The organism is Stenotrophomonas sp. YJH_SMC_10 (genome assembly GCF_059371555.1).
The window spans coordinates 57,672-170,261 of record NZ_JCAFUS010000001.1 but is presented as its reverse complement, the minus strand read 5'-3'; the positions used below and the strand labels follow the sequence as shown (position 1 = coordinate 170,261).

Sequence of the window (112,590 nt, the reverse complement as noted above, 5' to 3'; positions counted from 1 at the left end):
GGCTGCAGCACGGTGCCCACGCCCAGCCCGACGCACACCGCCAATGCTGCGGTGATCACGAACCACAGGAAGGTACGGCCACTGAGCGCGGCCACCGACTTCTGCCCGTGCAGCGACGAGATCGCGTTGATGACCGCGAAGAACACCAGCGGCACGGCGATCATCTTGATCAGGGTGACGTACAGCTCGCCGAGCGGGCCGAACCACGTTTCCGCAGCGGGGCCGAGCGCCCAGCCAGCCAGCGCACCGAGCACGAAGCCACCGACCACGCGCTGCCAGAATGGAATCCGCAGCCAGGCAGAGACCAGCTTCATAGGCAATCCAGAGGGAAGGAAGGGATGCTGGCACGATAGCCCAACGCGGCCTGCGGAACGACCGCCCGACCGGCAAATCAGTGTGTCATCGGCGTGCCTTGCGAGGGCGGGCATAATGAATGTCCCGTTACAGTTTGTGAGATCCCAGCGTCCATGCGCCGTTCTGTCTCCCTGTTGGCCGCCTGCGCCACCACCCTGCTGCTCGGCGCCTGCGCCAGCACCTCCCCTGCCTCCGCCCCGGCCGGCCTGAAGATCGCCGTCGCCCCGGTCGCCCACCCGGCCGGCGAAACCCCGCAGTGGTGGTACCGCAGCGGCGCCGCCCAGGCCGCCGCCAACGGCGCGATGTCCGGCAAGGCCAGGAACGTCATCCTGTTCCTCGGCGACGGCATGAGCCTGACCACCGTGGCCGCCTCGCGCATCTACGAGGGCCAGCAGAAGGGCGGCTCGGGCGAAGAGAACCTGCTGTCGTGGGAGCGCTTCCCGGCCACGGCGTTCAGCAAGACCTACAACACCGATTCGCAGACCCCGGATTCGGCCGGCACCATGACCGCCATCACCACCGGCGTGAAGACCCACATGGGCGCGATCGGTGTCAGCGCCGGCAGCCGTACCGACTGCGCCGACAGCCTGTCCAAGGGCCTGCTGACCTGGCTGCAGCTGGCCGACAGCGCTGGCCTGGCTACCGGCGTGGTATCCACCGCGCGGCTGACCCATGCGACCCCGGCCGCCACCTACGCGCACTCGCCGGAGCGCAACTGGGAAAACGACACCGACCTGACCGAGGCGGCCAAGGCCGCGGGCTGCAAGGACATCGCCCAGCAGCTGCTGTCGACCTCGCGCTACGGCCGGGGCCCGCTGGTTGCCCTGGGGGGCGGCCGCGGTGAGTTCACCACCGTCGAAGAGCGCGATCCGGAGTACGACGACAAGGTCGGCCAGCGCCTGGATGGTCGCAGCCTGGTGCAGGAATGGCAGCAGGCGCACCCGCAGGGCGCCTACGTGTGGAACAGCAAGCAGCTGGCCGCCGCCGCCAATGCACCGGCCATCCTCGGCCTGTTCGAGCCGGACCACATGCGCTACGAATACGAGCGCCCGCAGGATCCGGGCGGCGAGCCGAGCCTGGCCGAACTGACGGCGGCAGCGATCAGGAATCTGTCGAAGCACCCGGAAGGCTACGTGCTGATGATCGAAGGCGCGCGCATCGACCACGCCAACCACAGCGGCAACGCCTACCGTGCACTGACCGAGACCGTGGCGCTGTCCGACGCGGTGCGCGTGGCCAACGAGCTGACCTCGGCCGACGACACCCTGATCATCGTTACCGCCGACCACTCGCACACGCTGAACTTCGTCGGCTACCCGGCGCGCGGCAACCCGATCCTGGGCAAGGTGAAGGACAAGGGTGGCGAAGATGGCGCCGGCAAGCTGGACTACGCACTGGATGGCACCGGCCAGCCGTACACCACGCTGAGCTATGCCAACGGCCCGGGCCATACCGGCAGCAGCAACCAGCAGCCGGCCGGCCCGAAGCGCTACCCGCACAACCCGAGCAGCTTCGAACCGGCCAACGGCCGCCCGAACCTGCGCGAGGTCGACACCGAGCATCCGGACTACATGCAGGAGGCGCTGGTGCCGATGAAGTCCGAGTCGCACGGCGGCGAGGACGTCGGCATCTGGGCGCGCGGCCCGGGCAGCAAGGCGATCCACGGCACGCTGGAACAGAACGCGATCTACCACATGATCGTGCAGGCCACCCCGGCCCTGCGCGAGCGCCTGTGCCAGGCCGGCACCTGCGATGACAAGGGCGTGCCGGTACAGCTGCCGGCGCCGACGGCATTCGAACGCAAGGCCGAGGCCAAGTGATCGTGCGGCAGGCCCGCCCTGCCCCTGCCAGCGGCCGCTTCGCGCGGTCGCTGGCCCTGCTTGGCGTGCTGGCCAGTGCCAGCGCGCTGGCACAGGCACCGGCATGCCAGCTGCTGACTGACGAACACGGGTTGTGGCCGCTGCCCGGCTGCGAGGTGGTCGATCATCGGCCGAAGATCAGCGCCGGCACGTTGAAAGACCTGAACTACGACGACCACGGCCTGGCCGTGGTGTACGCCGACCAGGGCTTCCACTACGTCGACCGCAAGGGCCGCAGCCTGCCGGTGCTGACCTGGGACAACGGCCCGGAAACACCGCAGGAAGGACTGCTGCGCGGCCGCATCGGCAAGCGCATCGGCTACTTCGACCTGACGTTCCGCCAGGTGGTACCCGGCACGTTCGATTTCGGTTGGCCGTTCCAGGAGGGCGTGGCCGAGGTCTGCAACGGCTGCCGTCGTGGTACGCCGGATGCCGATGGCCACACGCCGATGGAAGGCGGAGAGTGGTTCCGCATCGACCGCGCGGGCCGCCGGGTGAAGTAGTTTTTTCGGCAGGGCTGCGCCCTGCACCTGCCGAAGCCGAAGCCGAAGCCGAAGCCAAATCAAGATCAAAAGCGGCTCTGGTTTTCTGTGAGTTGGGCGGAGCGGTGTGGGTGGTCAGGACACGCCGTAAACCCGTCCATGGGGGCTCGATGGCGCCATCCATGGCGCCAACGGTCCTGCCCACCCACACCGCCCCACCCCCGACAGATTTCCGGTGACGGTTGGACCATCCACGCTTTGCGTGGATCGAATCTGTCAGATATCGAATTGAATCCGGGGTCAGATCCGTTTTCCGCAGGAAAACGGATCTGACCCCATGAGCAACCCGACAGTTCGCAGGAAACTGTCGAGGGCGGGGTGGGTCCGGTTGCGGGAGTGTCCGCGGCATGGATGCCGCGGCCAAGCCCCCATGGACGGGTTTACGGCGTCTCCCGCAACCGGACCCACCCCGCCAACCTTCAGGAAACCAGCTTCTGCCGTTGCTGTTGCTGTTGCTCTGGCCCGTAGCGGGTGCAGGGCGCAGCCCTGCCAAGTAAACCCCACCCTATACTTGCCGCCGTGACTGCCTTCCCCGCCCCTGTTGCGCTGGATGCGCCGCTGCTGGTGGGCTACAGCGGCGGTGTCGACTCGACCGTGCTGCTGCACTGGCTGTGGCGCTGCGCACAGCTTTCCGGCACGGCACTGCGTGCGGTGCACGTGCACCATGGCCTGCAACCGGCCGCCGATGACTGGGTGCTGCATTGCCAGCAGCAATGCGCAGCACTGGGCATCGAACTGGCCGTGCATCGCGTGCAGATCGACAACCGCGCAGGCCTCGGCCTTGAGGGCGCAGCGCGGCAGGCCCGGCGTGCGGCGTTCGCGGCCGAGTTGCGCGACGGCGAAACGCTGGCCCTGGCGCAGCACCAGGACGACCAGGCCGAGACCTTCCTGCTGCGTGCGCTGCGGGGGTCCGGCGTCGATGGCCTGGCCGCGATGTCGGCACACAGCCACCTTGGCCAGCATCCGCTATGGCGGCCGCTGCTGGCGGTCCCGCGCAGTGCACTGCTCGACTACGCGCGCCAGCACGCGCTGCCGTGGATCGAAGACCCCAGCAATGGCGACGACCACGCCGATCGCAACTTCCTGCGCCTGCAAGTGCTGCCGCTGCTGCGCCAGCGCTGGCCGCATGCCGCTGCGGCGCTGGCGGGCAGCGCGGCGCACTGCGGGCAGACCCGCCAGCTGCTCGATGAGGAGGACGCCGAGCTGATCGCGCACCTGGAAGTGGCACCGCGCGTGCTGTCGCTGCCATTGCTGCGCCAGGTCTCGCCCGGGCGCGCCGCGCGGGTGCTGCGTGCCTGGGTGGTCGGCCACGGCGCCGCCCCACTGCCGGCGAAGGTGCTGCAGCAGGGACTGGACGAACTGCTGCCGGCCGGCAACGATCGCCAGGCCCGGCTGCGCTGGCGCGATCATGCCATCCGGCAATGGCGCGACCATGCCTATCTGCTGCCCGCGCAGCTGCCGGCGCTGCCCCGCCAGTGGCAGGCCGACTGGGATGGGCATGCCCCCCTGGCGTTGCCTGATGGCGGCCAACTGCGCCTGCAGGGCGCCGCCGGCTTCGAACGGCCACTGCAGGTCCGGGCACGCGTGGGCGGTGAGCGCATCCTGCTGCCCGGTCGCCCGCATTCGCATGCGCTGAAGGACTGCCTGCAACGCGAACACCTTGCCCCCTGGCGGCGCGCCCAGCTGCCGCTGCTCTTCGATGGACCACAGCTGCTGGCCGCCGCCGATGTGGTCATCGGCGCGCCGCTGCAGGCCTGGTTGCAGGCCCATGGCGCGCAGCTGCTGTGGCGTCCCGGCGGCTGGTGAATTGACCCCCGCGCGCGGCCCGTCCACACTTGCCGCATGGCCAAGAAGTCCCCCGAAAACGCCTCCCCGGTCGCCCAGTTCGAGCAATCGCTCGAATCGCTGGAACAGCTGGTGGAGCAGATGGAAACCGGCGAGCTGAGCCTGGAAGCCTCGCTCAGTGCTTACGAACGTGGCGTCGGTCTGTATCGCCAGTGCCAGCAGGCGCTGGAGCAGGCCGAACTGCGCGTGCGCCTGCTCAGCGATCCGGCCCAACCGGAAGCATCCGAGCCTTTCGATCCGCCCAGCCATGACGGCTGAGGTTCTGTTCGCGCGCTGGCGCGACCGTATCGAAAGCCAGCTCGACGCCGCCCTGCCCTCGCCTGCCGAAGCACCGCAGCGCCTGCACCAGGCCATGCGCTATTCGGTGCTGGGCGGCGGCAAGCGCATGCGCCCGCTGCTGGTGTACGCCAGTGGCCACCTGTTCGGCGCGCAACCGGAACACCTGGACGCGGCGGCGATGGCCGTCGAGCTCATCCACGCCTATTCGCTGGTGCATGACGACCTGCCGGCGATGGACGATGACGCGCTGCGCCGCGGCAAGCCGACCACCCACATCGCCTTCGACGAAGCCACCGCGATCCTCGCCGGTGACGCCCTGCAGACCCGTGCCTTTGGCCTGCTGGCCGATGCGCCGCTGCCGGCCACGCTGCGCGTGGCCTGCCTGCAGACCCTGGCCCACGCGTCCGGTGCCTCCGGCATGTGCGGCGGCCAGGCGCTGGACATCGATGCTACCGGCCAGCAACAGACCCTGGCGGCACTGACCCGCATGCATGCACTGAAGACCGGCGCACTGATCCGCGCGGCGGTGCGCATGGGTGCGCTGTGCGGCCAGGCCCCCGAGCCCCGACTGGCCCAGCTCGACAGTTTCGCCGATGCACTCGGCCTGGCCTTCCAGGTCCGCGATGACATCCTCGATGTCGAAGCCAGTTCCGAACAGCTGGGCAAGACCGCCGGCAAGGACCAGGCGCAGGACAAGAGCACCTTCCCCGCGCTGCTTGGCATGGACGGTGCGAAGGCCCAGCTGCACGAGCTCGCAGCGCGCATGCAGGCGATCCTGGCCGGATACGGGGAAGAGGCCGATGCACTGCGTGCGCTGGCGACGCTGGCGGTCGAACGCGATCATTGATCGCTGCTCGCTCGCCGGCCCCCGTCGCTCCCCGCACATGAAAACGCCCGGCAATGCCGGGCGTTTTCAGTTCCGCATGCAGCCGGTCTTACTTGATCAGGCGCAGGGTGAACGGGTAGCGATAGGCTTCGCCGTTGTTGGCCTTGACTGCGGCAATGATGCAGAACACCAGGTTGACGAGGCCCACGATCGGCGCCAGGATGCCGCCGATGATCACCACCATCAGGATGATGCTGATGACCATCGCGATGGTCACGGTGATCTGGAAGTTCAGCGCTTCCTTGGCCTGGTCGGTCACGAAAGCCTTGCTGGCGTCATCCTTGTTGATCAGCCAGATGATCAGGGCGCCGATGAACCAGGTGAAGATGCCCAGCAGGTGCGCAGCCAGCGCCATGGTGCGCTGGTCGGCCGGGGCATCCGTGGTTGCCGGCGGCGGCGGGACGTTATCGAATTCGCTCACGACAAAACTCCTTTTCATTGGGTGGTCTTGACCCACCAGCACCAAGCTGGTTGCGTCAGGCGGGCATAGCTTACGCCATCAACGCCATCAGTCATTACCCGCGATGGTCATCCGCCCCAGCAGGATCGAGCCGGTCCGGATGTGCGAGCGCGGGTCGACGTCGCTGCCGACCGCCTCGATGCTGCTGAACATCTCGCGCAGGTTGCCGGCGATGGTGACGCCGTCCACCGGGTACTGGATCTCGCCGTTCTCGACGCGGAAACCGCCGGCGCCCCGCGAGTAGTCGCCGGTCACCCCATTGACGCCCTGCCCCATCAGTTCGGTCACCAGCAGGCCATCGCCCATCTGCCGGGCGATCTCTTCCAGCGAGCCGGCATTGGCCGCCAGCTGCAGGTTGTGCACGCCGCCGGCATTGGCGGTGGTCTGAAGGCCCAGCTTGCGTGCCGAATAGCTGCCCAGCACGTAGCGCTGCAGGACGCCGTCGCGCACCAGTGCCGAGGCACGGGTCGCCACGCCATCGCCGTCGAAAGCGGCCGAACGCAGGCCACGCCGCAGGTGCGGCAGTTCGTCGATCTGCATCCATTCCGGGAACAGGCGCTGCCCCACGCTGTCCAGCAGGAAACTGGCCTGGCGGTACAGCGCGCCGCCGGACACCGCCGACAGCAGGTGGCCGACCAGGCTGCGCGCCACTTCCGGGGCGAACAGCACCGGCATGCTGCCGGTGGCCAACGAACGCGGCTGCAGGCGGGCGATGGTGCGCTCGGCGGCACGACGCCCGACCCGGCCCACTTCCTCCAGGTCCTCGCGGGCCAGTGCGCTGGTGTACCAGCCATCACGCTGCATGCCGTCGCCCTGCCCGGCGATCAGTGCACAACCGATCGAATGGTGGGTGCCGCGCTCGCGGCCGATGAAGCCATGCGAATTGGCGTAGACCGACAGGCTCTGCATGCTCGACACCGAAGCGCCATCGGAATTGCGGATCTGCGCGTCGGCCTCGCGCCCCGCGTTCTCGCAGGCCAGCGCCAGGTCCACCGCCTCATCGGCCTGCAGCGCCCACGGGTGCCAGCCGTCCAGGTCGGGGAAGTCGGTGGCCATCAGCGCGGCCTCGGCCAGGCCGGCGGCCGGGTCGTCCTCGGTGTGCCGGGCGATCGCGCAGGCCTGCTCGACCGTGGCGGCCAGGCTGGCCTCGTTCAGGTCACCGGTGCTGGCGCTGCCCTTGCGCTGGCCGAAATAGACGGTCACCGCGATGCCACGGTCGCGGGTGGACTGCACGGTCTCCACTTCGCCAAGGCGGACATTGACCTCCAGGCCACGATCCTCGCTGCAGCTGACCTCGGCCTGGCTGGCGCCCAGCGCGCGGGCACGGTCGAGCAGCTGCTGGGAGAGGTCGGCCAGCCGTTCCAGCCGGGCCGGGCTGTCGTCGCCGACGGCCACTTCAGGGGCGATCACGTTCAATGCTTTATCCTGTACGGGTTGGGCCCGGCATCACGCCGGGCGACTTTTTTTGAGATCAGGTAGGGACGATGCGCGGACGCGACGAAGAAACCGGTGAATTCCACGACAAGAGCCGCAGCCAGAACCGGCGCGAAGCGCTCGACGTCCTGGCCCTGGGCGAGAAGCTGGTGTCGTTGACTCCGGCCCAGCTGGCGCGCCTGCCGATCCCGGAAGACCTGCTGCCGCATATCGCCGAGTGCAAGCGCATCACCGCCCACATCGCCCACAAGCGCCAGCTGGCGTTCCTGGCCAAGCACATGCGCCGCGAGGACGAGGCAACGCTGGACGCGATCCGCGATGCGCTGGACGCCAACAGCGAGACCGGCCGCCGCGAAGTGGCGATGATGCACCGCGTGGAGGACTGGCGCGACCGCCTGTTGGCCGACGGCGACAAGGCGCTGGCCGCCCTGCTTGACGACTACCCGCAGGCCGACCGCCAGCAGCTGCGCACCCTGGTACGCAACGCGCAGACCGAAAAGGCGAAGAACAAGCCGCCGCGCGCCTACCGCGAGATCTTCCAGGTGCTGCGCGCGCTGATGCTGCCGGCGGCGCTGGGCCTGAAGACGACGGGCGACGAACACGCCGGCGATCCGGTCGACGAGGCCGACGAGGACTGAGTCCGCGCCGGCCCGGGCGGTGGCCGCGGCCATCGCCACGCTCAGGCCTGCGTACCGCCGACGGTGATGCCCTCGATCAACAGCGAGGGCTGGCCGACACCCACGGGCACACTCTGCCCGTCCTTGCCGCAGATGCCCACGCCCTCGTCCAGGGCCAGATCGTTGCCGACCATGCGCACCTTCTGCATGGTTTCGGGGCCGTTGCCGATCAGGGTCGCGCCCTTCACCGGGGTGGTGATGCGGCCATCCTCGATCAGGTAGGCCTCGGTGGCCGAGAACACGTACTTGCCGCTGGTGATGTCGACCTGGCCACCGCCGAAGTTGACCGCGTACAGGCCCTTCTTCACCGAACGGATCATCTCCTGCGGGTCGTGCTCGCCGGCGCGCATGTAGGTGTTGGTCATGCGTGGCATGGTCAGGTGCGCGAACGATTCGCGGCGCCCGTTGCCGGTCGGGGCCATGCCCATCAGCCGCGCGTTGAGGCTGTCCTGCATGTAGCCGACCAGGATGCCGTCCTCGATCAGCGGGGTGCACTGGCTCGGGTGGCCTTCGTCGTCGATGTTCAACGAACCGCGGCGGCCGTCCAGGGTGCCATCGTCGACGATGGTCACCCCGGGCGCGGCGACGCGCTCGCCGATGCGGCCGGCGTAGACACTGGTGCCCTTGCGGTTGAAATCGCCTTCCAGGCCGTGGCCGACCGCCTCGTGCAGCAGCACGCCCGGCCAACCCGGGCCCAGCACCACCGGCATCATGCCGGCCGGCGCCGGCACCGCGTCCAGGTTCACCAGCGCCTGGCGCAGTGCTTCCTGGGCCAGGGCTTCGGGGCGACCGCTGGCAAACAGATCTTCATAGCCATAACGGCCACCGCCACCGGCGTAGCCGGACTCGCGACGGCCGTTGTGCTCGACAATGACCTGCACGTTCAGGCGTACCAGCGGACGCACATCGGCGGCCAGCACGCCGTCGCTGCGGGCGATCAGCACCGTATCGACGCCGCCGGACAGGCTCACCATCACCTGCTTCACGCGCGGGTCGGCGGCACGCAGGTAGCCATCCAGGCGCTTGAGCACCTCCACCTTGGCCTCGTTGCCGATGCCGTCGATCGGGTCCAGCGCCGGATACAGCGCGCGCGCATTGCCGCGCAGCAGCGAACGTCCGGTCTGCGCACCGCCCTCGCGCGAGATCGCGCGCGCCGACTGCGCCGCCGCCAGCAGCGCATCGGCATGGATGTCATCGGAATAGGCGAAGCCGGTCTTCTCCCCGGAAATCGCCCGCACGCCCACGCCCTGTTCGATGGAATGGGCGCCGTCCTTGACGATGCCATCTTCCACGCTCCAGCTCTCGCGGCGGGCGTGCTGGAAGTAAAGGTCACCGAAGTCGACACCGGGGCCGAGCAACTGCCCGAAGGTGCGCTCCAGGCCGGCGGTATCCAGGCCGCCGGGGCGCAGCAGGCGGTCTTGGGCAAGCGTCAGGGCGATGTCAGTCATGGTCTCGATCTGGGGGTGCGGGGGCGCTCAGGCAAGCCCCGTGGACAGGAAGCCGCGCTCAGCGCGAGCGCGGCAGGTCGGTGACGGTCGGCGGGATGGCTGGCGCCGGGCTGGGCGTGGGCGGCGGCGGGGTCTTGTCGCGGCTGCGCTCGATCACTTCCACCTTCGGTTCCTTCCACGGGCCGGTCACCTTGTAGGTACGGGCACCGATCTCGCCCAGCGGCTTGGACAACACCGCATTGGTGGCTGCACCCAGCGCGGCCCCCACCGGGCCACCGGCCACCGCACCGACCACGGTGAGCAGGTTGCCCGCGCGCGGGTTGACGTCGATGGTCTGGTCGAACTGCTGGTTGCGCAGGTCGGCCTGGCCACGGATGGTGATGTTGGCCGCCGGGCCTTCGATCAGCACCTTGTCGGTGCGCGCCATGCCCTGCCCGAACTGCATGCTGCCGTCGATCTGGTTGAATGCGAAGCCCTTCGAGAAGAAGTCGCGGAAATCGAACATCAGGCGCCGCGGCAGCTGCGCGACGCTGAGCAGGCCCAGCACGCGCCCGGCGCCCGGCTCCAGCTCCAGCAGCTGGCCATTGCGCGCATGCAGGTCGAGGCTGCCCTGCAGGTTGCCCAGCTGGAAGTCCGACGGCCCCCCGCTCCAGGCCGCCTGCAGCTGCGCCTGGCCGGAACCGCCGCGCAGCTGGCCGCCGTAATCGAGGTTCTGCATCAGCCCGCCCAGGTCCTCGCTGCGCACCTGCGCGGTCAGTTCGGTTCGGGCGCCGCCCGTGCGGCCGAGCCAGCGGCCGGTGATGTCGATTTCCTGGTCCGGCGCGCGGAAACGCAACGCGTCCACGTTCAGGCCGTTGGCCAGCGGCCGCGTGCGCAGCACCGCCTGGCCCAGCACCACCTTGCCGAACTTCAGGTCGGCGATGTCCAGCGCGAACGGCGGCAGCTTGGCCGGGTCCATGTCATTGGCGCCGGCCTGTACCCGCGCCGGCGCGGCCGCCGCACCCGGTGCCGCCGGCAGTGACTGCCAGTGCACGCGGTCAAGCTGGCCGCTGATGGTGCCACCGTCGGCGTTGGGCACGGTCAGGCGGCCGGCCAGCGACGGCCCGTCCAGGCGCACGTCCAGTGCCTGCGGCCCCGGGTGCAGCTGCAGCCGGGTCTGCTCGAACACTCCGCCGATCAGCTTGAGCTGGCCGACCTGCACGTCGACCGCGCGCAGCGGCATCGCGTCGTCGTCACTGCCACCGCGCGCCAGGCTGATCCACTCCAGCGCATCCAGGGTCGGGCTGCGGCCATTGACCGTCAGTCCGCTCGCCGGCGGCTCGCGGTCGACATGGTCGCTGCCCAGCGTGACCTGCACACCGGTCTGGTTGTTGTGGCTGCGCGCGGCCAGGGCCAGGCGCTGGCCGAAGGCCACGTCGATGCGGCCGGCGCCCATCGGCAGCTGCGCGGCCACCGTGGTCGCCAGCGGCTCGGAGGCCGGCTTGTCCAGCGGCGCCGGCAGGTCGAGCCGGGTGCCGACCAGGTCCGAGCTCAGTCGCAGCTCGCTCGGCGGCGCAGGGGCGCCTGGCGCCACCTTGGGCAGGTTGACGCCGATGGTCCAGGCCGAATTGCCGGTGATGTAAGGCTTGAGCCAGGCCATCTCGGGGGCACGGTCAATCAGCACGCCGGCATCGAGGCGGGCGCTCAGCTGTGACTCGAAGGCGCGCGTGCTGTCATGCACGTAACCGCCGGCACGCAGGCTCAGCCGTCCCTCCTGGCCGAGGTGGCGCACCGCCAGTTCTTCGGCGCCGAAACCGCCGTTGCTGTAGCGCGCCTGCCCGTGCATGTTGTCAAAGGTCAGCTGGAAGCGCTTGTCGACCAGCTTCACCCCGGCCAGATCGACCGTGCCCTGCAGGTGGCCCTCGCCTTCATCCTGATGCAGCGGCTGCAGCAGGTCGAAGGTCACATGGGCCGGACCGCTGGCGACCAGATTGTCCAGCGTATCGCCGTAGTCCTTGTGCAACGGGCTCTGGCGCAGCATCGCCAGCAGCTTGCCGGCCTCGCTCGGCGCATCGGCACGCACGTACAACGGCTGGTGCCCGAAGTCCGGAATGCCCGCTTCGAATCTCTGCACCGCCACGCCGGCAAGATCACCCCGTCCACGCATGTCGAAGCCAGGGCCGATGAAGGCGATGTCGGCGTCGACCTGGCTCATCAGCGGCCAGTCGTGCTGGAAGCGGATGTCGCCATTGGTGATGTGGCCGGTGGCCTCGAAGCGGCCATCATTGTTGTCGAACGGCCAATCGTCCAGGTCACCGGTGACCAGGCCGACGCCATTGCGCACCTGGCCCCCGGCCAGCGCCATGTCCAGCCAGTCGGTGGCGCCCTTGCTCATCTTGGAGTGGATCCAGAAGCGCTTGGCCGCCGTCATCGGCACGTCGTCCAGCTTCGCGGCCAGCTGCAGCCACGGCCGCGTGCCGTCGCCCTGGAACCAGACCCCGCCGCGCACGTCGGCCGCGTAGTCGGTACCTTCCACACGCATCGCCGGCGTTCCGATCCGCCAACCGCCGCCCTCGTCGCGCCAGCCCACGATCTGGCCGGCCAGGTGCAGGTCATGGCGCACGCCGAAGCCGGTCGGCCAATCGAACTGCAGCTGCCGTTGCGGTTGCAGCTGCAGGCTGAAGCCGTCGGCGTCGCCTTCAAAGCGCCCGCCCAGGCCGCGCAGGCCGGGCGAGTTGCCCACGCTGGCGAAACCCAGGGACTGCAGTTCACCCTGCGCCCACAGGGGGCCATCGCGTTCCCCCGACAACTGCAACGCGCGCACGTCCAGCTGCGGCCTGGACAGGAACAGCCAGCGGCGCAGGCCCGGTTCAAGGCGATCACTCAGGGCCAGCGCACGCAGTGCGATGCCGGCCTGCACGTCGCCGGAACGGACCCGCAGCTGTTTGCCGACCTGCAGCTGCAGGCCATCGAGGCGCTGCTCGCCGTCTTCATTCTTCAGCCGCAGCCGCGGTACCTGCAGCGCCCAGCCCTCGGCCTGGCGCTGCCAGCGCAGGCGGGCCTGCAGTCGCTGCAGCTGCAGCTGCGGCGCCGCCATGCCGGGCATCGGGGCGCCATCGATGCGCACGTCGCGCAGGTCCGAATCCGTGGTCAGCGCCACCGGCGCGAAATCGCGCAGGGTCAACCACAGGTTCAACTCGCCCTTGCCTTCGCGCAGGCGCACGCCGCCAGCCGCCAGCAAGGGCGCCCAGGCGTGGAAATCGACCGGGTCGGCGCCCAGCCAGGCCTCGCCGTTGCCGCGCGCGCGGTCCACGTCCAGCACCGCGGTCAGCGGCAGCGCTTCGGGCTGCGCCCAGGCGCGCACGCCCACGCGCAGCCGATCCCCATTGACCCGCAGGCGCAGATCGATGCGCGGCAGCGTGCTGTCGATGCCCAGCGCCGGCGCGTGCACGCTCAGGCGGCCGCCGATCACCTGCAGCTCGCCCAGCCGGCGCAGTGCATCGAGGGGATCACCGCCGTTGTCGGACTGCGGCAGCCCGCGTACCGACCAGCGGCCGTGTTCATCCTGCTGCAGGTCCAGCGCCAGGCCGCGCAGGCGCAGCTCGGTCAACGAATGCCCGGGCAGCAGCCCGCTGTACATCGACACCAGGACTTCGGCCTCGCCGATCGGCAGGCCCTGCCCGGCGCCGATGCGCAGGCCCTTCAGCTGCAGCAGCGGTCCACGCCGGGTCCAGGCGGTCTGCAGCTGGTCGAAACGCACCGGCTGGCCGGCACGCTCGCTCAGCCAGGCGGCAATCTTCTCCGGATGGCGCTCGGCCAGCGGCAGCAGCTGGCTGAGCGTGCCCACCAGCAGTGCAAGCCCGACCAGGCCCACCGCACAGGCGGCAATGAAATGACGGCGGATCCTTCGCAGTCGCAGGCGCGGCGGCGCGCTCATCGGCCACCGCCGGCCTGCGGCCGGCGACGATCAGAGCAGAACGACATCGAATTGCTCCTGCAGGTACTGCTCGTCCGCCTGGAAGCGGATGCTCTTGCCGAGGAATTCCTCCAGTTCGGCCACCGCCGCGGACTCCTCGTCGGTAATGCGCGCGACCACCTTGGTCGACGCGATCACCAGCAGGCGCGCGGCATCGAACTGTCGCACCGCGCGGGTGATCTCGCGGAAGATCTCGTAGGTCACCGTCTCGGTGGTCTTGATGCTGCCGCGGCCACTGCACTGCGGGCACGTTTCCGACAGCTGGCGCTCCAGGCTTTCCACCGTGCGCTTGCGGGTCATCTCCACCAGGCCCAGCGGCGAGAAATCATAGACCGTGGTCTTGGCGTGGTCGCGCGCCAGCGCCTTTTCAAGCGTGCGCAGCACCTGCCGGCGATGCTCGGCATCATCCATGTCGATGAAGTCGATGATGATGATGCCGCCCAGGTTGCGCAGCCGCAGCTGCCGCGCCACCGCCTGCGCAGCCTCCAGGTTGGTGCGGAACACCGTTTCTTCCAGGTTGCGCTGGCCGAGGAACGAACCGGTATTGACGTCGATGGTGGTCATCGCCTCGGTCTGGTCGATCACCAGGTAGCCACCGGATTTCAACGGCACCTGCTTGTCCAGCGCGCGGCCGATCTCGTCCTCCACCCCGAACATGTCGAAGATCGGGCGATCGCCGGAATACAGCTCCAGCTTCTCGGCCAGCACCGGCATGTACTTGGCGACGAAGGCCTGCAGCTGGCCGAAGGTCTCCTTCGAGTCCACCTTCACCTTGTCCACATCCTTGCGGATCAGGTCGCGCACCGAACGCAGCGGCAGGCTCAGGTCTTCATAGATGATGCTGCACGAGGGCGCTTCGCGGCCACGGCGCTCGACCACGTTCCACACGCGCGACAGGTAGGCGATGTCTTCGGCGATGGCCTCGGCCGGCTGGCCTTCGGCGTTGGTGCGCACGATGTAGCCGTAGCCGCCGTGCTGCGCCGACAGCTCGGTCACCAGCGCCTTCAGGCGGGCGCGCTCGGCTTCGTCTTCGATGCGCGCCGACACGCCCACCACCTTGGACTGCGGCAGCAGCACCATGTAGCGCGAAGGAATGCTGATCTGCGTGGTCAGGCGGGCGCCCTTGGTGCCGATCGGGTCCTTCACCACCTGCACCACGATGTCCTGGCCATCGCGCAGCAGCTCGACGATGGGCACGCTGGCCGGCGGCGGCAGCGTGGTGTTCTCGGTGTCGGCACTGGCCACCGGCGCCGGCCGCACCACGTCGTTGGCGTGCAGGAACGCGGCGCGCTCCAGCCCGACCTCGACGAAGGCGGCCTGCATGCCGGGCATGACCCGCTGCACCTTGCCCTTGTAGATGTTGCCGACCACGCCACGGCGCCAGCCGCGCTCGATGTGCAGTTCCTGCAGCATGCCGTTTTCGATCACCGCGACCCGGGTCTCGCGCGGGGTCACATTGACCAGGATTTCCTCAGACATCGGCAGCCTCCCTGGCGGCATCGGCAATGGGGGCTGGCACGCCACAACGCGCCAGCAGACGATCGGTGTGCAGCAGCGGCAGCCCCATCACGCCGGAGTAGCTGCCGGAAAGATGTTCGATCCAGCGCTCGGCCCCACCCTGGATGGCGTAGGCGCCGGCCTTGTCCAGTGGCTCGCCGCTGGCGACATAGGCGGCAATGCTGGCGGCGTCGATCGGGGCGAAGGTCACCTCGGAAATGACCAGCTCACTGTCCAGGCCGCCCGCGCCGACCACCACCACCGCGGTCATCACCTGGTGGGTGCGCCCGGCCAGTCGCGCCAGCATCGCCCGCGCGTCGGCGGCATCGACCGGCTTGCCGAAGACCTCGCCGTCCAGCACGACCTCGGTATCCGAACCGAGCACCCGCGCCTGCGGGTCATCGGCCAGCACCTGGGCCAGCCCGGCGCGCGCCTTGTCGGCGGCAACCCGGCACACATACTGTTCGGCGCTTTCAGTGGCCGCGCGCTGCTCGACGACCTCCAGGTCAAGGGCCTGGAAGGGGCGTCCGAGTCGGGCCAGCAGCTGGTTGCGTCGGGGGGAGCGGGAAGCAAGATAGAGCATCGGCACAGCATAACCTGAGGCCACCGCCTGAATCGTCGGCAACCCGTTACGGAACCGCTGCAACCCCGATCAGGCTCACAGCGCGTTCATCGCTACGACACCACCCTCACCGCCACAACAAGGAGATCCCATGCGCCTGACCGCCACCCCGCTGCTGCTCGCCCTGTCCCTCGCCCTTGGAACCTCGATGACCGCCCATGCCGCTCCGCCGTCGCCGCCGATCGCCGCCCCGGCCGAAGGCACCCTGCTGAACATCTCGGCCAACGCCGAAGCCACCCGTGTACCGGACGTGGCCACGCTGTCCGCCGGCGTGGTCACCCAGGCCGCCGACGGCAACAGCGCCATGCGCCAGAACGCCCAGCAGATGGACAAGGTGCTGGCCGCGATCAAGGCCGCCGGCATTGCCGAGCGCGACGTGCAGACCAGCGGCGTCAGCCTCAATCCGCAGTACCGCTACGCCGACAACGAAGCGCCGAAGATCACCGGCTACCAGGCCAGCAACACGGTCAGCCTCAAGGTGCGCGACATCGCCAAGCTCGGCAAGGTGCTGGACGCGCTGGCCGCGCAGGGCGCCAACCAGATCAACGGGCCCAGCTTCGAGATCGACCAGCCCGAGCCGGTCTATGACGAAGCCCGCCTGGCCGCCCTGAAGAAGGCCCAGGCCCGCGCCCAGACCTACGCCAGGTCGCTGGGCCTGCAGGTGCGCCGCATCGTCAGCATCTCCGAGAACAGCAACGGCGGTTTCCGCCCGATGCCGATGATGCGCACCATGGCGGCCGGTGCGGCGATGGACAAGGCCACTCCGGTCGCGCCGGGTGAATCCACCGTCTCGGTCAACCTGGACGTGGTGTTCGAACTGGGCCGCTGACCGCGTCTGCCCTGGCCGACAGAGGCGGGTCCCGCTGGGGCCCGCCTTTTTCATGCGTTCCGACGGCGCTGGCTGAAGGCCAGCCCAACACCCCTGCCCCTGCCTCTATGCAGTGGCGGCCCGGCCGCGCTACTGATGCAGTGCCAGCCGCGTGCGGCAACCCCGCCACGGACCCTGGTGCGTTGAGGACTTCGTCACTGGCATGGAGGTGGATCATGGTTCGTACGTACCCCGTTGCATCCCTGCATTTCGACCCCGCCCGGGTGGCCGCCTGGAGCGCGGCGATCGCCCTGCACCTGCTGGCCTTCCTGTTGCTGCTCATCCCTGCGACCTACCAGGCCGTGCAGGTGCCGCGTGAAAAGACGCCGGTCCGGCTGATCGAGAAGATCCCGCCCCCGCCGACGCCGCCGGTGCCGGTCCCGCCCAAGGAGATCGTCCAGGTGGTGCCGAAACCGCGAACGCAGCCGGTGGTACCGCCACTGCCCGCGCCCACCGCGACCGTGGAGGAGACCCAGGGCATCGCGCTGCCGGCCGCCGAACCGGCTCCGCCGCAGCTGGCGCCCAGCATCGACGCGTCCACCCCGTTGGCCGGCGCCCAGCTGCAGTACCGCAGCGCCCCTCCGCCGGCCTACCCGATCCAGTCCCTGCGCAACCACGAACAGGGCACGGTGCTGTTGCGGGTGGAAGTGGACAGCCATGGCCAACCGGTCGCGGTCAGCGTCGAGCGCAGCAGTGGCTCGCGCAACCTGGACCAGGCCGCCCGCCAGCAGGTACTCCGGCACTGGCGCTTCGAGCCCGCCCAGCGTGACGGCATGGCCGTTCCGGCCATCGGCCTGGTACCGGTGCAGTTCTCGCTGCCCGACTGAGCCCCACCACCGGCCCGGCCTCGCGCCGGGCCGCCCTCCTCCGGGGCCTGCGCCCGGAATGCGGACGGGGCGGGACCAAGCGTTACTGATTAAGCAAAATTTCACGACTTCGTCACCTGCAGGAAACCTAGATTGGCGCGTCCCGGCATCGATCCGGCGACAGCCCTCAACGCTACGGTTTTCCAGTTAGGAGAGAAGCTGTGAAACACCCGATCCAACGGCCCGCCAGCCGCCGCCGCAGCACCCTGGCATCGTCCATCACCCACATCCTCACCGGCGGCGCCCTGCTGCTGGCCGGCGCCGTCGCTTCCTCCTCCGCCTTCGCGCAGGAAAAGGCCACCAACCTCGACCGCATCACGGTCACCGGCTCCAACATTCCGCGCACCAACACCGAGACACCGTCGCCGGTGCAGGTGGTGACCCGCCAGGAAATCGACCGCACCGGCAAGACCTCGCTGGCCGAGTACCTGCAGACCATCACCGCCGATGGCGCCGGCTCGATTCCCAAGACCTTCGGCAACGGTTTCGCCGGCGGTGGCGCCGGCATCTCGCTGCGTGGCCTGGGTGCCGGCTCGACGCTGGTGCTGTTGAACGGCCGCCGCATGGCCACCTATGGCCTGGCCGATGACGGCCAGAAGGTCTTCACCGACCTCAGCACCATTCCGCTCGATGCCGTCGAGCGCGTGGAAGTGCTGAAGGACGGCGCCTCGGCCATCTATGGCTCCGACGCGATCGCCGGCGTGGTCAACATCATCCTGCGCAGCGACTTCCAGGGTGCCATCCTGCGTGGCTCCTACGGCCTGTCCGGTGACAGCGATGGCGACGCGAAGAAGGCGACCCTGACCGCCGGTACCGGCGATCTGGCCACCGACGGCTGGAACGCATTCTTCAGCCTGGACGTCGGCAAGACCGACGCGATCAAGATCAGCGACCGCAAGAACCGCAAGTGGATCGGCACCGGCGACACGCGCCCGTGGGGCTATGACAAGACCGCCCAGTTCCTGGGCGGTGCATATACCCGTGGCGGCACCTCCGGCGGTTCCGGCCCGAACGGTTCCTACCTCGACGCCACCGGCCACCTGGTGCCGCTGCCGGGCTGTACCGGCCTGACCACCATCGGTGGACAGACCCCGGCCAGCATCGCCGCCGATGGCTGCCTGTGGGATCCGGCGCAGCAGTACCGCGACCTGATTCCGGAAGAGAAGTACGTCAACGTGTTCGGCCGCGCCAGCTTCGCCTTCGGTGAAGGCGGCGAGATCTACACCGAGATCGGCTACTCGAAGAAGGAAACCATCTTCAGCAACACCCCGTCCGGCGTGTCGGGCGGCTGGGGCTACCCGGGCGGCCCGGTCAACGCCAACAGCGGCGACGGCGCGACCGTGCTCGGCCCGAACCACCCGGACAACCCGACCCCCGGCACCGCGCGCCGCGTGCGCTACTCCGCCTGGGATGTCGGCCCGCGCGTCACCGACAACACCAATGAGTTCAACCGCTTCCTGGTCGGCGTCAAGGGCAACTGGGGTGACTGGACCTACGACACCGCCTACCTGCACTCGGGCACCGACCTGACCAACAAGCGCACCGGCTTCCTGCGCTACAGCGCCGTTCGCTGTGCGCTGGGCAATGCCAACTGCGCCGGTGGCGTGTGGCGCATCGGTGACGATGCGGGCAAGAACTCGCAGGCCCTGTACGACTACATCTCGCCCACGATCAGTGCCCGCGCCAAGTCCAGCCTGGACATGTTCGACTTCACCGTCTCGCGCAGCCTGGCGGACCTGAAGGGTGGCCCGCTGGGCCTGGCGATCGGTACCGAATGGCGCAAGACCAGCAACAGCCTGACCCCGCAGACCTACACCGACCAGGGCGACATCATCGGCCTGGGCTACTCGGCCTATGACGGTACCCAGAACGTGTATGCCGGCTACGTCGAACTGTCGGCACCGGTGCTGGAACAGCTGGAACTGTCCGGTGCTGTGCGCTATGACAAGTACGAAAGCGGTGAAGGCAAGGCCACGCCGAAGCTGGGCGTGAAGTGGACCCCGGCCGACTGGATCGCCCTGCGCGCCAGCTACGCCGAAGGTTTCCGCGCGCCGAACCCGGCCGAGAACGGTGACGGTGGCCTGGCCGCCTTCTCCACCGCGGTCGACCCGGTGCGTTGCCAGATCAGCGGTGGTGCTGCCAGCGAGTGTGGCGCCAATTCGGTGGCGATCATCACCAAGCCGAACAAGCTGCTGAAGCCCGAAGAGTCCAAGAGCTACTCGGTCGGCATCGTGCTGCAGCCGACCTCGACCACGTCGATGACCGTCGATGCCTGGCAGATCAAGCGCACCAACGAGATCGTGCAGGGCAGCACCTCGGCGGCGATTCTCGCCGGCAACGTGCTGCGCGACAGCAACAATCTCAATGGCGTGGCCAACAGCGGCACGATCCTGGCAGTCAACACCGGCTACGTGAATGCCAGCTCGTCGCGTGTCCGCGGTATCGATACCGACATCCGCCAGACCTTCGAGATCGGCCCGGGCCAGCTCGAGCTGGACCTGCAGTGGAGCCACATCCTGAAGTTCGAGCGCACCGAAGGCGGCGACACGGTTGATTACGTGGGTACCCACGGCAACTGCGACGTCACCAACTGCATCGGTACGCCGAAGGACAAGGTCAACTTCGGCACCACCTGGAAGCAGGGCCCGTGGAGCGTCAGCGGCATCGTCAACTACATCAGCAAGATGGACAACACCGACAGCCGCGGTGGCAGCTACCTGGCCTTCTACGCTGACGGCACGCCGGTGACGAAGATCTCCTCGTTCACCACGATGGACCTGTCCGGTCGCTGGAGCATCAACGACTCGTTCGAACTCAACGCCTCGGTGGCCAACGTGTTCGACCGCATCGCCCCGCTCGACCCGACCACCTACGGCGCAGTGAACTACAACCCGATGCACTTCTCCGGTGCGCTGGGCCGTTACTACACCGTCGGCTTCAAGTACACGTTCAAGTAAGTCCGGTTGCAGTGCCACCCTCGAAGGCCCGGGCCATTGCCCGGGCCTTCGTCGTTCCGGCACGGACGGGCGCCAGCGGGTCAGGCCTTTCTTGCAGGCCTGTTCACAGGTACACGGCTACCGTGTCCCTGCGGCATCGCCGCCGCAGGGGATCTCCATGGCCGCAACATCGCAACGGCTGGGCCTGCCCGCGCTGACCGCACTGGTGGTCGGCTCGATGGTCGGCGCCGGCATCTTTTCGCTGCCGCAGAACGTCGCGCGCAGTGCCGGTCCGGCCGCCGCGCTGATCGGCTGGGCCGTCAGTGGCGCCGGCATGCTGATGCTGGCCTTCGTGTTCCAGGCCCTGGCCAACCGTCGGCCGGATCTTGATACCGGCATCTACGCCTACGCGCGCGAGGGCTTCGGCAACTACATCGGCTTCTCCGCGGCGTGGGGCTACTGGGTGGCCTCGGTACTCGGCAATGCCAGCTTCTTCGTGCTGATCTTTAGTGGCCTGGGCCACTTCATGCCGGTGTTCGGTGAAGGCAACACCCCGGCCGCCGTGGCGGCATCGTCCGTGCTGCTGTGGACCGTGCACCTGCTGGTGTTGCGCGGCCTGCGCACGGCCGCCATCGTCAACGGCCTGGTGACGGTGGCCAAGCTGCTGCCCATCGCACTGTTCCTGGTCCTGGCCGCAGGCGCATTCCGCATGGACGTGTTCCGGGCCGATTTCCTCGGCACGCCCGCCCTCGGCGATCTCGGCCAGCAACTGCGCGGCATGATGCTGGTCACCGTGTGGGTGTTCATCGGCATCGAAGGCGCCAGCATCTACTCGCGGCGCGCGGCACGGCGCGCCGATGTCGGCCGTGCCACCGTGATCGGTTTCCTCGGGGTCTGGCTGCTGCTGGTGCTGGTCAGCCTGCTGTCGATGGGCGTGCTGTCGCAGGCGGAACTAGCCGGGCTGCCCAACCCATCGATGGCCTACGTGCTGCGCGCCATTGTCGGCGAATGGGGCGCGACGGTGATCATCATCGGTTCGATCATCTCCGTGCTCGGCGCATTGCTGGCCTGGGTGCTGCTGTGCGCCGAAGTGCTGTATGCCGCCGCCGGTGATGGCACCATGCCGGCCTTCCTCGGCCGCGAGAACGCGCGTGGCGTGCCGGCCAATGCACTGTGGCTGAGCAATGGCCTGATCCAGTTGTTCCTGCTGCTGGTGCTGGTCAGTTCGGGCAGCTACACCGGGCTGGTGCTGCTCGCTGCGTCGATGAGCCTGGTGCCCTACTTCCTGTCCACGGCATTCGGCGTACAGCTGGCCTGGCGCGGGCAGGCCTACGCCGATGAGCCCGGTGTGCGCTGGCGTGATTTCGCGGTCGCATTGCTGGCCAGCGCCTACGCGCTGTGGCTGGTGTATGCCGGCGGCCTCGACAACCTGCTGTTGTCGGTGCTGCTGTACGTGCCCGGCGTGGTGCTGTTCGCACTGGCCCGGCGCCAGCGCGGCGAGCCGGTATTCACGCGTTGGGAATGGGTGCTGTTCGGCGCGATCCTGGCGGTGGCGATCGCCACGCTGGTCGCGTTCTGCAGGGGCCAGCTGGCACTGTAGAACCGAGCCCACGCTCGGCTTCACACAGGCATCCGAGCATGGCTTGGCTCTACAACTGGCGTTCCGCCAGCATGCCGATATCCTGCATCCAGCGCTCGGCCAGCTGCGTCCACGCCGCGACGGGTGCATCCTTCATGCGCAGCCCGAACGCGTGGCCGCCGCGTGCGAACAGGTGCATCTCCACCGGCACGCCCGCGTCCACCAGGGCACGGTAATAGGCCAGCGATTCGCGCACGTCATCGGTGCGATCGTCGGTGGCTTGCGCGATGAACGTCGGCGGCACGTTGTCATCCACGGTGATGTCGCTGACCAGCGACAATCCGCTCCCGTGCCCCGCCCACAGGTGCCCGGAATACATCACCATCGCGAAATCGGGACGGCTCGGCTGCTCATCCGCAGCATCCACCGGCGCGTAGCTGCGCAGCGCGTGCGTGCTCAGTCCAGCCACCACGTGACCACCGGCGGAAAAGCCGATCACCCCGATCCGCTTCGGATTGATTGACCAGCGCTCGGCCTGTGCGCGCAGCAGGCCCATTGCACGCTGTGCATCCTGCAGGGCCATCGGCACCTTCGGAATGTCGCGGCAGTTGCACTCCGGGTCCCAGTTCGGCCCGGATGCGGGCACCCGGTACTTCAGCAGTGCACAGGTGATGCCCTGTGCGGCCAGCCAGTCGCAGATCTCGCTGCCTTCCAGGTCCATCGCCAGCACCCGATAGCCTCCGCCAGGCACCACCATCACCGCGGTGCCGGTGGCCGGCCCCTTCGGTGGAAACACGGTGAGGGTCGGCGCAGCGACGTTCTGCAGCATCATCCAGTGTTCGCCACTGGTTTCAGAGGTCACTTCGCTGATCTGCTCGGGCCCCTTCAACTTCGGCGGCGCGCTCACCGTGCCCTGCGGCCACAACGGAAGCTCGGTGGTGCCCTGTGGCGGATGCCAGGTGGAAGGGGCGGCCTTCGTTGTGGCGAACGGCGCCATCGCCAGCAGCAGGAAGCTCGAGGACAGGAGCGCACGCATGATCGGCATCCATGGTTGCAGCAGAAGAGTGTAGCGCCCGGGCCCATGCTCGGCTTCGAGAAGGCAGTCGCGCGTGGACTCGGCGCTGCAACACGACAAAAAAAAACCTGCATCTCGCGATGCAGGTTTCTCAAGGTGGCGCCCGAAGTTGGACTCGAACCAACGACCCCCTGATTAACAGTCAAGTGCTCTAACCGGCTGAGCTATTCGGGCAGACGACTAGTATAACGCCTCTTCACGCGCGATGGTAGGGGTGATTGGCAATCATTGCGGCGGCGCGATAAAGCTGCTCGGCCACCACCAGGCGCACCAGCATGTGCGGCAGCGTCAGCGGCCCGATCGACCACTTCTCGTCGGCCAGCGCGGACACCTCCGGCGAATGCCCTTCCGGGCCACCGATCAGGAACGCCAGGTCCCTGCCCTGCCCGCGCCAGTGTTCCAGGCGCTGCGCCAGCTGTTCGGAGCTCAGTTGCCGCCCTGGCACATCCAGCGCCACCACATAGGCGTTCTTCGGCAGCGCGGCGATCACACGCTTGCCTTCCTCTTCGGTGGCGCGCCGCGGATCACGCCCCTTGCCGCGCAGGCCGGGCTCGATCTCCACCAGCTCGAACGGCAGCCAGTGCGACAACCGCTTCTGGTATTCGGCGAAGCCCTGCGCGACCCAGCTGGGCGCGCGTTCACCGGTGGCGATCAGGCGGGCTTTCATCAACGGTCCTCCAAAACGTCGACGGCGCCATCGGCGCCGTCGAAGGGATGCATCAACGTGCGGCTCAGGCCACTTCGTCGTCGCTGGATGGCGGCTGGTCGCCGACGGTCCACAGGCGCTCGAGGGCGTAGAACTCACGCACGCGCGGCAGCATCACGTGGACGATCACATCGCCCAGATCGACCAGCACCCATTCGGCTTCGCGCTCGCCTTCGACACCCAGCGGCATCACGTCGAGGTTCTTGGCGAAGCGCACGACTTCATCGGCGATCGACTTGACGTGGCGGGTCGAAGTACCCGAGACGACGATCATGTAATCGGCAACGCTGGACCGGCCGCGCACATCGATCTCGACCAGGTCCTTGGCCTTCAGGTCTTCGGTGGCTTGGCGGACGCTGGCCAGCAGTTCCGGCACGGACGGCGGCGGGCTGGGCAGATCGACCTTGATGGTCTGGGGCTGGGTCTGGTTGCTCAAAGTGGATCGACTCGGTAAACGTGGGGGCGATTATACGGGGATGGCGCGGCCGCGCCATTCACGCTGTGGCCGGGCGGTACAGGCCGTGTGCAGCGACATAGTCGGCCACGGCCGGCGGCAGCAGCGCGCGCCAGGGGCCACCGGCGGCGATCTGCGCACGCACGGTGCTGGCCGATTCTTCGCGCAGCGGGTGGTGCAGGCGCAGGATGCGCCCGGCCGGGCTGGCGAACAGGGCCTGCTCGTTGTCGGCCCAGCGCCCTTGCAGGGCACGCCCCAGCGCGCCGTCGACCGCCCCCTGCAGGGGGCTGCCCGGCCGTTCGGCCACGACGAAGTGGGCCAGCCCGAACAGGGCCTCCCACTCGTGCCAGGCCGACAGGCCCAGCAGGCTGTCGGCGCCGACCAGCCAGGCCAGCGGCCGGCTCGGGCCCAGCTCGGCACGCAGTTCGCGCAGGGTGTCGACGGTATAGGACGGGCGACCGGGAAAGCGGCTGGCACGGTCCAGCTCGCGATGGTCCAGCAGAAGGCCGGGTTCATCGCCGATGGCCAGAGAGAGCATGGCAAAGCGCTGTTCAGCGGTTGCGCCCGGCACCGCGCGATGCGGCGGATCGGCCGCCGGCAGCATGCGCACGGCCACCTGCAGTTCGTCGCGGGCGGCCCGCGCGATCGCCAGGTGCCCCAGGTGCACCGGATCGAAGGTGCCCCCGTAATAGATCCGCAGGCTCATCGCTCAGGCCCGTGCCAGCAGGCGCACGGCACGCGGCTCGGCCACCGCCACCAGCAGGCGCTCCAGCGCCAGCCAGGCATCGCCGTCGGCCCGCCCCTTGGCGATGCGATCGACCAGCCCGGCTTCGGCCACGAAGCGCTCCCAGCGCTTGCCTTCCGGGTGACGTTGCAGCGCGCGCTTGTAGGGCGCCTGCCGCGATTCCCAGATGCCACGCGATTTCATCTCGGCGGCCAGGTTGCCGCCACGCGCCTGCACGCGCGCGAGGCCGGCACCCGCCAGCAGTTCGCGGATCACGATCGGCATCAATGCAGCCACCGCCTCGCCTTCACCGCGCAGGCCGGCCAGCATGCGCAGCACGGCCGGTGGCTGGCCGGAGAACGTCGCCTCCACCAGCCGGAACACGTCGTAGCGGGCGGCGTCAGCCACCAGCGACTCCATCCGTTCCACATCCAGCGGCTGGCCGTCGGCCAGCAGCGCCAGCTTGTCGATTTCCTGGGCCGCGGCCAGCAGGTTGCCTTCCACCCGCTCGGCCAGGCGCTGCACGGCGGCGGGATCGGCACGCAGGCCCTTGCCGCGCAGGCGGCGTTCGATCCAGTCCGGCAGTTCGTGCGGCTTGATCGCCCAGGCCACCGACAGCACGCCGATGCGGCTGACCGCCTCGGCCCACTTGCCCTGATGGGCCTTGCTCCATTCATTGGCAGTGATCATCAGCACCACGTCCGGCGCCGGGTTGGCGCAGAACTGGCTGATCACCTCGGCACCGTCCTTGCCCGGCTTGCCGCTGGGCAGGCGCACCTCGACCAGGCGGCGGGCACTGAACAGGCTGGGCGCGTTGAAGCTGGCGTCGAGCTGGTTCCAGTCGAAGTCACGGCCGTCGGCGTCGAACACCTCGCGTTCGCCGATGCCCGAGGCGCGCGCGCGCGCGCGGATGGCATCGGCCGCCTCCAGCACGCGCAGGGTCTCCGGGCCTGCGATCAGGTACACCGGCGCCAAGGGGGTGTCAGCGCCCTGGCTGGCCAGCTGCTCCGGACGCAGTTCCATCGTCGCTGCCGCTCAGTGCTTGGCGTCGGCGGCCGGCACGGCCGGCACCGCACCCTCGATCGGCTTCGGCGCGGACAGGCTGCCCCCCTTGTCGAGCTCGGCGCGGACCACGCTGTCGATGCGGCGGATGATCGAGGCGGACATTTCCCGGCGCAGCTCCGTGGCCAGGATTTCGCGTTCGGTGGTGGTACCGGTAGCGTCGGTCGGCGGCGACACGTAATCGCGCGACAGCTCAATCACCTGCTGCGGCACCAGCTCGCTGCCATCCTCGCGGCGGAAGATGAAGATCACCGCGTAGCGCAGGCTGTATTCCTGTGCGCGGCCCTGCGAGTCGATGGCGATCGGCAGGTCACCCCAGCGCTCGGACAGCACCTGCAGCTGGGCACTGGGCTCCTTGCTGTCTTCGTCGGCGAGCCTGGCGCCGGAGGCCAGCAGGCTGCGGTTGAGCAGCTTGACCAGTTCGCTGTACGGAGCGGTGGATACCACCTTCACCGGGGCGGTGTCGGTCGGCAACATCAGCTTGTTGCGCAGATGGAAGCCGCAGCCGGCAAGGCCGAGGACAAGAACGAGGGCAAGCAGGATTCGGGTCATGGAGACAGTCTGGCGGAGCCGGGCGATCACGGCAACACACAGCCTGCCCGAAGCCGCGTGAATGCAGGGCCATCAACCGCCTGGCCCTGCACCGGAAAGGCACCGTCCGCCACGCGGGCGGACGGTGCGGGGTACATCAGGCGGCGACGATGTTCACGATCTTGCCCGGCACGATGATGATCTTGCGCACCGTCAGGCCTTCCATGAACTTGGCCGCGTTGGGCTCGGCCAGGGCCAGTGCCTCCACCTGCTCGCGCGCGGCGTCGGCCGCGACCTCGATGGTGCCACGCAGCTTGCCGTTGACCTGCACCGCCAGGGTCAGCGCATCGCGCACCAGCGCGCTGCTGTCGGCCTGCGGGAACGGCTGGTCTTCCAGCAGCGTCTCGCCGTGGCCCAGTACCTGCCACAGGGCGTGGCTGGCATGCGGGGTGATCGGGTTCAGCAGCAGCACGATGGCCTGCAGCGCTTCCTGGCGCACCGCGCGGCCCTGCTCGCTGCCGTCCTCGAACTTGGCCAGTGCGTTCATCAGCTCCATCACCGCAGCGATCGCGGTGTTGAAGCTGTGGCGGCGGCCGTAGTCGTCACCGACCTTGCCGATGGTTTCGTGGGTCTTGCGGCGCAGCGCCTTCTGGTTGGCGTCCAGCGCAGCAACGTCCAGCGCCGGGGCGGCGCCGTCGGCGGCATGCTTCTGCACCTGGGCCCAGAGGCGGCGCAGGAAACGCGCCATGCCGTCCACGCCGGCCTCGTTCCACTCCAGCGACTGCTCCGGCGGCGCGGCGAACATCGAGAACAGGCGCACGGTGTCGGCGCCGTACTTGCCGACCATCGCCTGCGGGTCCACGCCGTTGTTCTTCGACTTGGACATCTTCTCGGTACCGCCCACCACCACCGGCTGGCCATCGGCGATCAGGGTGGCACCGGTGATGCGGCCGCGCTCGTCGCGCTGCACTTCCACATCGGCCGGGTTGATCCAGTCCTTCGAACCGTCCGGGTTCGGGCGGTAATAGGTTTCGGCGATCACCATGCCCTGGCACAGCAGGTTGCGTGCCGGTTCGTTGCTGTCCACCATCCGCGCGTCGCGCAGCAGCTTGTGGTAGAAGCGGAAATACATCAGGTGCAGGATCGCGTGCTCGATGCCGCCGATGTACTGGTCGACCGGCAGCCAGTAGTTGCCGCGCTTGTCGACCGCATCACGGGCACCCGGCGAGGTGTAGCGGGCGTAGTACCAGCTCGACTCCATGAAGGTATCGAAGGTATCGGTCTCGCGCTCGGCGGCGCCGCCGCAGTCCGGGCAGGTGGTCTTGCGCCATTCCGGGTCGGTCTTGATCGGCGAACCGGTGCCGGAGAACGCCACGTCCTCCGGCAGCACCACCGGCAGCTGTTCTTCCGGCACCGGCACTGCGCCGCACTTGGCGCAGTAGATCACCGGAATCGGGCAGCCCCAGTAGCGCTGGCGGCTCACGCCCCAGTCGCGCAGGCGGTAGTTGACGCGGCGCTGGCCCTGGGCCTTGCGCTCGAAACGTTCGGCCAGCGCTTCGAAGGCGCCCTGGAAGTCCAGGCCGTCGAATTCGGCCGAGTTGACCAGTTCGAAGGCACGGCTCTTGTCGCTGTACCAGTCCTGCCAGCGGCTGCCGTCCCAGTTGCGCTCTTCCTCAGTGCGCGGGTCCTTCAGCGCGATGACCTGCTTGATCGGCAGGCCATACTTGTTGGCCACTTCATTGTCGCGCTGGTCATGGCCCGGCACCGCCATCACCGCGCCGGTGCCGTAGCCCATCAGCACGAAATTGGCGACCCACACCGGGACCGGCTCGCCGGTGACCGGGTGCAGCGCGCGCAGGCCGGTGTCCATGCCGCGCTTTTCCTGGGTCTCCAGCTCGGCCTCGGACACACCGCCCTGCTTCAGGTCGGCCAGCAGCGCGGCCAGTTCCGGATTGTTCTTCGCCGCGTGCAGCGCCAGCGGGTGTTCGGCGGCGATCGACACGAAGGTCACGCCCATCACCGTGTCCGGGCGGGTGGTGAACACGCGCAGCGGGTCCAGCGCGCTGCCGTCGACATCGCGCACGTCGAACTGAATTTCCAGGCCTTCGGAACGGCCGATCCAGTTGCGCTGCATGGTCTTGACCGATTCCGGCCAGCCGTCCAGCTCGTCCAGGCCATCCAGCAGCTCCTGGGCGTAGTCGGTGATGCGCAGGAACCACTGCGGGATCTCGCGCTTCTCGACCAGGGCGCCCGAGCGCCAGCCGCGGCCGTCGATGACCTGCTCGTTGGCCAGCACGGTCTGGTCGACCGGGTCCCAGTTCACCACGGCATTGCGACGATAGGCCAGGCCCTTGCGCATCAGGCGGGTGAACATGCGCTGCTCATGGACGTAATAGTCCGGACGGCAGGTGGCGAACTCGCGCGACCAGTCGATGGCATAGCCCAGCGACTTCAGCTGGCTGCGCATGTGGTCGATGTTCTTGTAGGTCCACGCCGCCGGCGCGGTCTTGTTCTTGATCGCGGCATTTTCCGCCGGCAGGCCGAACGCGTCCCAGCCCATCGGCTGCAGCACGTTGTGGCCGGTCATGCGCTTGTAGCGGCTGATCACGTCGCCAATCGTGTAATTGCGCACGTGGCCCATGTGCAGCGCACCGGACGGGTACGGAAGCATCGACAGGCAGTAGTACTTCGGCTTGTCCGAAGTCTCGTCGACCTCGAAGGCACGGGTGGCGTCCCAGTACTCCTGGGCGGCGGATTCAACCTGCTGCGGGTCGTAGGCGTTGGTTTCAGCGCTGGTCATGGAACACGCGGATGCGGCGGCAAAGCGGTACAGCGTACCGCAGTGCGGCAAACGTCTCCAATCCTGCCCGCCGGACAGCAGCGCCACCGCGCTGCCGAGGCCGTCTCAGCGCAGGCGCGACAGCGGCAGGGCCGCGGCCAGCCAGACCGCCCAGCAGGCAAACGCCAGCCGTTGGGCCAGCGGCGCCGGCAGTACGACCTGCAGGGCAAACGCCGCCAGCGCGGCCAGCACGCCGCAGCCCAGCGCCAGAACGCCCAGAGCGCGGCCATGCGCCTGGCGCAGATCGGACACGGCCAGCAGCACGCTGCCGGCGACGAAGCCCAGTACCCAGATCATCCAGGCACTGGCATGCAGCTGGCTGGCCGGCCCATGCAGGTCGTCCACGTCCAGCGGCAGCGCGCCCATCGCGGCAAACGCCAGGCCGGCCAGCAGCAGCATCTGGCTGCCGACCCGCGGCGCCCAGCCGGCCCCGGTCGGCAGGGTGCGCCGCAGGCGTTCAGCCACCCCCGCCGCCAGCAGCCCGGGCAGCACGAAGCCGACGAGATTGAAGGCCAACGCATGCGGCACCCCGCGCGCGCCCAGCAGCGCCACCGGGTGGCGTCCCTGGGCATAGCCGTCCAGGCCAGCACCAAAGCCGGCCACGGCAAGGACGAACGCGACTGCAGCAAGCAGCCCCAACCAACGATCAAGCCGGACCACAGACATCGCGCGCAAACACCCGGAACAGGAATGGACCACCGCATTGTCGCGGCAGCGGCACGAAGCGCCAAGCGGTCGTGCGTTTCAGCATCGGCAGTTGGGTGAGCCACGCGCGGTACTGCGTGCCGCGCCCCTGGGCCGTCACCGCGGGCCTGTGGGCCCGCCGCGCGGGTGCTCGGGATGTGATGGCAGGGTTGAGACCGACATCGATCGTCACCATAGAATCGGTCTCCAGAGACCAAGCGATGCCTCCCCCATGACCGAGACGACCTACGTATTCGACGCCACCACTGCGACCTTCGAGGCCGAAGTCCTGCAGAAGTCGCTGCAGACGCCAGTGCTGGTCGACTTCTGGGCCACCTGGTGCGGGCCGTGCAAGACCCTGGGCCCGATGCTGGAAAAGCTGGCCGCCGAGTACAACGGCGCCTTCGAGCTGGCCAAGGTCGACGTCGACAAGGAACAGCAGATCGCGGCGGCCTTCCAGATCCGGTCGGTGCCCACCGTGTTCCTGGTCAAGGGCGGCCAGCTGGTGGATGGATTCCCCGGCGCGATTCCGGAAGGCCAGCTGCGTGAGTTCCTGGCCCAGCATGGCGTCGTGCCGGCCGATCTCGGCGATGCCGCCCCCGAAGACGACACGCCGCTGGACCCGCAGGCGCAGGTCGACGTGCTGCGCGCGCAGATCGCCGCCGAACCGGACAAGGATGAGCTGAAGCTCGACCTCGCCCTGGCCCTGCTGCAGATCGGCGGCGTGGACGAGGCTGGCACCCTGATCGACGGCCTGCCGGCCAATCTGGCCACCGACGACCGTGCCGTGCGCGCGCGCGCCCGTCTGGCCTTCGCCGCCGCGCTGAAGGACGCCCCGCCGGCCGAGGTGCTCGACGCGCGCATCGCCGCTGATGGCAAGGATCTCCGGGCCCGCCACCTGCGCGGCGTGCAGCTGCTGCTGGGCGGCCATGACGAGGCCGCGCTGGCCCAGTTCCTGGAAATGCTGCGGATCGACCGCGGATTCGAGGACGGCCTGCCGCGCAAGGCCCTGATCGACGCCTTCAATGTGATCGCCGACGAGGACCTGGTTGGCCAGTACCGCCGCCGCATGGCGTCGCTGCTGTTCTGAACAGGAGCCCGCTCCGTTCAGAATCCCTGCACTGAACGCGGGCAATAATGCGCGCGCTGGCGGCCATGCGGCCGCCACGATCCGTTCGGGGGGATGAGGTCGGGGCCATGGGGTCTTGCAGCTGCACCCCCGCATTGCCGGGATTGCAAACTGTGACCGTCGTCCGCTCTCTGTCGTTCGCCAAGCGTTTCACGGGCGCCCTGCTGTGCGCCCTCTTCGCGCTGCCCGCCCTGGCCGGCGCCCAGGACTGGAACTACCGGGTCCGCCCCGGCGATACCCTGTGGGACCTGGGCGGGCTGTACCTGAAGCCTTCGGTACGCTGGCAGCAGCTGCAGCAGCACAACCGCATCGACAATCCCTACCAGTTGCCGCCGGGCCAGCTGCTGCGCTTCCCGATCAGCTGGCTGCGCACGGAGCCGGCGCCGGCACGGGTGCTGTCCGTGCGCGGCAAGGTCGAACTGTCCGGCGCCGATGGCAGCGCGACCCGCGCGCTCCGGGCCGGCGAGCAGCTGCACATCGGCGACACGGTGGAAACCGAAGGCGATTCCAGCATCACCCTGGAGTTCGCCGACGCCTCGCGCCTGCAGCTGCGCGAATACTCGCGGCTGCGGCTGGACCAGTTGAGCCGCTACGGCCACACCGGCATGGTCGATACCCGCCTGCGCCTGCAACAGGGGCGGGCCAGCAACCGGGTGACGCCGGCGCGCGGCCCCGCCTCGCGATACATCATCGATGCGCCCACCGCGACCAGCAGCGTGCGCGGCACGGTGTTCCGGGTCAGCGCCGGCGATGCCGGCCACGTCGGCGCCACCGAGGTGCTGCAGGGCAAGGTGCAGGTCGGCAACCTCCGTGGCCAGCGCCTGGTCCAGCCAGGCCAGGCCACCCGCAGCAGCAGTGTCGACGCGGCCCCCACCGCCGCCGTCGCCCTGCTGCCGGCACCGCAGCTGCGCACCGGCGAGCTGCGCCTGGCGCCACTGCCGACCCTGCTGGCCTGGGAGCCGGTCAGTGGCGCCACCCACTACCGGGTGGAAGTGGTGCAGGCGGCAATGCCGGAGATCCTGCTGTTCGCTGCCACCACCGCCGACACCCGGCTGGCGATCGGCGACCTGCCACCGGGCCAGCTGCGCATCCTGCTGCGCGCGGTCGATGCGCAGGGCGTCGAAGGCCTGGACGCCAGCGCCGATTTCGAGCTCAGCGACCAGCCACCGCCGCCGCTGACCGTGTCGCCGCTGCATGGGCAGACGATCAACAGCGACCGCCCGCGTTTCCGCTGGAGCCAGGCCCCCGGGGCGCGCAGCAGCGTGCTGCAGATCGCCGCCGACGCCAGCTTCATGCAGCCCCTGCAGGAACAGACCAGCACCGGCACCGACCTGCGCCTGGCACAGCCGCTGCCACCGGGCCAGTACTACTGGCGGGTGGCCTCGCGCGATGCCAACGGCCACCAGGGTCGCTACGGCCAGGCGCTGCCACTGCACCTGAGCGATGAGCCGGTGGACCCCGCACTGCAACCGCCCGAAGCCGCGCATGGCGAACTGACCCTGCGCTGGCAACCGGGCAGCACAGGCCAGCGCTATCGGGTGCAGGTGGCGCGCGGCGCGGACTTCAAGGCGCCGCTGGTCGACGAAACGGTGTCCGAGCCACAGGTCAGCTTCAGGCGCCCGTGGAGCGGCACCCTGCACGTGCGCGTGCAGTACATCGACGATGACGGTCACGCGGGCGCGTTTTCCCCTGCCCAGCAGATCCCGCTGCCCTGCCGCCTCTGCTACGGTGCCGGCGGCGGTGCCCTGCTGCTCTGGTTGTTGTTGTGAGGCGTTCGCCGCTGCCGTGGTCGAAGCGGATCCTGCTGGCCCTGCTGGCCGGCGTGCTGACCCTCGTGGCCAGCCAGGGACAGTGGCTGTGGCGGCAGGACGAAGCCGCCTATGACACGCTGGTCGGCACCTGGGATTACCGCCCCGACCCCAGCGTGCTGATCGTGGCCATCGACGAAGGCAGCCTGCAGCGCATCGGCCAATGGCCCTGGCCGCGCTCGGTGCACGCGCGCCTGCTGGACCGGCTGACCGATGCCGGTGCCGAACGCGTCGCGCTGGACCTGATGCTGTCCGAACCGGACCGGCGCGACAGCCGCCAGGACGATGCGCTGGCGGCCGCGATCCGACGCAACGGCCGGGTGGTGCTGCCGGTGCTGGCCGCACCTGCGGCCGGCGACCGCATGGCCGAGGAGATGCTGCCGATTCCCCAGATCGCCGCCAGTGCCGCCGCCATCGGCCATACCGATGTCGAGGTGGATGGCGACGGCGTCGCCCGCGGCGTCTATCTGCGCGCCGGCATCGGACGGCCGCACTGGCCGGCGCTGGGCCTGGCACTGGCCGATCTGCCTGCAGGCGCGGTACGTGGCCTGCCCGATCCCGACCCGGACGTGGGCTCGCCCTACCAGTGGCGCCGCGACGATTACGTGCGCGTGCGCTACGCCGGCCCGCCCGAGCGGCTGCCACAGGTGTCCTATGCGGACGTGCTCGATGGGCACGTGGACGCCGCGATGCTGCATGGCCGCCGCATCGTGGTCGGCATGACGGCCAGCGGCATCGCGCCTCGCCTGCTGACCCCGACCACCCGCGAGTTCTGGATGAGCGGCAGCGAATACCAGGCCAACATCGCCTCGATGCTGCTGCAGCACAAGCAGATCGACGTGCTGCCGCACGCCTGGCAGCACGCCATCAGCGGCGTGCTGGTGGCGCTGTGTGTGATGCTGCTCGGCCTGCGCCTGCCGTGGCTGGTCGCGCTGTGTTCGCTGCCGATGCCGCCCCTGCTGAGCTGGCTGCTGCTGCGCACCAGTGACCTGTGGTGGGCACCGGCCAGCGCGATGCTGGGCGTGGCGCTGGCACTGCTGGTCTGGGCGGTGTGGCGGATCTCGGCCTGGCACCGCCAGGCCAACCGCGATGCCCTCACCGGGCTGGGCAACCGCCTGCGCTTCGAGCAGTCGCTGCAGCAGGAATGCGATGCGGCGCGGCGCACTGGCAAGCCTCTGAGCCTGGCCCTGATCGACGTCGATCACTTCAAGCGTCACAACGACCGCCACGGCCACCAGGTGGGCGACCGCGTGCTGCGCGATGTCGCCCGCCTGATCGGCGCGCATGCGCGCCGCCCGCGCGACATGGCGGCGCGCTACGGGGGCGACGAGTTCGCGCTGGTGTTGCCGGATACCCCGGCCGAAGGCGCGCGCCAGGTGGTCGAGGACCTGATTGCCTGCGTGCGTGCCCTGCCGGCGCCAGGCGATGACGGCAACGACGCCGTGACGCTCACCATCGGCGTGTTCACCCGTATCCCCGACGGCGAACTGCAACCACACCATTTCGTCGAAGGCGCCGACACCGCCCTGTACCAGGCCAAGGCCAACGGCCGCGACGGATACACGATCGACGGCGGGGCATGACATCCCGGCCCCGGGTGCAACATACGCCTGCGAATGGTTAGACTGGGCGCCCCCGCCCTGTGCTCCCGGATCTGCATGAACGCCCGCCTGTTCCGCGTCGGCATCAACCTCTGGCCACCGTTCCTGTTCACCGGCATCCACGTCACCCGGATCACGCCCGACTACCGGCAGATCGACGTGGAACTCCGGCTGCGGCCCTGGAACCGCAATTACGTGGGGACGCATTTCGGCGGCAGCCTGTTTGCGATGACCGATCCGTTCTGGATGCTGGGCCTGCTGCACATCCTCGGCCGTGACTACTACGTGTGGGACCGGGCCGGTGCGATCGATTTCCTCAAGCCGGGCCGGGGCACGGTGCGCACCTCGTTCCGCATCGACGACGCACTGCTGGCGGAACTGCGTGCCGAAGCCGCTGGCGGCGAGAAGGTGCTGCGCTGGTTCAGCAATGACGTGGTGGATGAATCCGGTGAAGTGGTCGCCCAGGTACGCAAGCAGGTCTACCTGCGGTTGAAGCCACACGTACGCTGATCCAGAGCGCCGGCGCTATCCTCTGCCTCCCTGCCATGGAGGCTCCGATGCGCCCGTATGCGCTTGCCACACTGCTGATCCCCCTGCCCTTCACCGCCCACGCACTTGACCTGCCACCGGTGCAGTATCCGACGCTGCCGGCCCAGGCGGCCCATGCCGCTGGGTTCGTCCCCCAGGGCTGGACACTTGAATCGAGTGTCGAAGGCGATCTCGACCAGGATGGCCGCGCGGACCTGGTACTGGTGCTGCGCCAGCAGGAGCCGCGCAACATCATCGAGCACGATGGCTTCGGCCCCTCGCCGTACGACAGCAACCCGCGCATCCTCGCCGTGGCGTGGTCGCGCCCGTCCGGCTACGTGCTGGCGGTGCAGGACCACCGGCTGATACCGCGTCCCGACAATCCGGTGATGAGCGACCCGCTCGAAGACGGCGGCGTCAGCATCCAGCGCGGCACCCTGAAGGTCGCACTGTTTTCATTCGCCAGCGCGGGAAGCTGGTCAATGGGCACGACCGTTTTTACCTTCCGCTGGCAGGACGATGCCTTTGCGCTGATCGGCTACGACCAGAACTCGGTGATGCGCAATTCCGGGCAGACCGAATCGGTGAGCGTGAACTTCTCCACCCGCAGGGTAAAACGGAGCGAAGGCAGCATCGGGGACGACAAGGAGAGCGTGCGCTGGGAGCCGCTGCACAGCCGCCGCCGCTGGACGCTGCAGACCGTCGGTGATGGCTGGGCGTTCGATCCGCTGGCGGGCAGCGACTGAGCCACGGGTCAGTCGCGCACAGCAGCGCCCGGGGCGTTCTCCATCACCAGCGGCACCGACAGCCACGGGCTCTCGTCGCTGCTGCGCGCCGGTGAACGCCGCGGCACCTGCAGTCGGCGGCCATCGGCCGACAGCTGCGGTGCCCGCACCGGTGAGCGGAACCGGTCCGGCAGGTGCTGCAACGCATCCACCGGGTCTTCGGCCTGCTGCCGCAACCAGCGCTGCGCGCCGATCAGCCGCACCATCGCCGCCGCATCCTGGGGCCGCGACGCGTACGCGGGATAGACCGGGCCGGCGATATCGGTCAGCACGCACCCCATGAGATTCGACAGGCAGCCGAAGTCGTGCTGCGGCGGCGCAGGCACCGGCAGTGGGCGGTCCGCTTCCAGCGCGGCCGTGGCCGCGGCTCCACAGGCCCAGCCCATGTTGCCGGCGGCGCGCGCCAGGGTGCTGTTGCGATCGAGTACCAGCACACCGCCGAATGCCTGCGCCGAGGTTTCGATCGCCGCCCGGGTCATCGCGTACTCGCCCTGCATCGCCCGGCACAGGCTCTGTTCGGGGGCCAGCATCGGCCGCATCGCCTGCTCGCATTCGGCCGGCAGCGGGTGGTCGGCCGGCAGTTCGACCAGCATGTCGGCCAGCAGCTGGGCATTGGCCTGCACCAGGCTGGCGCCGACGATGCTGTCCACCAGGTAGCTGCCGCCGGTCAGCAGCCGGCGCCCCAGCTGCAGGCCGCGGCAACTGCCGCGCAGGGCGCCGTCGGTATCACCCTGCACGAACGCCAGCGCGCGTGCGCTGGTGGCATCGATCATCAGGCCATAGGTCGGCAACGGCACCAGGATGGCCTCGCCCCGGGGCTGGAACGGCGATGCGAAGTGGTCCGCATCGGCCAGCTGGTCCAGGCGCGCATGCAACTGCTGGTGGCCCGCGTGGGCATCGATGAAGCGTTGCGGATCGGCGCGCACCTGACGCAGGCAGTCGCTGGCGGTCGGTCCGCAGCTGGCCGCCGGCCGCGATTGCAGCGCGTGGTGATCCTCTGCCAGCTGCGGACGGGCGACGTTTTCGCCGCGCTCATCCGCCTCCCAGCGTCGCACATCCCCCGCCAGCGCCTGTTCGCGCTGGCGCGTGTCGAGATCATCGAACGCGAGCGTCCACAGCAGCGCGAAGCCGTTGTGGCCCGGGGTTGGCAGGCGCGCCTGCAGGCGCTGCTGGGCCTGCAGCCGCGATTCCGGCACCGGCCACATGCGCGAGGCGCCCCACACCACGATGGCCAGCACCAGCAGGCCGGCCACGGTCCAGCCCAGTCCGCGCAGAATCTTCAACACAGCTTCCCTTCCATGTGTCGTTGCCGCAGTCGATTCCCCAGCGTAATCGACCGGCCGTGGCCGCTACAATGCGCGCATGTCGCTCGAAGCCCCCGCCCTGGTCCCCCGCCCTTCCCTGCAGCGCCTGTTCCTGACCGGCCTGCTGACCCTGCTGCCGATCTGGCTGACCTGGGTCGTGGTCAAGTTCGTGTTCGTGCTGCTGTCGGGCATTTCCAGTCCGCTGGTGGTGCCGCTTTCCGAGCAGATCGCGACGAGCTTCCCGCATTACCTGGGCTGGGTGCGTGCCGAGTGGATCCAGGACACCATCGCCCTGCTGGCCACCCTGCTGGTGATCCTGGCGGTGGGCGTGGCCAGCCGCCGCGTGCTCGGCCAGCGCCTGCTGCGCTGGGTCGGTGCGGTCATCAAGCGCATTCCGCTGGCCAGCATCATCTACGACAGCGCCAAGAAGCTGCTGGACATGCTGCAGACCGAGCCGGGCAGTACCCAGCGCGTGGTGCTGATCGACTTCCCGCACCGCGACATGAAGTCGGTCGGGCTGGTCACCCGCGTGATCAAGGAACACGGCACCGACCGTGAGCTGGCCGCGGTATACGTGCCAACCACGCCGAACCCGACCTCGGGCTACCTGGAAATCGTGCCGGTCGAGCTGCTGACGCCAACCGACTGGACCGTCGACCAGGCCATGAGCTTCATCATTTCCGGCGGCGCGGTCGCGCCGTCCAGCGTACCGTTCACCCGCGCCGGCGAACGCGCCGAATGACCACCGCGCCGATCGAGCGCCCGCTGCAGGACCGTGCGGTGCTGCTGTTCATCGTGCTGGCCGCGTTCTTCTGCGGCAATGCGGTGCTGGCCGAGCTGATCGGGGTGAAGATCTTCGCGCTGGAAGACACGCTCGGCATCGCCCCGCTGAACTGGAACCTGTTCGGCCAGACCGGCTCGCTCAGCTTCACCGCCGGCACCCTGCTGTGGCCGGTGGTGTTCATCATGACCGACACCATCAACGAGTTTTTCGGCAAGCGCGGCGTGCGCTTCATCTCGTGGCTGGCCGTGGTCCTGATCGCCTACGGCTTCCTGTTCGCCTTCGCAGCGATCTCGCTGGCGCCGGCCAGCTGGTGGGTCACCTCGATGGACGGCCACGGCGTGCCGGATTACCAGGCCGCATTCGCGGCGGTGTTCGGCCAGGGCATGTGGACCATCGCCGGTTCACTGGTGGCCTTCCTGCTCGGCCAGCTGATCGACGTGGCGGTGTTCCATCGCATCCGCCAGGCCACGGGCGAGCGCCACGTATGGCTGCGTGCGACCGGATCGACCGCGATCTCGCAGGTGGTGGACAGTTTCGTGGTGATCTGGATCGCCTTCGTGCTCGGCCCGCAGCACTGGCCAACCTCGCTGTTCCTGGCCGTCAGCAGCGTCAACTACATCTACAAGATGGGTTTTGCGATCGCGCTGATTCCGCTGCTGTACCTGATGCGGCGGGCGATCACCCGCTATCTGGGCGCCGACCGGGCCGCCGCGCTGCGCGCCGCGGCCGCGGCTGACTGAAGCCCCAGCGGCGAAAAGCTGACTGCGCCTTCACGCTGGCCGTACGCGGCCGGATCGTGCAAGCTCCACGGTCTGTGTTCCACGGAAGCTCCTGATGCCGCATCCCACCCGCGTCCTGGCCGCCGCCATCGCCGCGTTGTTCCTGTTCAGTGCCGTGCCGTCGGCCGAGGCAGCGAAGAAGAAGGCCAGCCGCCCTGCCGCCGCGCAGACCCGCCAGGCCGCCAAGCCCAAGGCCAAGCCCGCGCGCGCCACCGCGCCGGCCCGCGGCAGTTCGGCGCGCCGCGCCGCGCCGCGTCCGGTTGCACCGGCCCGCGCCGTGCCCAAGCAGGTGCAGCTGGAGCGCCTGTACGATGAATACTGGGATGCCTCGATGCGGTTGAACCCGCTGCAGGCCACGTTCCAGGGGGAATCGCGCTACAACGACCAGCTGCCCAACATCCTGTCCGCCGCCTGGCGCCAGCAGTCGCACGACTTCACCACGCAGTGGCTGGGCAAGGTCGAAAAACTCGGCAGTGACGGCCTGCAGGGCCAGGACCTGCTCAGCTACGAGATCTTCGTGCGCGACGCGCGCGCCTCGCTGGCCGCCGAACGCTACCCGAGCTGGATGATGCCGATCAGCCAGTACTACAACATCGGCAGCATCATGGCGATCCTCGGTTCCGGTGCCGGCGCGCAGCCGTTCAACACCGTGCAGGACTACGACACGTGGTCGCGCCGATCGCTCGGCATTCCCGAGTTGTTCGACCAGGCCATCGACAACATGCGCCAGGGCATGAAGGCCGGCGTGGTGCAGCCGCGCGACCTGATGGAAAAGGTGCTGCCGCAGCTGGATGCGGTGATCAAGCCGACCGCCGAAGAGAGCATCTTCTGGTCGCCGATCCGTACCATGCCGAACACCATCACGGCCGAGGACAAGGCGCGCATCAGCGCCGAGTACAAGCGCATGATCGAGCTGCGCATCATGCCGGCCTACCGCGCCCTGCGCGGCTTCATCGCCACCGAATACCTTCCCGCCACGCGCGCCAGCAGCGGGCTGGGTGCACTGCCCGATGGCCAGGCCTGGTATGCCAACCTGATCGTGCAGACCACGGCCAGCGAACAGACCGCCACGCAGCTGCACGCGCTGGGCGAACAACGCGTGCAGGAACTGCAGGCGCAGATCGCCACGGTGATGAAGGACGCCAGGCTGCGCGGCACACCGACCAAGCTGCTGCGCAGCATGCGCAACGACCGCCAGTTCCAGTACGGCGATGCCAACGCGCTGATCAACCGCTACCGCCAGGTGCAGCAGCAGGTCAACGCACGCCTGCCACAGGTGCTCGATACGCTGCCCAGGTCGACGCTGGACGTGCGCGCGGTGGAACCGGAGCGTGCGCTGACCGCCGCCGCGGCGGCCTATCAGCCGTCTGCGGCCGGGCAACCGGGCGTGCTGTACGTGAACACCCGCGACCTGCCCAGCCGCAAGCGCTGGAACGTGCCGGTGCAGTACCTGCACGAAGCCATTCCCGGCCACCACGTGCAACTGGGCCTGCAGCAGGAGCTGGCCAAGCTGCCGCGCTTCCGCCGCCTCGGTGGCGATCTCGCCTTCGTCGAAGGCTGGGGCCTGTACGCCGAAACGCTGGGCGAAGACCTGGGCATCTACACCGATCCCTACGACCGCATCGGCTACCTGTACTCGCGCCTGCTGCGTGCCGCCCGCGTGGTGGCCGATACCGGCGTGCACGCACAGGGCTGGAGCAAGCAGCAGGCCGTCAGCTACCTGCAGAAGACCGTGGACATGAGCAGTGACGACGCCAACGCCGAGGTGGAGCGGATCATGGCCCAGCCCGGCCAGGCGCTGTCCAACGTCGCCGGCCTGACCACCATCGTCGCCCTGCGCGACAAGGCCAGGGCACGGCAGGGTGCAGCCTTTGACCTGCGCCGCTTCCACGCCGAACTGCTGAAGGACGGCTCGATGCCGCTGGACGTGCTGGACCGCAAGATGGAACGCTGGATGGCACAGCCGGCCACCGCCACGCCCGCCCCTTCACCCTGACCGCTGCGGAGCCACCATGCGCCCTGCCGTCGCCCTGTTCGCCGCCGTGCTGGGACTGCTGCCTCTGGCCGGTACCGCCGCGCCGGTGCTGACCCCACCGGACGCCGGCGTCGACGGCCTGATGCAGGCCTACGATGGCCAGGTGCCCGGCGCCGCAGTCCTGGTGCTGCACGACGGGCAACCGGTGTTCCGCCGTGGCTACGGCCTGGCGGTGGTGGAGGACGGCACCGCCGTCACCCCCGCAAGCAACTTCCGGCTGGCCTCGGTCAGCAAGCAGTTCACCGCTGCGGCGGTGCTGCTGCTGGTGGAAGACGGTCGGCTCGGGCTGGACCAGCCGGCCCGGCGCTGGCTGCCCGAACTGCCGCCGGCTGCCGCCGCCATCACGATCCGCCAGCTGCTCTCGCACACCAGCGGCCTGCTCGACTACGAAGACCTGATGGATCCGGCTGACCCTCGGCAGGTGCATGACGCCGATGTACTGGCCCTGCTGTCGCACCAGGACCGCCTGAATTTCGCGCCCGGCACGCAGTACCACTACAGCAACAGCGGCTATGCGCTGCTGGCACTGATCGTCGGCCGCGCCTCCGACCAGGATTTCGCCGCCTTCCTGCAGCAGCGCATCTTCCGCCCACTGGGCATGGCCCACACCGTGGCCCACCAGGACGGCATCGACACCGTTGCCGCGCGGGCCTACGGCTACAGCTGGCTCGAGGGCCGCTGGCAGCGCACCGACCAGAGCACCACCAGTGCCGTGCTCGGTGATGGCGGCATCTATTCCTCGCTGGACGACCTGGCCCGCTGGGACGCGGCGCTGTACGACGACCGCCTGCTGTCGAAGGCCTCGCGCCGCGCGATGTTCAGCCCGGCCACGTCGACGCCCGAACCGGATGTGCCGCACTACGGCTTCGGCTGGCGCCTGAATGGCCCGGTGCAATGGCACAGCGGCGAGAGCATTGGCTTCCGCAACGTGATCGTGCGCCATCCGGAAAAGCACCTGACCGTGATCGTGCTGACCAACCGCAATTCCCCCGAGCCCTACCCGCTGGCGCAGAAGATCGCCCAGCGCTGGCTGGACGTGCTGCAATGACCGCTGCAATGGACATCGAATCCGACGCCCTGCTGGGCATCCACCACGCCGCACTGATCTGCAGCGACTACGCGCGCTCGAAGGACTTCTACGTGCGCATCCTCGGCCTGCGCGTGCTGGCCGAGAACCATCGCGCCGCGCGCGATTCCTGGAAGCTGGACCTGGCCCTGCCCGACGGCGGCCAGCTGGAGCTGTTCTCCTTCCCCTCGCCGCCGCCCCGTCCCAGCCGCCCCGAAGCGCAGGGGCTACGCCACCTTGCGTTCCGGGTCGCCACGCTGGAGCCGTTCATCCAGCGCCTGTCAGCGCATGGCGTGGCGTGCGAACCGATCCGCGTGGACGAATTCACCGGCCGCCGCTTCACCTTCTTCGCCGACCCCGACGGCCTGCCGCTGGAGCTGTACGAAGTGGGTTGACGTTCCTGGGGGTCAGATCCCTTTTCCGACGGAAAAGGGATCTGACCCCATCGCCGCCACCGGAAACGTCATCCATGCGTGGCATGGATCTGTGTCGACCAAGGTCGACATCTACCCACAGCCGCAGAAATCTGTCAGAGGTGGGGCGGTGTGGGTGGGCAGGACCGTTGGCGCCATGGATGGCGCCATCGAGCCCCCAGGGATGGGTTTACGGCGTGTCCTGCCCACCCACACCGCCCCGCCATCCCACGGAATCCCGCCGCTGCCGTTGCGGTTGCCGTTGCCGTTGAGGTTGCCGGCCAGCGGCCGGCACTACCGCAGGTGCAGGGCGCAGCCCTGCAAAGACTCCCTTCCCCATACCCCGCCGAATGGGTATACAGTCGACCCGTACCGGCACCGTGCCGGAATGAACCCTGGGAGGGAACCATGCGCAACACCTTCAAGACCCTGCTGCTGGCACTGCCGCTGTGCCTGGCCGCCCTGTCGGCGCAGGCCGCCGACGGCGCCGCCGGCCGCTGGAAGACCATCGACGACAAGACCGGCAAGGTGAAGTCGATCGTCGAGATCACCCAGGCCGCCAACGGCACGCTGAGCGGCAAGGTGGTCGACATCCTGCACTCGGACAAGGGCCCGAACCCGGTCTGTGACGGCTGTGAAGGCGCCAACAAGAACAAGCCGGTGAAGGGCATGACCATTCTCTGGAACCTGAAGCCCGATGGTGCCAACAAATGGTCCGGCGGCACCATCCTCGACCCGGCCAACGGCAAGACCTACAAGTCGAAGATGGAACTGCAGCCTGGCGGCACCCGGCTGGACGTGTCCGGCTGCATCGCCTTCATCTGCCGCGCGCAGACCTGGCAGCGCGAGTAAGCACCCGCCCGCGCTTCATTCCCGTGACCCGGCCCCGGCCGGGTCACGCCGTTGCGGGCGTGCGATAATCTGCGGTTCCCCTTGGATCCACCCCGCGACCATGACCCGTACCGCGCTCGTCACCACCGCCCTGCCCTACGCCAACGGCCCGCTGCATCTGGGCCACCTGGTCGGCTACATCCAGGCCGACATCTGGGTGCGTGCGCGGCGAATGAGCGGCGGCAAGACCTGGTTCGTCTGCGCCGACGACACCCACGGCACGCCGATCATGCTGGCCGCGGAAAAGGCCGGGGTCACCCCGGAAACCTTCATCGCCAACATCCAGGCCAGCCACGAACGTGACTTCGCTGCCTTCGGCGTGGCCTTCGACCACTACGACTCGACCAACTCGGCGGCCAACAAGGCGCTGACCGAGCAGTTCTACCTGAAGCTGGAAGCGGCCGGCCACATCAGCCGCCGGTCGGTGGCGCAGTTCTACGACCCGGCCAAGGGCATGTTCCTGCCTGACCGCTACGTCAAGGGCATCTGCCCGAACTGCGGCAGCCCCGACCAGTACGGTGACAACTGCGAAGTGTGCGGCGCGACCTATGCGCCGACCGACCTGAAGGAGCCGCGTTCGGTCATTTCCGGCGCCACGCCGGAAATGCGCGATTCGGAACACTTCTTCTTCGAGGTGGGCCACTTCGATGCGTTCCTGCGCGAATGGCTGGCCGGCGATGTCGCCCTGCCGGGGGTGAAGGCCAAGCTGGGCGAGTGGCTCAACGCCGAAGGTGGCCTGCGCGCATGGGACATCTCGCGCGATGCGCCGTACTTCGGTTTCCAGATCCCCGGCCAGCCGGGCAAGTACTTCTACGTCTGGCTGGATGCGCCGATCGGCTACCTGTCCAGCTTCCAGACCCTGTGCGGCAAGCTCGGCGAGGACTTCGACGCGCACCTGCGCGCCGGCACCGCCACCGAGCTGCACCACTTCATCGGCAAGGACATCGTCAATTTCCACGGCCTGTTCTGGCCGGCGGTGCTGCACGGGACCGGCCATCGCGCGCCGACGCGCCTGCACGTGAACGGCTACCTGACCGTGGACGGCGCCAAGATGAGCAAGTCGCGCGGCACCTTCGTGATGGCCCGCACTTTCCTCGACGCCGGCCTGGAACCGGAGGCGCTGCGCTACTACTACGCCGCCAAGTCCGGCGGTGGCGTCGACGATCTTGACCTGAACCTGGGTGACTTCATTGCCCGCGTCAACGCCGACCTGGTCGGCAAGTTCGTCAACCTGGCCAGCCGCTGCGCCGGCTTCATCAGCAAGCGCTTCGACGGCCAGCTGGCCGCGCAGCTGCCCGACGCGGCGCAGTACCAGCGCTTCGTCGACGGCCTGGCGCCGATCCGTGAAGCCTACGAGCGCAACGACCCGGCCGCGGCGATCCGCCTGACCATGACCCTGGCCGACGAAGCCAACCGCTACATCGACGACGTCAAGCCGTGGGTCATCGCCAAGCAGGAAGGCGCCGACGCGCAGCTGCAGGCCGTGTGCAGCCAGGGCCTGAACCTGTTCCGCGTGCTGGTCACCGCATTGAAGCCGGTGCTGCCGGCCACCGCCGCGCAGGCCGAGGCCTTCCTGGCCGCGCCGGTCAATGACTGGACCGAACTGGCACAGCCGCTGCTGGGCCACCGCATCACCGACTACACCCCGCTGTTCACCCGTATCGACCCGAAGAAGATTGACGCCATGATCGACGCCTCCAAGGACACCCTGCAGCCGGCCGCCGCGGCCGCTCCCGCCGCCAGGACCGAAGCGGTCAAGCCGGCCGCACCGGTACCTGCCAAGGACGAAGCCAAGGGCGCCGACGCCCCGGCCTACATCGGCATCGATGATTTCGCCAAGCTCGACCTGCGCATCGGCAAGGTGCTGGTGTGCGAGTTCGTGGACGGTTCGGACAAGCTGCTGCGCTTCGAACTGGACGCCGGTGAACTGGGCAAGCGCCAGATCTTCTCCGGCATCCGTGGCAGCTACGGCGAGCCGGAAAAGCTGGTCGGCCGCAGCGTGGTGTTCATCGCCAACCTGGCCCCGCGCAAGATGCGCTTCGGCCTGAGCGAAGGCATGATCCTGTCGGCCGGTTTCGACGGTGGCGCGCTGGCGCTGCTGGACGCCGACAGCGGCGCGCAGCCGGGCATGCCGGTGCGTTGATGCCTGCAGCGGGCGTGGCCAGGGCCGCGCCCGCCGGTGCCCATGGCCAGCGGAGGCAACGTGATGGAAGGCGACGGAATGGAACTGGCGCTGTTCGACTTCGACCACACCGTGACCACCTGCGATACCTATGGCCGTTTCCTGCGCCGTGTGGCCACCGCCGAACAGCTGGCGCAGGCGTGGTGGAAGGTCGGTCCGTGGCTGGCGGCGTACAAGCTGAACCTGATCTCGGCCGAACGCATCCGCGCACGCGTCACCCGCCTGACCTTCAGCGACCGCCACAGCGATGACATCGCCACGCTCGCGACCGGCTTCTCGCGCGAGGTCCTGCCCGAGGTGGTGCGGCCGGAGATGCTCGAGCAGATCCGCTGGCACAAGGAACAGCAGCACACCGTGGTGATCGTGTCCGGCTCGCTGGACCTGTACCTGCGGCCGTGGTGCGAGCCGCTGGGCCTGCAGCTGATCTGCAACCGGCTGGAAAGCCAGGGGGGGCGCCTGACCGGCCGTTACGCCGGTGGCGACTGTGGCCCGCGCAAGGTCGAGCACATCCGACGCCAGTTCGATCTGTCGCGTTATGTGCGCATCCATGCCTACGGCGACAGTTCCGAAGACAAGCCGATGCTGGCGCTGGCGCATGAGCGCTGGTTCCGTGGCAAACCCCTGAAGTGACCCTGACGCGCAGCCTTTCGCCACGCATGAGCCTGATCCCGCCCCTCACCGAACGCCTCGACCGCCTGCTGCCGCAGACCCAATGCGGACAATGCGGCTATGACGGCTGCCGCCCCTACGCGCAGGCGATGGCGCGCGGTGAAGCCGGCGTGGACCGCTGCCCGCCGGGCGGCGATGCCGGTGCACGCGCGCTGGCCCAGGTGCTGGGTGTCCCGGCACTGCCCTTCGACCGTTCGCGCGGCGAGCACAAGGCGCCGCAGGTGGCGTTGATCGTGGAAGCCGACTGCATCGGCTGCACCAAGTGCATCCAGGCCTGCCCGGTGGATGCCATCGTCGGCGGTGCCAAGTACATGCACACGGTGATTGCCGAGCTGTGCACGGGCTGCGAACTGTGCATTCCGCCGTGCCCGGTGGACTGCATCGAGTTACTGCCCCTATAACAGGGGTCAGATCCCTTTCCGCAGGAAAGGGATCTGACCCCATCCCGCAGTTACGGCACCGCTGCCGTCACCACGATCTCGACCTTCCATTCGGCGTGGGCCAGCTTGGCCTCGAAGGTTGCACGGGCGGGAGTCGCACCCTCGACCACCCACTCGTCCCACGCCTTGTTCATGCCCTCGAAATCGGCGATGTCGGCCAGGAACACTTCCGCGCGCAGCACGTGCTGGCGGTCGCTGGCGACCAACGCCAACAACTTGTCGATCTCTGCCAGCACCTGACGGGTCTGCCCGGTGATGTCCTGGCTGGTGTCTTCCGGGATCTGGCCGGAGAGGTAGGCGACCTTGTTGTACACGGTCATTTCGGACATGCGCGGTCCGACGTCGTAACGCTCCATCATGGGCGTGGCTCCTGCGGGTGATCAGGCCTGCATTGTCCTCCAAACCGGTCAACGATGGGTGCAGGGGCGAGCGGCCACGCAGCCGCACTACCGCACTCCGACACGGCCGCTGGTCAAATGGCGGCAACAGGCGCAGGATGCGCCACGCCCCGCGTTGACACCGCACTCGCCCTCCCTGACGCACCCTTGCGCCGATGACCGCCCCCACCGAATCCACCGCTGCTCCTTCCACGCCCACCTGGAAGCGGGTCGCCACCATCGTCATCCCGTTGCTGATCCTCGCCCTGGCGCTGCACGGCCTGGCCAGCGAGTTCGATGAGAACGGCTACCGCGCCATCCGCCACGCCTTCCGCCAGCTCAGCGGCACCCAGATCGCACTGACCGTGGTGCTGGGGCTGGCCAGCTACGCCTGCCTGATCGGCTTCGATGCCATCGGCCTGCGCCGCAGCGGCATCCGCGTGCATCCGGCCCGCATCGGCATCACCGCTTTCCTGGCCCACACCCTTGGCCAGACCGTGGGCTTTGCCGCGCTGACCGGTGGCGCGGTGCGCCTGCGCGGCTATCGCACGGCCGGCCTCGATCTGGCGCAGATCGGCCAGGTGGTGCTGATGAGCACGCTCGGCTTCGTGTTCGGTGCGTGGCTGCTGATCAGTGTGGCGCTGTGCATGGAACCGGCGGCGGCGGCACTGGCATTGCCACTGGATCCCGATGCCGTGCGCATCGTCGGCATCGTCGCCCTGCTCGCCTATGTCGGCACGGTGCTGCTGGTCGGCCGCAATGGACGGCAGTTCAGTGTGTTCGGCCATGCGTTGTGGCTGCCCGACCGCCGCACCATGCTCGGCGTCACCGTGCTCAGCGTGATCGAACTGGTGCTGGCCAGTGCCGCGTTCTACGTACTGCTGCCGGACTCCACGCCAACCGGCCTGCCCGGCTTCGTCGGCCTGTACCTGGTCGCGGTGCTGGCCGGCCTGGTCTCGACCGTGCCGGCGGGCCTGGGGGTGTTCGAGTGGAGCCTGCTGAAACTGTTGCCGCAGGTGGCGCCGGCGGCGGTACTGGCGGCGGCGCTGATCTACCGCGTCACCTACTACGTGCTGCCGCTGGTGCTGGCCACGCTGCTGGCGCTTGCACCCGCGCTGCGGCAGCCGCTGCAGGCCAGTGCCGGCGCGACCCGGGCCGGCTGGAACGCACTGCGCCCGTGGCTGCCGCAGATCATCGCACTGGCGGTGTTCAGCATCGGCGCGGCGCTGGTCATCGACGGCACACTGCCGACGCCGCGCCGTCACCTGGTGAACGCCTCGCTGCCGATCCTGGAAACCTCGCACCTGATCGGCAGCCTCAGTGGCGTGGCGCTGCTGCTCATCGGCCAGGGCCTGGCCCGGCGCAGCCATGCGGCCTGGATGCTGGCGATGGCGGTGTGCGTGGTCACCCCGCTGCCGCTGTGGCTGCGCGGTGGCCAACCGCTGATCGCCGTCTCGGCCGTACTGGTGGCGATGGCGCTGTGGGCTGCACGGCGCGAGTTCTACCGCCAGGGGGCACTGCTGGATGAAGCCTGGTCATGGCCATGGCTGCGCAACCTCGGCCTGGTGCTGGTGGCGGTCACCTGGCTGCTGTTCTTCACCTACAGCCATGTCGAATACCAGAACGAGCTGTGGTGGCAGTTCGCGCTGTCCGGCAACGCGCCGCGTGCGCTGCGTGCCTTGCTGGTGGTGGCGATCGCGCTGGTGATGTTCGGCCTGGCACGGCTGCTGCACAGCACGCGCAGCCCGCTGCCAGCCGCCGATGAAGCAACGCTGCAATCGCTGGCGCCGGTCCTGGCCGTTGCCACCGACACCCAGGCCTGCCTGGTGCTGACCGCTGACAAGGCGGTGCTGCGCGATGATGCCAGGCAGGGCTTCGTGATGATGCAACGCTACGGCGGCTCGCTGATCGCGATGGGCGATCCGGTCGGCCCCCCCGACGTGGCGCGCGCGCTGATCTGGCGCTTCCGCGAGGAAGCCGACCGGCTTGGCCTGCGCCCGGTGTTCTATCAGGTGGGCGAGACCTACTGGCAGACCTATCTCGACCTGGGCCTGGGCCTGGTCAAGCTGGGCGAAGAAGCGATGGTGCCGCTGCACGACTTCGGCCTGGAAGGCCGCGAACGCGCCGACCTGCGCCAGGCCTGGAACCGCGGCAAGCGCAGCGGCCTGTCGTTCCGCGTCGCGCCGGTGGAGGAAATCCCCAGCCTGCTGCCACGCCTGCACGCCATCTCCAACGCCTGGCTGGAAGACAAGGCCGGCGACGAAAAAGGCTTCTCGCTCGGCAGCTACGACCCGGATTACCTGGTGCGCTTCCCGGTGGCGCTGGTGGAGGCCGAAGGCCAGATCGTGGCATTCGCCAACCTGTGGCAGGCGCCGGCCGGTGCCGAGCTGTCGGTGGACCTGATGCGCCACGTCAACGAAGCACCGAAGGGCACGATGGACTTCCTGTTCATCGAGCTGTTCCTGTGGGGCCGGGCGCAGGGCTATGCGCGTTTCTCGCTGGGCATGGCGCCGCTGTCCGGGCTGGCACAGCATCGGCTGGCCGGCCGCTGGAACCGCCTGGCCGGCCTGCTGGCGCGGCATGGCGAACGCTTCTATGGGTTCAGTGGCCTGCGCCGCTTCAAGTCGAAGTTCGACCCGCAGTGGCGGCCACGCTATCTCGCGGCACCCGGCGGCATGCACCTGCCGGCGGCGCTGCTGGACGCCACGCGCCTGATCTCGCTGGACCCGCGGCGCAACTGACGCGCCATACCGCCGGGCATGCCCGGCACGACCTGTCGCCCGGTGGGTGTCGACCTTGGTCGACACGTCGGCGACAGCCGTCGGCATGGCTTGACGCTACATGCCGCCCTTGAGGATCACTTCGGCCAGGCGATCGTAGTCACCACCGAAATGGTGGTCACCCGGCAGCTTCACCTTCTTCACGCCGTCATTGGCCGGCAGGTCCGGGCACAGTGCGTCCTCATCCTTGTCGCCGTACACGCACAGCGTTTTTTCCGCCGGCAGCCTGGCCACTTCCGGCGCGATCGGCAGGCCATCGCCGCCGCCGCCCAGCCAGTTGCTGACATGGAACTCGAAGTCGGCCTTCTTGCCCACCGACAGCAGCACGATACGCTCCAGCGCTTCACGGGTGCCGGCGTCAAGCTGGTTAATGGTGGCCGGCAGCACGTCGGCGCCCTGCGAGAAACCGATCAACATGACCTTGTCGCGGTGCCACTGCTGGCGGTAGTGGTCGATGATCTTCTGCAGGTCGGCGGCAAAGCCCTTCGGCGTGCGTTCACTCCAGAAGTAGCGCAGCGAGTCGATGCCGACCACGGCCACGCCGTGCTCGTTGAGCGACGACGCCACGTCCTTGTCCAACCCGGCCCAGCCGCCGTCGCCGGACACGAACACGGCCAGCGTGTCACCGTTGCCACTCGCCGGCACTTCCACTATCGGCAGGCCCTTCAGCGCGGCCGGTGGCGGTGCCAGGCTGACACCCGCCTGCGCACCGATCACGCGGGCCGCGGCGACCAGGCCCGGCGATGCATCACCGCGCGCGGTGCGCTTGAATTCGCGCGCCATCGCCACCTGCTGCACGAACTGGCTGGCCTCGCCCACCTTACAGCCGTGGTCACCGGCTGCACTCAGCCACGGGAAGTTCAGTTCGGCCGGCTGCAGCCGGTTGTGCTTCACGCCATCGCCGCAGACCATGCGCTCGTGGGCGTGGTCCGGGCAGAAGCCGGTGGTCAGCAGGCCGGCGAACACCTGCGTATCGGCCTGCGCAGCCAGCGCATAGGCCATTTCAGCGCCTTCGCCATCGCCGCCAACCAGCGGCAGGTGGTACCCGGGCAGATGCAACGAAGCCTGCAGCCAGCGCGAGAAATTCTCGACATCGCCGGAACCGAACGAGCAGGTCGGGTTGCCTTCGCGCTTGAGCACGCCGCGCAGGTGCGCGATGTCCACGGCGGCGACCATCGCGCCGTCGGCACGCAGGGCCTCGATCGGCAGACGGCTGGTATCGCCACCGGGAGTCGGTTCGTGGAACCAGATCACCACCCGCTGCGGGGTACCGGCCGGCAGGTGCACCGGAATCTGCTCGAACCGCCCATGGCTGAACTGCTGCACGGCCGCTGCCGCTGTTGCCGGCAGCGCCGCCAGCGCCAGCACCACACCCATTGCCCTGCCCAGCCCTGCACGCTTCATGTCGCATCCCCGATGGAATGCGCACACGATACGCTGCCTCCACGTGCACGGCACGTACCGGTGCAGGCCGTTGGGGTTTCAGCAGGCAGCGGTGCGCCGGCTGCGACGGTACAGGGCCAGCGCCAGGTACAGCAGCCAGCCCACGATCACCACGATCACGGCCTTCTGCCCCAGCCCACGGGGCGGACCGCCGCGCCACAGTACGTGCAGCCACAACAGCACGAAGGCCAGCCAGGCCCAGCCCCAGAGCAGGCCCGCGGCAGACTGCCAGCCCGGTTCGCGGCGCAGGTACCAGGCCTGCAGCAGCATGCCGACGCTGGCGCAGAGGAATGCGGTGTTGGCCGCCAGCCCATGGATGAACGGCGCCAGCAGTGGCGTCGCGTCGGGCAGCCAGCTGTCACCGATGGCGACCGTGGCCAGGCCCAGCGCCGAGACGGTGAACAGCAGCGGCGCCGCCGCGCTGCGCCGCGGGCCGATGCTGTCGCGATACAGGGCGATGCCGAGCAGGGCGATCGCAACTGCCAGCACGCAGTAGGCCGCGCGCAACGCCAGTCCCCAGGGCCCGTGCAGGTAGAGGCTCAGCGTGGCCCGCACCCAGTCCAGGTCGGTGCGGACGAACTGGGTCCACAGCGCGGTCGCCAGGAACAGCAGCAGCGCCGCCGTCGCCAGCAGCGCCGCCGGACGCGCGCGGCTCATGGGGACGCCTCCGGGTGCCGTGCCTGCCACTCGGCCAACGCCTTTCGATAACGCTGCAGCTCGTCGGCATACAGATCCAGCACGCACAGCGGGCAGCCGCTGCCGCAGCATTCGTTGGGACCGGGCTCTTCGGGTGGCTGCGGACGGGGATCGGGATCAGGGACGGACACGGTGGGAAGGCAATCGGTGGAAACGGGCGCCAGTGTAGCGGGCGGACTCAGCGATCCAGCTGGCGGCGCAGGTTGTCGCGGGCAGCCGCATCCAGGCGTTGATGGAAGAAATCACTGAGGAAGATGCGGGGTGCACGCAGCAGCCCCTGCAGGAAACGACGGCGGCCGGCGCGGTACAGGAAGCCTGGCACCACGCCCTTGTACTCCTCGGCTACGCCACGGTCATAGGCGGCGAACACCGGCTCGGGCGCTGCCAGGATCGCCATGTCGCAGTCCAGGAACAGCGCCGCCTCGGCATCGACATCATCCGGACCGAGCTCGCCATGGCGGGCGGTCAGCAGGATCAACTGTTCGACCCGGGCAGCATCGACGGTCGCCAGTTCCGGCGCCTGCGCGATCACCTGCAGCGCTAGTTGCGCCGAACGCGCCTCGTTGTCCTTGCGTCCCGCCACGTAGATCGCGTCGTGGTAGAGCACGGCCAGGTAGACCTCGGCCGGGTGCTGCCAACCGGGGCCGTCGGCGACCTCCTGGCAGTGCTGCAGCACCGCGCGCACGTGGCCGAAGTGATGGTAGGCGCGTGGTGGCGTTGCATAGCGGTCCTGCAGCGCCTGCCACTGTGCCGGAGCAAGCGTCAGCGGGGAAAAATCCATGCCCCGATCATCCCGCCTGCGTCGGCGGCGGGCAAGCGGGCGGTTTTTTCACCAGCCGCTCACAATGCTTGCCCGGCCTGGCCTGGACGCGGTTGTCCACAGCTTTGTCGAGCACTGGTCCACACCGGTTGTGGATGAACATCCGGCCCGACCAGCGGTCGCCGCAGCGGTGCGTGCACAGGTCTACACTCGCCCTCAGGCGGAAGCGCCCGCCGCTGCCGGGAACCGTCATGTGCCGTCCTGCCGCCCGATCCGTACTGCTCGCATTGGCCGCCTTGGCCGCATCCCCTGCAGTCGCGCAGGAGCGTGCGGCGACCGCAGCCCCCGTGGTCGCGGCCAGTCCTGTCGCGCCGACGATTCCGACGCCGCCGCAGGTGTTCGCGATCCCACCGGCGATGCACGACATGCTGCGCACGCAGGTGATCAATCGCAGCTACTCGCGCGAGCAACGCCTGCAGGCCCTGGTGGAGATGATCTTCGACCGCCATGGCCTGGACCTGCAGTACGACGCCGACGCGACCCTCACCGTCAGCGAAATCTGGCAGCAGCGACGCGCCAACTGCCTGGCGTTCACCCTGATGTTCGTCGCGCTGGCCCGCGAGGCCGGCATCCAGGCGCGCGTGCAGGAAGTCGGCCAGGTGGTGTCGTGGTACCAGGACCAGGCACAGGGGCTGGTCTACAGCGTGGGCCACGTCAATGCCGGGGTCGGCTTCGCCGACCGCTTCGCCACGGTCGACCTGGACCGCAACGTGCTGTACGACCGCCGCGGGCCGCTGCCGATCAGCCAGGCACGGGCCTTGGCTCACTTCTACAACAACCGTGGCGCCGAACGCATGGCCAGCGGCGATCTGACCGGCGCACGTGCCTTCTTCAACACGGCGCTGGCGCAGGACGCCGGCTTTGCCGCCACCTGGAACAACCTGGGCGTGCTGGAGAACCGGACCGGCAATACGGCCGCTGCGCGCCGGGCACTGGAAACGGCGCTGCGCCTGGACGGTCGCCAGGATGCGGCACTGACCAACGCCAGCGCGCTGTACCGCAGGCTGGGCATGAACGTGCAGGCGCAGGCGCTGGAGCAGCGGTTGCAGGCGGTGCAGCGCGAGGACCCGTTCGCGCAGTACATGCTGGGTGCCGAGGCCGAGCGAGCCGGCCAACTGGACCAGGCGATCCGCCATTACCGGCAGGCCGTGCGCCTGTACGACACCGCGCATCAGTTCCACTTCGGGCTGGCGCGGGCCTATTTCCTGGCCGGCCAGCTCAAGCGCGCCGATCGTGAGCTGCTGCGCGCGCAGGAACTGGGTGGGGCGCCGCAGCAGGCGCGCTACCAGGCCAAGCTGGACAGCCTGGCCCGCTGGCGCGCGCAGCAGCAGGCCAGGCGCTGACGGCCGGTCAGGCCTTCTTGAGGAAACAGGTCTTCAGGACCAGGCCCTTGATCTTGTCCGAGTTGCCTTCGATGTGCTCGGCATCGTCCTCGACCAGGCGGATGTTGCGGATCACGGTGCCCTGCTTGAGCGGAATCGAGGAGCCCTTCACCTTCAGGTCCTTGATCACGGTGACGGTGTCGCCGGCCTGCAGGGTGTTGCCGTTGCTGTCCCGCACGACCAGGGTGGAACCGGCGCTTTCCTCGGCGGTCCATTCGAAACCGCAGTCGGCGCAGATCCACAGCGCGCCATCGGCGTAGGTGTTTTCCAGCGTGCACTGCGGGCAGGCGGGGGCAGAAGACATCAGCAAGTACCTCAAAGTGAATCAACAGCCGCCATTGTAACCGCCCGGCTCCCCGGGCCTTTGCGCGCGGCGGCCGGCGGCCCTGCCTGCGCCGGCACCGGAGGCTGCGGAAACTTGCAGTCGGCGGCGAACTGCAGCAGAGTGCGCGGCCCCTGATCGCCCCCGGAACTCCCCATGCGCCTCGGCATCGACTTCGGTACCAGCAACTCCGCCGCCGCCATCGTGCATGAGGGGAAACTGCTGCCGATCCGCTTCGGCGACGCCGAGCAGTTCCGTACCAGCGTGTATTTCCCCGGCGTGGTACCCGACCCGGACGATTTCCAGCTCGATGACGGCCAGGAACACCAGCTGCAGCAGATGATCGACAGCGCCGCGCGCGCCGCCCGTGCCGCCGGCCAGCAACGCACGCCGCAGGCGCTGCGCCGCGAAGCCCTGCGCGCCCTGCGCCGCGAATGGATGGAAGCCCGCGCCGGCAAGGAACGCAGCGCCAGCGACCTGCTGCAGAACGCGGTCTATGGCGACGACGCGCTGGACGCGTATTTCGAGGAACACGAAGGCAACCTGGTGCAGAGCCCGAAATCGATGCTGGGCTACAACCTGCACCCGCGCGCGAAGCAGACCATCACCGGTATCGCCGCGCACATCCTCGAACACATCCGCCTGACCGCCAGCGCCCAGCTCGGCCAGCCGCTGCGCGCCGCCCTGCTCGGCCGCCCGGTGCAGTTCCGCAGTTCGATCGGCGCAGCCGGCAACGACCAGGCGCTGGACATCCTGCGCGACGCCGCCACCCAGGCCGGTTTCGACCAGATCGATTTCCTCGAGGAACCGGCTGCGGCCGCCATGCATTACCACGCCGAAAGCCGCGAGCGGCACCAGGCGGTGATCGTCGACATTGGTGGCGGTACCACCGACATCGCCCATGCCGAAGTCGGCGGCGACGACGCGCCGCGCATCCACCGCGCCTGGGGTATCGCCCGCGGCGGTACCGATATCGACCTGGCGCTGAGCCTGTCCAGCTACATGCCACTGTTCGGCCGCGGCGTCACCCGCGTGCCCGCCCACCACTATGTCGAAGCGGCCACCGTGCAGGACATGACCCGCCAGCGCGAGTTCCGCCTGCACAACTACGATCACGTCGACGCTCCGTGGGGCGCGCGCCTGCAGGCCCTGCAGGACACCGGCAACACCGCCCGCCTGTACCGCGACGTCGAGCGCGCCAAGATCGCGCTCAGCACCGCCAGCGAGCACCGCAGCACGCTGGACTACATCGCCCGCGACCTGCATGCCGACAGCAGCGCCGACGGCCTGGCCGCCGCCGCGCATGGCTACCTGGAGCAGATCCGCGAGCTGCTCGCCCAGGTCCGCAGCGACATCGGCGGCGACCCGGACGCGGTGTTCCTGACCGGCGGCATGTCCCGCGCCGGGTACCTGCGCCAGGCGGTGGCGCAGGCCTTCCCGGGGGCCCGCATGGTCCATGGGGAGCCCTCGTTGGGCGTGGTCCAGGGCCTCGCTCTGGCGGCAGCCAGCCGGGATTAACAAAACGTTACGGGGTCTAAGTTACCCTTGGTCGGCTAGAACCACCGCTGCACCTTCCACTGGCCACGCCGGTGTGTGTCCACAGTGCAGCCTGGCCCGTCCTGCGGGCCTAGCGGCCATGCCTTCCTGGCTCGTTCATGGTCCGCGTACTACCGGAGCCGCCATCGAGACCCGCTTTGGGCACCCGCCAGGCCCCCGTGGCCTTACAACCTGACGCAGCACCTGCACCCATCGACTGCCGCCGTTGTGACGCGGTCTGTTGCCGGTTGCCGGTACTGCTGCAGCCCGGCGACCACGTGCCCGGCCAGTTCCTGTCACGCGACACCCACGGCCGTGCCGTGATGGCGCGCAACGAGGAAGGCTGGTGCGCGGCGATCGATCCCTATCACCTGCGCTGCACGATCTATTCGCAGCGCCCGGCGATCTGCCGCCAGTTTTCGATGGGCGGCGATGACTGCCGCCGCGAGCGGCAGGACTACCTGCGCCAGGCCGACGCCTGGGCGCTTTCCTCCCCTTCCACCTGACAGGAGCAACCATGCCCCGCAAGGCAAAGACCCCCGCGAAGGCCAGCAACAGCATCCGCAGCGAACGCAAGGGCGCGGCCGCCAGCACCGTGGTCAGCAGCGATTCGATCGCTTCGGACCTGGCAGCGTTCCGCAAGGCCGGTGGCAAGATCGAAGTCCTCGGCACCACCTGGGCGCTGAAAAAAGCCAGCTGACCCCGCTCCGACCGCGGCGGCGCTGCCGCCGCGGCCTGCCGGACCGCGCTCAGCGATCCAGGCGCACCTGCACACTGCCCGAATGCGACTGGATGCGGATGTCACCATCGCCGCTGCCCAGGCGCGTGTCCAGATGGCTGCCCGGCCCGTAGCGCGGGCGCTCCACCTGGCCGGCATCGCTGTTGATCGAGCCACTGAAGCTGTTCACCGACAGCTGCGCCGAGACCGTGCGTGGCAGCCGCAGGTTGACCGACGCACTCACCGATTCAACATTGATGCGACCGCCCGGCGCCAACCCGGCCGCCGACAGGTCGATGCTGCCCGATACGGTTTCCACCGCCAGCCGCTGCAACCGGCCGGCATCGACCTCGACCCGTCCGGACACGGTCTGTGCGCCGATGTCGCCGGACACGCCGCCGCCTGCGTCGATACGGCCACTGACCGTGTTCACATCCAGCTTCGGCGTCTGCAGGCGGGCGCTCACGCTGCCGCTGACCGTGTTGAGCTTGCTGTCGCCACTGCGGCCCGCCGCGCTCAGGCTGCCGCTGACGGTGTCGGCCTGCAGCCGACGCACGTCGATGCCACTGATGTCCTGGCTGGCACTGACCGTGCTCAGCAGCAGCTCCACCGAGCGCGGCACGTTCAGCACCAGCGTCGCGCCGCCATTGTTGCTGCGGCGCGGATACTCGATCTCCCAGCGCACGCGGTTGGCACTCTTCTCCTGGCGCAGCTGCAGGCCGTCGCTGAGCGTGCCGGTGAGCTGCACGTCGTTGCGGTCCCAGCCACGCACGGTCACCTTGCCGGCCACGTTGCTCAGTTCGATGCGGCCGCCCGCAGCCAGGTTGTGACGCTCGTCGATCCGGGTGTCAGCCAGGGCCACTACGGGCACCAGCAACAGTGCCGCACAGCAGGTCATCAGGGTTCGGGTCATGGGGGTCTCCTCAGGTCGTCAGGCCGGACTCGGCGGCATAGGCCGCCTGCCGGGTCAGTTCCAGCCGCAGCGCGTAAGTGCGCCTGAGCTGTCCAAGCAGGTGGGGCGCTCGCGGGTCCTGCGCCAGCGCGGCACGGATCTGCGCCGCGCTTTCATCCAGTTCGTGCAACGCCGGCTGCCACTCCGGCGCGCGGCCATCGGGCAGCGAGGCGACGGCCTGCTGGTACTGCTCGGTCATGGCCGCCGCCTGCAGCTGCAGGGTGGATGGTACCGGCGCGTCTGGCTGCGCATGGCGCCAGGGTGCCACGGCGTAAACCGCCAGGCTGGCCGCCAGGGCAGCGCCGACCGGCAGCCACCAGCGGCGCCGCGAGCGCGTTGGCAGGGCCACCACGTTGTCCGTTGGCGCAGGTGCTGCCTGCGGTTCACGCGGCGGAAGCCGGGCCGACAGGCGTGCCCAGCCATCGGTGGGGACATCGCGCTCGCTGGGCAGCGCGCGCAAGCGTGCCACAAGGTCGTGGTCGGAATCGTGTTCGTGTGTACTCATGTCATGTCTCCCAGCCGTGCGCGCAACAGGCCGCGCGCACGATGCAACTGTGCCTTCGAACTGCCGACGGCCATCTGCAGCTGCTCGGCGATTTCCTGGTGTTTCCAGCCTTCGATGTCGTGCAGTACCAGTACCGCACGGGCCCTCGGCGGCAACGTTGCGAGGGCGCGCTCCAGGTCGCGCTCGGTACCGGCACAACGGTCGTGCACCGCCAGCTCCTGCAGGCCGCCGTCGACTTCCTCCAGGCTGTCGTGGTCCTGCCCGGCAGCGCGCCCACGCAGCTCCATCAGTGCGGCGTTGACGCCCAGACGGTGCAGCCAGGTCGACAGGCTGCTTTCGAACCGGAACCCCGGCAGCGCCTTCCATGCCTGCAGGAACGCTTCCTGCAGGGCATCTTCGGCACGTGCCTGCTGGCCGCCACACAGCCGCCACAGCACGGCGAACACGCGTGGTGCATGGCGCCGGTACAGATGTTCGTACGCTGCGGTATCGCCGGCGGCCGCCGCCCGTACCAGGGCGGGTTCGTCGATGGCGTCGTGGGCGGCAGGCGGTGCTGGCATGGTGGTGTCGAGCATATCGCTTGGATGCGGCGGCCCGGGAAAAGGTTTAGAGCCGATCGTCGCGGCGGGCGATGCAACCTTTTCGGCGGCTGCTGCATCCATGGAAGGTCCTTCGCGAAAACGTCGTCCGGGAGTCCTGCCATGTCCAGCCCTGCCTGCGCCGCCCTGCTGGTGATCGCCACCTGCGCCGTACTCCAGGCATTGGGGCTGTCAGTGCAGCTGCGCCCGGACCACGGCCGCGCCTGCCTGCAGCAGCATCGCCAGGCGCTGGTCTGCCTGGCCTGGACCCCGGCGGTCGAATCCCCTGCACGCGCCGGGTAACATCGGGGGCCGTTTCTCGCTCTGTCGTCACCCCATGATGTTGTCGCTGAAGGATCACCTGCCCCCCTGGACCCACCCCTGGCTGCATGACGTGGGCATCGCCGTGAAGATCCTGCTGACCCTGCTCGCCGCGTGGCTGCTGCGGGTGCTGGCGCGGCGCCTGATCCGTCGTTTCGCCGAGCACTACACGCTGCCGCCCGAGATGGCGATGGGCGCCCGGCGGATCAGCAGTTTCGTGGTCTATTTCAGCGCCCTGCTGTACATCCTCAGCCTGCTTGGCGCGTCGCCTTCGGTGCTGTGGACGGCGTTCACCGGCTTTGCCGCTGTCGGTGCCGTGGCCTTCTTCGCGGCGTGGAGCGTGCTGTCCAACATCTTCTGCACGCTGCTGATCTTCACCACCCGCCCGTTCCGCCTGCACGACTACATCGAGGTGCTGGAGAACGGCGAGAAGCCCGGCCTGAAGGGCCGGGTGATCGACGTGAACCTGATCTACACCACGCTGCAGGAGACCGGCGACGGCCACGAAGGCACGGTGCTGCAATTGCCGAACAACCTGTTCTTCCAGCGCACGGTGCGCCGTTGGCGCGACCCGGCACAGGCGCCCGGCGGCATCCAGGGCGACGGTTGAGGGTGGCTTTGCAGGGCTGCGCCCTGCACCTGCCGAATCAACATCAACCGCCAGTGCAACAGCAAAAGCCAGCATTTCGTGGGCTGGCGGGGTGGGGCCGGTTGAGGGGGACGCTGCAAGTACGTCCATGTAAGCTCGGTCGCCGCATCCATGCGGCTCACGCCCCCTCAACCGGCCCCACCCCGCCTTCGACAGATTTCCGCGATCTGTCCGTTCTTCTGTAGAGCCGAGCCATGCTCAGCTCAAATTGTTCCGATATCGAAATTTTCGATTTCGATGGAGATTTATCCACGCACGGCGGGATCTCCCGATCGCGGAAATCTGTCAGAGGCGGGGCGGTGTCGGAGTGCGGGGTGTCCGCGGCGTGGATGCCGCGGCCAAGCCCCATGGACGGGTTCACGGCGTCCCCGCACTCCGACACCGCCCTGCCAACCCACGGAATGCCAGCTGTTGCTGTTGCCGGCCAGCGGCCGGCACTACCGCGGGTGCAGGGCGCAGCCCTGCCGAACACCCCTTACCTCAGCTGACTATCCTTGCTACCACGCCGGTTGTAGCCGGCTTGCACCTGCGCTTCATCGTCATGCGCCTGCTGGCACGCCACGCACAGGCGAACCCCAGGGACGGCCTGGCGCCGCGCCAACGGGATCGGCGCGTCGCATTCCTCACAGTGTTCCAGACCCGGGCCCTCGCGCAGCTGGCGCCGCGCGCGGGCAATCGCATCATCGACAGTGGCGTCGATCTGGTCCTGGACCGCGCCATCTCCTGCCCAACCGGTGGCCATGGCTATCCTCCGCAGGTGTGTCGCCCGATATGGGGACGATACACCCCGGCAAAAGGAAGACCTTCCTGTAGAGCCGAGCCGTGCTCGGCTGCGCTTCAGGATGCCAAACAGAACGCGGACGGATCCGATCAGGCCGATTGCGACTTAATCCCCTCCGTCCCCTTTTTGCTTACCAGACCAGGTCGTCGGGCACCTGGAACTGCGCGTAGTAGGCGTCGTCTTCGGCGTTGCCGGTGGAGATTTCGGCGGTCGAGCCCGGCTGGCCGTGGTCGACGATGATGGCTTCGGGTGCGCGCTCACGCACCTTTTCGGCGGCGGCGCGGGGCAGCAACGCATAGCCGTCGCCGTGGGCGACGATGACCAGCACGCCCACCGACAGCGCCTTGCGCAGCTTGGGATCGATCAGCAGCGTACGGATTGCGGCGCCGTCGCTGAAGCGGTACTCATCGTCGCCCTTGTACGGCACCGCGTGGGCCGTGATGATCTGCCGGGCCTGGGCCTTCTGTTCCGCCTGCCTGGCCTGGGCGTTGCGCTCGGCGGCCAGCGCGCGGTCGCGCTCGACCTTTTCGGCACGGGCGCGTTCAGCCTCGCGCTGGACCTCGGCCGAGGTCGATTCGGCCTTGCCCTGGCGGGCCTTGGCCTGCTCGCGTGCGGCGGCGCTGGCCTGCGACTTCTTGGCCAGGCCGGCCTTGAGCAATTGTTCCTGCAGCGCGTTGGGCTTTGCCATGGTCGGTGCGTACCGCGTGTAATCTTGGATGCCCCATTCTACCGACGCCCCGCCGGCCCTGCATGGCAGTCCTGAAGTACCTCACCGGTTATCCCGAACCCCTGGTCGCCCAGGTCAGCGAGCTGCTGGCGCAGGGCAAGCTCGGCCCCTGGCTGCAGCAGCGCTACCCCGACCCGCACGAGGTGCGCAGCGATCGGCAGCTGTACGACTACACCCAGGAGCTGAAGGACCGTTACCTGCGCAAGTCGGTGCCGCTGAACAAGGTCTGCTACGACAACACGCTGGAAGTGATCAAGCACGCGCTGGGCACCCACACCGCCATCTCCCGCGTGCACGGTGGCCGCCTCAAGGCCAGCCGCGAGATCCGCATCGCTACCGTATTCCGCCAGGCACCCGCGGCGTTCCTGCGCATGATCGTGGTGCATGAGCTGGCCCACCTGAAGGAAGCCGACCACAACAAGGCGTTCTACCAGTTGTGCCAGCACATGGAGCCGGACTACCTGCAGCTGGAGTTCGACACCCGCCTGTACCTGACCGAGCTGGCCAATCGCGGCCAGCGCTGACCGGCCGCAGCAGCTACACTGCGCGCCCCCTGCCCGACCTGCCTGCCATGGAACCGATCCGTCTCGACAAACGCCTGTCCGCCCTGCTCGGCATCCCGCGTGGCGAAGCCCGGCGCTACATCGAGGGCGGCTGGGTCACGGTCAATGGGGAGGTGGTGGAACAGCCGCAGCGGCCGGTCGACGACAGCGCGGTGATCGTGGTGGCCGAGCAGGCCAGCGATGAAAAGGCCGAACGGGTCAGCATGCTGCTGCACAAGCCGGCCGGCGTCGCCGCCGAAACCCTGTGCGGCCTGGTCAGCAGTGACAGCCGCAGCGAACTCGACGCCAGCGACATCCGTCCGCTGCAGCGGCATTTCCACGGCCTGCAGCTGGGCGCTTCGCTTCCGGCCAGCGACAGCGGCCTGGTCGTGGTCAGCCAGGACCCGGCCACGCTGGCCCATCTGCAGCGCAACCTGGGGCGCACCGAACAGGAATACCTGATCGAGGTGGCCGAAGGCGGCCCCGAGCGCGGCCCGTGGCTGCTGGCGCGGCTGCAGCAGGAATCCGGTGGCGCGAAGGTGAGCTGGCAGAGCGAACAGCGCCTGCGTTTCGCCGGCAAGGGGCTGACCGCCAAGGGCCTGCGCGTGGCCGTGACGGCTGCCGGCCTGCAGGTGACGGCGGTGCGCCGCCTGCGCATCGGCCGCGTGGCGCTGGGGCCGCTGCCGCCGGGGCAGTGGCGCTACCTGGGCAGCGACGAGCGGTTCTGAGGTGTGCGGATCCGACCCATCGGTAACGCTCCCTCGGGGTCGGGTCCCTTGCCGCAGGCAAGGGCCCTGACCCCCTATCGATCCTGCAGGCATTCCTTCACGCATGGCGTAGCTCTACCATCGGGGCATGAGCCTGCCCAAGCCGCTGTGGCGACGCCTGCTGCGTGTTGCTGCGATCATCCTCGCCGCGCTGGTGCTGCTGGTCCTGTCCGGACTGCTGCTGGCCGACCATCTCACGCCGCAGGCGCATGGCGCGCCTTCGCACGTGCTGCCGCTGCAGCCGGCACAGACCCGCATCGACCAGCAGATCGTGCCACTGCAGGCGGCCCATCCCGGCCAGTCGGGCGTGGCCTTCCTCAGCGATGGCATGGATGCCTTCGCCGCGCGCGCGATGATCACCACCCAGGCCGGGCGCAGCCTGGACCTGCAGTACTACATCTGGCACGACGACCTGATCGGCCACCTGATGGCCAAGGCGCTGTATGACGCCGCCGAGCGCGGCGTGCGCGTGCGCATCCTGCTCGATGACATGAATGCCAAGGACAAGGACGCGCTGATGATGGCGCTCGATGCCCATCCGAACATCGAGATCCGCCTGTACAACCCGTTCCGCAACCGGACCGGCATCCTGCGCATGGTGGAGATGGTGCAGCGCTTCTTCAGCGTGAACCACCGCATGCACAACAAGAGCTGGATCGCCGATGGCCGCGTCGCGATCGTCGGTGGCCGCAACATCGGCGAGGAGTATTTCAGCGCGCGCACCGATGTGAACTTCCAGGATCTGGACCTGCTGGTCGCCGGCCCCGCGGTGGAGCAGGCCAACCGGATCTTCGACGACTACTGGAACAGCGAAACCGCCATTCCGGTATCCGCGCTTGCCTTCCATACCGACGCACAACTGCGCCTGCTGGTGCGCGAATCGGACCATGAGGCGCAGCGGGACGTGGCCCGCCCGTACCTTGCGCGCGTGGCCGAATCACGCCAGCGGCAGCGCCCGAGCCCCGAGCCGTTGCACTGGAGCGATGCAGTGCGCATCGTGTCGGACCCGCCGATGAAGCACCGCAGGGATGATCGCGCCGCCTGGCTGGTGTCGACCCTGATCAGCGAGCTGCAGGCCGCCCGGCACAAGGCCCTGTTGATCTCGCCCTACTTCGTGCCTGGCAACGAGGGCCTGGATGGCTTTTCGGCGATGGCCGGGCGGGGCGTGCAGGTGGGCGTGGTCACCAATTCGCTGGCCGCCAACGACGTCGCCGCCGTGCACGGGGGCTACATGGGCTACCGCGTGCCGCTGCTGGAAGCCGGCGTCCACCTGTACGAGCTGAAGGCACAGGGACAGTCCGGCGATGCCGGCGTGTTCGGGAGCAGCGGCGCGAGCCTGCACACCAAGGCATTCCTGATCGATGACCGCCGCGGTTTCGTCGGCTCCTTCAACCTGGACCCGCGCTCGGCCTACCTGAACACCGAAATGGGTGTGCTGTTCGACGATCCGGTGCTGGGTGCACAGCTGCGGGACGAATACCTGCGCCTGGCTGACCCCAGGCACAGCTGGTGGCTGGCACTGGACGACCGCCGCCGGTTGCGCTGGCTGGAGCGCGAACCGCCGCCGCACTGGGTCGAGGCCGAGCCAGGAGCAACAACGCGCAAGCGCTGGTTGTCGCGCGTGATCAGCTGGCTGCCGGTCGAATCGCAGCTGTAGCGCTCAGCGAGCCGTGCCGGTCGGCGCGTGCCCGGCGTCATCCAGCGTCTCCACGCTGCGCCCATGCAGGCGTCGCCAGATCCAGCGCAAGGCGTGCGGCGGCGCGGTCGGTAGCTGTTCCAGCAGGGCCAGCATGCGGCTCTGGCTGGCATGCCCATGGCGGCACAACAGGCTGGCCGCTGCGGCGGCGCTGGCCAGGCGCAGGCTGTCGGCCAGCGGTCCCTGCGCATCCACCGCCAGGGCCTGGTGCACCGGCTCAGGCAATTCCCACGCAGCGGCGACGCGCTGCGCCAACGGCAACGACCACTGCTGCAGCAGCTGCAGGGCCAGCGCCGGCTCCACGGCCTCGCCGCGGGCCTGTGCCTCCTGCAGCAACTGGCGCATCACCAGGGCAGCCCCCAGCCCCTGTACCAGGCCCAGCCACTGCGCGGCGAAGGCATCGCCGAAGGTCACCGTGCGCGCATGGTCGGCCGCAGCGCGCGATGCCAGCAGCGCGTGCTCCCAGATGATCGTGCTGAACTGCGGGAACACCTCGCATTGCACCTGCATCACCGGCTGTACCAGCACCGCACTGATGATCTGCCGCACGCCTTCGGTGCCGACCAGCGTCACCGCCCGCTGCAGGCTCTCGACCGGGCGCTCGTGGACCTTGTAGGCCGGGCTGTTGGCGATGCGCAGCAGGTTGCCGGTCAGCACCGGGTCCTGGCCGATGATCGCGGCCATCACCCGTGCCGAGGCGGCATCGTCGTTGACGGTCTGGATCAGCTGCGGCAGCAGCTGCGGCCGGCGCGGCAGCTGCCTGGCCGCCCAGTCGCGGTCCTGCAGCGCGCGCGCCACCGCCTCGCCCAGGCCCGGATCGTGCACTGGCGTCGGCTCGCCGGCCAGCCGCGGGTACAGCGCAAGCGCATGCAGCCCGCGTTGCAGGTGGCCGGCGATTTCCGCCGACGGCAGCGGCTCGCCCTGCAGGCTGGCCGCTGCGGCAGCCACGGCCTGGCGGGACGCAGCGACCAGCCGCGACGGCGCCGTCCCGGTGGAACGCGACAACCAGCTGCGTAGCGATCGCCACCAGGCCCGTGTCATCGCCGCCCGACCTGTCGTTGTAGTGCCTTTGCCGTCACTGACCGCCTGCCTCTTCACGCCCGTCCGGCCACCCGCCGTCGTCGCAGCATCGGCCGCACTTTCATCTTCTTTAACCGAAAGCCCGCCAACCTCGACGGCATCGGCCGGGGGAATGGACTAGAATGGCGCCGCGCGACCCGTCCCCCTGCCATGACGACGTCGCTTTTTTTGTTTTGGGACCCTACCGTTCACTGGCCGTTCGCTGCAGTTCGCCGCTGTTCGCGCCATCGGAGACGCCATGCTATTCGAAACCCTCGCCACCACCGGCCACGAACAAGTGGTGTTCTGCCACAACCACGATGCCGGCCTGCGGGCGATCATCGCCATCCACAACACCACCCTGGGCCCGGCCCTGGGCGGCGTGCGCATGCGTCCCTACGCCAGCACCGACGAGGCGCTGGCCGATGTGCTGCGCCTGAGCCGGACGATGACCTACAAGAACGCGCTGGCCGGCCTCAACGTTGGTGGCGGCAAGGCGGTGATCATCGGCGACCCGAAAGTGGACAAGACCGAGGTCCTGTTCCGCGCGTTCGGCCGGTATGTCGACTCGCTGGGCGGGCGCTACATCACTGCCGAGGACGTCGGCACCGACGTCAACGACATGGAGAACATCTACCTGGAGAGCCAGTTCGTGACCGGCGTGCACCAGGTCCATGGCGGCTCCGGCGACCCGGCGCCGTTCACCGCCTACGGTGCACTGCAGGCGCTGATGGCGGCGATGCGCTTCAAGTTCGGTCATGAGGAAGTGGGCAAGACCAGCATCGCGGTGCAGGGCCTGGGCCACATCGGCATGGAACTGGTGAAGCTGCTGCGCGATCGCGGCGCCAAGCTGTATGTCACCGACCTGGACAGCGCGCTGGTCGACCGTGCAGTCAGCGATTTCGGCGCCGAAGCCGTCAAGCCGGACGAGATCCACGAAGTGAACGCCGATGTGTTCGCACCGTGCGCGCTGGAAAGCGCGATCAACGCCGACACCCTGCCGCGCATCAAGGCCAGGATCATCTGCGGTACCGCCAACAACCAGCTGTCGAGCCTGGAGATCGGCGATGAGCTGCACGCACGCGGCATCCTCTACGCACCGGACTATGCGGTCAACGCCGGCGGCGTGATGAACGTGTCGCTGGAGATCGACGGCTACAACCGCGAACGCGCGATGCGCCTGATCCGCAGCATCTACCACAACCTCACCCGCATCTTCGAACTGTCGCAGCGCGAGAACATCGCGCCGCAGCGTGCGGCCGACCGCATCGCCGAAAGCCGCATCCTGTCGATCGGCAAGCTGAAGATGCCGCTCGGCCGCAGCACCCCGCGCCTGGGCAACCTGCGCGGCGGCTGAGCCTGCGATGTCGCGCCGGGGCTTTCGACCCGGCGCGACCGCCCGTTCAGAACCCGGTGCTGTAGCGCAACGCCGCCTGGCGCGCGCCCTCGCCACCGACGCGCTGGTCGAAGCCCAGGATCAGGCGGCCAGTGCGGCCCCACCACGACTCCAGCGCCACGCCGAACAGCGCACTGCCGCGCGGCGTGTTCCATCCCGCCAGCGGCGCCCAGGCATCGACACCCACGAAGCTGGCCTGCCAGTCCGCATCGGCACCGTCGAGCCGCTGCTGCCACTCGGCGTGCCCGCGCAGGGTCCAGCGGCCCCAGCCGCGTTCGCCACGGATACCGGCCAGCATCTGGCTGCGCTGCACGCGGTTGGCCTCACCGCGCAGGCCAAAGCCGAAACCGCCCCGCTCGTTGAAGGCATCGGTATCCACGCGCGTGGTGCTGGCGCCCAGGTACGGCGTCAACGACGCGCCCGCGTGGCCGAAGCGGTAGCCGCCTTCAACGCTGGCGCTGCTGAAGCGTCCGCCATAACGCGCGGAAACACCGTACGCGCCCGCGCCCAGCAGCAGCTGGCGATCCAGCGCACGGGTGAACTGGCCGCTGCCGACCTGGGCCAGCGCATAGCCCCGGCCCAGGTTCCAGCCGGCGTACAACTGCGCCTGCGCCTGGCGATCACGGCCACGATCACCGCCGAAGCTGTTGCCACCGTTGCTGCGGGTTTCGCCAAAAGCCACGCCCATCAGCCCAGCGCTGCCCAGCGGCAGGTCCTGGCCGGCCATCCAGCCACGGCTGTCGGCCTCGTTGCCGGCGAAACTGCCCTGCCCGGCCTCGCCGAGCGCACTCTGCCAGGCCCCGCGCAGGCGTGGCGCCGCCTGCACGCGATCGAAGCGCTCGGCGATCGCACGGCGTGACATGTCGATGCTGTCGAAGGTGGCCGACTCGGCCCGTGCATGGGCCTGCCCGGACAGGCTCTGCAGGCTGGCCGCCAGGCCTTCGCTGCCGCCGCCGGTCCACTGCAGCGCACCGGCCGCCGTGCCGAAGGCCGAGCCCTGCAGGGCGGGACTGCCATCGAGCGCGCCGAATGCGCTTTCCACGCGTTGCGCGGCGGACTGCGCCGAGGCCGTGAGCCCGGCCGCCGCTGCGGTGACGCTGACCTGGGTCAGGTTCAACCAGGCCGTGTTGCTGTCATAGCCGTAGCTGCTCTGCAGCAGCGACAGGCCCTGCAGGCCGCTGGAGGTGGCCGGGCTGCTGAAGGTGCCGCTCAGGCCACCGGCGGCGTGGATCAGGTCCTGGCGGCTGCCGTTCTGCGGCACATAGCCGGAAACGAAGCCATGCACGCGCACGCCGCCATTGAGCGTGGCGTTGCCGGTGACCTGCAGCGCATTGGCACCGAGCGCGATCATCAGCTGTGCGCCCGCCTGCTGTGTGTAGTTGCCCTCGATGGTGCCGGTGGTGTTGCCGGTGGTCAGGAACACGCTGCTGCCGTTGACCACGTTGCCGATCACGCGCGGCGTCCCCCCATTGAACTGCAGGCCGGTCGAATCCGGATCGGGCTGCGCCAGGATCGTTACGTTGGAACGGATCACGCTGCCGTTCTGCAGCGACAGGATGCCGCGCTCGATGCGGGTAGCGCCGGCGTAGCTGTTGTTGCCGCCGAGCACCAGGGTGCCCCCGCCCTGCTTGACCAGGCCACCGCTGCCGACGATGTCGTTGCTCCACAGCGAACCACTGGACGGTGCATCGACATTGACGACCACATCGCCCCAGTCGAAGCGCCCCGGCCCCTTGATCGCCCGCGAGATGTCGAGCAGGCCGTAGCCGAACACCGCATCCACGCCGGGCGCACCGATGTCCTTGGCGGTCCCCAGCAGGGTCTGCCGGACCAGGTTGTTGTCGAAATACGGATAGCGCTGCCAGACCAGTGCGGCGGCGCCGGAAACCAGCGGCGCGGCGAAGGACGTACCGTAGTTCCAGTAATAGGTGCTGCCATTGGCGTCGGGATAGACCGCGCTGCCCGGCGCTGCCAGGCAGTAGCGCGCGGCCTGGCCGCACGCGTTGGCATAGCTGGCCAGCGTACCGGTCGTGTAGGGGTCGACCGCGGTCGCCACCAGCCAGCCGCGCTCCAGGTCGGCCGCCGGCAGCGAGCCGGCAACGCCCTGCTGGCTGGGCAGTGCGGCCAGGCTGCTCGGTTCGGCGCGCGCATCATTGCCGGCGGCGAACACCACCAGGCCGCCATGGTTGATGACGAACGGACGGTACTCGGCCGCCACCTGGGCCGTGGTCGGCAGGTCGGTCCAGTACAGGCCGCCCCAGGAGTTGTTCATCACCTTGACGTTGTAGCTGATCAGGTCCTGGTGGACCTGCGCCACACCCAGCGGACCGCTGAAGGAATTGCCCTTGCCGCTGCCGTCATCGACCGGCGGCTTGTCGGCGATGATCCGCGCCGAAACGATCTGTGCGCCGGGGGCGATGCCGCCCGGCCAGGAGCCCACCGCGGCACCGGCGGCCAGGCTGGCCACCGCCGTGCCGTGGCCCACCACGTCGTCGACCTGCAGGTTGTTGCGGGCGGGATCGATGTAGTTGAGGTTGGCGACGACGCGCCCGTTCAGCGCCGCCGCGTTGCGCTGCACGCCCGAATCGACGATGCCGATGCGCACCCCCTGCCCGGTCAGGCCGGCAGCCTGTGCGGCCCGCGCGTTGGTCACCGACAGGTGTGCGTCGAACGCCGGCTCCTGCGGCTTGGCCGGCGGCGGTGTCGTCGGCGGAGGCGTGGTCGGGGGTGTCGGCGTGGTCGGGGGAGGATCAATGCGGACGTTGCCGCCGCCCCCGCCTCCCCCGCATGCCGTCAACGCCATCGCCATCGCCGTTGCCAGCGCGGATTTCACCCTCATCGTGCGTTCCATCGATTCCTTCCCATGAACGTTGGCCTGCCTACATCCCGGCAGGCGTGCGGCGCTGCCCAGCGGCAGCCCTTCCCGACCCTCTATACTTGGGCCGACCCCCACGCAGTCTGCCGGGAAACCGGGGCGCTTCCAACGTCCACGGTCTCCTTTCCGAACATTGCTTACGCATCAACGAGATTGCCATGTCCAACATCGTCATCGCCGCCGCCAAGCGCACTGCCATCGGCTCCTTCCTCGGCCAGTTCAACGGCGTGCCGACCCCCACCCTCGGCGCGGCCGCCATCGCTGCCGCCCTGGAACAGTCGGGTGTCCCGGCCAGCGACGTCTCCGAGGTCCTGATGGGCTGCGTGCTGCCGGCCAACCTCGGCCAGGCGCCCGCCCGCCAGGCCGCGATCGCCGCCGGCATTCCGCTGTCGACCGGCGCCACCACCCTCAACAAGGTGTGCGGCTCGGGCATGAAGACGATCATGCTCGGCCATGACCTGATCAAGGCCGGCTCGGCCAGCATCGTGGTCGCCGGCGGCATGGAATCGATGTCCAACGCCCCGCACCTGCTGCCGAACTCGCGCACCGGCAACCGCTTCGGCAACTTCCAGGCGGTCGATCACATGGCCCACGACGGCCTGGTCAATGCCTACGACGGCAAGGCCATGGGTGAATTCGCCGAGTGCGCCGTGGACAAGTACCAGTTCAGCCGCGAGGAGCAGGACGCCTACGCGATCGAATCGGTCAAGCGCGCGCAGGCCGCGCAGGCCAGCGGCGCGTTCGCCGACGAGATCGTCGCGGTCAAGGTCGCCACCCGCAAGGGTGACGTGGAGGTCGCCACCGACGAACAGCCGGGCCGCTCCGACATCGCCAAGATCCCGACCCTGCGCCCGGCCTTCAAGAAGGATGGCAGCGTGACTGCAGCCAGTTCCTCCAGCATCTCCGACGGTGCCGCTGCGGTGGTCCTGCTGACCGAGGAAGAGGCTGCCGCGCGTGGTATCACGCCGCTGGCGCGCATCGTCGGCCACGCCACCCATTCGCAGGAACCGGAGTGGTTCACCACCGCCCCGATCGGCGCGATCCACGCGCTGCTGGCCAAGACCGGCTGGTCGCTGGACCAGATCGACCTGTTCGAAATCAACGAAGCCTTTGCCGTGGTGGCGATGGCGCCGATGCGCGAACTGGGTATCCCGCACGACAAGCTCAACGTGAATGGCGGCGCCTGCGCACTCGGCCATCCCATCGGTGCCTCCGGTGCGCGCCTGGTGGTGACGCTGGTCAACGCCCTGCGCACGCGCGGTGGCAAGCGCGGCATTGCCACCCTGTGCATTGGTGGCGGCGAAGCAACGGCAATTGCCATCGAATTGATTTAAAACGATTTAACGATGATTTCGCAAAAATGAATGCGGGATCGCTTGACACCCAATCTTGGCTTGTCATCATGTTGTCGGCGCGCAGTTGCGCGTTGCCTAATCTAACGACGAGGATTCACACAATGAGCATCAACAAGCTGCTGGTCGCGATGTCCCTGGCTCTGGCCCTGGCCGCCTGCTCGAAGCAGGAAGCTGCCCAGGACGCCGCTGCTTCGGCCAACGAAGCCGCCACCGAAGCCCAGGCTGCTGCCGACCAGGCCGCCGCTGCCGGCGCCCAGACCGCCGCTGCTGCCCAGCAGGCCGCTGACACCGCCGCCACCGCTGCTGACGCTTCGGTCGACGCCGCTGCCCAGACCGCCGCTGCTGCCACCGACGCCGCTGCTGGCGAAGCCAAGGACGCCGCCAAGGCTGCCGAAGCTACCGCTGAAAAGGCCAAGGACGCTGCTGAAGAAGCCAAGAAGTAATAACTTCTTTCTTCACGCTGTTCTGGAAAAGCCGCTGGTTCGCCAGCGGCTTTTTCTTTGTAGCGATGCCGGCGACCACGCCGCTGCATCGCGACCCCGTCTTCACAACGGCATGAATAGGCTGGCGTCCCCATCCATTGCAGCACCGGAGACCGCCATGAAGATTCGCCCGATCACCACGCCTCTGCTGGCTGCTTCCCTGCTGCTGGCGCTGGCTGCCTGCAAGGGCCCGGAAGCCGAACAGGCCAAGCAGGACGCGCAGCAGGCCGCCGACAGTGCCGGCGCTGCCGCCCGCGACGCCGTGGACAAGGCCGCCGCCGCGACCCGCGAAGCCGCCGACAAGACGGCCGCCGCCTCCGAGCAGGCCGCGGCCGACACCCAGCAGGCCCTGGACAAGGCCGCAGACGCCACCGCCAACGCCGCCGACAAGGCCAAGGACGCGGCGACCGATGCCGCTGCCCACGCCAGTGACGCAACTGCCGATGCCGCGCAGAAGGTCGCCGACAAGGCACGCGATGTCGCCAATGACGCGAAGGCGAACGCCGCCAAGGAAGAAGCCAAGCACTGAGGCGCTTAGCGACGTCGTATCAGCCGGGCATGGGCCCGGCGCTACAGGAAAGCCGCGGCGCCGCCGCGGCTTTTCTGCTTTTCGCTCTCTGCCCGCGGGCAGGTGGCGCAGGGGCGCAAGCGGCATGGATGGCGCGCCCGGGCCTGCACGGACGTATCCACGGCGCCCCTACGGCAGCGCACGCGCCAGCATTGCCGACAGATCCACGCCCGCCGGCAGCGTACCGAATGCCAGGCCATGCTCCCCCTGCAGCCGACTGCGCACGAACGCCTCGGCCATCGGGCTGCGCGCACGCAGCAGCAGCGCCGCCTGCAGCAGCAGCGCAGTGCGCTCGCAGAACGTCCGTGCCTGCGACTCGTCGGGCGCCGGCGCCGCTGCCCAACGCTGCAGCGCCGCCGCGTAGCGCGCATCACGATCGGCCACCGCCGCCAGCTCAGCGCGCAGCGCCGCCAGCGTCTCCGGTTCGCGTGCCAGCGCGCGCAGCACGTCCAGGCACTGGATGTTGCCGCTGCCTTCCCAGATCGAATTCAACGGTGCCTGCCGGTACAACCGCGGCAGCATTGATTCCTCCACATAGCCTGCTCCGCCCAGGCATTCCTGCGCTTCGTTGACGAAGGCCGGTGCGCGCTTGCACAGCCAGTACTTGCCCAGTGCCGTTCCCAGCCGCGCCAGCGCGGCCTCGCTGGCATCCACGGCGGCGCGGTCCACCGCACGTGCGATGCGCATCGACAGCACCGTGGCTGCTTCCGATTCCAGCGCCAGGTCGGCCAGCACGTTGGTCATCAACGGGTGCTCGACCAGCAGCTTGCCGAAGGTGCGGCGATGGCGTGCGTGGTGCAGCGCCTGGGCCAGCGCCATGCGCATTTCCGCTGCGGCGCCCAGCATGCAATCCAGGCGGGTCATCATCACCATGCCGATGATGGTGGCGACGCCGCGCCCTTCGTCGCCCACACGCCAGGCCTGCGCACCGCAGAATTCGACTTCGCTGGAGGCATTGGCCCAGTCGCCGAGCTTGTCCTTCAACCGCATCAACCGGAATGCGTTGCGGTCACCGTCGGCCAACCGGCGCGGCATCAACAGGCAGGTCAGCCCGCCCGGCGCCTGCGCCAGCACCAGGAAGCCATCGCACATCGGTGCGGAAAAGAACCACTTGTGGCCGACCAGGCGATAGCGCTCGCCATCGATCGGTTCGGCGCGCGTGCTGTTGGCGCGCACATCCGAGCCGCCCTGCTTCTCGGTCATGCCCATGCCCAGGGTGATGCCGCCCTTGTCGGCCACCGGCACGTCGCGCGGGTCATAGACCGGCGCCGCGGCCTTGCGTGCCCACTCGGCCAGGTGCGGCTGCGTGCACAGCACCGCCACTGCCGCGTGGGTCATCGTCAGCGGGCAGCTGGTGCCGGCCTCGGCCTGGTGATGCAGGTAGCTCAGCACCGCACGCGCGACGTGCGCGCCAGGCTGCGGCTCGTGCCAGGACAGTCCGGCCACGCCGTGCGATTTGGCCGTGCCCATCAACTGGTGATAGGCCGGATGGAACTCCACCGTGTCAATGCGATGGCCCTGCGCATCATGCGTACGCAGGCGCGGGCGATCGCGGTTGGCATCGAAGCCGAGCCGGTACAGCTCGTCACCGGCCAACCCGCCATAAACATCCAGTCGCGGTGCGAAGCTGCCAGCGCCCTCGCGCTGCACGGCTTCCATCAGCGCCACGTCGTCGGTCCACAACTGGCGCCCCGCGAACGGCGGTGGCTGGTTCAGCACCACATGCGTTTCAAACGGCGGGTTGCTGTCGAAGCGGGGTCCACTCATCCGGTCCATCCTGGCGCCAAGAAGTCTGCGGCCCGATTGTGCCGCATGATCCGCCAAGCCCGTGTTCAGGCCGGTTCTCACTGCGTGCACGAGGCGCAGGCCACAGTGGGCCCATGGCAGGCAATGACGATCTGGTGGTGCTGCGCCCGGAGGGGCTGTACTGCGCCGCCGGCGATTTCCATATCGATCCCTGGCGACCGGTGCCGCGTGCGGTGATCACCCATGGCCACGGCGATCACGCACGCCCCGGCATGGGCGAATACCACTGCAGCGAAGGCAGCCTGCCGATCCTGCGCTGGCGCCTGGGCGACGTGCAGGTGCAGGCGCATGCCGAAGGCGTGCCGTTCGGCCTGGGCCAGGTGCAGGTATCGCTGCATCCGGCCGGACACGTGCTCGGCTCCTCGCAGGTGCGCATCGACGACGGCCGGCAGGTCTGGGTGGCCTCGGGCGACTACAAGCGCCAGCCCGACCCGACCTGCGCGCCGTTCGAGGTGGTGCCCTGCGATACCTTCATCACCGAAGCCACCTTCGCCCTGCCCATCTACCGCTGGCCGGACACGCCGGCGGTGGCGGCCGAGATCGTGGCGTGGCGCCGCGAATGCGAACAACGCGGCGAGGCTGCGATCCTGCTGTGCTACGCGCTCGGCAAGGCACAGCGCGTGCTTGCCGAGCTGCTGCCGCTGGACGACCGCCCGGCCTGGCTGCACGGTGCCATCGCCAACGGCGTGGCGGTCTACCGGCAGGCGGGCGTGCCCCTGCTGGAGACGCACACGGTCGCCGAACAGGGACGCCAGCCGGATGCGGCCGGCCAGCTGATCCTGGCGCCGCCGTCGGCGGCAGGCACGCCGTGGATGCGTCGTTTCGGCCGCCACCAGCTTGGCTTTGCCTCCGGCTGGATGCAGCTTCGCGGCAACCGGCGGCGTCGCAATGTCGATCGCGGCTTCGTCATTTCCGATCACGCCGACTGGCCAGCGCTGCTGCAGACCATTGAACAGACGGGCGCGCGCCGGGTGATCGCCACGCACGGCAACACCGATGCGTTGATTCCCTTCCTGCGCGAGCGCGGCGTGGCCGCCGAAGCCTTCCGCACGGATTTCGGGAGCGAGGAATGAAGGCCTTCGCTGCGCTTTACCAACGGCTGGACCGCAGCACCGCCACGCTGGACAAGCGTGCGGCGCTGGTCGATTACTTCCGCCAGGCAGGGGCGCATGACGCGGCATGGGCGCTGTACCTGCTCAGCGGTGGCAAGGTAGGTGGCGCACGCCGCAAGATCGCCGCCAGCGGCGAACTGCGCGCCTGGATCGCCGACGCATCGGGGCTGCCCCCGTGGCTGGTGGAAGACAGCTATGCGCAGGTGGGCGACCTGGCCGAAACGCTGACCCTGCTGCTGGATGATCCGAAACAGCCGGCGCCCGACCGCACCCTGGCCGAATGGATCGAACAGCACCTGCTGGCGGTGGCCAACCAGCCCGAACCGGTCCGCCGTGCGGCGGTCGTCGCAGGCTGGACGCAGCTCTGCAGCAGCGAACGCCTGGTGTTCAACAAGCTGCTGACCGGCGCCCTGCGCGTAGGCGTTTCGCAGCGACTGGTGCAGCAGGCGCTGGCCGAGTGGTCCGGCCTGGACATCGCGCGCATCGCCCAGCGCATGCTCGGCGAGTGGGTGCCCTCGCCCGGACTGCTGGCTCAGTTGCTGTCACCGGACGAGCTGCCGCTGGACCGGCAGCAGCCCTACCCGTTCTTCCTCGCCTCGCCACTGGAAAGCGAACCTGCGGAGCGTCTCGGGCCGATCGGCGATTGGCTGCTGGAATGGAAATGGGATGGCATCCGCCTGCAGCTGCTGCGCCGGCGTGGTGAGGTCGCGCTCTGGTCACGCGGTGAGGAGCGGCTGGATGGCCGCTTTCCCGAGATCGAGCAGGCGGCGATGGCGCTGCCCGACGGCTGCGTGCTGGACGGTGAGCTGCTGGCCTGGGACGAGGCCGCCAACCTGCCGCGCGCATTCACCGCACTGCAGACCCGCATCCAGCGTCGCAAGCCCGGTGCAGCGACCCTGCGCAACACGCCGGTGCGCGTGCTGGCCTATGACCTGCTGGAACAGGATGGCGTTGACCTGCGTGAGCTGCCCCTGCAGGAGCGGCGCACCCGGCTCGCCAGCGTCATCGGTACGCTGGCGGATGCGCGGATCCAGCTGTCGCCCGAGGTTGCCGCTGACGACTGGCCGCATGCCGCCGCACTGCGCGACGTCGCGCGCGAACGCGGGGTGGAAGGACTGATGCTGAAGCGGCGGCTGTCCGCTTACCAGGCCGGCCGCCGACGCGGCGACTGGTGGAAGTGGAAGGTCGATCCACTCACGATCGATGCGGTGCTGCTGTACGCCCAGGCCGGGCACGGGCGGCGCAGCACGCTGTATACCGATTACACCTTCGGCGTGTGGGACGGCGAGACGCTGGTGCCGGTGGCCAAGGCGTACTCCGGGCTGGACGACAAGGAGATTCTCGCACTCGATCGCTGGATCCGCGCCAACACGCGCGAGCGCTTCGGACCGGTGCGAAGTGTGCGCGCCGAACAGGTGTTCGAACTGGGCTTCGAGGCAGTCAACCGCAGCAGCCGCCACAAGTCGGGCATCGCCGTGCGTTTTCCGCGCATCCTGCGCTGGCGCCAGGACAAGCCAGCCAGCGAGGCCGATCAGCTGGCCACACTGCAGGCGCTGGCCCGATGAAGCGCAGCCAGGCGCTGCGCCGGCTGGAAGACTGGTTCGCGGCGCAAGGCTGGCGTTCGCTGCCGTTCCAGCGCGCAATGTGGCGGCACTACCTTGCCGGCGAATCCGGATTGCTGCATACGCCCACCGGCAGCGGCAAGACGCTGGCGATGTTCGGCGGCCCCCTGCTGCAGGCGATGATCGATCCACCGCCGCTGCCACGGCGCGCAAGCGCAGTGCGCCCGCTGCAGGTGCTTTGGGTGACGCCCCTGCGCGCGTTGGCCAGTGACACCGCACGCGCGCTACAGGCGGTCGTCGACGGGCTGGGACTGGGATGGCGCGTGGGACTTCGCAGCGGTGACGCCAGCAACCGCGAACGGCGGCAGGCACGCGAGGGCCGCATCGACGTCCTGGTGACCACGCCCGAATCGCTGGCGCTGCTGCTGAGCTATCCCGATACGCTCGCACGCATGCGCCAGCTGCGCTGCGTGGTGGTGGACGAGTGGCATGAGCTGCTGGGCAACAAGCGGGGAGTGCTGCTGCAGCTGAACCTGGCGCTGCTGCGCGACACCGCCCCCGCGCTGCAGCTGTGGGGGCTTTCGGCCACGCTGGGCAATCTGGATGAAGCCCGTGACGTGCTGCTGCCTGGGCAACCCGACGCCCCGATCGTGCAGGGTGTACGCCCGCGTGCGACCACGGTGCGCAGCCTGCTGCCCGAACCCGGTGAACGCTTTCCCTGGGCCGGGCACCTGGGCCTGGCCCAACTGCCGCGGGTGCTGGACGCATTGATGCAGGCACGCAGCAGCCTGCTGTTCACCAACACCCGTGCACAGGCAGAACTGTGGCATCAGGCGCTGGCGTCGGTCTGGCCCGAGCAACAGGACACGCTCGCGCTGCACCACGGTTCGCTGGATCCGGTGCTGCGCCAGCAGGTGGAGGACGGGCTGCGTGCAGGCACGCTGCGCTGCGTGGTCGCCACCTCCAGCCTCGACCTCGGCGTGGACTTTCCCGAGGTCGAACAGGTGCTGCAGCTGGGCAGCCCGAAGGGCGTCGCCCGCCTGCGCCAGCGCGCCGGACGCGCGCGCCATCGCCCCGGTGCCAGCGGCGCGATCCTGTGCGTGCCGAGCCATGCGCTGGAACTGGCCGAGTACGCAGCCGTGCGTCGCGCACTGGCCGAAGGCGTGGTCGAAGCACGCAGGCCGCCGACGCTGTCGCTGGACGTCCTGGCCCAGCATGCGGTCAGCCGCGCCCTGGCCGGTGGCTTCCACGGTGATGCGCTGCTCGCGCAGGTCCGGCGCACCCATGCGTTCGCATCCCTGGCCGAGGACCAGTGGCAGGCCGTGCTGACCTTCATCGTGCAGGGGGGCCAGGCCCTGGCCCAGTACCCTGACTTCCACAAGGTCGTGCAGGACGCCGATGGCCGTTACCGGATGCACGACCGGCGCCAGGCACTGCGCCACCGGCTGTCGATCGGCACCATCAGCAGCGATGGCAGCGTGCGCGTGCAGTTCCTGCGCGGGGCCAGCCTCGGCGCTGTGGAGGAACAGTTCGCCAGCCGCCTGCGCCGCGGAGACCGCTTCCAGTTCGCCGGGCGCCTGCTGGAACTGGTGCAGCTGCGCGACATGACCGCTTTCGTGCGATTGGCACGCGGGCGCGGTGACGGTGTCGTGCCCCGCTGGCAGGGAGGCCAGCTGCCGCTGTCGATGGCACTCGGCAGCGAACTGGAGTCGGTGCTGTCAGGCGCCGACGACAGTGCCGAAGCGCGCTGGCTGGCACCGCTGCTGGCACTTCAGCAGCAGGTGTCGGCGCTTCCCGGCCCGGACCACGTGCTGCTGGAAGACGTACGCCGCCGCGAAGGCCAGTTCCTGTTCGTCTATCCCTTTGCCGGACGCCACGTGCACGAGGCGCTGGCCGCCCTGTTGGCACTGCGGTGCACCCGCCAGCAGCGCAACAGCATCGGCTATGCCGTGAATGATCACGGCCTGGTGCTGGCACCGGCGCAGGCGATCGACCTGGACGCGGCGCAATGGCATGCGCTGTTCAGCCCCGATCAGCTGCTGGACGATCTGCGTGCGGCGGTGAACCTGGGCGAGCTGGCGCGGCGCCAGTTCCGTGGCATCGCGCGCGTCGCAGGCCTGCTGGTACCCAGCCTGCCCGGAGGCATGCCACGATCGCTGCGTCAGCTGCAGGCCTCAGCGGGCCTGCTGTACGACGTATTGCGCGAGCATGACCCCGAGCACCTGCTGCTGGCGCTGGCCGAACGCGAAGTGCTGCATGACAGCCTTGACCTGCCGGGGCTACGCCAGGTGCTGGTCCGGATCGGCGCGCGACGCATGTCGATGCAGCGCCCTGCATCGCTCTCGCCCCTGGGCTTTCCACTGTGGGCCGAACGCCTGCGCGGGCAGTTCAGCAACGAAGACTGGCGCACCCGCGTGCAACGCGCGGCGCAGCAGCTCGAGCGCCGCCATGGCCGATGAACTATTGCTGCTGCTTGCCGGCGAACCGGTGACCCTGGCGGGCGCGCGCGCACTCTACTGGCCGGCGCGGCAGGCGCTGCTGATCGCGGATCTGCACCTGGGCAAGGCCGATGTGTTCCGCCGCGCCGGCATTGCGCTGCCCCGCGGTGGTACCGGCGAAGACCTGCAGCGACTGCAGTCACTCCTGGACAGGTACGCCTGCCGCGAACTCTGGATCCTCGGCGACATCCTGCATGGACCGGCCCATCGCGCAGCGTGGTACCAGCAATGGCTGGGCTGGCGCGAACGCAATGCCGCGCTGGAGGTGCATGTGCTGCGCGGCAACCACGACCGCCAGCTGCCGCATGCCCAGCTGCAGGTGCAGATCCACGAGGAGGTGCGGCTGGCACCGTTCCTGCTGCGCCATGAACCGTGCGCAGACCCGGCGTGGCACGTGATCGCCGGCCACCTGCATCCGCAGGTCGCACTGCCCGCATTGCGCCGCCGCTTCCCGGCCTTCTGGCTGCGCGAACGAATGACGATCCTGCCGGCCTTTTCCGCGTTCACGGCAGGCATCGTGCCAGTGCCCGTCCGCGGCGAACAGATGATCGCCTGCGTGGACAACGGCGTGGTGACCTTGCCAGTGGCGTGAATCAGGCCGGGCGGATGTCCAGCTGCGGCATCACGCGGAACACGGGTGTGTCATCGCCGCGTCGCCGCGGCAGGGCCCGGATGGCTGCCAGCATCTCCTGGGCGCAGGCGCGGATGCGCGGGTGGTGTTCCGGCGATGCATGGCTGATCAGGCTGCCGACGTGGAACTCGAAGACATCCTCCAATACGTCGGGCTGGTCCTCGTGCAGCATCTGCAGCAGTCCGCGCAGCTTGCAGATTTCCGATTCCAGCTCCTCGACCGCGAACAACATGGCATCCTCCTCGTCAACATCAGCGGCGCATCCGGGCCGCAGCGGGCTGCAACGGCAGCGCCGCCCGGGGCCATGCGCGATGTTGATCACGGAAAGGAAAACGGGCGACGCGCAATCGCGTGCCACCCACTTCTCGCACATCCGCGGTGAGATAACCGTTAATTCACGTGACGGAGCAGTTCACGCATTGGCGGTGACCGCACTGATGGGAGCCGCGTCCGCTGCGGTGGCCAGTGCGTCGATGAAGGCTGGATCCAGTGCGAGTGAACCGAACCAGCCGTGCTGTGTTCCGCTCAGCACGCGCAGCATGTGGCCGCGGCCGCCGGGCAGGCGCCCCATCGGGCCCAGCAGTATGTCGCGCGCCTTCGCCCACGCATCGCGATCGGACTGGAACAACGGCGTCAGCCAACGGCTCCAGCGCTGATAGACCGCCACGTGCGCCCGCCGTTGCGCCTGGTACGCCTGCAACGCTTCGCCCGCTGCGCCATGGGTGCGCACGGCATCGCGCAACGCCACTGCATCGAGCAGCGCCATGTTCACGCCCTGCCCCAGCTGCGGGCTCATCGAATGGGCGGCATCGCCGGCCAGCACCATGCGGCCCTGGTGCCAGCGTGTCATCACTGCATCCCGGTAGACCGCCCTCGCCAGCTGGCTGGCATCCCGCAGATGAGCGAAGCGCGCACTGGCCTGTGGCCACAGCGCGTGCAGCTCGTCCAGCCAGGGCGCCATGCCATCGGCCTGCCAACGCTCGAAGTCGGCGCGCGGCAGGCTCCAGAAGAAGCTCAGGCGCGGCGTATCGTCACCGGGCCGGGTGCCTACCGGCAGCAGCCCGATCATCTTGCGCGCGGCCACGTAGCGCTGCCGCAGTTCCTGCAGGTGCGGCCAGTCCTCGGCCGGCAGCAGGCACCACAACGCCCCCCACGGATACACGCGATCCAGGCCGGTACCGCCTTCGATCGTGCCGCGCAGCGTCGAGGCCGCGCCGTCGGCGGCCACCACCAGGTCGAACGGGCCGTGCACGCGCCCCTCGCTGTCGCGCAGGCGGCCCTGCCCGGCATCCACCGTGGCGATGGTGGTCCCGGCATGCAGCTGGCCCGCGCCCGCACGTGCTTCGTCCAGCAGCGAGAACAGCGCACCGCGCTGCATGCCGAGCCCGTGCAGGCGCGCATCCAGGCCCTCATAGCGCATGTCCATCACGGCGCGTTCGCACGGCGTATCGCCATACAAGCGGTGCACCGGCGCGGCATGCGCACGCACCGCATCCAGCAGGCCCATCTGCCACAGCACCTGCAGGCCGCTCGGCTGCAGCAGGAAGCCGGCCCCGACCGGCCCGGGCGCGGGCACGCGTTCAAAGATCTCCACCTCGTGGCCGTCACGGGTGAGCAGGATGGACACAGCCTGTCCAGCGGTGCCGTAGCCGATCACGGCGATGCGGAGTCGTTCCTTCATGGCTGCATTGTGCCCGAGGCCGGTGGATCGGGAACGGACTGCGTGCACCCGGCAAAAAAAACCCCGCCGGAGCGGGGTTTTCAACGCACTGTCGAGTGGGTCACTCGGCCGGCGTGATGTTCGAAGCCTGGGCGCCCTTCGGGCCCTGGGTCACGTCATAGGTGACACGCTGGCCTTCCTGCAGGCTGCGGAAGCCCTTGGAGTTGATGGCGGAGAAGTGCGCGAACACGTCGGCGCTGCCATCCTCCGGCGAGATGAAGCCAAATCCCTTGGCGTCGTTGAACCACTTGACGGTACCGTTCGGCATGGTGATGCGAGACCTTATGCAATGAATGGGTGGTGTACGCTGAACCCGCGCACAAGCTGAGTATGCAAAGCTTGCTCGGCGAAGACAATCACCCCCGTGCCAATTCGCCCACCAGTTCCGGAAGTCCGTTGCTGGCCGCCTGGACGTTGGCCAGCACTTCGGCCATCGTGATTTCCTCGCCATCACCGCAGCCGGCGGCCCAGTTGGCGACGATCGCCAGGCAGGCGTAATCCAGCCCCAGCTCCCGTGCCAGCGCGGCCTCCGGCATGCCGGTCATGCCCACCAGGTCGCAGCCGTCGCGGCGCATGCGGGCGATCTCGGCGATGGTTTCCAGGCGTGGGCCCTGCGTCGCGCCGTAGCAGCCTCCGTCATGGACCGTGACGCCGGTCACTCTGGCCGCGGCCAGGATCTTGCTGCGCAGCATCGGCGTGTACGGATGGCCGAAATCGACGTGGACCACGTCGGTGCCTTCTTCTTCACAGATCGTGCTGATGCGGCCCCAGGTGTAGTCGATGATCTGGTCCGGGCAGGCCAGCACGCGCGGACCAAAGTTCTCGGTGATGCCACCCACCGTGTTCAATGCCAGCACCCGCTGCGCGCCCAGCTGCTGCAGCGCGGCCAGATTGGCGCGGTAGTTGACCTTGTGCGGCGGCAGTGAATGGCCCTCGCCATGCCGCGCCAGGAACGCCACGCGATGGCCGAGCAGCGTGCCCACGCGCACCGGGCCGGACGGGCGGCCAAAGCGGGTGTCGACCTCGTGGGTCTGCACGTCGTCGAGCTTGGCCAGGTTGTAGACACCGGTACCGCCGATCACGGCCAGGGCGATCTGTTGCATTCAAAGCACTCCATGGAAAGACGAACGCCGGCACCCGAGGATGCCGGCGGTGGAAGAAGACGCGTCGCAGGCAGCTGCGCCGTTACTCCTTCATTGCGTAGATCGCCGGCACGCAGCGCAGGGTCTCGTTGACGTCCATGCCGAAGCCGAAGACGTAACGGTCCGGCAGTTCGATGCCGGCGTAGTCGGCGGTCACGTCCGGCAGCGCGCGGTCGTGCTTCTTCACCGTCATCGCCGCGATGCGCACGTCGGTCGCGCCCTGTTCCAGGCACCAGGTGCGCACGCCCTGCAGGGTGTAGCCCTCGTCGAGGATGTCATCGACCAGCAGCACGCGGCGGCCGAACAGCGACGTGGCCGGCTTGTGCTTCCAGACCAGGTCGCCGCCGGTGGTTTCGCCGCGGTAACGGGTGGCATGCAGGTAATCGAACTGCACGTCCTGACCCCGCGCGCCCAGTTCCAGCGCCAGCTGGCCGGCGAACGGCAGCGCACCGTGCATGATCGACAGGAACAGCGGCACCTCGCCCTTGTAATCGCGCGCGATGGCGTCGGCGATCGCTGCGATGGCCTTGTCGATGGTGGGGCGGTCGACCAGCAGGTCAGCCTGGGCCAGGGCCTGGGAAATGGTGAGGTTGGGCATCAGACGGTTCTTCCAAGGGTTTCAAGCAGACGGGATTGGGTGTCGCCATGGCGGGCATCGGCCAGCAGGCCGTCCCAGCCGAGCGCGCCGCGGCCCAGCAGGCCCAGCAGCGCAGCAGTGTTCAGAGCGCGTCCCTGCACGGCGTGCAGGGCTTCGTCGACCAGTTCCGGGTGGCAGACCAGCACCACGTCGCAGCCCGCATCCAGATGCGCGTGCACGCGTGCCGGCACGCCACCGGCGCTGTGCGAGGCGGCCATGCCGATGTCATCGGAGAACACCACGCCACGGAAACCGAGCTCGCCACGCAGGATGTCCTGGATCCAGCGCGGTGAGTAGCCGGCGGGCTCCGGTGCCACCTGCGGATAGATCACGTGCGCCATCATCACCGCGTCGGCACCGGCGGCGATGCCGGCCTGGAACGGCACCAGGTCCTGGGCGCGCAGTTCGTCCAGCGCGCGCGGATCGATCGCGGTATCGACGTGGGTGTCTTCCAGCACGGTGCCGTGGCCGGGGAAATGCTTGAGCGTGGCGGCCATGCCGACCGCGTGCATGCCGCGCACATAGGCGGCGGTGAACGCGGCCACCACCTGCGGGTCTTCACTGAAGGCACGGTTGCCGATGGCGCGGTTGCCACGGCCCAGGTCGACCACCGGCGCGAAGCTCAGGTCCACGCCGCTGGCGCGCACTTCGCTGGCCATCAGCCAGGCGTGCTGCTCCGCCAGCGCCAGCGCCTGCTGCGGATCGGTGGCGTACAGCGCCCCGATGTCCTGCAGCGGCGGCAGCGCACTGTAGCCCTCGCGGAAACGCTGCACGCGGCCGCCTTCCTGGTCCACGCAGATCAGCTGCGGGCGCGGGGCAGCGGCACGGATCGCCGCACTCAGATCGGTCACCTGCTGGCGCGAGGCGAAGTTGCGCTTGAACAGCACCACTCCGGCCACGGCATCGTGCTGCAGCCAGTCACGTTCCTGGGCGGTCAGTTCGGTGCCGGCAACGCCGATCAGCAGCATGGTCGATCTCCACAACACGCGCCCGCATGGCGCAGTGCCGCATTGTCGCAGAACCGGCCGACAGGCGCAGGGGTCAGAACAAGGGGGAAGCGTGTGGGGTCAGAGCCCCTGCGGGCACCTGACCCCGGGGCCGGATCCCCGCAGGGCGCTGCCCCCGATCTGCTCAGACCTTGCAGCCATCCGGGCCGCAGGCCTCGTCGCCGTCAGCCGGGGTGGCCGCAGCCCCCTGCTCGGAGGCGATCTGGCGCAGCGCGTTGGCGAAGGCCTCGGGCGGCTGTGCCCCGGAAATGGCCCACTTTCCATCAATGACGAAGGTCGGCACCGAGGAAACGCCCAGTGCATGGGCCTGGCCGAGCTTGGCTTCGACCTCGGCCAGGCCGCGGTCAGAGGCCAGCATCTGCGCGATTTCGCCAGCGTCGAGGCCACCTGCCACGCCGGCCTTGATCAGCACCGAGGGGTCCGCCAGGTTCTGGCCATGCTCGAAGTGGGCGCGGAACAGCGCCTCGCCGACCGCGTCCTGCACGCCATGCTCGCCCGCCAACCACAGCAGCCGGTGGGCCGGCAGCGTGGTCACCCGCACCTGGCCACGGCTGAAGTCCATCGGCAGGCCCTCGGCCCGCGCGGTGGTCTGGGTCTGGCCGAGGATCTGCTCGGTGCGCTCGACGCCACCGAACTTGCGCACGTATGCCTCGCGCAGCGGCACCGGGGTAGCGTCCGCATCCGGGTCCAGCTGGAACGGCTGCCAGTGGATATCGAGGTCAGGCGCGTTCTCGCCCAGCAACTGCACGCCCTGCTGGAAACGATGCTTGCCGATCCAGCACCAGGGGCAGACCACGTCGGAGTAGATGTCGATTCTCATCGCCACCACATGGGGCCCGTCGCCCTCGAGAAAAGGGGACGGAGGGGATTAAGTCGTTTCCCGCACAGGTGGGGTAAAGACGACTTAATCCCCTCCGTCCCCTTTTTGGGGGGTTCACCACTGTGAATAGGGATGATTGGCCAGCGCTACGTTGTAGTAGCGGGCGTCGTCGGTCACTTCGGCGCCGACCCAGTCCGGCAGGTCGATCGCCTGGTCGGCGCTGTCCAGTTCGACCTCCGCCACCACCAGGCCAGCGTTGTCGCCGAGGAACTCGTCCACTTCCCAGGTCAGGCCGGCGTGTTCGACCAGATGGCGGCGCTTGTCGATCAGGCCACCGACGCACAGCGCCAGCAGGGCGCGCGCATCCTCCACCGGGATCGGATAGTCGAACTCCTGGCGGGTATGGCCGATCGTGCGCGACTTCAGGTTCAGCGCGGCGTGGTCGCCTTCGATGCGCACGCGCACCGAGGCGTTCTGGGTGCCGCGGTCGAGCGCGCCCATGTCGTTGATGTAGCCCTGCGCCATCGGGATCACCCGATGCGCGGCGGTGCGCCAGCCCTCACTGCTGACGAGGAATTTGCGTTCGATTTCGATGCCCATGGCGCAATTATGCGCCACGGGTGATGACCGCCGCTCAGCGCTTCTCGAATACCGCGATGCTTTCCACGTGCGCGGTGTGCGGGAACATGTCCATCGCACCGGCACTGACCAGGGTGAAGCCCTGTTCGTTGACCAGATAGCCGGCATCGCGTGCCAGCGAGCCCGGGTGGCAGCTGACGTAGACGATGCGCTTGAACTGCTTCAGCGGCAGCTGCTGCAGCACTTCGATCGCGCCCGAGCGCGGCGGATCCAGCAGCAGCTTGTCGAAGCCCTGGCGCATCCACGGGGTGCTGCGCTGGTCCTGGGTCAGGTCGGCGCTGAAGAACTGTGCGTTGGCCAGGCCATTGCGCTCGGCGTTCTCACGCGCACGCGCGACGAGGCCGGCATCGCCCTCCACGCCCACCACCTCGCGCACACGGCGGGCCAGCGGCAGGGTGAAGTTGCCCAGGCCACAGAACAGGTCCAGCACGCGCTCGTCCTCGCCCGGCTGCAGCAGGTCCAGGGCATGGGCGATCATCTTCTCGTTGAGCTTGGCATTGACCTGGATGAAATCCAGCGGGCGGAACGCCAGTTCAACGTCCCACGGCGCCAGCCGGAACGACAGTGGCACGCCCTGCCCGTCCAGCGGCTGCACGGTGTCCACGCCGCCGGACTGCAGGTAGATCACGAACCCATGCTGCTGGCCGAAGGCCGCCCAGGCCGCGCGGTCCGCATCACTGAGCGGTTGCAGGTGGCGCACGGTCAGCACCACCGCCTGGTCACCGGCGATGAACTCGATCTGCGGGATGTCGCGCTTGCCATCGAGCGATTCGATGAAGGTGGACAGCGCCTCGACCTTGGTGCCGATTTCCGGAATCACCGTCAGGCATTGGCTGAGGTCGGCGACAAAACGCGGATCCTGTTCACGGAAGCCGACCAGGGTCTTGTCCTTCTTCTCGACCCGGCGCACCGAGAAGCGGCCCTTGCGGCGGTAACCCCAGCTCTCGCCGACCAGCGGCGGCAGCACGGTGCCCGGCTTCACATGGCCGATCCGCTCCAGGTTGTCCATCAGCACGCGCTGCTTGGCGACGATCTGCTGGGCCTCGTCCAGGTGCTGCAGCACGCAGCCGGCACAGGTGCCGAAATGGGGGCACTTCGGCGTCACCCGCTGCGGCGAGGCCTGCAGCACCTCCAGCGTGCGTGCCTCGTCGAAATGGCGGCTGCGGGCGGTCTGTTCAGCCTTCACCACCTCGCCGGGCAGGGCGCCGCTGACGAAGGTGACCTTGCCGCCCTCGCCTTCACGGCGGGCGACGCCGCGACCATCATGGCTGAGGTCGAGGATCTCGGTCTGGAACGGGGTACGGTCGGTGCGGGAGCGGGATCGGGCCACGTGGCAACAGGCTGCGGGCAAAAATGGGGGCGTATTGTCGCAGATCCTGACTGATGGGGTCCGGACCCGCTTGCGCCGGTGGCCGTCGTGCTTGATGATTGGGCCAGCTGACATGGAGGCAGCCCTGATGCAGATGACCCCGCGGGCCGCACGGCCCCGCTTCCTGCTTGTCGAGGACGACATCATCAGCCGCGGTTTTTTCAAGGCGGCGTTGGAAACGTTACCGGCGGATGTGGACACCGCAGATTCGCTGGCCAGTGCGCTGGCCAGTGCCGAACCCGGTGCGCATGATCTGTGGCTGATCGACGTCAACCTGCCGGACGGCAATGGCGCGCAGCTGCTGCGCGAGCTGCGCCGATCCCATCCGGACACGCCGGCGCTGGCGCATACCGCCGACGGCGATGCCACCATCCACGCCCGCCTGCGCGAAGCCGGCTTCAGTGACACGCTGGTCAAGCCCCTCGGACGCGACCAGCTGCTGAAAGCGGTGCGCCGCGCCCTGGTCAACAGCCCGGCGGGAATTTTCGTGGCGCAGGCCCCGGCCGCCGTCGAACTGCAGGTGCAGGACTGGGACGAGACTGCGGCGTTGGCCGCGCTCAATGGCCAGCGCAACCATCTGATCGCCCTGCGCGAGCTGTTCCTGGCCGAGTTGCCCGGTGTGCGCGACGCGGTCGAGCAGGCGGTGGACCAGCACGACGAGCGCCAGCTGCGCAGCCAGTTGCATCGGCTGCAGGCGAGCTGTGGCTTCGTGGGGGCGGCCCGGTTGGGCCGGGCCGTGCGCCAGCTGCATTACGCACCCGACTCCGGGCAGGCCCAGGCGGGGTTCCGCGACGCGGTAGCTGCCCTGCTGCACTGAGGGTTGGTCGGCAGGGCTGCGCCCTGCACCTGCCGAGGCTTCAAACCAAGGCAACAGCAAAAGCAAAAGCTGGCATTCCGTGGGTTGGCGGGGCGGTGTCGGAGTGCGGGGACGCCGTGAACCCATCCATGGGGGCTTGGCAGCCGCATCCATGCGGCTGACACCCCGCCCTCCGACACCGCCCCACCTCTGACAGTTTTCCGCGATCGGGTAGATCCACGCCATGCGTGGATGAATTTCTGTCAGATATCGAAATCAATCTGGGGTCGGATCCGTTTTCCTGCGGAAAACGGATCCGACCCCGTCGGCATGTCCAACAGCTCGCGAGAAACTGTCGAAGGCGGGGTGGGTCCGGTTGAGGGGGCGTGAGCCGCATGGATGCGGCGACCGAGCTTACATGGACGTACTTGCAGCGCCCCCCTCAACCGGACCCACCCCGCCTACCCACGGATAGCCAGCTTTTGCCGTTGACGTTGACGTTGATTCGGCTTCGGCTTCGGCTTCGGCAGGTGCAGGGCTGCAAGCCCTGCCGTACACCCCCTACCTGCGGGGCGCAAGCTGCTCGAGCATTTCCCAGGACTTCAGCCCGCGCGCGCCCAGGTGATGGGCCAGGACCCGCCGCATCGGCAGGCGCAGGCTGGCCAGATCGGCGGCATCTGGCTCCTCGTCGGCCGCCAGAGCCAGCAGCGCCGAGCCAGTGGCCGTCGCCCGGCGCTCCCCGCCACGCTCGCTCAGCAGGCGCTGCGCCCCCTCCTGCGGGTCCAGTTCGTAGCGCGCCGCCGGGTCGATGGGCTGACCGTCGCTGGCACTGTCCAGCGCAAAGCCCAGGCCCAGCGCGGCCAGCAGCTCGCGTTCGTAGCGGCGAAGGGTCCAGGCCAGCCCGGCACCTACCGCCAGCCGTGCGCGTGCTTCGCCGTAAGCCAGGTACAGCTCCGGCAGCGGGTCCTGGCGCGGGGCCAGGCGCAGGGTCAGTTCACTCAGGTAGAAGCCGGCCAGCATCGCCTGGCCGACCAGGCGTGGCGCCGCATCCAGCGCTTCGGCACCCCGCAGCTGGGCCAGTTCACCGCGCTGCTGGGCACTGAAGCGGATCCACTGCAACGGCTGCAGGGCCGCGCGCAGCACCTGGCCCTTGGCGGTGGACACGCCGCGCGCGAGCAGTCCGATACGCCCGTGCTGCGCGCTCAACACTTCGACCAGCAGGCTGGTCTCGCGGTAGGCCCGTGCGTGCAGCACGAAGCCGGTGTCGTCCTCGATCATCATCGAAGCGACCGCGACCGCTTACTCGTAGCCGAAGGCCTTCAGTGCGGCCTCGTCGTCGGACCAGCCTTCACGCACGCGCACCCAGGTTTCCAGGAACACCTTGGCTCCGAACAGGCGTTCCATCTGCAGGCGCGACTTGGCGCCGATCTCTTTCAGGCGGGCGCCGCCCTTGCCGATCACGATGGCCTTCTGGCCCTCGCGCTCGACCCAGATCACCGCACCGATGCGCAGCAGATTGCCGTCTTCGGTGAAGCGCTCGATCTCGACCGTGGTGGCGTAAGGCAGTTCCTCGCCGAGCTGGCGCATCAGCTGCTCGCGCACCAGTTCACCGGCCAGGAAGCGCTGGCTGCGGTCGGTGATCTCGTCCTCGCCGAACATCGGCGGGGCTTCGGGCAGCAGCTTGAGCACGTCGCGCACCAACGCTTCCAGGCCGTTGCGCTTCTGCGCCGAGATCGGGTGCACCGCGGCGAAGTCGCGGCCTTCGGTCACCTGCTGCAGGAACGGCAGCAGCGCGCCCTTTTCCTTCAGGCGATCGATCTTGTTGACCACCAGCACCACCGGGATGCCGGCGTCGCGCAGCACGTTGAAGGCCAGGCTGTCCTCTTCGTCCCAGCGGCCGGCTTCGATCACCAGCAGGCCGGCGTCGACGCCTTCCAGCGAGCCGCGCGCAGCGCGGTTCATCACCCGGTTCATCGCCCGCTTCTGCACCTTGTGCAGGCCGGGGGTATCGACCAGCACCAGCTGGCCTTCCGGATAGGTGGCGATGCCCAGCAGGCGATGGCGCGTGGTCTGCGGGCGGTTGGAGACGATGCTGACCTTGGCGCCGACCAGGGCATTGGTCAGGGTCGACTTGCCCACGTTCGGGCGGCCGATGACGGCCACGCTGCCGCAATGATGGGGAGTTTGTTCGCTCACTTGGAATCCAGTTGTTCTAGGACGGCCGCAGCCGCCTGTTGTTCGGCAAGCCGCCGCGAGGGGCCTTCGCCCTCGGTGCTGGCGGCCGGGTCAGCTACGTTGCAGCGTACCCGGAAATGTTTGGCGTGGTCGTCACCGGATTCTGACACCAGTTCGTACTGCGGCAACGCCTTCTGTCGGGCCTGCAGCCATTCCTGCAGGCGGGTCTTGGGGTCCTTCTCGGGCCGGCCGGAGGCCGGCAGTGCCTCGATCGAAGCGCTGAACCAGGGCAGTACCACCGCCCGGCAGGCCTCGAAACCGGCATCCAGGTAGATCGCAGCCACCACGGCTTCCAGCGCATCGGCCAGGATCGAATCGCGGCGGTGGCCGCCGGACTTCATCTCGCCCGGCCCCAGCGTCAGGCGTTCGCCCAGCTGCAGCGTGCGGGCGATCAGCGCCAGCGCCCCCTCGCGCACCAGCTCGGCGCGGGCGCGGGTCAGCGCGCCCTCGTCGGTCTTGGGCCAGCGCTGGTACAGCGCTTCGGCCACCATCATGTTGACGATGCTGTCGCCCAGGAATTCCAGGCGCTCGTTGTGCGGCGCGCCGGCACTGCGATGGGTCAGCGCCTGCGTGAGCAGCGCCGGGTCGCGGAAGGGATGACCGATCAGGTCGCCACGTTGGAAAGGTTTATTCGGCACCGCTTCGGGTCAGGTCCTGGGATGAATCGAATTTGCCAACCACATCCAGGTTGCCGACCAGCGGACGGCGCACTTCGTAGTTGACCTTGAGGGTCCAGCCATTGTCGCGACGGTCGAACTTCACGTTGGCCGGCTTCACGTTTTCCGAGTAGTTGATGTACAGGCGCTTGAAGAACAGATCCTGGATCCGGGCCGGCTCCATGCTGCCCACGCCCGGCTCGTTGGCCAGGCTCTTCATCGCCGAGCGCACCGCGTAATACTCCTGGTACATCGGGAACAGCTTCATGCCGATGTACAGGAAGAAACCGACCACGATCAGGACCGTCAGGAACGAGGTCAGGGTCATGCCACGCTGCGTGTTCATCGTCTTCATTGCGTTCTCCCCAGATACGCGTTGGATGTGAAGGTACTCAGTTGATGCCCGAGCCGATCCGCGACGGCTCGAAGCCATCCTTGCAGAACCAGCCCTGGCAGTTCAGCCAGATCAGGAAGGCCTTGCCGCGCAGGTTTTCTTCCGGCAGCAGCCCCCAGAAACGGCCATCATCGCTGTTGTCCCGGTTGTCGCCCATCACCAGGTACTTGCCGGCCGGCACGGTCCACTGGCCCTGGCCACGCGGGTAGTCGGTCTCCAGCACGGTGTGGGTGCGGCCCGGCAGGTGCTCGACCAGCAGGTTGGCACCCTCGCCCTGGCCCTTGTGCCCGGCGTAGATGCCCTTGTTGTCGTACTTCAGCGGCTCGCCGTTGAGGATCACGCCGTCGCCTTCGAAGACCACGGTGTCACCCGGCACGCCGATCACGCGCTTGATGAAGTTCTCGCCCTTGGCCGGATCGTTGTCGCTGTGGCCGGGGAAGTGGAACACCACCACGTCACCGCGCGACGGCTCGCCAAACGGCACGATCTTGGTGTTGCTGATCGGCAGGCGCAGGCCGTAGGAGAACTTGTTGACCAGGATGAAATCGCCGATCAGCAGGTTCGGCATCATCGAGCTGGACGGGATCTTGTACGGCTCGGCGATGAAACTGCGCACGATCAGCACGATCGCCAGCACCGGGAAGAACGCACGCGAGTAATCCACCAGCACCGGCTCGGAGTCGAGCAGGCCCGCGCGCTGGGCGCGACGCTTGGCGAGGTACAGCTTGTCCGCGAGCAGGATCAGGCCCGAGGCCAGGGTCAGCACGACCAGGAGGATCTCAAACAGTTTCATTCAGGGTCCTTTGCAACGTCACCAGACGACCGGCCCCGCAGGGCCGGTGCGGGCCTTACTTGTTGTCCATCTGCAGGACGGCCAGGAACGCTTCCTGCGGAATCTCCACGCGTCCGACCTGCTTCATGCGCTTCTTGCCTTCCTTCTGCTTTTCCAGAAGCTTCTTCTTGCGCGAAACGTCGCCACCATAGCACTTGGCCAGCACGTTCTTGCGCATGGCCTTGACCGTGGTGCGGGCGATGATCTGCGAGCCGACGGCAGCCTGGATGGCCACGTCGAACATCTGGCGCGGGATCAGGTCCTTCATCTTCTCGCACAGTTCGCGGCCACGGCGGTCGGCGTGGCTGCGGTGCACGATCAGCGACAGCGCATCGACCTTGTCACCGTTGATCAGCACGTCCACGCGCACGAACGGGCCTGCGTCGAAGCGCACGAAGTGGTAATCGAGCGAGGCATAGCCGCGGCTGACCGACTTCAGCTTGTCGAAGAAGTCCAGCACCACCTCGGCCATCGGCAGCTCGTAGCTGATCTGCACCTGGCTGCCCAGGTAGTTGATGCCGATCTGGCTGCCGCGCTTTTCTTCACACAGCTTGATGATGTTGCCGATGTACTCCTCGGGGGTGAGCACGTTGGCGCGGATGATCGGCTCGCGGATCTCCTCGACCTGGTTCACCGGCGGCAGCTTGGCCGGGTTGTCCATGTTGATGATCGAGCCATCGGTCTTCAGGACCTCGTACACCACCGTCGGCGCGGTGCTGATCAGGTCCAGGTTGTATTCGCGTTCCAGGCGTTCCTGCACGATTTCCATGTGCAGCATGCCCAGGAAGCCGCAGCGGAAGCCGAAGCCCATCGCTTCGGAGCTTTCCGGCTCGAAGCGCAGCGCGGCATCGTTCAGGCGCAGCTTGTCCAGCGCTTCGCGCAGGTCCGGGTAGTCCTCGGCATCGACCGGGAACAGGCCGGCGAACACGCGCGGCTGCATTTCCTGGAAGCCCGGCAGCGGCTTGGGCGCCGGGTCGCCAGCCAGGGTGAGGGTGTCGCCGACCGGCGCACCATGCACGTCCTTGATGCTGGCGGTGACCCAACCCACTTCACCGGCACGCAGCGCCGGCAGCACTTTCCGCTTCGGCGTGAACACGCCGACGTTGTCGACCTGGTGGTTGCGGCCGGTCGACATCACCTGCAGCTTGTCACCGGCCTTGATCTCGCCCTGCATCACACGCACCAGCGACACCACGCCGAGGTAGTTGTCGAACCACGAGTCGATGATCAGCGCCTGCAGCTTGTCGGTGTCGCGCGGCGCTGGCGGCGGAATGCGGTGCACGATCGCTTCCAGCACGTCCTGCACGTTCAGGCCGGTCTTGGCACTGACCGGCACGGCGTCGGAGGCATCGATGCCGATCACGGCCTCGATCTCGGCCTTGGCGCGCTCGATGTCGGCGGTGGGCAGGTCGATCTTGTTGATCACCGGCACCACTTCCAGGCCCTGCTCCACGGCGGTGTAGCAGTTGGCCACCGACTGGGCTTCCACGCCCTGCGCCGCATCGACCACCAGCAGCGCGCCTTCGCAGGCGGCCAGCGAGCGGCTGACTTCATAGGAGAAGTCGACATGCCCGGGGGTGTCGATGAAGTTCAGGTGGTAGGTCTGCCCGTCCTTGGCCAGGTAGGGCAGCGACACCGACTGTGCCTTGATCGTGATGCCACGCTCGCGCTCGATCGGATTGGAGTCGAGCACCTGCGCTTCCATCTCGCGGGCCTGCAGGCCACCACAGAGCTGGATGATGCGGTCGGCCAGCGTGGACTTGCCGTGGTCGACATGGGCGATGATGGAGAAGTTGCGGATGTTCCGCATCGAATCAGAAGACATAGGTGGCGGCGGCGCGCGGCGTCGTCAGGGTAACGGTCGATTATCGCATGCCCGGCGCCCCGCCGCGAAAACGGCCGCATCGTGCCCGCCCTGGAACGGCCGAAGCCCCGCCGGGGCGGGGCTTCGGGGGGAGACGCAGGCCGCCGGAGCGGCCCCGGCGGGCCTTACTGGCCGGCCTTGACCGCCACGAAGGCGCTGTTGCCGTTGGCCGTGCGGACCAGCAGCATCACCACGTCGTCCTTCTTGAAGCTGGACAGCGCCCGGTTCAGGGCATCCACGCTGCCGACCGCGACCCGGCCAACCTGCAGGATCACCATGCCCGGCGACAGCCCGGCATCACGCGCGGCCTGGCCCTTGACCGCGGTGATGCGCACGCCTTCGTTGCTGTTGAGCCCGAACTGCTTGCGCTGGGCCGCGCTCAGGTCGCTCACGTCCAGCCCCAGCAGGGCATTGACGCCGGTCTGCGGCGCCGCGTCGGCCCCGCCGGCCGCCGGCCCGCGGGCAGTGGCCTGGCCGTCTTCACTCAGTGCGGTCAGGGTCGCGCTGAGGTCATGCGGCTTGCCGTCGCGGTACACCACCAGGTTGACCTTGCTGCCCGGCGCCATTGCACCGATCAGCGGCGGCAGATCGGACCAGCTGTTGACCGGGCTGCCGTTGACCGAGCGGATGACATCGCCCACCTGCACGCCCGCCTTGGCGGCCGCACTGCCGGCCACGATCTGGTTGACCAGGGCGCCACGGCTGTCCGGCAGGCCCAGGCCCTGCGCCTTCAGCGAATCGATCGGCTCGACCACCGCGCCGAGCTGGCCCCGGGTGACCTTGCCGCTCTTCTTGATCTGCTCGACCGCACTCATCGCCAGATCGATCGGGATCGCGAAGCTGATGCCCATGTAGCCGCCGGAGGCGGAGAAGATCTGCGAGTTGATGCCAACCACCTCGCCGCGGGTATTCAGCAGCGGGCCACCGGAATTGCCCTGGTTGATCGCCACGTCGGTCTGGATGAACGGCACGTAGCGCTGGTCGGGGCCCCCCGTACTGCGGCCGACGGCGCTGACCACGCCCGCGGTAACGGAATGGTCGAGGCCGAACGGAGAGCCGATCGCGACGACCCATTGGCCCGGCTTCAGGGTGTTGGAATCACCCACGCGCACGGTCGGCAGGTTCTTGCCATCGATCTTCAGCAGCGCGACGTCGTACTGCTGGTCGCTGCCCACCACCTTGGCGGTGAACTCACGGCTGTCGCCCAGCTTGACCTTCACGTCGCTGGCGTCGGCCACCACGTGGTAGTTGGTCAGCACATAGCCATCGGGCGAGATGATGAAGCCCGAGCCCATGCCACGGCCCTTGATGCTGGGGCCACCGTCCGGCCCACCCGGCCCCTGCCCCGGCATCGGGAAGTCGGGACCAAAGAAGCGGCGGAAGAACTCCGGCATGTCATCGTCGCCCATCGGGCCGCGCGCGGCCTGGCGATTGTTGCGGACGATGGTGGTATCGACGTTGACCACGCCCGGGCCGACCTGTTCGACCAGGTTGGTGAAGTCGGGCAGGCCACTGACCAGCGGCTGCGCCGGTGCCCGCGCGGCCGCGGCTGGCGCGGGCTGGGTCTGCGCGACGGGCGCCGGCGCCTGCGCGCAGGCCGCCAGGGGAAGGGTCAGGGCCAGCAGGCCAATGGCCTGCGTGCGAAGTCGGGGAATCATCGGACGGCAACCTCCGGGTCGGATGGGAAGAGGAATACGGGCCCCGCCGACGGCGGGGCGTGAAGGCCCGGCTCAGTCGCGCGGGCGCGGCGGCACCGGCAGCTCGTCCTGCAGGCGCGGCTCGAACGGGTAGAACGCCGCGCCGCCGGCATGGGCCGGGAAGCTGGCATTGAGTGCGCCACCGGCAGCGGGCGCCAGGCTGGAGCGCGGCCACGGCCGGGCCTGCAATCCGCCCACCTCGCCGAACGGCAGGTTGCGGTTGGCGTTGGCCGGCACGGTCGGGGTCAACGGCGCCGGCGCTGCGGCGATGGCCCGTTGCGGGGCCTCATCGCGCTGCGCGGCACGCCCGGCCTGCTGGGTACGCGTGGCGCTGGCACGGCGGGCGTCCTGGCGGCGGCTGGAGGCGGCCATCGCCACGGCCGGCGCAGCAGCCACGGCCATCGCGGCCGTATCCACCGACGCCTCGGTCACCGCGGCCGGTGCGGTCGGTGCCGGCGCCAGTTCCGCCTGGCTGGCGATCACCTGCGGCGCCAGCGGTTCACCCGGCGTCGCCTCCTTCAGTTTCTCACCGCCGATGAACAGGGCGACGGCGGCCACCGACGCGGCCAGGGCGGCGCCGCCGCCCCAGGCCCGCCAGCCACCGCGGCGCACCTGGCGACGCGGCTCGGACGGTGGCACCGGCTCGGCGGCAATGGCAGCGGCCACGGCGGCGCTGAAGCCGGCCGGCGCCAGCGCCGGGGCCTGCCCGCGCATCACGTCGCCCAGCAGCTGCCAGCGCTCCTGGCAGCCGGCCAGTTCGGGGTCGTGCTCCATGCGGCGCAGCAGGAAGCGCGCCTCATCGGCACCGAGCTCGCCATCGACCAGCGCCGACAGCTGCTCGCGATGGCGCTGGTCCAGGCGCTGCCCGGCGGGCGATTGATGGTTCTGCGATTCGTTGAACGGGTTACTGGTCATACGCGGCTCTTCTCACGGGTGGCGCTGCCGATGTCCAACAGCGGCCGGAGTTCGGTGTCGATCGCCTCGCGCGCCCGGAAGATCCGTGAACGCACGGTGCCGATCGGGCACCCCATCTTCTGCGCGATTTCCTCGTAGCTCAGGCCTTCCACCTCGCGCAGGGTGATCGCCGACCGGAGTTCTTCCGGCAGCGCGTTGACGGCCTTCATGACCGTCTGTTCCAGTTCCTGACGCATCAACTCGCGTTCGGGCGTATCGGTGTCGCGCAGGCGGGTACCGCTGTCGAACTGTTCGGCATCGCCGATGTCGATGTCATCGGTCGGCGGCCGTCGATTGTGTGAAGCCAGGTAGTTTTTGGCGGTATTCACGGCGATTCGATGCAACCAGGTTGAGAACTGGGCATCGCCACGGAAACTCCCGATCGCGCGGTAGGCACGGATGAAAGTGTCCTGGGCGACGTCCTGACATTCGCTCCAGTCGGCGATGTAGCGACCGACCAGGGCCACGACCCGATGCTGGTACTTGCGCACCAGGACATCGAACGCGGCACTCTCGCCGTGCTGCACGCGCCGGACCAGCTCCAGATCCAGCTCCTGAGGTGTATCAACATCGGCCATGAGGGGCCGCACTCCTGTCAGCCCAACCGACGTCGGGCAATGAGACTGCCAATCCCGGGAAAAGTTCAGTCGCCGATCACCTGGCGCCGCACCAGCTTTTAACCACCGTTCCGTTAGCGTTCCGGTCCACGGCCATGGATCCGGGGACGCCACACCCCTGCTATTGGGATTTGACGCGGGGGAAACAACCTCTGGATCATAGCCGCTTCTCCATACACAACCGGATGGAACGTCCATGCTCTCAGGCTTCGATGGTCTCCGCTTCAGCCACTGGCACCCCGAGATCCGCGACGACGGCGTGGTGGTTCTCTCCCTGGATCGCCAGGACAGCAGCGTCAATGCGATGTCGCAGGACGTGCTGCTGGAACTGGGCGACCTGCTTGAGCGCATTGCCCTGGACCCGCCCAAGGGCGTGGTCATCCAGTCGTTGAAGAAGGCCGGCTTCATTGCCGGTGCCGACCTGAAGGAGTTCCAGGAATTCGATCGGCGCGGCACCGTCAACGACGCGATCCGTCGCGGCCAGGCCACGTACCAGAAGCTGGCCGAGCTGCCCTGCCCTACGGTGGCGGCCATCCACGGCCACTGCCTGGGCGGCGGCACCGAGCTGGCGCTGGCCTGCCGCTACCGTGTGGCGTCCAATGACAGCAGCACCCGCATCGGCCTGCCGGAAACCCAGCTGGGCATTTTCCCCGGCTGGGGCGGCAGCGCGCGCCTGCCGCAGCTGGTGGGCGCTCCCGCAGCGATGGACATGATGTTGACCGGCCGTACCCTGTCGGCCTCGGCCGCGCGTGGCATCGGCCTGGTCGACAAGGTGGTGGCACCGGCAGTGGTGCTCGACACCGCCGTGGCGCTGGCCCTGTCCGGCACCACCCGCCCGTTCAAGCAGCGCGCCACCGCGTGGGCCACCAACACCTGGCTGGCGCGCACGCTGCTGGCCCCACAGATGGTCAAGCAGGTCGCGCGCAAGGCGAAGAAGGACCAGTATCCGGCGCCGTATGCGCTGATCAGCACCTGGCAGCGCAGCGGCGGCAAGCCGATCCAGGCCCGCCTGGACGCCGAACGCCGTGCGGTGGTGAAGCTGGCGAGCACGCCGACCGCGCGCAACCTGATCCGCATCTTCTTCCTGACCGAACGCCTGAAGGGCCTGGGCGGCGGTGATTCCGGCATCCGCCACGTGCACGTGGTCGGTGCCGGCGTGATGGGCGGTGACATCGCCGCATGGGCCGCCTACAAGGGCTTCGAGGTGACCCTGCAGGACCGCGAGCAGCGCTTCATCGACCCGGCCATGGAGCGCGCGCAGGCGCTGTTCGCCAAGAAGGTGCGCGATGAAAGCAAGCGCCCTGCCGTGGCCGCGCGCCTGCGCGCCGACCTGGAAGGCCACGGTGTGGCCGAGGCCGACCTGGTGATCGAAGCGATCATCGAGAACCCTGAGGCCAAGCGTGCGCTGTACCAGACGCTGGAACCGAAGATGAAGCTGGACGCGCTGCTGACCACCAACACCTCGTCGATTCCGTTGGTGGAACTGCGCGACCACATCCAGCGCCCGGCGCAGTTCGCTGGCCTGCACTACTTCAACCCGGTCGCGCAGATGCCGCTGGTGGAGATCATCCACCACGACGGCATGGCGCCGGAAACCGAGCGCCGCCTGGCCGCGTTCTGCAAGGCGCTGGGCAAGTTCCCGGTGCCGGTGGCCGGCAGCCCGGGCTTCCTGGTCAACCGCGTGCTGTTCCCGTACATGCTGGAAGCGGCCACCGCCTATGCCGAGGGCATTCCGGGCCCGGTGATCGACAGGGCTGCGGTGAAGTTCGGCATGCCGATGGGCCCGATCGAGCTGATCGACACGGTCGGCCTGGACGTGGCCGCCGGCGTCGGCCGCGAACTGGCGCCGTTCCTGGGCCTGCAGATCCCGGCCGCACTGCAGACGGTGGAACCGGACAAGCGCGGCAAGAAGGATGGCCAGGGCATCTACACCTGGGAGAACGGCAAGCCGAAGAAGCCTGACGTGGCCAGTGACTACCAGGCCCCGGCCGATCTGGAGGACCGCCTGATCCTGCCGCTGTTGAACGAAGCGGTGGCCTGCCTGCACGAGGGCGTGGTGGCCGACGCGGACCTGCTGGATGCTGGCGTGATCTTCGGTACTGGTTTCGCGCCGTTCCGCGGCGGTCCGATCCAGCACATCCGCGCGGTCGGTGCCGATGCGATCGTCGAGCGGCTGAAGGCGCTGCAGCAGCGCCACGGCGACCGCTTCGCCCCGCGCCCGGGCTGGGACAACCCCGCCCTGCGCGAACCGGTGGTCTGAGTTCATCGGCCGGGCCTGCGGCCCGGCACCCGCAGAGGCAACGTCAAGTTCCACAGCAGAAGCCAGAGCCAAAGCGGCTCTGGCTTTTCTGTTTGTTGGGCGGGGCGGTGTCGGGTTGCGGGGACGCCGTAAACCCGTCCTTGGGGGCTTGGCCGCGGCATCCATGCCGCGGACACCCCGCAACCCGACACCGCCCCACCCCTGACAGTTTCCCGGTGACGGTGGGTGAACTGCGATGGCTGTAGGTGTCGACCTTGTTCGGCACGGATCATTACGAACTGGTGGGTGTCGACCTTGGTCGACACCAGGAGCGACGCGACCCGCGTTTGATTTTGATTTTCTTTTTTCTTCTCCGTGGCTGGACGCACACGGAAACTGTCAGAGGTCGGGCGGGTGGGTTGCGCAGGACCGTTGGCGCCATGGATGGCGCCATCGAGCCCCCATGCACGGGTTTACGGCGTGTCCTGCGCAACCCACCCGCCCGGCCAAGCGCGGCTTTTGATCTTGCTTCCGCCTTCAGCGACCACCCCCACAGCTACGAGGGGCTGCGCCGTTGGCTGGAACACCCTGTTACCCATACGGGGCATGTACCCGTCACAGCTGCATGCGATGCTGACCGCCTGATCCCTGCCAGCGAGAACGCCCGCATGACCACCATCATCGCCCCGCGCGTGCACGACATCGGCGGCCTGGAAGTCCGTCGCGCCGTCCCCACCCTGCAGGCGCGCAGCATCGGTTCGTTCGTGTTCGTCGACCAGATGGGTCCGGCACTGATGCACCCGGGCACCGCCATCGACGTGCGTCCGCACCCGCACATCGGCCTGGCCACCGTCACCTACCTGTGGTCGGGCGCGATCGGGCACCGCGACACGCTGGGCTCGGATCAGGTGATCCGCCCCGGTGACGTCAACTGGATGACCGCCGGCCGCGGCATCGCCCATTCCGAGCGGACGCCGCAACCGGACCGCGACCATGACAATCCGATCCACGGCATGCAGACCTGGGTCGCGCTGCCGAAGTCGCACGAGGAAATCGAGCCGGCGTTCTACCACCATGCCGCTGCCACCCTGCCCGAGCAGCGCCGCAACGGCGCCTGGCTGCGTGTGATCGCCGGCCGCGCCTACGGCGAGGAATCGCCGGTGAAGGTGTTCGCCGACACCCTCAACGTGGCCATCGATCTCGACCCGGATGCCGAAATCGATATCGACGACGGCCACCGCGAGCGCGCGCTGTACATCCTCGAAGGCGAGGCGCAGCTGGATGGCGTGGACATTCCTGCGCAGCACCTGGTGATTCCCGAGGCCGGCGCACGCGGCCGCCTGCGCGCGAAGACGCCGGTGAAGGCGATGCTGTTTGGCGGTGAGCCGCTGGATGGCCCACGCCACCTGTGGTGGAACTTCGTGTCCAGCTCGAAGGAGCGCATCGAGCAGGCCAAGCACGACTGGGAGGCCGGTCGCTTCGGCACCATCCCCGGCGACGACAAGGAATTCATCCCGCTGCCGCAGTACTGAACATCGCGTGTTGCACACATCCGAAGGTGTATCCCTGCACCCGGCGTTGACGCTACAGTCACCCGCTGATCACTGAAATGTGACATAAATCACACTTTAGACCGTCAAAGGAGTGCAACACATGAGCATGGGTAAACGCTTGTCCGCCGAATTCCTCGGCACGTTCTGGCTGGTTCTGGGGGGCTGTGGCAGTGCGGTGCTGGCCGCCAAGTTCGGTGGCGACGGCAATCCGCTGGGGATCGGCTTCCTGGGCGTGGCGCTGGCCTTCGGCCTGACCGTGGTGACCGGCGCCTATGCGTTCGGCCATATCTCCGGCGCGCACTTCAACCCGGCAGTCAGCGTCGGGCTGTGGGCCGGTGGTCGTTTCCCCACCAGGGATCTGGTGCCGTACATCATCGCCCAGGTTGCCGGCGGCCTGCTGGCCGGCTTCATCCTGCTGCAGATCGCCTCCGGCGCCAGTGGCTTCGCCATCGATGGCAGCCAGGCGGGTGCGTTCGCCAGCAATGGCTATGGCGCGCTGTCGCCCGGTGGATACAGCGTGGCAGCCGCCTTCCTGTGCGAAGTGGTGCTGACGGCGGTGTTCCTGATCGTGATCATGGGTTCCACCCACGGCAAGGCACCGGCCGGTTTCGCCCCGCTGGCCATCGGCCTGTCGCTGACCCTGATCCACCTGATCAGCATTCCGGTCACCAACACCTCGGTGAACCCGGCCCGCTCCACCGCCGTGGCCTTCTTTGCCGGCAGCGGCGCGGTCAGCCAGCTGTGGCTGTTCTGGGTCGCCCCCCTGCTGGGCGGCGCGATCGGCGGCCTGATCTACAAGTGGATCGGCAACGACCGCTGATCCATGAGGCACCCATTGCGGCCGCCCTGCGGCCGCAATGGTTACGTCTGTAACCGCGAATTGTGCGATTGCTCACGTTCCGTTAAGGTTGAGTTGACCATCCGTGCACATGCCGGAAGGGGCGGCATCCGGGGATGGGATGCCATGCCGCCGGGCCTGCTGGCGGAGCCAAACAACTCATCACCTTGGGGGATGCATGAAGTTCGTGCCTGTCATCTTGTCGAGCCTGTTGTTCGCCGCGGCCCAGGCCGCCGCGCAGGCACCGTCCGAATGTCCTTCGCTGCCGGCCAGCAGTGGCCTGCAGTGGCAGCAGCAGGTGCAGGCCGATTTCCTGGTCTGCCGCGCCAGCACCGCTGACGGTCGCGAAGTGCTGAGCCTGATGCTCAGCGCGCGTGATCCCGCCATTCCGTTGAACCGCTCGCTGCGCCAGGAAAAAGGCAGCTTCGGCGGTGAATCGCTGTACTGGTACCAGCCCGACCTGGGCGGCCAGCAACCGCCGGGTTACGCCGAACGGCGCATCAGCGTGGTCAAGATCGACAAAGGGCGTTACGCGCAGATTGCGCTGTATCCGGACAGCGCGCAGGAGCTGGGCTCACTGCAACAACTGGCGCAGGGCATGAGCCTGACGCCGTCGGCCGTGGCCGCCGGGCGCTGAAGGTGACGGGGATGACTGCCTGGCAGCATCCCCGCAATACACCTCGATCCGCAGGTAGTGCCGGCCGCTGGCCGGCAAACCCTTCGATCCTGATCAAAAGCAGTTGCCGGCCAGCGGCCGGCACTCCCTCAGAACCTGCCTTCCTGGAAATCGACGAAGGCCTGCATCAGTTCCTGCCGCGTGTTCATCACGAACGGGCCGTGCCGCATCACCGGCTCGCGCAACGGACGGCCGGCCACCAGGATCAGCCGCGCGCCTTCGCTGCCGGCCGACACGTGCAGCTGTTCGCCACCGCCCAGCACCGCCAGTTCCTGGCGCGCGACATCGCGGGCGGCATCCTGCTCGCCCACCGTCAGCGCACCTTCGAACACGTAGGCAAAAGCGTTGTGGCCCTCCGGCAGCGTGTAGGTCCAGGCGCGGTCGGGCGACAAGGTGATGTCGAGGTAGAGCGGCTCGGTGGCCGGCTGCACGATCGGGCCGCGGGTGCCATCGACCGCGCCGGCGATCACCTTCACTTCCACACCGGCGGCCGGCTGCACCACGGGAATGCGCTCGGGCGCGAACTCCTGGTACTTCGGCGCGGTCATCTTCTCCTTCGCCGGCAGGTTCACCCACAGCTGGAAGCCGCGCATCTGCCCGCTTTCCTGCTCGGGCATCTCCGAGTGCACCAGGCCGCGGCCGGCGGTCATCCACTGCACGCTGCCCGGGGTCAGCAGGCCCTCGTTGCCGTGGTTGTCGCGATGCCGCATGCGTCCATCGAGCATGTAGGTCACGGTCTCGAAACCGCGATGCGGGTGTTCCGGGAAGCCGGCGATGTAGTCCTCGGCCCGGTCGGTGCCGAATTCATCGAGCAGCAGGAACGGGTCCAGGTCCGGCAGCGTCGGGCCGCCGATGACGCGGGTCAGGCGCACGCCGGCACCGTCGGAGGTGGGCATGCCACGGATGGTCCGCAGCACGCGGACCGGTTCGGGAAGGCTCATGGCGACTCCTGTTGGATGGATGCCGGTCAAGATGGACGCCACGCGGCCTTACGCCAATGGATGGCACCGCAACCGATTGTTCCATCCCTGATGTTCGCTGCACGTCAGCGCCACCGTCGTACGACCAAAGTACTACCGCCGATTCGTCCTGTGCCAATTGACCCTGTCGAGGGCACGCGGGACTCTTTGACTGTCTTTCCGGGAGAGAGCACCTCATGAAAGGGTTTTCCAAACTGGGCTGGGCGGTACTCGCCCTGCTCGGCGCATTCTGTCTGGGCACCGTGGCCCTGCGCCGCGGCGAGCACATCAACGCACTGTGGATCGTGGTGGCCGCGGTCTCGCTGTACCTGGTCGCCTACCGCTTCTACAGCCTGTTCATCGCCAACAAGGTGATGCAGCTGGATCCGACCCGGGCCACCCCGGCGGTGATCAACAACGATGGCCTGGACTACGTGCCGACCAACAAGCACGTCCTGTTCGGCCACCACTTCGCCGCCATTGCCGGTGCCGGCCCGCTGGTCGGCCCGGTGCTGGCCGCGCAGATGGGCTACCTGCCTGGCCTGCTGTGGCTGGTGGTGGGCGTGGTGCTGGCCGGCGCAGTGCAGGACTTCATGGTGCTGTTCCTGTCCAGCCGTCGCAACGGCCGTTCGCTGGGCGACCTGGTGCGCGAAGAGATGGGCCAGGTGCCCGGGACCATCGCGCTGTTCGGCGCGTTCCTGATCATGATCATCATCCTGGCGGTGCTGGCGATGGTGGTGGTCAAGGCGCTGGCCGAAAGCCCGTGGGGCATGTTCACGGTGATCGCGACGATGCCCATCGCGATCCTGATGGGCGTGTACATGCGCTACATCCGCCCCGGCAGGATCGGCGAGATCTCGGTGGTCGGCCTGATCCTGCTGCTGGCCGCGATCTGGTACGGCGGCAAGGTCGCCGCCGACCCGGTGTGGGGCCCGGCGTTCACCTTCACCGGCACCCAGATCACCTGGATGCTGATCGGCTACGGCTTCGTCGCTTCGGTGCTGCCGGTGTGGCTGCTGCTGGCCCCGCGTGATTACCTGTCGACCTTCCTCAAAATCGGCACCATCATCGCGCTGGCCATCGGCATCCTGGTGGTCATGCCGGAACTGAAGATGCCGGCGCTGACCCAGTTCGCCGCCAGCGGCGATGGCCCGGTGTGGAAGGGCGGCATGTTCCCGTTCCTGTTCATCACCATCGCCTGCGGCGCGGTATCCGGTTTCCACGCGCTGATTTCCTCCGGCACCACGCCGAAGCTGCTGGCCAATGAAGCGCACATGCGCTACATCGGCTACGGCGGCATGCTGATGGAATCGTTCGTGGCGGTGATGGCACTGGTGGCGGCCTCGATCATCGATCCGGGCATCTACTTCGCGATGAACAGCCCGGCGGCGGTGATCGGTGCCGATGCGGCCTCGGCGGCGCACTACATCACCAACACCTGGGGTTTCACCATCACGCCCGAGCAATTGACCGCGACCGCGGCGGCGATCGGTGAACCAACCATCCTGCATCGTGCAGGTGGTGCGCCGACCCTGGCGGTGGGCATCGCGCAGATCCTGCACGAAGCGATACCCAGTGGCAGCGACGCGATGATGGCGTTCTGGTACCACTTCGCGATCCTGTTCGAAGCACTGTTCATCCTGACCGCAGTGGACGCCGGCACCCGCGCCGGGCGCTTCATGCTGCAGGACCTGCTGGGCAACTTCGTGCCGGCCCTGAAGAAGACCGAGTCGTGGACCGCCAACATCATCGGTACCGCCGGCTGCGTGGCGCTGTGGGGCTACCTGCTCTACACCGGCGTGGTCGACCCGTTCGGCGGCATCCAGACCCTGTGGCCGCTGTTCGGCATCTCCAACCAGATGTTGGCCGGCATCGCGCTGATGCTGGGCACGGTGGTGCTGTTCAAGATGAAGCGTGACCGCTATGCCTGGGTCACCGCGGTACCGGCAGTGTGGCTGCTGATCTGCACCACCTACGCCGGCTTCATCAAGATCTTCGACAGCAACCCGGCGCAGGGCTTCCTGGCGCAGGCACACAAGTTCCAGGCGGCGCTCGCCAGCGACACCATCACGGCACCGGCCAAGTCGGTGGCGCAGATGAAGCAGATCGTGGTCAACGCCTACGTCAACACCGGCCTGACCGCGCTGTTCCTGCTGGTGGTGGGTGCGGTGCTGGTGTATTCGATCAAGACCATCCTGGCGGCACGCCGCAATCCGCAGCGCAGCGACCGCGAGACCCCGTACGTGGCACTGAAGCCGCATGAAATGGTGGACCTGTGATGAGCACGCAACTGGTTCCCGTGGGGCAGTACCAGGCGCACCGCCGCATCTGGCGGCGCCTGGTGCAGACCGCACGGCTGTGCTGTGGCATTCCCGATTACGACAACTACGTCCGGCACATGCTGGAAAAGCACCCGGACCAGGAGCCGATGGACTACAAGACGTTCTTCCGCGAGCGCCAGGAAGCGCGCTACGGCGGACGCAATGGTGGCCGCTGCTGTTGAGGAGTGAGGTGGGTGCCGGGCTTGCAGCCCGGCACCCACCTTCGACAGATTTCCGGTGACGGCGAGAAGCATCAGGGGTCAGATCCGTTTCCTCCGGGAAACGGATCTGACCCCTTCTTTGTTCATGGGTCTCGATGAAGTGCATCCACGCATGGCGTGGATCTACCGCCGATCGCGGGAAAGCGCAGCCAGGGCGCCCCACTCAGCCGTTGGCCATCCACTTCAGGATCAGGCCGGTGACATAGGCCAGCCCGGTACCGGTGGCATAGCCCACGGTACCCAGCAGCACGCCCACCGGCGCCAGCGTCGGGTGGAACGCCGCGGCCACCACCGGTGCCGACGCTGCCGCGCCGATGTTGCCCTGCGAACCGATCGCAAAGAAGAACAGCGGCGCGCGCAGCAGCTTGGCTACCCCCCACAGCACCAGCACGTGCGTGGCCATCCAGCTCGCGCCGAGCAGGAACAGCCACGGCCGATCCAGCAGCGACAGCAGGTTCATCTGCATGCCGATGCAGGCGATCAGGAAGTACAGGAACACCGTGCCCAGTCGCGAAGCGCCTGCTGCTTCCAGCCGGCGCGCACGGGTGAAGCTCAAGCCCAGGCCCATCGCCGTGGACAGCAGGATCACCCACACGAACTGGCTGTCCAGGCTGAACTGGCTGGCCCAGCTGACGTTGGCCTTGAACCAGCCCGACAGCGGTGCGGCGATGGCGTGGGCCAGGCCGACGCCCCCCAGTGCCACGCCGACGATCACCATCAGGTCGGTCATGCTGGGAATGCGCGCGTTCTGTGCCTCGTAGGCGCTGATCCGTGCCTTCATCTCGTCGATGGCGCGGGTATCGGCCCCGTTGCGGGTGTCGATCTGCTGCGCGCGGTTGGCCAGGAACAGCAGGATCGCCATCCACAGGCTGGCACAGGCCACGTCGACCACGGCGAACTGGCCGAAGGTGGTGGCGTCGGTGCCGAACACCTCGCGCATGGCCACCATGTTGGCGCCGCCCCCGATCCAGCTGCCGGCCAGCGCGGCCATGCCGGCCCAGGTATCACCGGCCACGGTTTCCGGGTGGATCAGCTTCATCAGCTGGAACGAGACGATCGCACCGAGCATGATGCCGGCCGTACCGGCGCAGAACACGATCAGCAGTTTCGGGCCGAGCTTGGCGATGCCTTTCAGGTCGATCGACAGCGTCAGCAGGACCAGCGCGGCCGGCAGCAGCACGTCACGCGCGACCGGGTTGTACAGCGAGGTGTTGTGGCCATCAATGACACCGGCGGTGTTGTAGATGGCAGGGATGAAGTAGCACAGCAGCAGGGCCGGCACCCAGGCGAAGATCTTCTTCAGCAGCGGCGTCGGACCACTGGCGGCCCAGAAGATCAGGGCCAGGGTGGCGGCAATCAGGCCCAGTCCAACGATGTCGTTGCTGATCAGGGCAGGAGCGGGTTCGGTCGGCATGGGATCCTCTGTCGATCGAAAGAGCGGAAAAAAAAGCGCCGCATAAAGCGGCGCAGGTTGAGATTAACATTGTCTTCACGCCGGGTCATGCGGCAGTGCGCAGCGGGCGGGAGCCCGGTCAGGCGGGGCGCGAAGCGCCGAAGTCCAGGGTGACGCGCGTCCCGCGCGGTTCGCAGGGGTGCAGCTGCAGGGTCCAGCCCAGGTGTTCGCACAAGCGCGCAATCAGGTCCAGCCCGATACCGCCGCCACGATCGGCACGGCCACCGCGTGCCATGCGCGCGTGGATGGCAGCGATCTCCTCCGGGCTCATGCCATGGCCCGGGTCCTGCAGGGTCAGCACCGCCGACGGACTCAGCTGCAGTTCGATATGGCCGCGACCGCTGTTCTCGATGGCATTGCGCAGCAGGTTGCCGATCGCCGCCTGCACCACCGCCATCGGCGCGACGATATCCACCGGCGCGGCCTGGATGCCGATGCTCAGGTCCTTGTCGCCGAGCAGGTGGCGATGGTCGTCGACGATTTCCGGCAGCAGCTGGTCCAGCGCGATACGCTCGGCACGCGCGGCCAGGCGCGCCGGGTCACGCGCCAGCACCAGCAGCAGCTCGATCAGCTGCTCCACGCTCTGCGCGGTGCGCAGCACCCGCTGCATCTGCTGGCGGGCGCGCTCGGGCAGGCCCGGTTGCTCCAGTGCCAGTTCGGCGGCACCGGTCATCACCGCGATCGGCGTGCGCAGTTCGTGGCTGGCGGTGCTGATGAAGACCCGCTCGCGCTCGACGAACTGCTCGTTGCGGTCGAGGTAATCGTTCAACGCGTCGGCGATGGTGTGCAGCTCGGAACTGCCGCGCGGGTCGACCTCGATACGCTGGCCCTGCACCCCTGGGCGCAGGGCGCCGATGTGCTGGGCCAGCAGGCTCAGCGGGCGCACCATGCGCTCCATGCCGAACGACGCCATCAACACGGTGACGAAGATCATGATCACCCCGGCCAGCATCACCCAGCGCGTGGCGAACTGCTCCAGGTCGTGGAAGTCGGAGATGTCCAGCGCCAGCGCCACCCGCCCCATCGAGCCGGTGTCGCGCACCATCACTGCGGTCTGCCGGTCCTTGATCGGCACGCCGTCGTGCAGCCCCGGGTGCAGCGTGCGCACGCTCTCGGGCATGTTGCCCTCGTCGAAGCGGAACAGGCTGAGCGTGTCCGAGTCCTGCCAGCGGTAATGGGGCTCGTGCTCGGTGTGGTCGACAATGCTGTCCAGTTCGGAATTGAGCAGTGCGCGCCAGGCCGCATGCTCGGCGTGCTCGTGCACGTAGTTGCCAACGCTGAACACGGCGATCGACAGCAGGGCCAGATAGCCCAGCAACCACCACACCACGCGCCGGTACAGCGGGCCCGGCTTACGCGCCTTCATCATCATCCTTGCCTGCATCACTGGCGGCGGTCACCGCCAGGCGATAACCGACCCGCGGCAGGGTATGGATCAGCTTGTCGGCGAACGGGCCGTCGACGCTGCGCCGCAGCTCGTAGACATGTGAGCGCAGCAGATCGCCATCGGGTGGCTCGTCGCCCCACAGGGCGAACTCCAGCTGCTGGCGGGTCACCGCGCCCGGGCTGGCCCGCATCAGCACCTCCAGCAGCTTGCGGCAGGCCGGGTACAGATGCAGCACCTGGCCGCCACGCTGGGCCTCCAGGGTCGCCAGGTCCAGCACCAGGTCGCCGACCTGCAGGCGCTTGCGCGGATTGCGGCCCTGCGCACGCGTCAGCAGTGCCTCCAGCCGCACCTCCAGTTCGGGGAGGGCGAACGGCTTGGTGAGGTAATCGTCGGCCCCCGCGCGGAAGCCGGTGATCTTGTCCGGCAGCTCGTCGCGCGCGGTCAGCATGATCACCGGCACCTCCGAAGCGTGCTCGGCGCGCAGGCGGCGCAGCACCTCCGGCCCCTCCATGCGCGGCAGCATCCAGTCCAGGATCACCGCGTCGTAGGGGTGGCTGCCGGCCAGGTGCAGGCCGGTGATGCCGTCCGGGGCCACGTCGAGCACGTGCCCGCGCGACTCGAAGTAGTCGAACAGGTTGGCCACCAGCTGGCGGTTGTCCTCGATCACCAACAGACGCATGCACGAAAGATCCACGGAAGTTCGTACCATGGTAGCGCTGACCATGTCGGAATGCGGTCGCCGTGCGCCCGCTCCGACGCCTTTCCTACCCCTGCCACGTCAGAGTGGCCGTTTTGCTCCCGGAGCCTGCCGTGCCCGTAGCCCTGCCCCGCCATTGGCGCCTGCCCCTGTTGTGGCTGCTGATCATCGCTGCGTTGGCCGCCGGCATCGGCCTGCGCCAGCCGCAGCCGCCGGACGAGCCGCGCTTTGTGCTGGCGGCCCGCACCATGGTCGAAAGCGGGGAATGGCTGCTGCCGCACCGGGGCGTGGAGCTGTACGCGGAGAAGCCGCCGGTCTTCATGTGGCTGCAGGCGGCCGCCTACGAACTGGTCGGCAGCTGGCAGTGGTCGTTCCTGCTGCCGTCGCTGCTGGGCGCCCTGCTCAGCCTTTGGCTGGTTTCGGACCTGGCACGGCGGCTGTGGTCACCCCGGCATTCCCTGTATGCCCTGGCGGCGCTGTTCTGCACCCTGCAGTTTGGCCTGATGGCCAAGCGCGCGCAGATCGACATGGTGCTGGTGGGCATGACCACGGTGGCCCTGTGGGGCCTGATGCGCCACCTGTGCGAGCGCCGCAACCTGCCCGCACTGTGGCTGGCCGGCTTCGCGGCGGGCCTGGGCACAGTGACCAAGGGTGTGGGTTTCCTGCCGCTGCTGATGGTGCTGCCGTGGTTCGGCTGGTGGCTGTACCAGCGTCGCCGCGGCCACCGGGTGGACGGTCCGCACCCGGCAACGCTGCTGTGGCTGATCCCGGCCTTCCTGCTCGGCGTGGCGGTATGGCTCGCCCCGCTGGGCTGGGCCCTGCTGCACGAGCCCAGTGCGGCCCTGCAGTCGTATGCCCACGAACTGTTGTTCAAGCAGACCGGAACGCGCTATGCCAACGCCTGGCACCACCGCCAACCGGCCTGGTATTACCTGCAGGTGATCCTCACGCTGTGGCTGCCCGGCAGCCTGCTGCTGCCGATGCTGTTCAAGCCGTGGTGGCGCCGCATCCGCCGTGGCGACCGTCGCCAGTGGCTGCTGCTGGGCTGGGCCGTTCTGGTGCTGGTGTTCTTCAGCGCCAGCCCGGGCAAGCGCGAGGTCTATGTACTGCCGATGCTGCCGGCAATGGCGCTGGCGGTGGCCCCGTTGCTGCCGGGGCTGCTGCGCCGGTTGTGCGTGCGGCGCTACCTGTTCGGCTACAGCGTCGTGCTGATGCTGGCCACCGGCGTGCTCGGCGTGCTGCTGCTGACCGAACACCCCTGGGCCCTTGCGCAGCTTGAGCGCCGGGCAATGCCGGATACGCTGCTGCCGGTGCTCGGCGATGGCCTGCTGACCTTCGCCATCGCCCTGGCCACGCTGATCGTGTGGCTGCGGGTGCGCCGTGCGGCAACCCTGGTGCTGTTGGCCCACGGCATGCTGTGGATGCTCTACGGCCTGGTGCTGATCCCGGCGCTGGACCCGTACGCGTCGGCGTCTGCGGTGATGCGCCGGGTGGGCGCGAGGATCGGCCCCGATGCAGAGCTGGCGCTGGTCGCCTGGCGCGAACAGAACCTGCTGCAGGCCGACCGCCCGGTGCGCGAGTTCGGCTTCAAGCGGCCCTGGGCCGAGCAGTGGCACGATGCCGGCCCCTGGCTGGCCGAGGCGCCGGACACGCGCTGGTTGCTGGTGCTGGACGAGGCAATGAGTCCCTGCGTGGACCCGGCCAAGGTGATCGATATCGGCATCGCCAACAGGAATCGTTGGCAACTGCTTCCCGGTTCCGCATGGAACCCGGAATGCCACGCCGAGCGGACAGGATCGACCGCAGACGAAGACTGAACGTTGACATGCACCGGGGAATCATTAACCCGGCGCGAACGAGCGTCCGACCCTTCTCCGACATCAAGGTGACGAGCATGACTGCGGATTCCCGAACCGCCTTCCCTCAGCATGCCCGTTCGTCCCATTGATGCGGTTGCGCCGCCTGCGACATCGCCACTGGCGTCAAGATTCGCCGTAACTCACTTCTGGCTGCCTGTCGCAATCGGTCTGCCCCTGTTTACGCTGCTGATGGGTTTCGGCGGCGATCAATGGGTGGCCGATCACCTGTTCCGCCTTGAAGGTGGCCACTGGGCGTTGCAGGAGGCCTGGGTCACCCGCACGGTGGTGCACAAGGCCGGCAAATGGCTGAGCACGTCGGCGGCGCTGGTCGCGATCCTGTTGTGCGTGCACCACTGGCGCAAGGGAGGCGATCGCACCCTGCGATGGGCGCTGCTTTATGTCGTAATTGCCATGGCGCTGGGGACGGGCGTGATCTCCCTGCTGAAGGCCCTGGTGCCGATGGACTGTCCCTGGGACCTGCTGCGCTACGGTGGCCATCAGCCCTATATAGGCCTTTTCACGCAGCGCCCGGCCGGGATGGCCGCCCAGGCGTGCTTCCCTGCCGGCCACGCCAGCGCGGGCTATGCGTGGCTGTGCCTGTACTATTTCGCCCTGCTGTGGCGCCCGTCGTGGCGCTGGGCCGGGTTGTGGATCGGCCTCGGCACCGGCCTGGTGTTCGGCATCAGCCAGCAGCTCCGGGGGGCGCATTTCCTTTCGCATGACGTTGCCACTGCATTGATTTGTTGGCTGCTTTCGCTGGGCCTGTACCTGATCGTCAAAGGCATCCTGATCCGCCATCCGCTGGACCGTCCCAACCGCCAGGAGGCAAACGCATGAGTGCATCGGTCCAACGCCCCGCCCGCCCGTCTGCGCTGGCGGGTCTTCGCCACTGGCGGCCACAGCTGTCCACCGAAGCACTGATCGCGTTCACCAGCCTGTTCTTCGCGGTGGCCGGCAACGGCCTGTTCTGGCACAGCGCGATGGCCAGCCATCCGGGCAGCCTGCGCTACGCGCTGTCGCTGCTGCTGTTGCTGCTGGGTGCGCACGGCGTGCTGCTCGGCATCCTGGTCTGGCGCTGGAATGCCAAGGCGGTGATCAGCCTGCTGCTGCTGGTGACCGCGTTCGCCGCGCACTACATGGGCCGCTACCACATCTACCTGGATGCGGACATGCTGCGCAACGTGCTGGCGACCGACCCCAAGGAAAGCCGCGAGCTGATGACCGTGTCGCTGATATGGCCGGTACTGCTGCTGGCGGTGCTGCCGATGCTGGTGCTGTGGCGCGTGCAGCTGCGCCGCCGCAGCTGGGGGCGCAGCCTGCTGTGGCGGCTGGGCTTCCTGGCAGTGGCCGCGGTCACCGCCGTCGGCGGCGCGTTGATCTCGTTCCAGGATGTCTCGGCGCTGATGCGCAACCAGCGTGAAGTGCGTTATCTCGCCACGCCCGCCAATGTGCTGCTGGGCATGCCGCGTGCACTGC

106 protein-coding genes and 1 tRNA gene (2 of these 107 running past the window's edge) are annotated in these 112,590 nt (G+C 68.5%); 52 read left to right on the top strand and 55 right to left on the bottom strand.

Features of this window, described 5'->3' with window-relative positions:
* Positions 1–314 carry the 5' end (the start) of a dicarboxylate/amino acid:cation symporter gene (locus AC5P9C_RS00765; RefSeq protein WP_005410518.1) on the bottom strand. The gene continues 1,021 nt to the left of window position 1, outside the view, so 314 of the gene's 1,335 nt are visible here — the first part of the coding sequence; the start codon lies at positions 312–314; the stop codon falls past the left edge of the window.
* A 153-nt stretch (positions 315–467) separates the two neighbouring features.
* Between AC5P9C_RS00765 and AC5P9C_RS00760 the strand changes: the two genes are divergently transcribed.
* The 5 genes from AC5P9C_RS00760 to AC5P9C_RS00740 all read left to right on the top strand — a co-directional run bounded on the left by AC5P9C_RS00760 (position 468) and on the right by AC5P9C_RS00740 (position 5,726).
* Entirely contained in the window at positions 468–2,174 is a 1,707-nt protein-coding gene (locus AC5P9C_RS00760; RefSeq protein WP_495205059.1) for an alkaline phosphatase, read from the top strand.
* Positions 2,171–2,716 carry a WG repeat-containing protein gene (locus AC5P9C_RS00755; protein WP_343540585.1) on the top strand — a complete coding sequence of 182 codons (546 nt, stop codon included), beginning with the start codon at positions 2,171–2,173 and terminating at the stop codon, positions 2,714–2,716. The genes AC5P9C_RS00760 and AC5P9C_RS00755 overlap by 4 nt, the downstream gene beginning before the upstream one ends.
* Before the next feature lie 558 nt (positions 2,717–3,274).
* Positions 3,275–4,561 carry a tRNA lysidine(34) synthetase TilS gene (gene tilS, locus AC5P9C_RS00750; protein WP_343540584.1) on the top strand — a complete coding sequence of 429 codons (1,287 nt, stop codon included), beginning with the start codon at positions 3,275–3,277 and terminating at the stop codon, positions 4,559–4,561.
* Between the two features lie 36 nt (positions 4,562–4,597).
* Positions 4,598–4,858: an exodeoxyribonuclease VII small subunit gene (locus AC5P9C_RS00745; RefSeq protein ID WP_005410522.1), complete on the top strand. Its 261-nt coding sequence runs from the start codon at positions 4,598–4,600 to the stop codon at positions 4,856–4,858.
* The gene (locus AC5P9C_RS00740) at positions 4,848–5,726 is read left to right on the top strand and encodes a polyprenyl synthetase family protein (RefSeq protein ID WP_057494612.1); all 879 of its coding nucleotides are present in this window, start codon (positions 4,848–4,850) and stop codon (positions 5,724–5,726) included. The genes AC5P9C_RS00745 and AC5P9C_RS00740 overlap by 11 nt, the downstream gene beginning before the upstream one ends.
* An 88-nt stretch (positions 5,727–5,814) precedes the next feature.
* Here AC5P9C_RS00740 and AC5P9C_RS00735 read toward each other — a convergent pair whose 3' ends face one another.
* Both AC5P9C_RS00735 and pmbA read right to left on the bottom strand, forming a co-directional pair.
* Entirely contained in the window at positions 5,815–6,186 is a 372-nt protein-coding gene (locus AC5P9C_RS00735) for a DUF4870 domain-containing protein (protein ID WP_049467833.1), read from the bottom strand.
* Between the two features lie 87 nt (positions 6,187–6,273).
* Positions 6,274–7,641: a metalloprotease PmbA gene (gene pmbA / locus AC5P9C_RS00730; RefSeq protein WP_053460986.1), complete on the bottom strand. Its 1,368-nt coding sequence runs from the start codon at positions 7,639–7,641 to the stop codon at positions 6,274–6,276.
* Positions 7,642–7,709: 68 nt separating this feature from the next.
* Between pmbA and yjgA the strand changes: the two genes are divergently transcribed.
* Positions 7,710–8,297, top strand: a complete 588-nt coding sequence (gene yjgA / locus AC5P9C_RS00725) for a ribosome biogenesis factor YjgA (protein WP_049467839.1) — start codon at positions 7,710–7,712, stop codon at positions 8,295–8,297.
* A 41-nt stretch (positions 8,298–8,338) separates the two neighbouring features.
* Here yjgA and tldD read toward each other — a convergent pair whose 3' ends face one another.
* From tldD to AC5P9C_RS00705, 4 genes are read right to left on the bottom strand one after another with little or no spacing between them, the layout of a single operon-like run.
* Positions 8,339–9,784: a metalloprotease TldD gene (tldD, locus tag AC5P9C_RS00720; RefSeq protein ID WP_049467842.1), complete on the bottom strand. Its 1,446-nt coding sequence runs from the start codon at positions 9,782–9,784 to the stop codon at positions 8,339–8,341.
* Positions 9,785–9,842: 58 nt separating this feature from the next.
* Positions 9,843–13,700, bottom strand: coding sequence for a YhdP family protein (locus AC5P9C_RS00715; RefSeq protein WP_343540576.1), 3,858 nt, complete (start codon positions 13,698–13,700; stop codon positions 9,843–9,845).
* A gap of 30 nt (positions 13,701–13,730) precedes the next feature.
* Positions 13,731–15,218: a ribonuclease G gene (rng, locus tag AC5P9C_RS00710; RefSeq protein WP_019662105.1), complete on the bottom strand. Its 1,488-nt coding sequence runs from the start codon at positions 15,216–15,218 to the stop codon at positions 13,731–13,733.
* Entirely contained in the window at positions 15,211–15,819 is a 609-nt protein-coding gene (locus AC5P9C_RS00705) for a Maf family nucleotide pyrophosphatase (RefSeq protein WP_049467849.1), read from the bottom strand. The genes rng and AC5P9C_RS00705 overlap by 8 nt, the downstream gene beginning before the upstream one ends.
* Positions 15,820–15,949: 130 nt before the next feature.
* Here AC5P9C_RS00705 and AC5P9C_RS00700 point away from each other — a divergent pair, with 130 nt between their 5' ends.
* The 4 genes from AC5P9C_RS00700 to arcD all read left to right on the top strand — a co-directional run bounded on the left by AC5P9C_RS00700 (position 15,950) and on the right by arcD (position 22,128).
* Complete coding sequence (locus tag AC5P9C_RS00700) at positions 15,950–16,687, top strand: SIMPL domain-containing protein (protein WP_049412455.1); 738 nt, start codon at positions 15,950–15,952, stop codon at positions 16,685–16,687.
* 215 nt (positions 16,688–16,902) lie between these two features.
* Positions 16,903–17,553 carry an energy transducer TonB gene (locus AC5P9C_RS00695; RefSeq protein ID WP_057494615.1) on the top strand — a complete coding sequence of 217 codons (651 nt, stop codon included), beginning with the start codon at positions 16,903–16,905 and terminating at the stop codon, positions 17,551–17,553.
* A 200-nt stretch (positions 17,554–17,753) separates the two neighbouring features.
* Positions 17,754–20,549: a TonB-dependent receptor gene (locus AC5P9C_RS00690; RefSeq protein ID WP_053460991.1), complete on the top strand. Its 2,796-nt coding sequence runs from the start codon at positions 17,754–17,756 to the stop codon at positions 20,547–20,549.
* A gap of 157 nt (positions 20,550–20,706) precedes the next feature.
* Positions 20,707–22,128 carry an arginine-ornithine antiporter gene (arcD, locus tag AC5P9C_RS00685; protein WP_064238955.1) on the top strand — a complete coding sequence of 474 codons (1,422 nt, stop codon included), beginning with the start codon at positions 20,707–20,709 and terminating at the stop codon, positions 22,126–22,128.
* Between the two features lie 49 nt (positions 22,129–22,177).
* Here the strand turns inward: arcD and AC5P9C_RS00680 are convergent, their stop codons facing one another.
* The 10 genes from AC5P9C_RS00680 to AC5P9C_RS00635 all read right to left on the bottom strand — a co-directional run bounded on the left by AC5P9C_RS00680 (position 22,178) and on the right by AC5P9C_RS00635 (position 30,378).
* The gene (locus AC5P9C_RS00680; protein ID WP_414615244.1) at positions 22,178–23,104 is read right to left on the bottom strand and encodes an alpha/beta hydrolase; all 927 of its coding nucleotides are present in this window, start codon (positions 23,102–23,104) and stop codon (positions 22,178–22,180) included.
* A 175-nt stretch (positions 23,105–23,279) separates the two neighbouring features.
* Positions 23,280–23,356 (bottom strand) — tRNA-Asn (locus tag AC5P9C_RS00675).
* 22 nt (positions 23,357–23,378) lie between these two features.
* The gene (gene rlmH, locus AC5P9C_RS00670; RefSeq protein WP_014647944.1) at positions 23,379–23,849 is read right to left on the bottom strand and encodes a 23S rRNA (pseudouridine(1915)-N(3))-methyltransferase RlmH; all 471 of its coding nucleotides are present in this window, start codon (positions 23,847–23,849) and stop codon (positions 23,379–23,381) included.
* 64 nt (positions 23,850–23,913) lie between these two features.
* A complete protein-coding gene (gene rsfS / locus AC5P9C_RS00665) occupies positions 23,914–24,324 on the bottom strand; it encodes a ribosome silencing factor (RefSeq protein WP_005410536.1) in 411 nt (136 codons plus the stop codon).
* Positions 24,325–24,382: 58 nt separating this feature from the next.
* Positions 24,383–25,048, bottom strand: a complete 666-nt coding sequence (nadD, locus tag AC5P9C_RS00660) for a nicotinate-nucleotide adenylyltransferase (protein WP_049468604.1) — start codon at positions 25,046–25,048, stop codon at positions 24,383–24,385.
* A gap of 3 nt (positions 25,049–25,051) precedes the next feature.
* Positions 25,052–26,089: a DNA polymerase III subunit delta gene (gene holA / locus AC5P9C_RS00655; RefSeq protein WP_074724956.1), complete on the bottom strand. Its 1,038-nt coding sequence runs from the start codon at positions 26,087–26,089 to the stop codon at positions 25,052–25,054.
* 12 nt (positions 26,090–26,101) lie between these two features.
* Complete coding sequence (locus AC5P9C_RS00650) at positions 26,102–26,680, bottom strand: LPS-assembly lipoprotein LptE (RefSeq protein WP_074724957.1); 579 nt, start codon at positions 26,678–26,680, stop codon at positions 26,102–26,104.
* A 136-nt stretch (positions 26,681–26,816) separates the two neighbouring features.
* On the bottom strand, positions 26,817–29,459 hold the full coding sequence (leuS, locus tag AC5P9C_RS00645) for a leucine--tRNA ligase (RefSeq protein ID WP_414615242.1): 2,643 nt from the start codon (positions 29,457–29,459) through the stop codon (positions 26,817–26,819).
* Positions 29,460–29,564: 105 nt separating this feature from the next.
* Positions 29,565–30,164 (bottom strand): DUF998 domain-containing protein, encoded by a 600-nt coding sequence (locus AC5P9C_RS00640; protein WP_343543637.1) that lies wholly within the window; start codon positions 30,162–30,164, stop codon positions 29,565–29,567.
* Positions 30,145–30,378, bottom strand: coding sequence for a hypothetical protein (locus AC5P9C_RS00635; protein ID WP_329849571.1), 234 nt, complete (start codon positions 30,376–30,378; stop codon positions 30,145–30,147). Before AC5P9C_RS00635 ends, AC5P9C_RS00640 begins: the two co-directional genes overlap by 20 nt.
* Positions 30,379–30,414: 36 nt before the next feature.
* Between AC5P9C_RS00635 and trxA the strand changes: the two genes are divergently transcribed.
* The 5 genes from trxA (at position 30,415) to AC5P9C_RS00610 (ending at position 35,994) form a co-directional block, all read left to right on the top strand.
* Positions 30,415–31,272: a thioredoxin gene (gene trxA, locus AC5P9C_RS00630; RefSeq protein ID WP_343543640.1), complete on the top strand. Its 858-nt coding sequence runs from the start codon at positions 30,415–30,417 to the stop codon at positions 31,270–31,272.
* 107 nt (positions 31,273–31,379) lie between these two features.
* Positions 31,380–33,080 carry a FecR family protein gene (locus tag AC5P9C_RS00625; RefSeq protein ID WP_414615243.1) on the top strand — a complete coding sequence of 567 codons (1,701 nt, stop codon included), beginning with the start codon at positions 31,380–31,382 and terminating at the stop codon, positions 33,078–33,080.
* Entirely contained in the window at positions 33,077–34,702 is a 1,626-nt protein-coding gene (locus tag AC5P9C_RS00620) for a CHASE2 domain-containing protein (RefSeq protein WP_057494622.1), read from the top strand. Before AC5P9C_RS00625 ends, AC5P9C_RS00620 begins: the two co-directional genes overlap by 4 nt.
* Positions 34,703–34,777: 75 nt before the next feature.
* Entirely contained in the window at positions 34,778–35,230 is a 453-nt protein-coding gene (locus tag AC5P9C_RS00615) for a DUF4442 domain-containing protein (protein ID WP_049468590.1), read from the top strand.
* A 47-nt stretch (positions 35,231–35,277) separates the two neighbouring features.
* A complete protein-coding gene (locus AC5P9C_RS00610) occupies positions 35,278–35,994 on the top strand; it encodes a hypothetical protein (protein WP_343542658.1) in 717 nt (238 codons plus the stop codon).
* Between the two features lie 8 nt (positions 35,995–36,002).
* Here AC5P9C_RS00610 and AC5P9C_RS00605 read toward each other — a convergent pair whose 3' ends face one another.
* Positions 36,003–37,319: a hypothetical protein gene (locus AC5P9C_RS00605; protein WP_343542661.1), complete on the bottom strand. Its 1,317-nt coding sequence runs from the start codon at positions 37,317–37,319 to the stop codon at positions 36,003–36,005.
* Positions 37,320–37,395: 76 nt separating this feature from the next.
* Between AC5P9C_RS00605 and AC5P9C_RS00600 the strand changes: the two genes are divergently transcribed.
* The 9 genes from AC5P9C_RS00600 (at position 37,396) to rnfB (ending at position 46,557) form a co-directional block, all read left to right on the top strand.
* Entirely contained in the window at positions 37,396–38,079 is a 684-nt protein-coding gene (locus AC5P9C_RS00600; RefSeq protein ID WP_049427719.1) for a DUF502 domain-containing protein, read from the top strand.
* Positions 38,076–38,861: a queuosine precursor transporter gene (locus AC5P9C_RS00595; protein ID WP_053461001.1), complete on the top strand. Its 786-nt coding sequence runs from the start codon at positions 38,076–38,078 to the stop codon at positions 38,859–38,861. The genes AC5P9C_RS00600 and AC5P9C_RS00595 overlap by 4 nt, the downstream gene beginning before the upstream one ends.
* 94 nt (positions 38,862–38,955) lie before the next feature.
* Positions 38,956–40,896 (top strand): DUF885 domain-containing protein, encoded by a 1,941-nt coding sequence (locus AC5P9C_RS00590; protein WP_343542664.1) that lies wholly within the window; start codon positions 38,956–38,958, stop codon positions 40,894–40,896.
* A 16-nt stretch (positions 40,897–40,912) separates the two neighbouring features.
* The gene (locus AC5P9C_RS00585; RefSeq protein WP_343540607.1) at positions 40,913–41,983 is read left to right on the top strand and encodes a serine hydrolase domain-containing protein; all 1,071 of its coding nucleotides are present in this window, start codon (positions 40,913–40,915) and stop codon (positions 41,981–41,983) included.
* 8 nt (positions 41,984–41,991) lie between these two features.
* The gene (gene gloA2, locus AC5P9C_RS00580; RefSeq protein WP_343540605.1) at positions 41,992–42,396 is read left to right on the top strand and encodes an SMU1112c/YaeR family gloxylase I-like metalloprotein; all 405 of its coding nucleotides are present in this window, start codon (positions 41,992–41,994) and stop codon (positions 42,394–42,396) included.
* A gap of 426 nt (positions 42,397–42,822) precedes the next feature.
* A complete protein-coding gene (locus tag AC5P9C_RS00575; RefSeq protein ID WP_049465074.1) occupies positions 42,823–43,266 on the top strand; it encodes a DUF2147 domain-containing protein in 444 nt (147 codons plus the stop codon).
* Between the two features lie 100 nt (positions 43,267–43,366).
* A complete protein-coding gene (gene metG / locus AC5P9C_RS00570) occupies positions 43,367–45,448 on the top strand; it encodes a methionine--tRNA ligase (protein ID WP_343540601.1) in 2,082 nt (693 codons plus the stop codon).
* Positions 45,449–45,526: 78 nt separating this feature from the next.
* Complete coding sequence (locus AC5P9C_RS00565) at positions 45,527–46,117, top strand: HAD family hydrolase (RefSeq protein ID WP_049465076.1); 591 nt, start codon at positions 45,527–45,529, stop codon at positions 46,115–46,117.
* Positions 46,118–46,143: 26 nt separating this feature from the next.
* A complete protein-coding gene (gene rnfB / locus AC5P9C_RS00560; RefSeq protein WP_049465097.1) occupies positions 46,144–46,557 on the top strand; it encodes an Rnf electron transport complex subunit RnfB in 414 nt (137 codons plus the stop codon).
* A gap of 50 nt (positions 46,558–46,607) precedes the next feature.
* Here rnfB and AC5P9C_RS00555 read toward each other — a convergent pair whose 3' ends face one another.
* On the bottom strand, positions 46,608–46,955 hold the full coding sequence (locus AC5P9C_RS00555) for a RidA family protein (protein WP_049465077.1): 348 nt from the start codon (positions 46,953–46,955) through the stop codon (positions 46,608–46,610).
* 194 nt (positions 46,956–47,149) lie between these two features.
* Between AC5P9C_RS00555 and mprF the strand changes: the two genes are divergently transcribed.
* A complete protein-coding gene (gene mprF, locus AC5P9C_RS00550) occupies positions 47,150–49,714 on the top strand; it encodes a bifunctional lysylphosphatidylglycerol flippase/synthetase MprF (RefSeq protein ID WP_343540599.1) in 2,565 nt (854 codons plus the stop codon).
* A gap of 96 nt (positions 49,715–49,810) precedes the next feature.
* Here mprF and AC5P9C_RS00545 read toward each other — a convergent pair whose 3' ends face one another.
* From AC5P9C_RS00545 to AC5P9C_RS00530, 4 genes are all read right to left on the bottom strand, one after another.
* Complete coding sequence (locus tag AC5P9C_RS00545; protein WP_310648971.1) at positions 49,811–51,157, bottom strand: virulence factor family protein; 1,347 nt, start codon at positions 51,155–51,157, stop codon at positions 49,811–49,813.
* A 78-nt stretch (positions 51,158–51,235) separates the two neighbouring features.
* Positions 51,236–51,853, bottom strand: coding sequence for a DUF998 domain-containing protein (locus tag AC5P9C_RS00540; RefSeq protein WP_053461009.1), 618 nt, complete (start codon positions 51,851–51,853; stop codon positions 51,236–51,238).
* A complete protein-coding gene (locus AC5P9C_RS00535; RefSeq protein ID WP_074724965.1) occupies positions 51,850–52,023 on the bottom strand; it encodes an oxidoreductase-like domain-containing protein in 174 nt (57 codons plus the stop codon). The genes AC5P9C_RS00540 and AC5P9C_RS00535 overlap by 4 nt, the downstream gene beginning before the upstream one ends.
* 47 nt (positions 52,024–52,070) lie before the next feature.
* On the bottom strand, positions 52,071–52,673 hold the full coding sequence (locus AC5P9C_RS00530; RefSeq protein ID WP_053461010.1) for an HD domain-containing protein: 603 nt from the start codon (positions 52,671–52,673) through the stop codon (positions 52,071–52,073).
* 230 nt (positions 52,674–52,903) lie between these two features.
* On the opposite strand from AC5P9C_RS00530, the gene AC5P9C_RS00525 reads away from it, so the two are divergent.
* Positions 52,904–54,055: a transglutaminase domain-containing protein gene (locus tag AC5P9C_RS00525; RefSeq protein WP_343540596.1), complete on the top strand. Its 1,152-nt coding sequence runs from the start codon at positions 52,904–52,906 to the stop codon at positions 54,053–54,055.
* 7 nt (positions 54,056–54,062) lie between these two features.
* Here the strand turns inward: AC5P9C_RS00525 and AC5P9C_RS00520 are convergent, their stop codons facing one another.
* On the bottom strand, positions 54,063–54,398 hold the full coding sequence (locus AC5P9C_RS00520) for a zinc ribbon domain-containing protein YjdM (RefSeq protein ID WP_010482882.1): 336 nt from the start codon (positions 54,396–54,398) through the stop codon (positions 54,063–54,065).
* Positions 54,399–54,572: 174 nt separating this feature from the next.
* Here AC5P9C_RS00520 and AC5P9C_RS00515 point away from each other — a divergent pair, with 174 nt between their 5' ends.
* The 3 genes from AC5P9C_RS00515 (at position 54,573) to AC5P9C_RS00505 (ending at position 56,652) form a co-directional block, all read left to right on the top strand.
* The gene (locus tag AC5P9C_RS00515) at positions 54,573–55,934 is read left to right on the top strand and encodes an Hsp70 family protein (RefSeq protein WP_312558302.1); all 1,362 of its coding nucleotides are present in this window, start codon (positions 54,573–54,575) and stop codon (positions 55,932–55,934) included.
* A 230-nt stretch (positions 55,935–56,164) separates the two neighbouring features.
* Positions 56,165–56,458, top strand: coding sequence for a YkgJ family cysteine cluster protein (locus AC5P9C_RS00510; protein ID WP_053462562.1), 294 nt, complete (start codon positions 56,165–56,167; stop codon positions 56,456–56,458).
* Positions 56,459–56,469: 11 nt separating this feature from the next.
* Positions 56,470–56,652, top strand: a complete 183-nt coding sequence (locus tag AC5P9C_RS00505; RefSeq protein ID WP_005410566.1) for a hypothetical protein — start codon at positions 56,470–56,472, stop codon at positions 56,650–56,652.
* Between the two features lie 49 nt (positions 56,653–56,701).
* Here the strand turns inward: AC5P9C_RS00505 and AC5P9C_RS00500 are convergent, their stop codons facing one another.
* From AC5P9C_RS00500 to AC5P9C_RS00490, 3 genes are read right to left on the bottom strand one after another with little or no spacing between them, the layout of a single operon-like run.
* Positions 56,702–57,583, bottom strand: coding sequence for a DUF4097 family beta strand repeat-containing protein (locus AC5P9C_RS00500; protein ID WP_343540593.1), 882 nt, complete (start codon positions 57,581–57,583; stop codon positions 56,702–56,704).
* A gap of 10 nt (positions 57,584–57,593) precedes the next feature.
* On the bottom strand, positions 57,594–58,127 hold the full coding sequence (locus AC5P9C_RS00495) for a hypothetical protein (protein ID WP_064238970.1): 534 nt from the start codon (positions 58,125–58,127) through the stop codon (positions 57,594–57,596).
* Entirely contained in the window at positions 58,124–58,702 is a 579-nt protein-coding gene (locus AC5P9C_RS00490) for an RNA polymerase sigma factor (RefSeq protein ID WP_053461016.1), read from the bottom strand. Before AC5P9C_RS00490 ends, AC5P9C_RS00495 begins: the two co-directional genes overlap by 4 nt.
* A 126-nt stretch (positions 58,703–58,828) precedes the next feature.
* Between AC5P9C_RS00490 and AC5P9C_RS00485 the strand changes: the two genes are divergently transcribed.
* Together AC5P9C_RS00485 and AC5P9C_RS00480 are read left to right on the top strand one after the other, a co-directional pair.
* Complete coding sequence (locus AC5P9C_RS00485; RefSeq protein ID WP_049465095.1) at positions 58,829–59,008, top strand: hypothetical protein; 180 nt, start codon at positions 58,829–58,831, stop codon at positions 59,006–59,008.
* A 34-nt stretch (positions 59,009–59,042) separates the two neighbouring features.
* Positions 59,043–59,636 carry a mechanosensitive ion channel domain-containing protein gene (locus tag AC5P9C_RS00480; RefSeq protein ID WP_080355517.1) on the top strand — a complete coding sequence of 198 codons (594 nt, stop codon included), beginning with the start codon at positions 59,043–59,045 and terminating at the stop codon, positions 59,634–59,636.
* A 514-nt stretch (positions 59,637–60,150) separates the two neighbouring features.
* Here the strand turns inward: AC5P9C_RS00480 and AC5P9C_RS00475 are convergent.
* A complete protein-coding gene (locus AC5P9C_RS00475) occupies positions 60,151–60,417 on the bottom strand; it encodes a DksA/TraR family C4-type zinc finger protein (RefSeq protein WP_150826903.1) in 267 nt (88 codons plus the stop codon).
* Between the two features lie 169 nt (positions 60,418–60,586).
* Positions 60,587–61,144 (bottom strand): DUF2058 domain-containing protein, encoded by a 558-nt coding sequence (locus tag AC5P9C_RS00470; protein ID WP_049467917.1) that lies wholly within the window; start codon positions 61,142–61,144, stop codon positions 60,587–60,589.
* A gap of 62 nt (positions 61,145–61,206) precedes the next feature.
* Here AC5P9C_RS00470 and AC5P9C_RS00465 point away from each other — a divergent pair, with 62 nt between their 5' ends.
* From AC5P9C_RS00465 to AC5P9C_RS00455, 3 genes are all read left to right on the top strand, one after another.
* Positions 61,207–61,707: a M48 metallopeptidase family protein gene (locus AC5P9C_RS00465; protein ID WP_043035443.1), complete on the top strand. Its 501-nt coding sequence runs from the start codon at positions 61,207–61,209 to the stop codon at positions 61,705–61,707.
* 47 nt (positions 61,708–61,754) lie between these two features.
* A complete protein-coding gene (locus AC5P9C_RS00460) occupies positions 61,755–62,453 on the top strand; it encodes an RNA pseudouridine synthase (RefSeq protein WP_057493166.1) in 699 nt (232 codons plus the stop codon).
* Positions 62,454–62,580: 127 nt separating this feature from the next.
* On the top strand, positions 62,581–64,149 hold the full coding sequence (locus AC5P9C_RS00455; protein WP_343540589.1) for a phospholipase D family protein: 1,569 nt from the start codon (positions 62,581–62,583) through the stop codon (positions 64,147–64,149).
* Between the two features lie 3 nt (positions 64,150–64,152).
* Here AC5P9C_RS00455 and AC5P9C_RS00450 read toward each other — a convergent pair whose 3' ends face one another.
* The gene (locus tag AC5P9C_RS00450) at positions 64,153–65,229 is read right to left on the bottom strand and encodes an HDOD domain-containing protein (protein ID WP_182067239.1); all 1,077 of its coding nucleotides are present in this window, start codon (positions 65,227–65,229) and stop codon (positions 64,153–64,155) included.
* 277 nt (positions 65,230–65,506) lie between these two features.
* Between AC5P9C_RS00450 and AC5P9C_RS00445 the strand changes: the two genes are divergently transcribed.
* Positions 65,507–66,604 (top strand): Glu/Leu/Phe/Val dehydrogenase dimerization domain-containing protein, encoded by a 1,098-nt coding sequence (locus tag AC5P9C_RS00445; RefSeq protein WP_049467908.1) that lies wholly within the window; start codon positions 65,507–65,509, stop codon positions 66,602–66,604.
* A 46-nt stretch (positions 66,605–66,650) separates the two neighbouring features.
* On the opposite strand, the gene AC5P9C_RS00440 is transcribed toward AC5P9C_RS00445, so the two are convergent.
* Positions 66,651–69,494, bottom strand: coding sequence for a S8 family serine peptidase (locus AC5P9C_RS00440; RefSeq protein ID WP_414615251.1), 2,844 nt, complete (start codon positions 69,492–69,494; stop codon positions 66,651–66,653).
* Positions 69,495–69,676: 182 nt separating this feature from the next.
* On the opposite strand from AC5P9C_RS00440, the gene AC5P9C_RS00435 reads away from it, so the two are divergent.
* The 3 genes from AC5P9C_RS00435 (at position 69,677) to AC5P9C_RS00425 (ending at position 71,884) form a co-directional block, all read left to right on the top strand.
* Positions 69,677–70,852 (top strand): thiolase family protein, encoded by a 1,176-nt coding sequence (locus tag AC5P9C_RS00435; RefSeq protein WP_057493162.1) that lies wholly within the window; start codon positions 69,677–69,679, stop codon positions 70,850–70,852.
* A gap of 122 nt (positions 70,853–70,974) precedes the next feature.
* Entirely contained in the window at positions 70,975–71,316 is a 342-nt protein-coding gene (locus AC5P9C_RS00430; protein WP_049467903.1) for a hypothetical protein, read from the top strand.
* A gap of 157 nt (positions 71,317–71,473) precedes the next feature.
* Complete coding sequence (locus AC5P9C_RS00425; protein WP_049467900.1) at positions 71,474–71,884, top strand: hypothetical protein; 411 nt, start codon at positions 71,474–71,476, stop codon at positions 71,882–71,884.
* Between the two features lie 168 nt (positions 71,885–72,052).
* Here AC5P9C_RS00425 and AC5P9C_RS00420 read toward each other — a convergent pair whose 3' ends face one another.
* On the bottom strand, positions 72,053–73,690 hold the full coding sequence (locus AC5P9C_RS00420; RefSeq protein ID WP_312558298.1) for an acyl-CoA dehydrogenase family protein: 1,638 nt from the start codon (positions 73,688–73,690) through the stop codon (positions 72,053–72,055).
* Between the two features lie 113 nt (positions 73,691–73,803).
* Here AC5P9C_RS00420 and AC5P9C_RS00415 point away from each other — a divergent pair, with 113 nt between their 5' ends.
* From AC5P9C_RS00415 to pdeM, 4 genes are read left to right on the top strand one after another with little or no spacing between them, the layout of a single operon-like run.
* Positions 73,804–74,802 (top strand): ligase-associated DNA damage response exonuclease, encoded by a 999-nt coding sequence (locus tag AC5P9C_RS00415; protein ID WP_053506374.1) that lies wholly within the window; start codon positions 73,804–73,806, stop codon positions 74,800–74,802.
* Positions 74,799–76,406, top strand: a complete 1,608-nt coding sequence (locus tag AC5P9C_RS00410; RefSeq protein ID WP_343540999.1) for an ATP-dependent DNA ligase — start codon at positions 74,799–74,801, stop codon at positions 76,404–76,406. The genes AC5P9C_RS00415 and AC5P9C_RS00410 overlap by 4 nt, the downstream gene beginning before the upstream one ends.
* The gene (locus AC5P9C_RS00405; protein ID WP_150826911.1) at positions 76,403–78,862 is read left to right on the top strand and encodes a ligase-associated DNA damage response DEXH box helicase; all 2,460 of its coding nucleotides are present in this window, start codon (positions 76,403–76,405) and stop codon (positions 78,860–78,862) included. Before AC5P9C_RS00410 ends, AC5P9C_RS00405 begins: the two co-directional genes overlap by 4 nt.
* Complete coding sequence (pdeM, locus tag AC5P9C_RS00400; protein WP_414615250.1) at positions 78,852–79,493, top strand: ligase-associated DNA damage response endonuclease PdeM; 642 nt, start codon at positions 78,852–78,854, stop codon at positions 79,491–79,493. Before AC5P9C_RS00405 ends, pdeM begins: the two co-directional genes overlap by 11 nt.
* 1 nt (position 79,494) lies before the next feature.
* Here pdeM and AC5P9C_RS00395 read toward each other — a convergent pair whose 3' ends face one another.
* From AC5P9C_RS00395 to rlmD, 9 genes are all read right to left on the bottom strand, one after another.
* A complete protein-coding gene (locus AC5P9C_RS00395; protein WP_049467888.1) occupies positions 79,495–79,764 on the bottom strand; it encodes a hypothetical protein in 270 nt (89 codons plus the stop codon).
* Positions 79,765–79,944: 180 nt separating this feature from the next.
* Positions 79,945–81,213 (bottom strand): FAD-dependent oxidoreductase, encoded by a 1,269-nt coding sequence (locus AC5P9C_RS00390; protein WP_343540998.1) that lies wholly within the window; start codon positions 81,211–81,213, stop codon positions 79,945–79,947.
* 100 nt (positions 81,214–81,313) lie between these two features.
* On the bottom strand, positions 81,314–81,520 hold the full coding sequence (locus AC5P9C_RS00385; RefSeq protein ID WP_005410590.1) for a cold-shock protein: 207 nt from the start codon (positions 81,518–81,520) through the stop codon (positions 81,314–81,316).
* Between the two features lie 88 nt (positions 81,521–81,608).
* Positions 81,609–82,355 (bottom strand): S-methyl-5'-thioinosine phosphorylase, encoded by a 747-nt coding sequence (locus tag AC5P9C_RS00380; RefSeq protein WP_049467884.1) that lies wholly within the window; start codon positions 82,353–82,355, stop codon positions 81,609–81,611.
* 82 nt (positions 82,356–82,437) lie between these two features.
* Positions 82,438–82,992 carry a hypoxanthine-guanine phosphoribosyltransferase gene (locus tag AC5P9C_RS00375; RefSeq protein WP_005418223.1) on the bottom strand — a complete coding sequence of 185 codons (555 nt, stop codon included), beginning with the start codon at positions 82,990–82,992 and terminating at the stop codon, positions 82,438–82,440.
* Positions 82,992–83,999, bottom strand: coding sequence for a beta-N-acetylhexosaminidase (nagZ, locus tag AC5P9C_RS00370; RefSeq protein ID WP_053506378.1), 1,008 nt, complete (start codon positions 83,997–83,999; stop codon positions 82,992–82,994). The genes AC5P9C_RS00375 and nagZ overlap by 1 nt, the downstream gene beginning before the upstream one ends.
* Positions 84,000–84,162: 163 nt before the next feature.
* Entirely contained in the window at positions 84,163–84,858 is a 696-nt protein-coding gene (locus tag AC5P9C_RS00365) for a DsbA family oxidoreductase (protein ID WP_057493156.1), read from the bottom strand.
* A 114-nt stretch (positions 84,859–84,972) separates the two neighbouring features.
* Positions 84,973–85,458 carry a CYTH domain-containing protein gene (locus AC5P9C_RS00360; protein ID WP_053506380.1) on the bottom strand — a complete coding sequence of 162 codons (486 nt, stop codon included), beginning with the start codon at positions 85,456–85,458 and terminating at the stop codon, positions 84,973–84,975.
* 34 nt (positions 85,459–85,492) lie between these two features.
* The gene (rlmD, locus tag AC5P9C_RS00355; RefSeq protein WP_053461033.1) at positions 85,493–86,827 is read right to left on the bottom strand and encodes a 23S rRNA (uracil(1939)-C(5))-methyltransferase RlmD; all 1,335 of its coding nucleotides are present in this window, start codon (positions 86,825–86,827) and stop codon (positions 85,493–85,495) included.
* A gap of 127 nt (positions 86,828–86,954) precedes the next feature.
* Between rlmD and AC5P9C_RS00350 the strand changes: the two genes are divergently transcribed.
* Positions 86,955–87,683 carry a response regulator gene (locus AC5P9C_RS00350; protein WP_057493175.1) on the top strand — a complete coding sequence of 243 codons (729 nt, stop codon included), beginning with the start codon at positions 86,955–86,957 and terminating at the stop codon, positions 87,681–87,683.
* A gap of 540 nt (positions 87,684–88,223) precedes the next feature.
* Here the strand turns inward: AC5P9C_RS00350 and recO are convergent.
* From recO to rpoE, 9 genes are all read right to left on the bottom strand, one after another.
* Positions 88,224–88,943 (bottom strand): DNA repair protein RecO, encoded by a 720-nt coding sequence (recO, locus tag AC5P9C_RS00345; protein WP_270948788.1) that lies wholly within the window; start codon positions 88,941–88,943, stop codon positions 88,224–88,226.
* Between the two features lie 18 nt (positions 88,944–88,961).
* Positions 88,962–89,858 carry a GTPase Era gene (gene era / locus AC5P9C_RS00340; RefSeq protein ID WP_005410599.1) on the bottom strand — a complete coding sequence of 299 codons (897 nt, stop codon included), beginning with the start codon at positions 89,856–89,858 and terminating at the stop codon, positions 88,962–88,964.
* Positions 89,855–90,535 carry a ribonuclease III gene (gene rnc / locus AC5P9C_RS00335; RefSeq protein WP_053461035.1) on the bottom strand — a complete coding sequence of 227 codons (681 nt, stop codon included), beginning with the start codon at positions 90,533–90,535 and terminating at the stop codon, positions 89,855–89,857. The genes era and rnc overlap by 4 nt, the downstream gene beginning before the upstream one ends.
* A complete protein-coding gene (locus AC5P9C_RS00330) occupies positions 90,525–90,908 on the bottom strand; it encodes a DUF4845 domain-containing protein (protein ID WP_049464366.1) in 384 nt (127 codons plus the stop codon). Before AC5P9C_RS00330 ends, rnc begins: the two co-directional genes overlap by 11 nt.
* A 37-nt stretch (positions 90,909–90,945) precedes the next feature.
* Complete coding sequence (gene lepB / locus AC5P9C_RS00325) at positions 90,946–91,740, bottom strand: signal peptidase I (RefSeq protein WP_049464368.1); 795 nt, start codon at positions 91,738–91,740, stop codon at positions 90,946–90,948.
* A 55-nt stretch (positions 91,741–91,795) separates the two neighbouring features.
* Complete coding sequence (lepA, locus tag AC5P9C_RS00320; RefSeq protein WP_049435304.1) at positions 91,796–93,589, bottom strand: translation elongation factor 4; 1,794 nt, start codon at positions 93,587–93,589, stop codon at positions 91,796–91,798.
* Positions 93,590–93,768: 179 nt separating this feature from the next.
* Positions 93,769–95,301, bottom strand: coding sequence for a DegQ family serine endoprotease (locus AC5P9C_RS00315; protein ID WP_150826914.1), 1,533 nt, complete (start codon positions 95,299–95,301; stop codon positions 93,769–93,771).
* 72 nt (positions 95,302–95,373) lie between these two features.
* Positions 95,374–96,255, bottom strand: a complete 882-nt coding sequence (locus AC5P9C_RS00310) for a sigma-E factor negative regulatory protein (protein ID WP_057493447.1) — start codon at positions 96,253–96,255, stop codon at positions 95,374–95,376.
* A complete protein-coding gene (gene rpoE / locus AC5P9C_RS00305; protein ID WP_005410606.1) occupies positions 96,252–96,872 on the bottom strand; it encodes an RNA polymerase sigma factor RpoE in 621 nt (206 codons plus the stop codon). Before rpoE ends, AC5P9C_RS00310 begins: the two co-directional genes overlap by 4 nt.
* 235 nt (positions 96,873–97,107) lie before the next feature.
* On the opposite strand from rpoE, the gene AC5P9C_RS00300 reads away from it, so the two are divergent.
* From AC5P9C_RS00300 to AC5P9C_RS00285, 4 genes are all read left to right on the top strand, one after another.
* Positions 97,108–99,171: a 3-hydroxyacyl-CoA dehydrogenase NAD-binding domain-containing protein gene (locus AC5P9C_RS00300; protein ID WP_049466844.1), complete on the top strand. Its 2,064-nt coding sequence runs from the start codon at positions 97,108–97,110 to the stop codon at positions 99,169–99,171.
* Positions 99,172–99,818: 647 nt separating this feature from the next.
* Entirely contained in the window at positions 99,819–100,682 is an 864-nt protein-coding gene (locus AC5P9C_RS00295; protein ID WP_049427674.1) for a pirin family protein, read from the top strand.
* A 121-nt stretch (positions 100,683–100,803) separates the two neighbouring features.
* Positions 100,804–101,523 carry an aquaporin Z gene (gene aqpZ / locus AC5P9C_RS00290; protein WP_057493448.1) on the top strand — a complete coding sequence of 240 codons (720 nt, stop codon included), beginning with the start codon at positions 100,804–100,806 and terminating at the stop codon, positions 101,521–101,523.
* A 196-nt stretch (positions 101,524–101,719) separates the two neighbouring features.
* On the top strand, positions 101,720–102,178 hold the full coding sequence (locus AC5P9C_RS00285) for a hypothetical protein (protein ID WP_049467474.1): 459 nt from the start codon (positions 101,720–101,722) through the stop codon (positions 102,176–102,178).
* 128 nt (positions 102,179–102,306) lie between these two features.
* Here the strand turns inward: AC5P9C_RS00285 and AC5P9C_RS00280 are convergent, their stop codons facing one another.
* Positions 102,307–103,158, bottom strand: coding sequence for a pirin family protein (locus AC5P9C_RS00280; RefSeq protein WP_343541409.1), 852 nt, complete (start codon positions 103,156–103,158; stop codon positions 102,307–102,309).
* A gap of 215 nt (positions 103,159–103,373) precedes the next feature.
* On the opposite strand from AC5P9C_RS00280, the gene AC5P9C_RS00275 reads away from it, so the two are divergent.
* Positions 103,374–105,455 (top strand): carbon starvation CstA family protein, encoded by a 2,082-nt coding sequence (locus tag AC5P9C_RS00275; RefSeq protein ID WP_053461042.1) that lies wholly within the window; start codon positions 103,374–103,376, stop codon positions 105,453–105,455.
* The gene (locus tag AC5P9C_RS00270; protein ID WP_049467479.1) at positions 105,455–105,679 is read left to right on the top strand and encodes a YbdD/YjiX family protein; all 225 of its coding nucleotides are present in this window, start codon (positions 105,455–105,457) and stop codon (positions 105,677–105,679) included. Before AC5P9C_RS00275 ends, AC5P9C_RS00270 begins: the two co-directional genes overlap by 1 nt.
* Before the next feature lie 202 nt (positions 105,680–105,881).
* Here the strand turns inward: AC5P9C_RS00270 and AC5P9C_RS00265 are convergent, their stop codons facing one another.
* The 3 genes from AC5P9C_RS00265 to AC5P9C_RS00255 form a co-directional block, all read right to left on the bottom strand.
* Positions 105,882–107,132 (bottom strand): DUF819 family protein, encoded by a 1,251-nt coding sequence (locus AC5P9C_RS00265; RefSeq protein WP_343541406.1) that lies wholly within the window; start codon positions 107,130–107,132, stop codon positions 105,882–105,884.
* 118 nt (positions 107,133–107,250) lie between these two features.
* The gene (locus AC5P9C_RS00260; protein WP_049467484.1) at positions 107,251–108,537 is read right to left on the bottom strand and encodes a sensor histidine kinase; all 1,287 of its coding nucleotides are present in this window, start codon (positions 108,535–108,537) and stop codon (positions 107,251–107,253) included.
* Positions 108,524–109,237 (bottom strand): response regulator transcription factor, encoded by a 714-nt coding sequence (locus AC5P9C_RS00255; RefSeq protein ID WP_053461045.1) that lies wholly within the window; start codon positions 109,235–109,237, stop codon positions 108,524–108,526. The genes AC5P9C_RS00260 and AC5P9C_RS00255 overlap by 14 nt, the downstream gene beginning before the upstream one ends.
* 113 nt (positions 109,238–109,350) lie before the next feature.
* Between AC5P9C_RS00255 and AC5P9C_RS00250 the strand changes: the two genes are divergently transcribed.
* Positions 109,351–111,072: an ArnT family glycosyltransferase gene (locus tag AC5P9C_RS00250; protein WP_414615309.1), complete on the top strand. Its 1,722-nt coding sequence runs from the start codon at positions 109,351–109,353 to the stop codon at positions 111,070–111,072.
* A gap of 165 nt (positions 111,073–111,237) precedes the next feature.
* On the opposite strand, the gene AC5P9C_RS00245 is transcribed toward AC5P9C_RS00250, so the two are convergent.
* Positions 111,238–111,363, bottom strand: a complete 126-nt coding sequence (locus tag AC5P9C_RS00245) for a hypothetical protein (protein WP_495205070.1) — start codon at positions 111,361–111,363, stop codon at positions 111,238–111,240.
* Between AC5P9C_RS00245 and AC5P9C_RS00240 the strand changes: the two genes are divergently transcribed.
* Both AC5P9C_RS00240 and AC5P9C_RS00235 read left to right on the top strand, forming a co-directional pair.
* Positions 111,304–111,951 (top strand): phosphatase PAP2 family protein, encoded by a 648-nt coding sequence (locus tag AC5P9C_RS00240; protein WP_495205058.1) that lies wholly within the window; start codon positions 111,304–111,306, stop codon positions 111,949–111,951. The genes AC5P9C_RS00245 and AC5P9C_RS00240 overlap by 60 nt on opposite strands.
* On the top strand, positions 111,948–112,590 hold the 5' end (the start) of the coding sequence (locus tag AC5P9C_RS00235; RefSeq protein WP_343543438.1) for a phosphoethanolamine transferase. The gene runs 1,007 nt beyond the window's last position; 643 of the gene's 1,650 nt are visible here — the first part of the coding sequence; it begins with the start codon at positions 111,948–111,950; its stop codon lies beyond the right edge, outside the window. The genes AC5P9C_RS00240 and AC5P9C_RS00235 overlap by 4 nt, the downstream gene beginning before the upstream one ends.

Coding starts and splice junctions, on each gene's coding strand:
- AC5P9C_RS00760 (WP_495205059.1), top strand. CDS start 468: ATGCGCCGTTCTGTCTCCCTGTTGGCCGCCTGCGCCACCACCCTGCTG.
- AC5P9C_RS00745 (WP_005410522.1), top strand. CDS start 4,598: ATGGCCAAGAAGTCCCCCGAAAACGCCTCCCCGGTCGCCCAGTTCGAG.
- AC5P9C_RS00740 (WP_057494612.1), top strand. CDS start 4,848: ATGACGGCTGAGGTTCTGTTCGCGCGCTGGCGCGACCGTATCGAAAGC.
- yjgA (WP_049467839.1), top strand. CDS start 7,710: ATGCGCGGACGCGACGAAGAAACCGGTGAATTCCACGACAAGAGCCGC.
- tldD (WP_049467842.1), bottom strand. CDS start 9,784: ATGACTGACATCGCCCTGACGCTTGCCCAAGACCGCCTGCTGCGCCCC.
- AC5P9C_RS00715 (WP_343540576.1), bottom strand. CDS start 13,700: ATGAGCGCGCCGCCGCGCCTGCGACTGCGAAGGATCCGCCGTCATTTC.
- rng (WP_019662105.1), bottom strand. CDS start 15,218: ATGTCTGAGGAAATCCTGGTCAATGTGACCCCGCGCGAGACCCGGGTC.
- AC5P9C_RS00705 (WP_049467849.1), bottom strand. CDS start 15,819: ATGCTCTATCTTGCTTCCCGCTCCCCCCGACGCAACCAGCTGCTGGCC.
- AC5P9C_RS00700 (WP_049412455.1), top strand. CDS start 15,950: ATGCGCCTGACCGCCACCCCGCTGCTGCTCGCCCTGTCCCTCGCCCTT.
- AC5P9C_RS00695 (WP_057494615.1), top strand. CDS start 16,903: ATGGTTCGTACGTACCCCGTTGCATCCCTGCATTTCGACCCCGCCCGG.
- arcD (WP_064238955.1), top strand. CDS start 20,707: ATGGCCGCAACATCGCAACGGCTGGGCCTGCCCGCGCTGACCGCACTG.
- AC5P9C_RS00680 (WP_414615244.1), bottom strand. CDS start 23,104: ATGGCGCCGTTCGCCACAACGAAGGCCGCCCCTTCCACCTGGCATCCG.
- rlmH (WP_014647944.1), bottom strand. CDS start 23,849: ATGAAAGCCCGCCTGATCGCCACCGGTGAACGCGCGCCCAGCTGGGTC.
- nadD (WP_049468604.1), bottom strand. CDS start 25,048: ATGAGCCTGCGGATCTATTACGGGGGCACCTTCGATCCGGTGCACCTG.
- holA (WP_074724956.1), bottom strand. CDS start 26,089: ATGGAACTGCGTCCGGAGCAGCTGGCCAGCCAGGGCGCTGACACCCCC.
- AC5P9C_RS00650 (WP_074724957.1), bottom strand. CDS start 26,680: ATGACCCGAATCCTGCTTGCCCTCGTTCTTGTCCTCGGCCTTGCCGGC.
- leuS (WP_414615242.1), bottom strand. CDS start 29,459: ATGACCAGCGCTGAAACCAACGCCTACGACCCGCAGCAGGTTGAATCC.
- AC5P9C_RS00640 (WP_343543637.1), bottom strand. CDS start 30,164: ATGTCTGTGGTCCGGCTTGATCGTTGGTTGGGGCTGCTTGCTGCAGTC.
- AC5P9C_RS00635 (WP_329849571.1), bottom strand. CDS start 30,378: ATGGTGACGATCGATGTCGGTCTCAACCCTGCCATCACATCCCGAGCA.
- trxA (WP_343543640.1), top strand. CDS start 30,415: ATGACCGAGACGACCTACGTATTCGACGCCACCACTGCGACCTTCGAG.
- AC5P9C_RS00625 (WP_414615243.1), top strand. CDS start 31,380: ATGGGGTCTTGCAGCTGCACCCCCGCATTGCCGGGATTGCAAACTGTG.
- AC5P9C_RS00615 (WP_049468590.1), top strand. CDS start 34,778: ATGAACGCCCGCCTGTTCCGCGTCGGCATCAACCTCTGGCCACCGTTC.
- AC5P9C_RS00610 (WP_343542658.1), top strand. CDS start 35,278: ATGCGCCCGTATGCGCTTGCCACACTGCTGATCCCCCTGCCCTTCACC.
- AC5P9C_RS00600 (WP_049427719.1), top strand. CDS start 37,396: ATGTCGCTCGAAGCCCCCGCCCTGGTCCCCCGCCCTTCCCTGCAGCGC.
- AC5P9C_RS00595 (WP_053461001.1), top strand. CDS start 38,076: ATGACCACCGCGCCGATCGAGCGCCCGCTGCAGGACCGTGCGGTGCTG.
- AC5P9C_RS00590 (WP_343542664.1), top strand. CDS start 38,956: ATGCCGCATCCCACCCGCGTCCTGGCCGCCGCCATCGCCGCGTTGTTC.
- AC5P9C_RS00585 (WP_343540607.1), top strand. CDS start 40,913: ATGCGCCCTGCCGTCGCCCTGTTCGCCGCCGTGCTGGGACTGCTGCCT.
- gloA2 (WP_343540605.1), top strand. CDS start 41,992: ATGGACATCGAATCCGACGCCCTGCTGGGCATCCACCACGCCGCACTG.
- AC5P9C_RS00575 (WP_049465074.1), top strand. CDS start 42,823: ATGCGCAACACCTTCAAGACCCTGCTGCTGGCACTGCCGCTGTGCCTG.
- metG (WP_343540601.1), top strand. CDS start 43,367: ATGACCCGTACCGCGCTCGTCACCACCGCCCTGCCCTACGCCAACGGC.
- AC5P9C_RS00565 (WP_049465076.1), top strand. CDS start 45,527: ATGGAACTGGCGCTGTTCGACTTCGACCACACCGTGACCACCTGCGAT.
- rnfB (WP_049465097.1), top strand. CDS start 46,144: ATGAGCCTGATCCCGCCCCTCACCGAACGCCTCGACCGCCTGCTGCCG.
- AC5P9C_RS00555 (WP_049465077.1), bottom strand. CDS start 46,955: ATGATGGAGCGTTACGACGTCGGACCGCGCATGTCCGAAATGACCGTG.
- mprF (WP_343540599.1), top strand. CDS start 47,150: ATGACCGCCCCCACCGAATCCACCGCTGCTCCTTCCACGCCCACCTGG.
- AC5P9C_RS00545 (WP_310648971.1), bottom strand. CDS start 51,157: ATGAAGCGTGCAGGGCTGGGCAGGGCAATGGGTGTGGTGCTGGCGCTG.
- AC5P9C_RS00540 (WP_053461009.1), bottom strand. CDS start 51,853: ATGAGCCGCGCGCGTCCGGCGGCGCTGCTGGCGACGGCGGCGCTGCTG.
- AC5P9C_RS00530 (WP_053461010.1), bottom strand. CDS start 52,673: ATGGATTTTTCCCCGCTGACGCTTGCTCCGGCACAGTGGCAGGCGCTG.
- AC5P9C_RS00525 (WP_343540596.1), top strand. CDS start 52,904: ATGTGCCGTCCTGCCGCCCGATCCGTACTGCTCGCATTGGCCGCCTTG.
- AC5P9C_RS00520 (WP_010482882.1), bottom strand. CDS start 54,398: ATGTCTTCTGCCCCCGCCTGCCCGCAGTGCACGCTGGAAAACACCTAC.
- AC5P9C_RS00515 (WP_312558302.1), top strand. CDS start 54,573: ATGCGCCTCGGCATCGACTTCGGTACCAGCAACTCCGCCGCCGCCATC.
- AC5P9C_RS00505 (WP_005410566.1), top strand. CDS start 56,470: ATGCCCCGCAAGGCAAAGACCCCCGCGAAGGCCAGCAACAGCATCCGC.
- AC5P9C_RS00500 (WP_343540593.1), bottom strand. CDS start 57,583: ATGACCCGAACCCTGATGACCTGCTGTGCGGCACTGTTGCTGGTGCCC.
- AC5P9C_RS00495 (WP_064238970.1), bottom strand. CDS start 58,127: ATGAGTACACACGAACACGATTCCGACCACGACCTTGTGGCACGCTTG.
- AC5P9C_RS00490 (WP_053461016.1), bottom strand. CDS start 58,702: ATGCTCGACACCACCATGCCAGCACCGCCTGCCGCCCACGACGCCATC.
- AC5P9C_RS00485 (WP_049465095.1), top strand. CDS start 58,829: ATGTCCAGCCCTGCCTGCGCCGCCCTGCTGGTGATCGCCACCTGCGCC.
- AC5P9C_RS00480 (WP_080355517.1), top strand. CDS start 59,043: ATGATGTTGTCGCTGAAGGATCACCTGCCCCCCTGGACCCACCCCTGG.
- AC5P9C_RS00475 (WP_150826903.1), bottom strand. CDS start 60,417: ATGGCCACCGGTTGGGCAGGAGATGGCGCGGTCCAGGACCAGATCGAC.
- AC5P9C_RS00470 (WP_049467917.1), bottom strand. CDS start 61,144: ATGGCAAAGCCCAACGCGCTGCAGGAACAATTGCTCAAGGCCGGCCTG.
- AC5P9C_RS00465 (WP_043035443.1), top strand. CDS start 61,207: ATGGCAGTCCTGAAGTACCTCACCGGTTATCCCGAACCCCTGGTCGCC.
- AC5P9C_RS00460 (WP_057493166.1), top strand. CDS start 61,755: ATGGAACCGATCCGTCTCGACAAACGCCTGTCCGCCCTGCTCGGCATC.
- AC5P9C_RS00455 (WP_343540589.1), top strand. CDS start 62,581: ATGAGCCTGCCCAAGCCGCTGTGGCGACGCCTGCTGCGTGTTGCTGCG.
- AC5P9C_RS00450 (WP_182067239.1), bottom strand. CDS start 65,229: ATGACACGGGCCTGGTGGCGATCGCTACGCAGCTGGTTGTCGCGTTCC.
- AC5P9C_RS00445 (WP_049467908.1), top strand. CDS start 65,507: ATGCTATTCGAAACCCTCGCCACCACCGGCCACGAACAAGTGGTGTTC.
- AC5P9C_RS00440 (WP_414615251.1), bottom strand. CDS start 69,494: ATGGAACGCACGATGAGGGTGAAATCCGCGCTGGCAACGGCGATGGCG.
- AC5P9C_RS00435 (WP_057493162.1), top strand. CDS start 69,677: ATGTCCAACATCGTCATCGCCGCCGCCAAGCGCACTGCCATCGGCTCC.
- AC5P9C_RS00430 (WP_049467903.1), top strand. CDS start 70,975: ATGAGCATCAACAAGCTGCTGGTCGCGATGTCCCTGGCTCTGGCCCTG.
- AC5P9C_RS00425 (WP_049467900.1), top strand. CDS start 71,474: ATGAAGATTCGCCCGATCACCACGCCTCTGCTGGCTGCTTCCCTGCTG.
- AC5P9C_RS00420 (WP_312558298.1), bottom strand. CDS start 73,690: ATGAGTGGACCCCGCTTCGACAGCAACCCGCCGTTTGAAACGCATGTG.
- AC5P9C_RS00415 (WP_053506374.1), top strand. CDS start 73,804: ATGGCAGGCAATGACGATCTGGTGGTGCTGCGCCCGGAGGGGCTGTAC.
- AC5P9C_RS00410 (WP_343540999.1), top strand. CDS start 74,799: ATGAAGGCCTTCGCTGCGCTTTACCAACGGCTGGACCGCAGCACCGCC.
- AC5P9C_RS00405 (WP_150826911.1), top strand. CDS start 76,403: ATGAAGCGCAGCCAGGCGCTGCGCCGGCTGGAAGACTGGTTCGCGGCG.
- pdeM (WP_414615250.1), top strand. CDS start 78,852: ATGGCCGATGAACTATTGCTGCTGCTTGCCGGCGAACCGGTGACCCTG.
- AC5P9C_RS00395 (WP_049467888.1), bottom strand. CDS start 79,764: ATGTTGTTCGCGGTCGAGGAGCTGGAATCGGAAATCTGCAAGCTGCGC.
- AC5P9C_RS00390 (WP_343540998.1), bottom strand. CDS start 81,213: ATGAAGGAACGACTCCGCATCGCCGTGATCGGCTACGGCACCGCTGGA.
- AC5P9C_RS00385 (WP_005410590.1), bottom strand. CDS start 81,520: ATGCCGAACGGTACCGTCAAGTGGTTCAACGACGCCAAGGGATTTGGC.
- AC5P9C_RS00380 (WP_049467884.1), bottom strand. CDS start 82,355: ATGCAACAGATCGCCCTGGCCGTGATCGGCGGTACCGGTGTCTACAAC.
- AC5P9C_RS00375 (WP_005418223.1), bottom strand. CDS start 82,992: ATGCCCAACCTCACCATTTCCCAGGCCCTGGCCCAGGCTGACCTGCTG.
- nagZ (WP_053506378.1), bottom strand. CDS start 83,999: ATGCTGCTGATCGGCGTTGCCGGCACCGAACTGACCGCCCAGGAACGT.
- AC5P9C_RS00365 (WP_057493156.1), bottom strand. CDS start 84,858: ATGAGAATCGACATCTACTCCGACGTGGTCTGCCCCTGGTGCTGGATC.
- AC5P9C_RS00360 (WP_053506380.1), bottom strand. CDS start 85,458: ATGGGCATCGAAATCGAACGCAAATTCCTCGTCAGCAGTGAGGGCTGG.
- AC5P9C_RS00350 (WP_057493175.1), top strand. CDS start 86,955: ATGCAGATGACCCCGCGGGCCGCACGGCCCCGCTTCCTGCTTGTCGAG.
- recO (WP_270948788.1), bottom strand. CDS start 88,943: ATGATGATCGAGGACGACACCGGCTTCGTGCTGCACGCACGGGCCTAC.
- AC5P9C_RS00330 (WP_049464366.1), bottom strand. CDS start 90,908: ATGAAGACGATGAACACGCAGCGTGGCATGACCCTGACCTCGTTCCTG.
- lepB (WP_049464368.1), bottom strand. CDS start 91,740: ATGAAACTGTTTGAGATCCTCCTGGTCGTGCTGACCCTGGCCTCGGGC.
- lepA (WP_049435304.1), bottom strand. CDS start 93,589: ATGCGGAACATCCGCAACTTCTCCATCATCGCCCATGTCGACCACGGC.
- AC5P9C_RS00315 (WP_150826914.1), bottom strand. CDS start 95,301: ATGATTCCCCGACTTCGCACGCAGGCCATTGGCCTGCTGGCCCTGACC.
- AC5P9C_RS00310 (WP_057493447.1), bottom strand. CDS start 96,255: ATGACCAGTAACCCGTTCAACGAATCGCAGAACCATCAATCGCCCGCC.
- rpoE (WP_005410606.1), bottom strand. CDS start 96,872: ATGGCCGATGTTGATACACCTCAGGAGCTGGATCTGGAGCTGGTCCGG.
- AC5P9C_RS00300 (WP_049466844.1), top strand. CDS start 97,108: ATGCTCTCAGGCTTCGATGGTCTCCGCTTCAGCCACTGGCACCCCGAG.
- AC5P9C_RS00295 (WP_049427674.1), top strand. CDS start 99,819: ATGACCACCATCATCGCCCCGCGCGTGCACGACATCGGCGGCCTGGAA.
- aqpZ (WP_057493448.1), top strand. CDS start 100,804: ATGAGCATGGGTAAACGCTTGTCCGCCGAATTCCTCGGCACGTTCTGG.
- AC5P9C_RS00285 (WP_049467474.1), top strand. CDS start 101,720: ATGAAGTTCGTGCCTGTCATCTTGTCGAGCCTGTTGTTCGCCGCGGCC.
- AC5P9C_RS00280 (WP_343541409.1), bottom strand. CDS start 103,158: ATGAGCCTTCCCGAACCGGTCCGCGTGCTGCGGACCATCCGTGGCATG.
- AC5P9C_RS00275 (WP_053461042.1), top strand. CDS start 103,374: ATGAAAGGGTTTTCCAAACTGGGCTGGGCGGTACTCGCCCTGCTCGGC.
- AC5P9C_RS00270 (WP_049467479.1), top strand. CDS start 105,455: ATGAGCACGCAACTGGTTCCCGTGGGGCAGTACCAGGCGCACCGCCGC.
- AC5P9C_RS00265 (WP_343541406.1), bottom strand. CDS start 107,132: ATGCCGACCGAACCCGCTCCTGCCCTGATCAGCAACGACATCGTTGGA.
- AC5P9C_RS00260 (WP_049467484.1), bottom strand. CDS start 108,537: ATGAAGGCGCGTAAGCCGGGCCCGCTGTACCGGCGCGTGGTGTGGTGG.
- AC5P9C_RS00255 (WP_053461045.1), bottom strand. CDS start 109,237: ATGCGTCTGTTGGTGATCGAGGACAACCGCCAGCTGGTGGCCAACCTG.
- AC5P9C_RS00240 (WP_495205058.1), top strand. CDS start 111,304: ATGGGTTTCGGCGGCGATCAATGGGTGGCCGATCACCTGTTCCGCCTT.